The organism is Pseudomonas fjordensis (genome assembly GCF_976987115.1).
The window spans coordinates 5110360-5223540 of sequence record NZ_OZ336860.1 but is presented as its reverse complement, the minus strand read 5'-3'; the positions used below and the strand labels follow the sequence as shown (position 1 = coordinate 5223540).

The 113181-nt window shown below is 58.5% G+C and carries 107 protein-coding genes and 5 pseudogenes (2 of these 112 cut by a window edge); 58 read left to right on the top strand and 54 right to left on the bottom strand.

Features of this window, described 5'->3' with window-relative positions; genetic code table 11:
- Both ACWHXD_RS23825 and arfB read left to right on the top strand, forming a co-directional pair.
- On the top strand, positions 1-246 hold the end of the coding sequence (locus ACWHXD_RS23825; RefSeq protein ID WP_098950524.1) for an amino acid permease. Its footprint begins 1173 nt before the window's first position; only the last 246 of its 1419 coding nucleotides appear in the window; its start codon lies off the left edge, out of view; the stop codon is at positions 244-246.
- A 204-nt stretch (positions 247-450) separates the two neighbouring features.
- Complete coding sequence (gene arfB / locus ACWHXD_RS23820) at positions 451-864, top strand: alternative ribosome rescue aminoacyl-tRNA hydrolase ArfB (protein ID WP_032895560.1); 414 nt, start codon at positions 451-453, stop codon at positions 862-864.
- Here arfB and ACWHXD_RS23815 read toward each other — a convergent pair.
- Together ACWHXD_RS23815 and ACWHXD_RS23810 are read right to left on the bottom strand one after the other, a co-directional pair.
- Complete coding sequence (locus ACWHXD_RS23815; protein ID WP_032895561.1) at positions 861-2057, bottom strand: MFS transporter; 1197 nt, start codon at positions 2055-2057, stop codon at positions 861-863. The genes arfB and ACWHXD_RS23815 overlap by 4 nt on opposite strands.
- A 103-nt stretch (positions 2058-2160) precedes the next feature.
- A complete protein-coding gene (locus ACWHXD_RS23810) occupies positions 2161-2343 on the bottom strand; it encodes a hypothetical protein (RefSeq protein WP_014719677.1) in 183 nt (60 codons plus the stop codon).
- Positions 2344-2357: 14 nt separating this feature from the next.
- Here ACWHXD_RS23810 and ACWHXD_RS23805 point away from each other — a divergent pair, with 14 nt between their 5' ends.
- Positions 2358-2723: a hypothetical protein gene (locus ACWHXD_RS23805; RefSeq protein WP_499085083.1), complete on the top strand. Its 366-nt coding sequence runs from the start codon at positions 2358-2360 to the stop codon at positions 2721-2723.
- A 67-nt stretch (positions 2724-2790) separates the two neighbouring features.
- Here the strand turns inward: ACWHXD_RS23805 and ACWHXD_RS23800 are convergent, their stop codons facing one another.
- From ACWHXD_RS23800 to ACWHXD_RS23765, 8 genes and pseudogenes are all read right to left on the bottom strand, one after another.
- Positions 2791-3102 (bottom strand): Mpo1-like protein, encoded by a 312-nt coding sequence (locus ACWHXD_RS23800; protein ID WP_003193783.1) that lies wholly within the window; start codon positions 3100-3102, stop codon positions 2791-2793.
- Between the two features lie 76 nt (positions 3103-3178).
- Positions 3179-3517 (bottom strand): annotated as a pseudogene (locus ACWHXD_RS23795) (site-specific integrase); the annotation flags it as partial.
- Positions 3518-3599: 82 nt separating this feature from the next.
- Positions 3600-3845: a hypothetical protein gene (locus ACWHXD_RS23790; protein WP_202877251.1), complete on the bottom strand. Its 246-nt coding sequence runs from the start codon at positions 3843-3845 to the stop codon at positions 3600-3602.
- Between the two features lie 68 nt (positions 3846-3913).
- Positions 3914-4093, bottom strand: coding sequence for a hypothetical protein (locus ACWHXD_RS23785; RefSeq protein WP_138762298.1), 180 nt, complete (start codon positions 4091-4093; stop codon positions 3914-3916).
- Positions 4080-4274 (bottom strand): hypothetical protein, encoded by a 195-nt coding sequence (locus tag ACWHXD_RS23780; protein WP_138762299.1) that lies wholly within the window; start codon positions 4272-4274, stop codon positions 4080-4082. Before ACWHXD_RS23780 ends, ACWHXD_RS23785 begins: the two co-directional genes overlap by 14 nt.
- Positions 4275-4355: 81 nt before the next feature.
- Positions 4356-4640: a hypothetical protein gene (locus ACWHXD_RS23775; RefSeq protein ID WP_238344563.1), complete on the bottom strand. Its 285-nt coding sequence runs from the start codon at positions 4638-4640 to the stop codon at positions 4356-4358.
- A 51-nt stretch (positions 4641-4691) separates the two neighbouring features.
- Entirely contained in the window at positions 4692-5561 is an 870-nt protein-coding gene (locus ACWHXD_RS23770; RefSeq protein WP_138762300.1) for an adenine nucleotide alpha hydrolase family protein, read from the bottom strand.
- A 49-nt stretch (positions 5562-5610) separates the two neighbouring features.
- Positions 5611-6069: pseudogene (locus ACWHXD_RS23765) on the bottom strand (hypothetical protein); the annotation flags it as partial.
- Between the two features lie 124 nt (positions 6070-6193).
- Here ACWHXD_RS23765 and ACWHXD_RS23760 point away from each other — a divergent pair.
- The 5 genes and pseudogenes from ACWHXD_RS23760 to ACWHXD_RS23740 all read left to right on the top strand — a co-directional run bounded on the left by ACWHXD_RS23760 (position 6194) and on the right by ACWHXD_RS23740 (position 13428).
- The gene (locus tag ACWHXD_RS23760) at positions 6194-8707 is read left to right on the top strand and encodes a hypothetical protein (RefSeq protein WP_499084745.1); all 2514 of its coding nucleotides are present in this window, start codon (positions 6194-6196) and stop codon (positions 8705-8707) included.
- Between the two features lie 263 nt (positions 8708-8970).
- Positions 8971-10860, top strand: a complete 1890-nt coding sequence (locus ACWHXD_RS23755) for an acyltransferase family protein (RefSeq protein ID WP_499084744.1) — start codon at positions 8971-8973, stop codon at positions 10858-10860.
- Positions 10861-11100: 240 nt separating this feature from the next.
- Positions 11101-11651 (top strand): annotated as a pseudogene (locus ACWHXD_RS23750) (glycoside hydrolase family 19 protein).
- Positions 11648-12160, top strand: coding sequence for a DUF2514 family protein (locus ACWHXD_RS23745; protein WP_138762303.1), 513 nt, complete (start codon positions 11648-11650; stop codon positions 12158-12160). The pseudogene ACWHXD_RS23750 and the gene ACWHXD_RS23745 overlap by 4 nt, the downstream one beginning before the upstream one ends.
- 209 nt (positions 12161-12369) lie before the next feature.
- Positions 12370-13428 carry an AraC family transcriptional regulator gene (locus tag ACWHXD_RS23740; RefSeq protein ID WP_138762304.1) on the top strand — a complete coding sequence of 353 codons (1059 nt, stop codon included), beginning with the start codon at positions 12370-12372 and terminating at the stop codon, positions 13426-13428.
- Here the strand turns inward: ACWHXD_RS23740 and ACWHXD_RS23735 are convergent.
- Entirely contained in the window at positions 13385-14839 is a 1455-nt protein-coding gene (locus ACWHXD_RS23735; RefSeq protein ID WP_003193780.1) for a TrkH family potassium uptake protein, read from the bottom strand. The genes ACWHXD_RS23740 and ACWHXD_RS23735 overlap by 44 nt on opposite strands.
- 691 nt (positions 14840-15530) lie before the next feature.
- Here ACWHXD_RS23735 and ACWHXD_RS23730 point away from each other — a divergent pair.
- Positions 15531-16832 (top strand): IS4 family transposase, encoded by a 1302-nt coding sequence (locus ACWHXD_RS23730; protein WP_098952559.1) that lies wholly within the window; start codon positions 15531-15533, stop codon positions 16830-16832.
- 465 nt (positions 16833-17297) lie between these two features.
- Here ACWHXD_RS23730 and ACWHXD_RS23725 read toward each other — a convergent pair whose 3' ends face one another.
- The 5 genes from ACWHXD_RS23725 to ACWHXD_RS23705 all read right to left on the bottom strand — a co-directional run bounded on the left by ACWHXD_RS23725 (position 17298) and on the right by ACWHXD_RS23705 (position 27768).
- Complete coding sequence (locus ACWHXD_RS23725; RefSeq protein ID WP_032895564.1) at positions 17298-18635, bottom strand: imelysin family protein; 1338 nt, start codon at positions 18633-18635, stop codon at positions 17298-17300.
- Positions 18636-18761: 126 nt separating this feature from the next.
- Positions 18762-20813, bottom strand: a complete 2052-nt coding sequence (locus ACWHXD_RS23720; protein WP_098950525.1) for a putative bifunctional diguanylate cyclase/phosphodiesterase — start codon at positions 20811-20813, stop codon at positions 18762-18764.
- Between the two features lie 647 nt (positions 20814-21460).
- Positions 21461-26131: an RHS repeat domain-containing protein gene (locus ACWHXD_RS23715; protein WP_138763563.1), complete on the bottom strand. Its 4671-nt coding sequence runs from the start codon at positions 26129-26131 to the stop codon at positions 21461-21463.
- A 262-nt stretch (positions 26132-26393) separates the two neighbouring features.
- Positions 26394-26990: a superoxide dismutase gene (locus ACWHXD_RS23710; RefSeq protein WP_032895567.1), complete on the bottom strand. Its 597-nt coding sequence runs from the start codon at positions 26988-26990 to the stop codon at positions 26394-26396.
- Positions 26991-27168: 178 nt separating this feature from the next.
- The gene (locus tag ACWHXD_RS23705) at positions 27169-27768 is read right to left on the bottom strand and encodes a LysE/ArgO family amino acid transporter (protein ID WP_032895568.1); all 600 of its coding nucleotides are present in this window, start codon (positions 27766-27768) and stop codon (positions 27169-27171) included.
- Positions 27769-27868: 100 nt separating this feature from the next.
- Here ACWHXD_RS23705 and ACWHXD_RS23700 point away from each other — a divergent pair, with 100 nt between their 5' ends.
- The 10 genes from ACWHXD_RS23700 (at position 27869) to ACWHXD_RS23655 (ending at position 39091) form a co-directional block, all read left to right on the top strand.
- Positions 27869-28762 carry a LysR family transcriptional regulator ArgP gene (locus ACWHXD_RS23700; protein WP_003193773.1) on the top strand — a complete coding sequence of 298 codons (894 nt, stop codon included), beginning with the start codon at positions 27869-27871 and terminating at the stop codon, positions 28760-28762.
- 52 nt (positions 28763-28814) lie between these two features.
- Positions 28815-29813 carry an NAD-dependent epimerase/dehydratase family protein gene (locus ACWHXD_RS23695; RefSeq protein ID WP_138763564.1) on the top strand — a complete coding sequence of 333 codons (999 nt, stop codon included), beginning with the start codon at positions 28815-28817 and terminating at the stop codon, positions 29811-29813.
- Between the two features lie 127 nt (positions 29814-29940).
- Positions 29941-30765 carry an ATPase gene (locus ACWHXD_RS23690; protein WP_044267739.1) on the top strand — a complete coding sequence of 275 codons (825 nt, stop codon included), beginning with the start codon at positions 29941-29943 and terminating at the stop codon, positions 30763-30765.
- A gap of 233 nt (positions 30766-30998) precedes the next feature.
- Positions 30999-32258, top strand: coding sequence for a D-mannose isomerase (locus tag ACWHXD_RS23685; protein ID WP_138763565.1), 1260 nt, complete (start codon positions 30999-31001; stop codon positions 32256-32258).
- A gap of 104 nt (positions 32259-32362) precedes the next feature.
- On the top strand, positions 32363-33649 hold the full coding sequence (locus ACWHXD_RS23680) for an ABC transporter substrate-binding protein (protein ID WP_003193767.1): 1287 nt from the start codon (positions 32363-32365) through the stop codon (positions 33647-33649).
- A gap of 156 nt (positions 33650-33805) precedes the next feature.
- Positions 33806-34714: a carbohydrate ABC transporter permease gene (locus ACWHXD_RS23675; RefSeq protein WP_003193765.1), complete on the top strand. Its 909-nt coding sequence runs from the start codon at positions 33806-33808 to the stop codon at positions 34712-34714.
- On the top strand, positions 34707-35552 hold the full coding sequence (locus ACWHXD_RS23670; protein WP_003193763.1) for a carbohydrate ABC transporter permease: 846 nt from the start codon (positions 34707-34709) through the stop codon (positions 35550-35552). Before ACWHXD_RS23675 ends, ACWHXD_RS23670 begins: the two co-directional genes overlap by 8 nt.
- A 2-nt stretch (positions 35553-35554) precedes the next feature.
- Positions 35555-36715, top strand: a complete 1161-nt coding sequence (locus tag ACWHXD_RS23665; RefSeq protein WP_044267736.1) for an ABC transporter ATP-binding protein — start codon at positions 35555-35557, stop codon at positions 36713-36715.
- A gap of 85 nt (positions 36716-36800) precedes the next feature.
- Positions 36801-38147: a carbohydrate porin gene (locus ACWHXD_RS23660; protein WP_003193760.1), complete on the top strand. Its 1347-nt coding sequence runs from the start codon at positions 36801-36803 to the stop codon at positions 38145-38147.
- A 98-nt stretch (positions 38148-38245) separates the two neighbouring features.
- On the top strand, positions 38246-39091 hold the full coding sequence (locus ACWHXD_RS23655) for a D-hexose-6-phosphate mutarotase (protein WP_032895574.1): 846 nt from the start codon (positions 38246-38248) through the stop codon (positions 39089-39091).
- 134 nt (positions 39092-39225) lie between these two features.
- On the opposite strand, the gene ACWHXD_RS23650 is transcribed toward ACWHXD_RS23655, so the two are convergent.
- Positions 39226-40086, bottom strand: coding sequence for a MurR/RpiR family transcriptional regulator (locus ACWHXD_RS23650; RefSeq protein WP_169856377.1), 861 nt, complete (start codon positions 40084-40086; stop codon positions 39226-39228).
- A 220-nt stretch (positions 40087-40306) separates the two neighbouring features.
- Here ACWHXD_RS23650 and zwf point away from each other — a divergent pair, with 220 nt between their 5' ends.
- The 3 genes from zwf to ACWHXD_RS23635 are packed head-to-tail and all read left to right on the top strand — an operon-like array spanning position 40307 to position 43156.
- Positions 40307-41773, top strand: coding sequence for a glucose-6-phosphate dehydrogenase (gene zwf / locus ACWHXD_RS23645; RefSeq protein WP_032895575.1), 1467 nt, complete (start codon positions 40307-40309; stop codon positions 41771-41773).
- Positions 41760-42473: a 6-phosphogluconolactonase gene (pgl, locus tag ACWHXD_RS23640; RefSeq protein WP_032895576.1), complete on the top strand. Its 714-nt coding sequence runs from the start codon at positions 41760-41762 to the stop codon at positions 42471-42473. The genes zwf and pgl overlap by 14 nt, the downstream gene beginning before the upstream one ends.
- A gap of 17 nt (positions 42474-42490) precedes the next feature.
- Positions 42491-43156 (top strand): bifunctional 4-hydroxy-2-oxoglutarate aldolase/2-dehydro-3-deoxy-phosphogluconate aldolase, encoded by a 666-nt coding sequence (locus ACWHXD_RS23635; protein ID WP_026067364.1) that lies wholly within the window; start codon positions 42491-42493, stop codon positions 43154-43156.
- Between the two features lie 198 nt (positions 43157-43354).
- Here ACWHXD_RS23635 and ACWHXD_RS23630 read toward each other — a convergent pair whose 3' ends face one another.
- Together ACWHXD_RS23630 and ACWHXD_RS23625 are read right to left on the bottom strand one after the other, a co-directional pair.
- The gene (locus tag ACWHXD_RS23630; RefSeq protein WP_138763567.1) at positions 43355-44530 is read right to left on the bottom strand and encodes an aminotransferase class V-fold PLP-dependent enzyme; all 1176 of its coding nucleotides are present in this window, start codon (positions 44528-44530) and stop codon (positions 43355-43357) included.
- 11 nt (positions 44531-44541) lie between these two features.
- Positions 44542-44778, bottom strand: coding sequence for a DUF3820 family protein (locus ACWHXD_RS23625; protein WP_008056784.1), 237 nt, complete (start codon positions 44776-44778; stop codon positions 44542-44544).
- 204 nt (positions 44779-44982) lie between these two features.
- On the opposite strand from ACWHXD_RS23625, the gene ACWHXD_RS23620 reads away from it, so the two are divergent.
- Positions 44983-45450, top strand: a complete 468-nt coding sequence (locus ACWHXD_RS23620; RefSeq protein ID WP_020303130.1) for a ferritin-like domain-containing protein — start codon at positions 44983-44985, stop codon at positions 45448-45450.
- A 148-nt stretch (positions 45451-45598) separates the two neighbouring features.
- On the opposite strand, the gene ACWHXD_RS23615 is transcribed toward ACWHXD_RS23620, so the two are convergent.
- Together ACWHXD_RS23615 and ACWHXD_RS23610 are read right to left on the bottom strand one after the other, a co-directional pair.
- Positions 45599-46069, bottom strand: a complete 471-nt coding sequence (locus tag ACWHXD_RS23615) for a MaoC family dehydratase (RefSeq protein ID WP_003193747.1) — start codon at positions 46067-46069, stop codon at positions 45599-45601.
- A 56-nt stretch (positions 46070-46125) separates the two neighbouring features.
- Complete coding sequence (locus ACWHXD_RS23610; RefSeq protein ID WP_138763568.1) at positions 46126-47070, bottom strand: alpha/beta hydrolase; 945 nt, start codon at positions 47068-47070, stop codon at positions 46126-46128.
- Between the two features lie 219 nt (positions 47071-47289).
- Here ACWHXD_RS23610 and fadD2 point away from each other — a divergent pair, with 219 nt between their 5' ends.
- On the top strand, positions 47290-48978 hold the full coding sequence (gene fadD2, locus ACWHXD_RS23605; protein WP_138763569.1) for a long-chain-fatty-acid--CoA ligase FadD2: 1689 nt from the start codon (positions 47290-47292) through the stop codon (positions 48976-48978).
- A gap of 777 nt (positions 48979-49755) precedes the next feature.
- Entirely contained in the window at positions 49756-51447 is a 1692-nt protein-coding gene (gene fadD1, locus ACWHXD_RS23600) for a long-chain-fatty-acid--CoA ligase FadD1 (protein ID WP_032895580.1), read from the top strand.
- A 164-nt stretch (positions 51448-51611) separates the two neighbouring features.
- On the opposite strand, the gene ACWHXD_RS23595 is transcribed toward fadD1, so the two are convergent.
- Entirely contained in the window at positions 51612-51989 is a 378-nt protein-coding gene (locus tag ACWHXD_RS23595) for a hypothetical protein (RefSeq protein WP_138763571.1), read from the bottom strand.
- Positions 51990-52190: 201 nt separating this feature from the next.
- On the opposite strand from ACWHXD_RS23595, the gene ACWHXD_RS23590 reads away from it, so the two are divergent.
- From ACWHXD_RS23590 to def, 3 genes are all read left to right on the top strand, one after another.
- On the top strand, positions 52191-52376 hold the full coding sequence (locus ACWHXD_RS23590) for a CsbD family protein (RefSeq protein ID WP_003193737.1): 186 nt from the start codon (positions 52191-52193) through the stop codon (positions 52374-52376).
- A gap of 180 nt (positions 52377-52556) precedes the next feature.
- The gene (locus ACWHXD_RS23585) at positions 52557-53510 is read left to right on the top strand and encodes a YihY/virulence factor BrkB family protein (protein WP_032895581.1); all 954 of its coding nucleotides are present in this window, start codon (positions 52557-52559) and stop codon (positions 53508-53510) included.
- Positions 53507-54046 (top strand): peptide deformylase, encoded by a 540-nt coding sequence (gene def, locus ACWHXD_RS23580; protein WP_003193731.1) that lies wholly within the window; start codon positions 53507-53509, stop codon positions 54044-54046. The genes ACWHXD_RS23585 and def overlap by 4 nt, the downstream gene beginning before the upstream one ends.
- Positions 54047-54166: 120 nt before the next feature.
- On the opposite strand, the gene ACWHXD_RS23575 is transcribed toward def, so the two are convergent.
- Positions 54167-54583, bottom strand: a complete 417-nt coding sequence (locus ACWHXD_RS23575; protein WP_032895582.1) for a GNAT family N-acetyltransferase — start codon at positions 54581-54583, stop codon at positions 54167-54169.
- A gap of 310 nt (positions 54584-54893) precedes the next feature.
- Here ACWHXD_RS23575 and ACWHXD_RS23570 point away from each other — a divergent pair, with 310 nt between their 5' ends.
- The 3 genes and pseudogenes from ACWHXD_RS23570 to ACWHXD_RS23560 all read left to right on the top strand — a co-directional run bounded on the left by ACWHXD_RS23570 (position 54894) and on the right by ACWHXD_RS23560 (position 57352).
- Positions 54894-55844, top strand: coding sequence for an aliphatic sulfonate ABC transporter substrate-binding protein (locus ACWHXD_RS23570; protein ID WP_499084739.1), 951 nt, complete (start codon positions 54894-54896; stop codon positions 55842-55844).
- Between the two features lie 188 nt (positions 55845-56032).
- Positions 56033-56806, top strand: a pseudogene (locus ACWHXD_RS23565) (PAS domain-containing protein); the annotation flags it as partial.
- A 120-nt stretch (positions 56807-56926) separates the two neighbouring features.
- Positions 56927-57352 (top strand): methyl-accepting chemotaxis protein, encoded by a 426-nt coding sequence (locus ACWHXD_RS23560; protein WP_371321886.1) that lies wholly within the window; start codon positions 56927-56929, stop codon positions 57350-57352.
- A 145-nt stretch (positions 57353-57497) separates the two neighbouring features.
- Here ACWHXD_RS23560 and ACWHXD_RS23555 read toward each other — a convergent pair whose 3' ends face one another.
- The 7 genes from ACWHXD_RS23555 to ACWHXD_RS23525 all read right to left on the bottom strand — a co-directional run bounded on the left by ACWHXD_RS23555 (position 57498) and on the right by ACWHXD_RS23525 (position 64629).
- Positions 57498-57959 carry a hypothetical protein gene (locus tag ACWHXD_RS23555; protein ID WP_138763573.1) on the bottom strand — a complete coding sequence of 154 codons (462 nt, stop codon included), beginning with the start codon at positions 57957-57959 and terminating at the stop codon, positions 57498-57500.
- 131 nt (positions 57960-58090) lie between these two features.
- Positions 58091-59506, bottom strand: a complete 1416-nt coding sequence (locus ACWHXD_RS23550) for an MFS transporter (protein WP_138763574.1) — start codon at positions 59504-59506, stop codon at positions 58091-58093.
- A gap of 210 nt (positions 59507-59716) precedes the next feature.
- A complete protein-coding gene (locus ACWHXD_RS23545) occupies positions 59717-60136 on the bottom strand; it encodes a hypothetical protein (RefSeq protein ID WP_138763575.1) in 420 nt (139 codons plus the stop codon).
- 155 nt (positions 60137-60291) lie between these two features.
- Entirely contained in the window at positions 60292-60924 is a 633-nt protein-coding gene (locus tag ACWHXD_RS23540; RefSeq protein ID WP_138763576.1) for a glutathione S-transferase family protein, read from the bottom strand.
- A gap of 376 nt (positions 60925-61300) precedes the next feature.
- Entirely contained in the window at positions 61301-62602 is a 1302-nt protein-coding gene (locus ACWHXD_RS23535) for an IS4 family transposase (protein WP_098952610.1), read from the bottom strand.
- Between the two features lie 487 nt (positions 62603-63089).
- Entirely contained in the window at positions 63090-63329 is a 240-nt protein-coding gene (locus tag ACWHXD_RS23530; RefSeq protein ID WP_138763655.1) for a DUF6124 family protein, read from the bottom strand.
- A gap of 388 nt (positions 63330-63717) precedes the next feature.
- Complete coding sequence (locus ACWHXD_RS23525; RefSeq protein ID WP_138763656.1) at positions 63718-64629, bottom strand: CgnE/CgnB domain-containing protein; 912 nt, start codon at positions 64627-64629, stop codon at positions 63718-63720.
- Positions 64630-65076: 447 nt separating this feature from the next.
- On the opposite strand from ACWHXD_RS23525, the gene srmL reads away from it, so the two are divergent.
- Entirely contained in the window at positions 65077-66222 is a 1146-nt protein-coding gene (srmL, locus tag ACWHXD_RS23520) for a PheS-related mystery ligase SrmL (protein WP_138763657.1), read from the top strand.
- Between the two features lie 175 nt (positions 66223-66397).
- Here srmL and gntR read toward each other — a convergent pair whose 3' ends face one another.
- Positions 66398-67429 carry an HTH-type transcriptional regulator GntR gene (gntR, locus tag ACWHXD_RS23515; RefSeq protein ID WP_161793224.1) on the bottom strand — a complete coding sequence of 344 codons (1032 nt, stop codon included), beginning with the start codon at positions 67427-67429 and terminating at the stop codon, positions 66398-66400.
- Positions 67430-67641: 212 nt separating this feature from the next.
- Between gntR and ACWHXD_RS23510 the strand changes: the two genes are divergently transcribed.
- Together ACWHXD_RS23510 and ACWHXD_RS23505 are read left to right on the top strand one after the other, a co-directional pair.
- Positions 67642-68175, top strand: coding sequence for a gluconokinase (locus tag ACWHXD_RS23510; protein ID WP_098950545.1), 534 nt, complete (start codon positions 67642-67644; stop codon positions 68173-68175).
- 84 nt (positions 68176-68259) lie between these two features.
- Positions 68260-69612, top strand: coding sequence for a GntP family permease (locus tag ACWHXD_RS23505; RefSeq protein ID WP_032895592.1), 1353 nt, complete (start codon positions 68260-68262; stop codon positions 69610-69612).
- Positions 69613-69747: 135 nt separating this feature from the next.
- Here the strand turns inward: ACWHXD_RS23505 and alaC are convergent, their stop codons facing one another.
- Positions 69748-70959 (bottom strand): alanine transaminase, encoded by a 1212-nt coding sequence (gene alaC / locus ACWHXD_RS23500; protein WP_032895593.1) that lies wholly within the window; start codon positions 70957-70959, stop codon positions 69748-69750.
- A gap of 195 nt (positions 70960-71154) precedes the next feature.
- Here alaC and ACWHXD_RS23495 point away from each other — a divergent pair, with 195 nt between their 5' ends.
- Positions 71155-71637: a GyrI-like domain-containing protein gene (locus tag ACWHXD_RS23495; protein WP_138763658.1), complete on the top strand. Its 483-nt coding sequence runs from the start codon at positions 71155-71157 to the stop codon at positions 71635-71637.
- Positions 71638-71686: 49 nt separating this feature from the next.
- Here ACWHXD_RS23495 and ACWHXD_RS23490 read toward each other — a convergent pair whose 3' ends face one another.
- Positions 71687-72178 (bottom strand): GNAT family N-acetyltransferase, encoded by a 492-nt coding sequence (locus ACWHXD_RS23490; RefSeq protein WP_305493674.1) that lies wholly within the window; start codon positions 72176-72178, stop codon positions 71687-71689.
- Positions 72179-72323: 145 nt separating this feature from the next.
- On the opposite strand from ACWHXD_RS23490, the gene ACWHXD_RS23485 reads away from it, so the two are divergent.
- The 4 genes and pseudogenes from ACWHXD_RS23485 (at position 72324) to ACWHXD_RS23470 (ending at position 74510) form a co-directional block, all read left to right on the top strand.
- Entirely contained in the window at positions 72324-72743 is a 420-nt protein-coding gene (locus tag ACWHXD_RS23485) for a YybH family protein (RefSeq protein WP_054918266.1), read from the top strand.
- A 42-nt stretch (positions 72744-72785) separates the two neighbouring features.
- Positions 72786-73139, top strand: coding sequence for a YciI family protein (locus tag ACWHXD_RS23480; RefSeq protein ID WP_032895597.1), 354 nt, complete (start codon positions 72786-72788; stop codon positions 73137-73139).
- Between the two features lie 57 nt (positions 73140-73196).
- A pseudogene (locus ACWHXD_RS23475) lies at positions 73197-73290 on the top strand (polyketide cyclase); the annotation flags it as partial.
- Positions 73287-74510, top strand: coding sequence for an RNA polymerase sigma factor (locus tag ACWHXD_RS23470; protein ID WP_138763514.1), 1224 nt, complete (start codon positions 73287-73289; stop codon positions 74508-74510). The pseudogene ACWHXD_RS23475 and the gene ACWHXD_RS23470, both read left to right, overlap by 4 nt.
- Positions 74511-74647: 137 nt before the next feature.
- On the opposite strand, the gene ACWHXD_RS23465 is transcribed toward ACWHXD_RS23470, so the two are convergent.
- Positions 74648-75502, bottom strand: a complete 855-nt coding sequence (locus tag ACWHXD_RS23465) for a LysR family transcriptional regulator (protein ID WP_138763515.1) — start codon at positions 75500-75502, stop codon at positions 74648-74650.
- An 88-nt stretch (positions 75503-75590) separates the two neighbouring features.
- Between ACWHXD_RS23465 and ACWHXD_RS23460 the strand changes: the two genes are divergently transcribed.
- Positions 75591-76028 carry a multidrug/biocide efflux PACE transporter gene (locus tag ACWHXD_RS23460; RefSeq protein ID WP_138763516.1) on the top strand — a complete coding sequence of 146 codons (438 nt, stop codon included), beginning with the start codon at positions 75591-75593 and terminating at the stop codon, positions 76026-76028.
- A gap of 109 nt (positions 76029-76137) precedes the next feature.
- Here ACWHXD_RS23460 and ACWHXD_RS23455 read toward each other — a convergent pair whose 3' ends face one another.
- Complete coding sequence (locus tag ACWHXD_RS23455; RefSeq protein WP_098950553.1) at positions 76138-76896, bottom strand: SDR family NAD(P)-dependent oxidoreductase; 759 nt, start codon at positions 76894-76896, stop codon at positions 76138-76140.
- Positions 76897-77001: 105 nt separating this feature from the next.
- Between ACWHXD_RS23455 and ACWHXD_RS23450 the strand changes: the two genes are divergently transcribed.
- Positions 77002-77898 carry a LysR family transcriptional regulator gene (locus ACWHXD_RS23450; RefSeq protein WP_138763517.1) on the top strand — a complete coding sequence of 299 codons (897 nt, stop codon included), beginning with the start codon at positions 77002-77004 and terminating at the stop codon, positions 77896-77898.
- Here the strand turns inward: ACWHXD_RS23450 and ACWHXD_RS23445 are convergent.
- Positions 77895-78812, bottom strand: coding sequence for a LysR family transcriptional regulator (locus ACWHXD_RS23445; protein WP_138763518.1), 918 nt, complete (start codon positions 78810-78812; stop codon positions 77895-77897). The two genes, ACWHXD_RS23450 and ACWHXD_RS23445, sit on opposite strands and share 4 nt — an antisense overlap.
- A gap of 105 nt (positions 78813-78917) precedes the next feature.
- Between ACWHXD_RS23445 and ACWHXD_RS23440 the strand changes: the two genes are divergently transcribed.
- Genes ACWHXD_RS23440 through ACWHXD_RS23430 form a run of 3 tightly spaced genes read left to right on the top strand, consistent with a single transcriptional unit; the run spans position 78918 to position 81582 of the window.
- On the top strand, positions 78918-79676 hold the full coding sequence (locus tag ACWHXD_RS23440) for a 5-oxoprolinase subunit PxpA (RefSeq protein WP_138763519.1): 759 nt from the start codon (positions 78918-78920) through the stop codon (positions 79674-79676).
- Between the two features lie 56 nt (positions 79677-79732).
- Positions 79733-80611 (top strand): 5-oxoprolinase subunit B family protein, encoded by an 879-nt coding sequence (locus tag ACWHXD_RS23435; protein ID WP_047711626.1) that lies wholly within the window; start codon positions 79733-79735, stop codon positions 80609-80611.
- Positions 80608-81582, top strand: coding sequence for a 5-oxoprolinase subunit C family protein (locus ACWHXD_RS23430; protein ID WP_032895607.1), 975 nt, complete (start codon positions 80608-80610; stop codon positions 81580-81582). The genes ACWHXD_RS23435 and ACWHXD_RS23430 overlap by 4 nt, the downstream gene beginning before the upstream one ends.
- Positions 81583-81639: 57 nt before the next feature.
- On the opposite strand, the gene ACWHXD_RS23425 is transcribed toward ACWHXD_RS23430, so the two are convergent.
- The 3 genes from ACWHXD_RS23425 to ACWHXD_RS23415 form a co-directional block, all read right to left on the bottom strand.
- Positions 81640-82659, bottom strand: a complete 1020-nt coding sequence (locus ACWHXD_RS23425; RefSeq protein WP_499084730.1) for a transporter — start codon at positions 82657-82659, stop codon at positions 81640-81642.
- Between the two features lie 145 nt (positions 82660-82804).
- Positions 82805-83110: a PepSY domain-containing protein gene (locus ACWHXD_RS23420; RefSeq protein WP_014719623.1), complete on the bottom strand. Its 306-nt coding sequence runs from the start codon at positions 83108-83110 to the stop codon at positions 82805-82807.
- 94 nt (positions 83111-83204) lie between these two features.
- Positions 83205-84332, bottom strand: a complete 1128-nt coding sequence (locus ACWHXD_RS23415) for a glycerophosphodiester phosphodiesterase family protein (RefSeq protein WP_032895609.1) — start codon at positions 84330-84332, stop codon at positions 83205-83207.
- Positions 84333-84564: 232 nt separating this feature from the next.
- On the opposite strand from ACWHXD_RS23415, the gene ACWHXD_RS23410 reads away from it, so the two are divergent.
- Positions 84565-84888 carry a DUF2025 family protein gene (locus tag ACWHXD_RS23410; protein ID WP_032895610.1) on the top strand — a complete coding sequence of 108 codons (324 nt, stop codon included), beginning with the start codon at positions 84565-84567 and terminating at the stop codon, positions 84886-84888.
- A 553-nt stretch (positions 84889-85441) separates the two neighbouring features.
- Here ACWHXD_RS23410 and ACWHXD_RS23405 read toward each other — a convergent pair.
- Both ACWHXD_RS23405 and ACWHXD_RS23400 read right to left on the bottom strand, forming a co-directional pair.
- Entirely contained in the window at positions 85442-85762 is a 321-nt protein-coding gene (locus ACWHXD_RS23405) for an antibiotic biosynthesis monooxygenase family protein (protein WP_138763520.1), read from the bottom strand.
- Positions 85759-86466, bottom strand: a complete 708-nt coding sequence (locus ACWHXD_RS23400; protein WP_138763521.1) for a CTP synthase C-terminal region-related (seleno)protein — start codon at positions 86464-86466, stop codon at positions 85759-85761. The genes ACWHXD_RS23405 and ACWHXD_RS23400 overlap by 4 nt, the downstream gene beginning before the upstream one ends.
- Positions 86467-86546: 80 nt before the next feature.
- On the opposite strand from ACWHXD_RS23400, the gene ACWHXD_RS23395 reads away from it, so the two are divergent.
- Positions 86547-87431 carry a LysR family transcriptional regulator gene (locus ACWHXD_RS23395; protein WP_138763522.1) on the top strand — a complete coding sequence of 295 codons (885 nt, stop codon included), beginning with the start codon at positions 86547-86549 and terminating at the stop codon, positions 87429-87431.
- A gap of 25 nt (positions 87432-87456) precedes the next feature.
- Here the strand turns inward: ACWHXD_RS23395 and ACWHXD_RS23390 are convergent, their stop codons facing one another.
- The 3 genes from ACWHXD_RS23390 to ACWHXD_RS23380 all read right to left on the bottom strand — a co-directional run bounded on the left by ACWHXD_RS23390 (position 87457) and on the right by ACWHXD_RS23380 (position 90916).
- Entirely contained in the window at positions 87457-88776 is a 1320-nt protein-coding gene (locus tag ACWHXD_RS23390) for a methyl-accepting chemotaxis protein (protein WP_032897795.1), read from the bottom strand.
- Positions 88777-89039: 263 nt separating this feature from the next.
- Positions 89040-90098, bottom strand: coding sequence for a diguanylate cyclase (locus tag ACWHXD_RS23385; protein ID WP_138763523.1), 1059 nt, complete (start codon positions 90096-90098; stop codon positions 89040-89042).
- Between the two features lie 188 nt (positions 90099-90286).
- Complete coding sequence (locus tag ACWHXD_RS23380) at positions 90287-90916, bottom strand: TetR/AcrR family transcriptional regulator (RefSeq protein WP_032895616.1); 630 nt, start codon at positions 90914-90916, stop codon at positions 90287-90289.
- Between the two features lie 122 nt (positions 90917-91038).
- Here ACWHXD_RS23380 and ACWHXD_RS23375 point away from each other — a divergent pair, with 122 nt between their 5' ends.
- From ACWHXD_RS23375 to ACWHXD_RS23365, 3 genes are all read left to right on the top strand, one after another.
- Positions 91039-92097, top strand: a complete 1059-nt coding sequence (locus ACWHXD_RS23375) for an MBL fold metallo-hydrolase (RefSeq protein ID WP_278914806.1) — start codon at positions 91039-91041, stop codon at positions 92095-92097.
- Between the two features lie 139 nt (positions 92098-92236).
- On the top strand, positions 92237-92899 hold the full coding sequence (locus ACWHXD_RS23370; RefSeq protein WP_238344612.1) for a hypothetical protein: 663 nt from the start codon (positions 92237-92239) through the stop codon (positions 92897-92899).
- Positions 92900-93133: 234 nt separating this feature from the next.
- Positions 93134-94579: an amidase family protein gene (locus tag ACWHXD_RS23365; protein WP_138763540.1), complete on the top strand. Its 1446-nt coding sequence runs from the start codon at positions 93134-93136 to the stop codon at positions 94577-94579.
- Between the two features lie 7 nt (positions 94580-94586).
- Here the strand turns inward: ACWHXD_RS23365 and ACWHXD_RS23360 are convergent, their stop codons facing one another.
- From ACWHXD_RS23360 to argH, 7 genes are all read right to left on the bottom strand, one after another.
- Positions 94587-94943: a helix-turn-helix domain-containing protein gene (locus tag ACWHXD_RS23360; RefSeq protein WP_138763525.1), complete on the bottom strand. Its 357-nt coding sequence runs from the start codon at positions 94941-94943 to the stop codon at positions 94587-94589.
- A 91-nt stretch (positions 94944-95034) separates the two neighbouring features.
- On the bottom strand, positions 95035-95985 hold the full coding sequence (locus ACWHXD_RS23355) for a hypothetical protein (protein ID WP_138763526.1): 951 nt from the start codon (positions 95983-95985) through the stop codon (positions 95035-95037).
- 54 nt (positions 95986-96039) lie between these two features.
- Positions 96040-97209: an MFS transporter gene (locus tag ACWHXD_RS23350; protein WP_032895621.1), complete on the bottom strand. Its 1170-nt coding sequence runs from the start codon at positions 97207-97209 to the stop codon at positions 96040-96042.
- Positions 97210-97376: 167 nt separating this feature from the next.
- On the bottom strand, positions 97377-98198 hold the full coding sequence (locus tag ACWHXD_RS23345; RefSeq protein ID WP_138763527.1) for an ABC transporter substrate-binding protein: 822 nt from the start codon (positions 98196-98198) through the stop codon (positions 97377-97379).
- 25 nt (positions 98199-98223) lie between these two features.
- Entirely contained in the window at positions 98224-98988 is a 765-nt protein-coding gene (locus ACWHXD_RS23340; RefSeq protein ID WP_003193648.1) for an amino acid ABC transporter ATP-binding protein, read from the bottom strand.
- Between the two features lie 24 nt (positions 98989-99012).
- Positions 99013-99891 (bottom strand): amino acid ABC transporter permease, encoded by an 879-nt coding sequence (locus tag ACWHXD_RS23335; RefSeq protein ID WP_016979819.1) that lies wholly within the window; start codon positions 99889-99891, stop codon positions 99013-99015.
- 160 nt (positions 99892-100051) lie between these two features.
- Positions 100052-101479, bottom strand: coding sequence for an argininosuccinate lyase (gene argH / locus ACWHXD_RS23330; RefSeq protein WP_138763528.1), 1428 nt, complete (start codon positions 101477-101479; stop codon positions 100052-100054).
- Between the two features lie 193 nt (positions 101480-101672).
- On the opposite strand from argH, the gene ACWHXD_RS23325 reads away from it, so the two are divergent.
- Entirely contained in the window at positions 101673-102632 is a 960-nt protein-coding gene (locus tag ACWHXD_RS23325; RefSeq protein WP_138763529.1) for a LysR family transcriptional regulator, read from the top strand.
- Positions 102633-102724: 92 nt separating this feature from the next.
- Here the strand turns inward: ACWHXD_RS23325 and ACWHXD_RS23320 are convergent, their stop codons facing one another.
- On the bottom strand, positions 102725-103372 hold the full coding sequence (locus ACWHXD_RS23320; protein ID WP_138763541.1) for an HAD-IB family hydrolase: 648 nt from the start codon (positions 103370-103372) through the stop codon (positions 102725-102727).
- A 368-nt stretch (positions 103373-103740) separates the two neighbouring features.
- Here ACWHXD_RS23320 and ACWHXD_RS23315 point away from each other — a divergent pair, with 368 nt between their 5' ends.
- From ACWHXD_RS23315 to ACWHXD_RS23305, 3 genes are read left to right on the top strand one after another with little or no spacing between them, the layout of a single operon-like run.
- On the top strand, positions 103741-104226 hold the full coding sequence (locus ACWHXD_RS23315; protein WP_138763530.1) for an Hcp family type VI secretion system effector: 486 nt from the start codon (positions 103741-103743) through the stop codon (positions 104224-104226).
- The gene (locus ACWHXD_RS23310) at positions 104223-104936 is read left to right on the top strand and encodes a DUF4225 domain-containing protein (RefSeq protein WP_138763531.1); all 714 of its coding nucleotides are present in this window, start codon (positions 104223-104225) and stop codon (positions 104934-104936) included. The genes ACWHXD_RS23315 and ACWHXD_RS23310 overlap by 4 nt, the downstream gene beginning before the upstream one ends.
- Positions 104933-105229 (top strand): hypothetical protein, encoded by a 297-nt coding sequence (locus tag ACWHXD_RS23305; protein ID WP_138763532.1) that lies wholly within the window; start codon positions 104933-104935, stop codon positions 105227-105229. The genes ACWHXD_RS23310 and ACWHXD_RS23305 overlap by 4 nt, the downstream gene beginning before the upstream one ends.
- 200 nt (positions 105230-105429) lie before the next feature.
- Here ACWHXD_RS23305 and ACWHXD_RS23300 read toward each other — a convergent pair whose 3' ends face one another.
- Complete coding sequence (locus tag ACWHXD_RS23300; protein WP_032895630.1) at positions 105430-106680, bottom strand: ribonucleotide-diphosphate reductase subunit beta; 1251 nt, start codon at positions 106678-106680, stop codon at positions 105430-105432.
- A 553-nt stretch (positions 106681-107233) separates the two neighbouring features.
- On the bottom strand, positions 107234-107503 hold the full coding sequence (locus ACWHXD_RS23295) for a DUF2790 domain-containing protein (protein ID WP_003193635.1): 270 nt from the start codon (positions 107501-107503) through the stop codon (positions 107234-107236).
- 397 nt (positions 107504-107900) lie between these two features.
- On the opposite strand from ACWHXD_RS23295, the gene acs reads away from it, so the two are divergent.
- The 5 genes from acs to ACWHXD_RS23270 form a co-directional block, all read left to right on the top strand.
- Positions 107901-109856, top strand: coding sequence for an acetate--CoA ligase (gene acs, locus ACWHXD_RS23290; protein ID WP_005790645.1), 1956 nt, complete (start codon positions 107901-107903; stop codon positions 109854-109856).
- Between the two features lie 694 nt (positions 109857-110550).
- Entirely contained in the window at positions 110551-111336 is a 786-nt protein-coding gene (locus tag ACWHXD_RS23285) for an ABC transporter substrate-binding protein (protein ID WP_032895631.1), read from the top strand.
- 91 nt (positions 111337-111427) lie between these two features.
- Positions 111428-112117: an ABC transporter permease gene (locus ACWHXD_RS23280; protein WP_003193627.1), complete on the top strand. Its 690-nt coding sequence runs from the start codon at positions 111428-111430 to the stop codon at positions 112115-112117.
- Complete coding sequence (locus tag ACWHXD_RS23275) at positions 112114-112812, top strand: ABC transporter permease (protein ID WP_005790641.1); 699 nt, start codon at positions 112114-112116, stop codon at positions 112810-112812. Before ACWHXD_RS23280 ends, ACWHXD_RS23275 begins: the two co-directional genes overlap by 4 nt.
- Position 112813: 1 nt before the next feature.
- Positions 112814-113181, top strand: partial view of a succinylglutamate desuccinylase/aspartoacylase family protein gene (locus ACWHXD_RS23270; RefSeq protein WP_138763533.1) — the beginning only. The gene runs 745 nt beyond the window's last position; 368 of the gene's 1113 nt are visible here — the first part of the coding sequence; it begins with the start codon at positions 112814-112816; its stop codon lies beyond the right edge, outside the window.

Below are 113181 nucleotides of genomic sequence, written 5' to 3'. Positions count from 1 at the left end.
AAGTTCCGCCAGCACATGAACCGCATCGGCCAGGTGCCGCTGTTCAAGGCGCTGTGGTACCCGTATGGCAACATCATCTGTGTAGCGTTCGTGGTGTTTATCCTGGGCACCATGTTGATGATTCCAGGCATTGACCGCTCGGTGTACGCGATCCCGGTGTGGGTGGCGTTCATGGGCGTTTGTTACTGGGTCAAGAACAGGCGGGCGCAGCAGTCCGTCGCAGTCCAAGCCTTGACGGCGAAGTAAGGCCGTATACTGCGCTAAATGTGGGAGCGGGCTTGTGTGGGAGCTGGCTTGCCTGCGATAGCATCACCGCGGTGTACCTGTTACACCTCGGTGCCTGCATCGCGGGCAAGCCCGACTCCCACACAAGCCCGCTCCCACATTTTTGACCGCGCTCGGCTTGAGGGGGCGTATCTCTAAGCTCTCCTAACAAGGCTCGCGCTTTCCATGCTGGTGATTTCCAACAACGTACACTTGCCCGATGCCGAGATCGAGCTGACCGCCATTCGTGCCCAAGGTGCCGGTGGGCAGAACGTCAATAAAGTGTCGAGTGCGGTGCACCTGCGGTTTGATATTCCGGCCTCGTCGTTGCCAGAGTTCTACAAGGAGCGCCTGCTGGCGTTGCGCGACAGCCGGATCACCAGCGAAGGCGTGCTGGTGCTCAAGGCCCAGCAATATCGCACCCAGGAGCAGAACCGCGCCGATGCGCTGGAGCGCCTGGTGGAGTTGATCCAGAGCGCTACCAAGGTCGAGAAAAAGCGCCGTCCGACCAAGCCTACCCTGGGCTCGAAGAAACGCCGCCTGGAGTCCAAGACCAAGCGCGGCAGCATCAAGGCCGGGCGCGGCAAGGTCGACTTCTAGGCGTCGCGTGTTTCCCGGGCCTTGGGCGCCTGGCGGTACAGGTAGACGCTCAGCAGCAAACCGGCGAAAGCGGCGAGGGCGGCGAACAGGAAGATCGAGGCAAAGCCAAAGCCTGCCGCCACGGCGCCCGCCAGTGGCCCGGTGATGCCCAGGGACAAATCAATAAACAGCGAATAGGCGCCCACCGCCGAGCCACGGCTGGAAGCCGGCACCAGGTTGACCGCCTCTACCCCCAACGCCGGGAACACCAGGGAAAAGCCGAAACCGCTCAACGCCGCACCCGCCAACGCCAGCTGGGCATCCGGCGCCAGCCACAGCAACAGCAGGCCCAGCACTTCCACCGACAGGCAAGCGATGGCGACGCGAAACCCGCCAATGCGGTTGATCAAATTGCCAAACAGCAAACGCGCGCCGATAAAACTGGCACCGAACAGGCTCAAGGCCCACACCGCGTTATCCCAGTGCTGGGTGCTGTAATACAGCGTGATAAAGGTGGCGATGGTGCCAAAGCCGATGGAGCCCAGCGCCAGCGCGCAACCATGGGGCAGCACGCGGCCCAGCACATTCATGAACGGCAAACGGACGCCGGGTACAATCGGCGCGGCTTGTTTTTTCCAGGCCAACAGCACGCCCAGCACGGCCAATAGAATGATGCTGACGCCCATGCTCCACAGCCCCAACTGGCTGACCAGCAGCACCCCCAACGGCGCACCGACCGCCAGCGCGCCGTAGCTGGCGATGCCGTTCCAGGAAATAACCTTGGCCGTGTTCGCCGCGCCGACACGGCCGATACCCCAGCCAATCGCGCCTGAACCCACCAGGCTTTCAGCACTGCCCAGCACCAGCCGACCGATCAGCAGGCAGCCGAGGCTGAAGGCCGGCAGGCTGGAAAACCACGCCGCCAGCAACATGAACACCCCGCTCAAACCGCAGCCCACCAGGCCGATCAGCACGGCGCGCTTGCTGCCCAGGTTGTCGATGATCTTGCCGGCATAGGGGCGGCTCAGCAGGGTTGCCAGGTATTGCACGCTGATGACCAGCCCGGCGATGACGGCGCCATAGCCCAGTTGGCTATGCACATAACCGGGCAATACGGCCAGGGGGATGCCGATATTCAGGTAGCCGATGAAGGTAAACAGCACGATGGAAACGACTTGCAGCGTGACCGCCATGGGGCGCTGGGTATCTGGCATGGGAGAGATCCACTGTCGCAGCAGGTAAAGATAGGCTGCTAATGATACCGGCGCGCAGGCCGGGCAGGGCGGCAAAAATGTAAAACGTCAGATCTAAAGAAGATCAAGCTTGCGTGGGGGCCAGCAATTGGGTGGTCACCAGGGCCGCCAGGGCGTTTTCCTGAGTGCCAAAGCGCTTGAGCAGTGCCGCTTGCTTGTCGGCACTGAGGCGGTTCCAGACTTCGACCATCTGCAAGGCAGCGTCGAGTACAGCGGCGTCCGGCGTGTCGGAAGGGGAAGTGGTCATAGGGAAGGTCTCGGATGATTCAGGCAGTGTGGAAAGCGCTCAAAGGCGCGCTTTCCACACGGTCTGGTACGGCGTCAGTCCCGGCTTTCGCGCTCGACTGGTTTTGCTTCTTTGGCCTCAGGCTGCTTGTCGCTGGCCTGCTGCGGTGTTGGCTGCTCAGTTGGGTGCAGGCTTGGGAAGGGGAGATTAGGTATCTCGTGCATCGTGGTCGCTCCTCGCAAGGTCTGTTTTTTCAATCGCAGGTGATTCCGCGCTCTCAAAAAGCCTTGGCAGGATACAGCACCGTAAATGACAAAAAGACTTTTATCTCGACTGTCTCGTTCATTTTTCTCCTAAAAGACTGTAGGAGCGAGCTTGCTCGCGAAAAGCGTCAACGATAACGCAGTGCGTCAGGTAGCCAGCGGTGTCTGTGGGTGCTTCGCGAGCGAGCTCGCTCCTACAAGGGATTTAGAACGGCACCTTGCCCAGGATCATGTCGCGGTACATCACAAAATCCCCCAGCAAGCTGTAAAACGGGTGCTGAAAGGTGGCGGGGCGGTTCTTTTCGAAGAAGAAGTGGCCTATCCAGGCAAAGCTGTAGCCCGCGAGCGGCAACGCCAGCAGCAGGACCAATGAGCCTCTGCCGATGGCATAGGCGAGAATGCCGATCACCAGGGTGGTGCCGATAAAGTGCAGGCGCCGACAGGTGCTGTTGCCATGCTCGGCCAGGTAGTACGGGTAGAACTCGGCAAAACTGTTGAATTTCTTGATGTTTTCCACGGTCACCGGTCCTCTGGTTGTTGTGCCGCCAACAGGTGCGCGGCGGGGAGCTTATTTGAGTCTAGAGTGAACAGTGCTAACAGCCAGTGACAATAGATGCCACTTTAGTATCCTTGGAGATAGGTGCGTAAATAGCGGGCTGTAGAGGCAATGTTGTCATAACCCTGGCATTACCCCCGAAAAGAGCCTCTGCCTTACTGCCTGCCCCGGTGTCCGCCGACGGCATCCAGCGACCATAAATCCTTGCGATCATGGTCCAGTCTTTGTGCCCCATCTGGCTCGCCACCCACATTGGATGCTCCCCCGCAGAAAGCATCATAGAGGCGTAGGTGTGACGAGTTTGGTATGGGCGCCGGTAGCGAACTCCTGACTTCTTCATGGCCGGCAGCCAAAGTATTTTACGGATGCGGCCAGACTCTTCCCATGGCTCCCTGACTTGGCGGTTGACTTCGACACGCGGTGCCATCGGCCGGCGTTGTCTTTGATTCGGTGGGTGGTCATGGCTGGGCCTCTACGGTAATTGCGTGAGCCTTAAAGTCCTCTCTGCCGGTTTCGATGTGGGAAAGGTTGCCTCGCTCATTGGTGCGGAACATGCCCAGCGGTAGGTAGATACGCTCGAACTGGTCATGCCATTTCCCGTACTCTGTTGGCCCTTCGGTCTTGTAGCTTACGGGGCCGCACGCGCTGCAAAGGCGCTTGCCTTCACGTTCTGGCGCATACGCCCAGTCGAAACAGTCAGCCATGTAAACGAAATCCTGGCATGCCAGCGCTGTGTTCTCACAGCAACCGCATACCTCACATTGAAACAGACTCATGCCTTCCTACCAGCTTCACGCTGTGCTTTGTTCCAGCCGGCTGCCCAGCGATGGTTAGAGACGGGTGATTTATCCCCGTCGAATGGGTTTTCTTTGGGGCCGATACCCTTGATGAAGGCCAGGAAGCCCTGCTCAAACGGGGTAATGCTCCGGCCGTGCAGCTCAGCAATGGCCATGGCGTTCCACCTCAATGCGCTTCTGAATCCCCACCCGGTAGCTCTCCGGCCGTTCCGCCGCAGTGCGCTCGATGTTCTCAAGTACACGACCAGCACCACCCAGGATCGGGTCAATCTGCCGCCCGGCTTTGATCAGCTCATCAGCCAGGTTCCAGCCTTCGATTTCTTCAATGCGAGACATGGGAGGTTCCTTGCCGCGCTGGGCGGCAGAAGGTGGGTTAATCCATTTGGTACCAGACGCCGCAGTCGATGCCCTCGGCAGTCAGCGACTTGTACATCGCCTGCACGCCGGCGTAGCGCCGGTTACCCTGGCCATCGAGGGCGCGCTGAGGTGAAAGGCGCGAGCGTGGTAGGTGCTCGCCGACTGCATCCAGCCTTGAAGGCCGGCATCGTGCAGGGTCTTTTCCCGAAGGAGACCGACGCGGAGATAGACCCGGTCGAGATTGGCGCTACCGCCGTCATCCGGAGCAGCTTTTGCCGACGCCTTGCCGGATTCAATGGCGCGCGAGACTGCGGCGACCAAGTCAGGCAACTGATCTTTTTTCATGCGTGCATACCTCGCCCGCCGCTCACCGGCAGGCATGTAGGGGGATTGGGGTTAGTCGCCGCAGAAGCAGTCGATGTCTTCGGCGAGATAGTCGAAGTCGAAGTCGGTTTGCCTGGAGCGTTGCTCCGCTGACCAGCCCATCGTTTTGTAATCTGCTCGGTCTTGGCGGAATACCTGACCGAAGCGTTCTTCGGTGCCCGACCACCAGATCACCCGGGACGGGTCGTCGATGATTGTCTTGATCAGCTTTCCTTCGCTTTTCTTCCAGCACAGGTCGCAGTTTCCGAAGTCTGAATCCATGCCAAGATCGAACGGCTGGGCATTCCAGAATTCCGCGACGTCCTCCTTCGTGATGCCTGCGGTGTAAGAGGGGCAAAGGTTGTCCCATCGTGTGCCGCCGCGGGCGTTGGCAGCCATCATGCGGTGATAGCGCTTAGGCTCGTCGTAGCGGATGCCGACAACGCAGTCCCACTCGTCGTAGCCCAGGGCGCGCATGTGCTTCTCGCCGATTTTCACCTTCAGGTACGCCGTGCACATGTTGTTCGAGAAGTTCGGCAACACCGGCGGAAGGTTCTTGACGTCTTTTCGGTATGCCGCGTAGTACTCGAGCATCATCGTGAAGGGCTCACCATTGCGGCTGGCCGTCTCGAAATTCACCAGCTTGTACCACGGCGCATCGTCAGGCTGGCCGTACACTCGGCACCACTCCATCCAGACAATGCCGACGCTCCATCGCTTGTCTATCTGATCAATGAACACCAACGTTTTTTCGCTCTCCTTGCCGGTATTCTGGAAGAAGGCGTGAACATCAGCAGGGAGCTTTCCGCCGTGGGCGTCGAGGATCTTGCGTAGCATCTGCCCGCTGGTTCGGCCTCCGGAGACGCCGATCTGGGCCGGGCCGGTGATCAGGAAGGGATTCATGGCCTCGGCCCCTTGTAGATGAAGACGTAGGCGAACCAGAGGGTGGCGATCATGGCGTCACCCGGCGGAAGGAAACCACCCAGACCCACGGGTTGGCGCCCCAGTCGCCGCCGACGGACGACCAGAGCAGCTCGAACGATTTGCGCGGATCAGCGCTGTACGTATCAATCCCCTCGACGTGCCACCAATCACCCAGTTCGGCATGATCGGTGTAGAGCCGCACGCCCTCAGCCTTGGCTTGCTCCTCGGTGATGTCCTGCAACCGCTCGACGCTTACGTCGGTGATCTCCAGCAGGATGCGGCTGGCCCAGCGCGGCATGTGTATAGAGGGGCGGCCTTTGCCTGGCGCGATCATCGAGCATCCTGTCTGCCGGACCGCCCCATCTGCCGGGTACTGGATCGGCTCGCCTTGGCTCAGGTCTCGCGGCGCTACCGCATCAACCTGTGCGTCTGCCGCCCAGGTCTCGCGCACCCACAGCCGGTCGCCCGGATTTCCGTAGGGGCAGTCTTTAGAGATTCATGATCACTACTTGCCAACGACTACCGGTGACACTTCTTCTCCGGCTCCCGCTGTTCCTGATTCTGTGTGGCAATCCAATACAACCCCTAACTCAGACGTGCCTGAGGGCGGGATGTTTCTCGTGGTGTCGGGCGAAGAAAATGAAATTTACGAGGTGTGGAAAAAAGAATCCGGCGCAGCTGTAGACACCGGCAAGCGAGCACTAACCGCTCAGTCAATTGATGAAGCCCTGGCTTCTGCAGAAGCGAGCGCCGATGAGGCGGCTGCCTCTGCTGCCTCTGCGTCGGCGGAATCTGCGAGATTCCTCCTTCCATCCGCCACCGCACCCTTGGTGCGCGATGACGGCGATCCTTTGCAGGACGGTGATCAGTATCAGAACACGACCGACAACCTGAGCTACTCCCGCGTGGGTGGCGCTTGGGTGCCACTGAACGAAGGCGTGCAGCAACTGATACTGGATATGGGGAACACCTTAGACCCGCTAAAGGGTGCGGCGCTAACAGGTAGAGGTGTTGTTGCGCTGGAATCTGTCAAGGATCTTGCCAGCCAGAAGAAGGACTCCAGCTTAATTTTCTATTTGAAGAGCTGGCACGCAGGGCTTGGCACAGGCGGCGGGACGCTCGTATGGTCGCCGACCGTATTGAAGTCCAAGCACGACGGGGTACGCATATTCAGCCCCACAGTTCCTACAGCTGGAATTACCGCAGCAGACCAAAATACTGTTGTCAGTTATATGAATTCCGGCGGTGAAACTGATGCAAGTGGAAGCGGTTGCTTCTTACGGATCTTCACCGGGCCTGTATGGTTTGAGTACGCAGGTGTTATCGCCGGCTATGACTATGGGCTAGTCGCACAAAAAGTCATGGATATGGCGGTTCCCGACGGCCTACAGACTCAATGCGATGTCACCCTGTCGTCCTCGACAACCCTAGATATCCCGACGTACCGCACTCAGCCAGCCGTGCAGCGCGACCTAAACCGCAGCGCAACCACAATTCGGCATCTAAAACCTACTATGAGCGCAGGCATCGGCGTGTTCATGCAAAGTCAAATCGCCCGTCTTACGATCGGATGGCTAGACGGCCCAGGATATACTGGAGGTACCCTGGTTGGGGCAAAGGCGCTTGGACAGGGCGGGAACGTCATTACGATCAACCAAATTAGCGGTTTCCGTACCGGCTTTGAATTTAATCAGTCTTTCTCCAATACCTTGAGCCTTGGATGGGTAGATGATTGCGTCATCGGAGTAGACTTCATTGGCAGTAATGCCAACGTTATTCCACACATGCATGTTGGTGGTCGCTACTCTACTGGCAATCCTCCGATTGGTCTGATCGATCCAACTACTTGTGAAATCGGCGTGCGAGTAGGGGTCGACTGCGCTGCCAACGTTTTACAAGGCACGATTGAGTACTGCCGCAGATCGTCAGGCTCAATCGGACTGCTTGATAATGGCTCTGGCACACGGTTCTCTGGATACACTGAAACCTGCTCCGGCTGGAACGTATACGGTGAAGGAAAAAGTGGTTATTACGAGGTTCTTGCTGGCGGTAAAACGCAGCGCGCCGACTCATCTGGATATTTCGTAGGAGACACATGCCACCTCCACTTTAAAACCCAGATTGATTATTACAATAGGTCTCCTGGTACTACTGGAACCGAATCATTAGTGTTCTTAACACTGCAAAAGCTTGTTACCGCAGGGACGGGAATTATTACCGGGCCTAATGGTTTCTCGACATTTATTCGGAATACCCATAGCGCACGAAATGTTGTAAAGGATAGCGCCCTGCTCACTGGCGCTAGCTGGACAACTTCGGCGACGGGCGGAGCTAGCTGGACCGGCGTGGCTACGGCTTCCAACGTATCGATGGCTGACGCAGGATATCTGACAAGCACGCAGATTGTGCTTCCTGCTCTGGCTGCCGATGATGCTATTTATCGAAAAGGGCAGTCCGGTCTTCTAATGCAAACCGGGCCAATTAGTTTCGGGTACTTTGCACTTTGCACGGCAGGGTCTGTTGAAATAAAAATACGCATTGTGAGGTCGGACGGAACACTTCAAAGCTCGCACGATACTATGCTAGGCGCGGGTTCAAACTTCTTAAGAGTCGGAAGTACATTTACCTATGTGGGGGCTGACGACTCTGACGCCACCATGGAGATTACATTCAGATCTTCTGAAGGCGCGACACTGTTTTTCGTTAACCCTTTCCTGTTAAATCGTATCATCTCACACTATCCTCCAATGAATGTTGGTTCTGTTATCAGAACTGTTATCAGCGGAAAGGAGATTGAAGGTAATGCGGTTTATAATGGTCTACGTATTAGCGGGCCGGTTCAGGGTAGCTGTTCAGATCTAATCAACTATGACATAACCCTCGGTGCCGGTTCATTAGCGCACAGGGCATATGCGTTTACCGGAGGGACGCATACGGTATATTTGGAGCCTGGCGTGGAAGGGCAGTATCTCGACCTTTACCGAGATGATGTAGCTGGCGCTATCAATATCATCCCAGCAGGAACCGTTGTGAATGGATCAGGGGCCGCGATTCCATTTTCTGCGGCAAGGGCGCAGAAGCACCTCCAGTACATCACTGCCCTTGGCGGCTGGGTAGGTACTTAACAGATATATCTTAACCTCCTATCCGGCTGCGCGACCAAGGACTGGCCGCGCTTCTGGCGCTCCAGATGCGCTTCAAAACAAGGAGATTATTCTCGCGCTAGGTGCCGATATCGGCCGTGTAAAGGCGTCGGAAATTCACGGGTTTACGCTGTATTCTTGCGGTTAGCTACCCTGAGGCTTTAGGATGCACGTCCTTTAGGCGCAAGGAGTTATCGTGTTACTCATGATTCAAGCGCAAAATATCACATCAATGAGAAGTTTTTATGGAATACACAAAGGCTGACGGTGAGCGCAGACTACTATCAGAATCATCAGAATCAATAAAAGACAAAGCAAAATTAAACTTAGGATCGCACATTTCTTATCGCCCAGATATCGACGGTCTTAGGGCATTTGCAATTATTGCAGTTTTGCTTTTTCATGCCTTCCCTCTGATAATCCCTGGCGGCTTTGTTGGTGTAGATGTATTTTTTGTGATATCTGGGTACTTGATATCAAGTATCATTTTTAGAGAACTTAACGAAGGTAGATTTAGTTTCTCTGGTTTTTACCAAAGACGCATTAAAAGGATTTTTCCTGCCCTGATTCTTGTTCTTGCTGCCTGTTATCTTTTTGGCTGGTTCGCGCTTATGGCATCTGAGTTTAAGATGCTAGGCAAGCACATAATTTCCAGTATCGGCTTTGTACAAAACATAGTTCTGTATAAGGAGTCTGGATATTTCGATACTGCGTCAGAGCTTAAGCCGCTTTTGCATCTGTGGTCGCTCGGTGTTGAAGAGCAGTTTTATTTTCTGTTTCCTTTGATCGCCTGGGCTATGTGGCGCTATAGGAAATGGGCTTTACCACTTCTGGTAATTGCGGCTGTGTTGTCGTTCGGTGCAGATGTACAAAAATTGAAGACGGATCCATCGGCAGCATTCTATCTTCCGCAGTACCGGTTCTGGGAGATTTTGGTAGGAAGTGTGCTTGCCTACGTTGCCGTATTCCACCCGGCCTTGATTTCTTGCAGCAACACCAGTGCATCGGCACGGAAGACAGCGTTCAATACGATTTCATTATTAGGTGTTTCGCTTCTGATCGCCTCGGTAGCAATTATCGATAAAACCAAATCCTTCCCTGGCGCTTGGGCTTTGATGCCGGTAATGGGGTCGGCTCTGCTTATACTTGCCGGATCGAGAGCCTGGTTTAATAATCGAGTATTAGCCAATCGCGTATTTGTCGGTATTGGGTTGATAAGCTATCCGCTGTACCTTTGGCACTGGCCTGTCATCACATTCATGAGGATTGTTGGTGCAGACGAACTGAGCGTTTGGGAGGGCGTAATTGCAATCGCTGCAAGCTTCTTGCTTGCATTTGTTACATATAAATTTATTGAGCTGCCATTCAGGGCTGCCAAGTTGAAACTCTCAAAAACTGGAGTTCTAGTTTTCCTAGGCTTTATTGTGGCTATATCAGGAACGCTGTCCTTTTACAAGGATGGGTTGCCGGGTCGGGCGGCCGTCGTGGATCGCGAAGAATATGCGCAGTATTTCAATAATTTCGCACCGAGTTGGAAATATTTCAAGATTCACAATACATCTGAGACCTACCGCTATGATTGTGACTTCTATGATATGGACAGTCATCTTTCTGGTAGCGCCACAAACGAGCCCAGAGCGCAAATTGACCCTTCCTGCTACACCCCAACTTCAAAATCTGTTGTCATGGTTTGGGGGGACTCGCACGCCCAACAACTGCTATATGGCTTAAAACAGGATCTACCGAGTGATGTTTCGCTGATACAGGTCGCCAGTTCAGGCTGCATCGCGAATATACCCAATCCGCAAGCGCCAGATAAGAAGTACTGTGATCGCTCAAACACGGTTGCACTTGAAGTGATTCAGAAGGTTGCGCCGCAGGTTCTAGTGATAGCGCAGATTGGGGGGCATGATATGTTCAACAACCTAGCGGCCTTGGTTGCGAAAGCGAAGGAATACGGTGTTAAACATGTAGTTGTAGTCGGGCCGGTACCAAGGTACAACACAGCACTACACCAGATGGTAATTAGGAAGTATTGGTTTAACACACCGAAGCGAGTCAATGAGAACTTTGCCGGCGATGTGTTCCCAACTGATACCTGGCTGAAAAAAACGAGCCAGTACCGCTGGCTTTGAATACGTGTCTGCGCTGGATTCTTTCTGTAACTCTGAAGGCTGCATGACCTACTTGGGAGATGATCGAAAATCCGGGCTTGTGACCTTTGACGTCGGGCACTTGACGTCACAGGCATCTGAGTTCTTTGCAAGGACGGCCCTAGTGCCGGTAATTGTGAAGGATCTGAAAGTGCAGTAGCTAGATATTTAACTGACAGAGCCCGGCCACTGAGCCGGGCTTTTTTTCGCCTGGAGAAAAGCATGCCGATCACAGAGCAGCAGTTGCTGCAGATCCTCCCGAACGCCGGCCGCAATGCCGGCGTTTTTGCGTCTGCACTAAATCTGGCTATGGAGCGGTACCAGATCAATACCAGGCTAAGAATGGCCGCGTTCATTGCCCAGGTCGGTCATGAGTCGGGCCAATTCCGATACGTTCGGGAACTGGGAGGCGATCAGTACCTGAGCAAGTACGACACCGGCACCCTGGCCAAACGCCTGGGCAATACGCCAGAAGCAGACGGTGACGGCCAAAAGTACCGTGGCAGGGCTTGATTCAGGTTACGGGCCGCGACAACTATTTGGCGTGCAGTAAGGCGCTGTTTGGTGATGACCGCCTGCTGCGCACCCCTGAGCTACTTGAGCAGGCAGAGTGGGCGGCCAAGACGGCTGCATGGTTCTGGAGCTCCCGCGACCTGAACAAGCTGGCCGACTCCGGATCGTTCGAGATGATCACCCGTCGTATCAATGGCGGCGTAAACGGCCTGGCCGAGCGCATTGCCTTCTATAACGCTGCCTTGAAGGTGCTGGCATGAACGCCCTGTGGCCGAAAGCCCTTCCTTATATAGCAGCGGTTGCCGTCGTCCTGGCCGGTTTGTTCCTCGCCTACAGTCACGGCCAGTCGGTCACCGATGCTGAGTGGCAGGCCAAGTGGAACGCCCGAGACACCAACGACGCCGCGGCGAAGGCTCTGAACGAATCCACTGAGCGCGCCAAAGAGCAGGCCCGCCAACAGACAATCAACAAGGTGATCCAAGATGGTCAGAAAGTCATTGATCAGGCATATGCTGATGCTGCCGCTTCTCGCGATGATCGCAGCTTGCGGGACGCAGCCGACGCAACTGCCGGTAGAGTCGCAGCCAGTCAAGCCGGCGGCCATTCCTGCACTGCTGCCGCAAGCCAGGCAGCTACCCGCGCCGTCATGGTGTTTGCCGACGTGCTCAAGCGCGCTGATCAAAGAGCGGGAGACCTGGCGGCAGATGCTGATCAAAGCCGAGGCCGTGGAGTGACGTGCGAGCGAGCTTATGATGGGTTGGGGGGATAGGGATTGTGTTCGGTCGGCAGGACGCCGCAGGAAATGCCAAGCTGTCATTATGTTGGCATTGCGGACCCCAAGAGGCCCTATGAAGCCCCAGCACGAAATTTCTATCGCGCTGGAGCCCTTGATATTAAAGGGCTGTGAATTACCCCCTACAGGTTAGTATCCTTGGCTTCCTGGCTGCCGTTGGAGCCTGCTTTCAATAAGAAGACGCCATGAGCGAACGAACAACTTCTGCAAGCTGGGCGATGGGCATCGTCAAGGCGCTGGAAATGGATGGCCTGGATTGCAGGGCCTTGTTCAAGCAGTTGGGCCTGGATTATGCGTCCCTCACTGACCCCGATGCGCGCTTCCCGCAAGACGCCATGACCCGCCTGTGGCAGCGTGCGGTCGAGGTGTCGGGCAACCCGGCGATTGGCCTGAACATGGGCAAGGTGGTACGCCCTGCCTCGTTTCATGTTGCCGGTTATGCGTTGATGTCCAGCAACACCCTGGCCGAAGGTTTTATGCGCTTGGTGCGTTACCAGCGCATCATCGCCGAAAGCGCTGACTTGAGTTTCCGACTTTTACCCGAAGGCTATGCGTTGATTCTGACAGTGCATGGCGATCACCTGCCGCCCACCCGTCAAAGCGCCGAAGCCTCGCTGGCCAGCGCTTTGGCCCTGTGCGGCTGGCTTACCGGGCGCACCCTGCAACCGCGCAAAGTGCTGCTGCAAGGCGATCAGCCGGCGGACTTGGCGCCCTACCAACACGCCTTCCACGCGCCTTTGCAATTCAATGCACCCTATGACGCACTGATTTTCGAGCAGGCCGACATGGAGGCGCCGCTGCCCACAGCCAATGAAGCCATGGCGCTGTTGCATGATCGCTTTGCCGGTGAATACCTGGCGCGTTTTTCCGAAAGCCGCGTGACCCACAAGGCGCGTCAGGTGCTGTGCCGCCTGCTGCCCCAGGGCGAACCCAAGCGCGAAGCGGTGGCCCAGACGTTGCACCTGTCCCAGCGCACCTTGCAGCGGCGGCTACAGGAAGAGGGCACCAGCTTCCAGGCCTTGCTCGATGACACCCGGCGCGAACTGGCCGAGCAGTACCTGGCACAACCCAACATGACCTTGCTGGAAATCGCCTACCTGCTGGGCTTTGCCGACCCGAGTAACTTTTTCCGCGCCTTTCGCCGCTGGTTCGATGCCACGCCCGGCGAATACCGGGCGCGGTTGCAGCAAATGTCGTCGGTCAGTGACGCCAGAACGCCGGAATGCACAACACAAACACGGTGATGATCTCCAGGCGCCCCAGCAACATGCCCAGGGATAGGATCCACTTGGCGGCATCCGGCAGGGTGGCGAAATTGCCGGCCGGGCCGATGGTTTCGCCCAGGCCGGGGCCCACGCCGGATACGGTACTGGCGGCACCGGTCAACGCGGTCATCCAGTCCACGCCCAGCAGTGACAGGGCCAGGGCGATCATGCAGATGGTGATGGCGAAGAAAAACGAAAAAGTTAGAATCGACCGCACGATCTCTTCATCGAGGCGATGGCCGTTGTACTTCTGCTTGATCACCGCGCGCGGATGAATCAACTGATTCAAGTTGGCCTTGAGCAGGATATAGGCCACCTGGAAACGGAAGATCTTGATACCGCCCGCGGTGGAGCCCGAGCAGCCACCGATAAAGCCCAGGTAGAAGAACAGCATCAATGAGAAGTTGCCCCACAGGCTGTAATCCCCCAGTGCAAAGCCGGTGGTGGTCACCACCGATGTCACGTTCAGCGCCACATGACGCAAGGCATCGAGCCAATGCAGGTTGGTGGTCCACCAGTACCAGGTGCCGAGTACCAGCCAGGTCACCAGCAACAGGCCGAGCAGGCCTTGCACTTGCTGGTCCTTGATCAGCGCCCGACGGTTGCCGCGCAAGGTGGCCACGTACAGGGCGAACGGCAAGCTGCCGAGGATCATCACCACCACCGCGACCCAGTGCACCGCCGGTTGTTTCCAATGGGCCAGGGACTCGTCCGAAGTGGAAAACCCACCGGTGGAGATCGCCGACATGGCATGGTTGATCGCATCGAACACACCCATTCCGGCCCACCAGAAGGCCAGGCTGCCGAAGATGGTGATGCCCACATACGCCGCCACGATCAAGCGCGCCACCATATGCGAGCGAGGCATGACCTTTTCCGAGCGGTCCGAAGATTCGGTCTGGAACAGGCGCATGCCACCAATGCGCAGCAGCGGCAGGATCGCCACCGCCATGCCGATAAAGCCGATACCGCCGAGCCAGTGCAGCAGCGAGCGCCACATCAAAATGCCTGGCGACATGCTGTCCAGGCCGCTCAACACGGTGGAGCCGGTGGCGGTGATGCCGGACATGCTTTCAAAGAACGAGTCGGTGTAGCTGATGTGCTGGGTCAGCAAAAAGGGCAGGGCGGCAAAGATGCACACCACTACCCAGCTGCTGACCGTGAGCAGGTACATGTCCCTGGGGCGCAGGTGCACATGTTCGGGGCGGCCAGGGATGACCAGCGCCAACCCGGCGATAAAGGTAATCAGGCTGGCCCACAGGAACGAGGGCAGGTCGCTGGTGCGTTCGAAGATCACCAGGGTCGCCATCGGGATCACCATGGCGACCGCAAGGGTGATCAGGAAGATGCCGATGATGAAACCGATGATACGCAGGGTCGGCAACGCCATGAAGTTCGCTCGGGTGATTGGGCAGAGGCGCCATTCTACCTGCGGTGCAGGTCTTGTAAACCAAGGGCTGCGGTGGCTTGGTGTCTACACAACTTCGCAGTGACGCTGAAGTTGTGGCGAGGGAGCTTGCTCCCGTGACGACCTACCCACTGGCGCCTATCTACCTGACACACCACAATCCAACTGTGGGAGCTGGCTTGCCTGCGATGGCGGCCTGCCAGCCGACACTTATCTACCTGACACCCCCATGATCCAACTGTGGGAGCTGGCTTGCCTGCGATGGCGGCCTGCCAGCCGACACTTATCTACCTGACACCCCCATGATCCAACTGTGGGAGCTGGCTTGCCTGCGATGGCGGCCTGCCAGCCGACACTTATCTACCTGACACCCCCATGATCCAACTGTGGGAGCTGGCTTGCCTGCGATGGCGGCCTGCCAGCCGACACTTATCTACCTGACACCCCACGATCAAAACTGTGGGAGCGGGCTTGCTCGCGAAGGCGGCCTAGCAGTCAGCACAGTTGGATTGTGTACATATCCATTGCTGCGGTAACGGCCACTTAGGGTTCCGCTCTGACAGCCATCCCTTTCAAGGTCTTCGGTAAAATCCCCTGAAATTTCATTCAGGGATCCCAAACGATGTGGGCCGATGTTCTAGCGCGTTTCGAGAAAAAAGCACCTGCCAGCGTCATGGCCAAATTGGCGCTGGAACAAGCTATTGCCCCTGAGTGGGTCGATCAGGTCTTCGAAGAACATCGGCAACGGCAGTATTCTCGTGAACTACTGTTCTCGACCATAATCAAGCTGATGTCCCTTGTTTCATTGGGTTTGAAGCCATCCCTGCACGCCGCCGCGCGGCAACTGGAAGATCTCCCTGTCAGCTTGGCGGCGCTTTACGACAAGATCAGTCGTACTGAACCCGCGCTATTGCGCGCTCTGGTCACCGGTAGTGCGCAACGACTGACTCCAACCATCAAAGAACTGGGCTGCACGACGATGCTGCCGGACTGGCAGGTTCGCGTGGTAGACGGCAATCACCTGGCATCCACTGAGAAGCGTCTGGGGGCTTTACGCCAGGAGCGAGGTGCGGCTCGTCCCGGTTTTTCGGTAGTGGTCTACGATCCCGATCTCGATCAGGTTATCGACCTTCAGGCATGTGAGGATGCCTACGCCAGCGAGCGTGTTTGCGTGTTGCCTCTGTTGGCTAATGCTGAACCTGGCCAGGTGTGGCTGGCTGACCGACTCTACTGCACGCTTCCGGTAATGGAAGCTTGTGAGCAGGTCCAGACGTCCTTTGTCATTCGCCAGCAAGCCAAACATCCACGCCTGATTCAAGAGGGTGAGTGGCAAGAACCCGTGCCTGTGGAAACAGGCTCTGTGCGTGAGCAGATCATCCAGGTCAGAGGCGGTTACCAATGTCGGCGCGTCGAACTGACGCTTCATTCGCCAACAGACTCGGGTGACAGCAGCTTGATGTTCTGGAGCAACCTGCCTGAAAGCGTCAGCGCTGAGCAGATCGCGCAACTCTATCGCCGCCGCTGGAGCATTGAAGGTATGTTCCAGCGACTGGAAGCGATCCTGGAAAGTGAAATCGAAACTCTCGGCAGCCCAAAGGCCGCCTTGCTCGGGTTCACTACGGCAGTGTTGGCCTACAACGTCCTGGCCGTACTCAAGCGAAGCGTGGAGCAAGCCCATCGGGAGACCCAGCCTGATGGCTGGGAAGCCTCGATCTATCACTTGGCGGTCCAGGTCAGGAGTGGTTATGAGGGAATGCAGATTGCACTGCCCTCGGAATATCTTCCCGCCATCCCTGTGGAAAAGTTGGCCCAGCGTTTGTTGGAGCTGGCCAGAAACATCCAACCCAAACAAGTTGCGAAAAGCCCCCGCGGCCCCAAGGTGCCTAAACCCAAGACATGGGTGCAAGGCAAGGCGGTGAATGCGCATGTTTCAACGGACAGGGTAATCAAGGCTGCCAAAACGAAAAGACCTTGAAAGGGCTGGCTCTGACAGCGGGTCACTTTTGGAAAAGAGCCCCAAAAGTAACCAAAAGGGCTCTTGCCCCACCACTCGGCACCTCGCTTAGGCTCGGTGTGCCCGTAATCCGCCAGTGATTTGGGGGGCCGCCGCCACGCGCCATCCATGGCGCGGGGCGGCTAAACCGGCATCCCTGCCGGTTTACCCCCCAAATCCCTGTCGAATTCCGGCCAGCGTGGTTTGACGGGGCGCCTAAGATCAAGATCAAAAGCAGATCAAGATCAAGAGCGGCTCGCTTCGCATCGTGGAGTGTGTGGCCGGGCGCGGTCAACTGTGGCTTGCCTGCGAAGGTATCGACTCGGTGTGCCTGAATCACCGAGTTGTCTGGATCGCAGGCAAGCCAGCTCCCACAGAGATAGGTGCAGCAGTTATTGCGCGCATGAAAAAGGCGACCCGCAGGTCGCCTCTTTCAACTGCGCTTGATCAGAACTCGTGATCAGCACTGTCCGGGTTCAGGTCGCTGATGCCCAACTTGCCGGCAGCGGCTTCGATCGAGCCGGTCTGCTTGACCAGGGCGGCGATCGAGTCACGTACGATCTGGTTGCCCTTTTCATTGTCGGCGGCGATCAATTGGTCGTAGTGCTCGCCGTTGTTGGCGTGGTCAACCATCACCTGGATCTTCGCTTCGGTTGCCGCCAGGTCAGCCTTGAGGGCCGCGTCGGCTGCCGGGTCGGCCTTGGCCACCAGGGACGACAGGCTGGCGCCGGTCAGCTTGGTGCCGTCAACACGGGTGTATTCGCCCAGGTAGACGTTACGGATGCCCTTGGCGTCGTAGAAGTGCGAGTAATGGGTGTTGTCGCTGAAGCAGTCTTGCTCGTCTTCCGGCGAGTTGGCTTCCAGGGACACTTTCATGCGCTCCCCGGCGAGTTCGCCCAGGGACAGGCTGCCCATGCCGAACAGCATTTTACGCAGGCCGTCGGTGCCAGGTTCCGACTCCAGGGTGGCGCGGTAGTTGTCTTCGACGTTGGGCTTCCAGTTGTCGACCATTTCCTGCAGGTCGCTGACCAGCAGTTGGGTGACCGCACGCAGGTAAGTGCGGCGACGCTCGTTGTGGCCGCCGGTTGCACCGTCACCGGTCATGTAGTCCGACGCCGGGCGGTTGCCCGCGCCTGGGCCGGTGCCGTTGAGGTCCTGGCCCCACAGCAGGAATTCGATGGCGTGGTAGCCGGTGGCGACGTTCGCTTCGGAACCGCCCAGCTCATTGAGGCTGGCGAGTTTTTCCGGGGTGATGTCCTTGACGTCAACCTTGTCTTCGCCCACCTGGATTTCGTTATTGGCGATGATGTTGGCGTTGGCGCCTGGGTTACCCAGTGCGTGCTCGTAAGACTTGTCGACGTAGTCGATCAGGCCTTCGTCCAGGGGCCAGGCGTTAACTTGGCCTTCCCAGTCGTCGATGATGGTGTTGCCGAAGCGGAATACTTCGCTCTGCAGGTAGGGTACGCGCGCGGCGATCCAGGCGGTACGGGCCGCTTTCAGGGTTTCGTCGTTCGGGTTGGCGAGGAAGGTGTCGATTGCGGTCTGCAGGGTTTTTGCGGTGGATTCGGCATCGCTGTACACCGCAAACACCATGTCTGCGTAGTGCGCGACCACGGCCTTGGCGGCCGCTTCGTCGACCTGGCCTGCCGGGGCAGCCGCCGGTGCGGTAGTGCTGGCGGCAGCGGGTGCCTGGGGCGCGGCGGCCTTGTCTTTACCTTCGCCGCAACCGGCGAGAGAAATGGCAATTGCCAGCAGACTGGCGGTGGCCAGGGGCATACGAATCATGGCGAACATCCTGCTTCGGTTGTTGATAGGGCGCGCGGGGAGCGCAAACGCTGCGACATAATGCGAAAGATTTGCATTTTGTGTAAAGGCTTATACGCGGGAAATATTGAGTATCGAAGTGTAAATTCAAAGACTCACGGCGTTATTGCGCTCGGCCTGCTTCAAATAAGCCGTCAACTCCCGGGCCTGCAGCGGTTTGCTGTAGTGATAACCCTGCCCCTCATGGCACCCCTCGGAGATGACGTAGGCCTCCTGTTCGGCAGTCTCCACCCCTTCGGCAATCACCTGCATGCCCAGGCTTTTGCCCAGTTGGATAATGGCGCGCACGATGGTTGCGTCATCGTCGTCGTCCTGCAGGTCCTGGACGAAGCTCTTGTCGATCTTGATCTTGTCCAGGGGCAAGCTCTTGAGGTAACTCAGGGATGAGTAGCCAGTGCCGAAGTCATCAATGGCGATCAGCGCCCCGGAGCGGCGCAGGCTCAACAGGTGCTGGGCGGCGGTGCTGATGTCTTCCATCAGGCCGGTCTCGGTCACTTCCAGCTCCAGGCTGCGCGGCGGCAGGCGATAGATCTGCATCAGGTTGTTGACCACCCGCGGCAACTCGGTGTGGTGCAGTTGCACGGTGGACAGGTTGACGGCCATGCGCAGCGCCGTGAAGCCCTGGTCATGCCATTCGCGCAATTGCCGGCACGCCTGGTCCAACACCCATTCGCCAATGGGAATGATGGTGCCGTTCTGTTCCGCCAGCGGGATAAACAAGTCCGGCGGTACCAGCCCGTGCTCAGGGTGCTGCCAGCGCAGCAGGGCTTCCACGCCCACCACCTGATGGTCGCGGTAGCTGATTTGCGGTTGGTACACCAGGTGCAACTGCTCACGGCTCAGGGCATCGCGCAGGTCTTTCTCCAATTCACGGCGCCGGCGCATTTCGCTGTCGACGCTGGCGATATAAAACTGGTAGCGGTTGCGCGAGCGGCTCTTGGCCAGGGTCATGGTCTGCTCGGCTTTTTGCAGCAACTTCTCGGTGCTGTCGCCATCCTCCGGAAACAGCGTGATGCCGATGGTGGCGCGCAGGCGGATCAGGTCATGGTCGAGCGCAAATTCAGCCTCCAGGTCATCGAGAATACTTTGCGCCAGTTCGGCGGCTTCGTAGGGCTGATCGATATCGGCTTGCACCAGGGCGAACTGGTCGCCGCCCAGGCGGGCGAGCGTACCCAGGCGGCCGCTGTGGGCGCGCAGGCGGTCGGCCAGGGCCAGTAGCAGTTTGTCGCCGGCCTGGTAGGTGAACTGCTCGTTGACGCTCTTGAAGTCATCCAGCCCCACGCACAACACCGCGACACGGCGTTGCCGGCGGCCAGCGTCCGTGAGGATCTTGTCCAGTTGCGCCTGCAACTTCTGGCGGTTCGGAAGGCCGGTCAGGAAGTCGTATTGGGCCATGCGCAACAGGCTCGATTCGGCCTCGTGGCGCAAGTGGGTATTGCGCTCGATGGATTCGAGCAATTGGTTGGCGGTGTTTATCCACTGCCCCAGTTCGTTGCGTTCGTGGCCCTTGAGCTGAGGGATTTTGTGCTCGCTGGGGCGGTCCGGGTTGATCGAGGTCAGGTGCTCGATCATCCGCGACAACGGTTTGGTCAGCATCCAGTGATACACCAGGTACAGCACCAGCCCCATGGCCAAGGCGCGCAATACGCCCGAGATAAAGATGATGACCGAGCTGACCAGGAAACTTCGGCCATAGGTGGCGGTGTCAAGGGTGATACTCAGGTCGCCGTAATATTCGCTGTAGGGGCCCTTGCCCACCAACGCAGTGGTAAAGGAGCGTTCCTGGCCAAGAATCAGGTCGGTCAACCAGCGGCTGGGGGACTGCTGTAAAGGGCGGCTTTTTTCCGCCAGCATGGTCTCGTTGGGGTGGCCGATAGAGGCCATGCGCACAGCGTCGTCCTGGAACAGGCCTTCGATCACCTGCATGCCCATCTCGCGATCCAGGCTGTACACGGCCTGGGTCGAGGGGTCGCGAAACATGTCGAGGATGCGCTGGGCATCGCCCGCCACGGCCTGGCGCGTCTTGTAGGCATCAAAAACGATCTGCGCCACGCTCAGCGCCACACCCACGATCAAGGCCGACAGCAGCACAACCCGTAGCAACTTCACCGACAAGCTGTTCTTGAGTTCCAGCTTCAAAGGGGCATTCCTTGTCTCATGCGGGTGGCCGTCAATATGCCATGAGTATTGGCAATCTGGTGATGGCAGTCAAAGGGACATTGGGGCTTGGGATAAATTGAGGGTGTTGCTGATTAAAGGTGCCGCGGCGACAACTTATGGTGGGGCTTTCACAGGCGGGCAAAAGGGCACGACGTGCGCAGCAGGCTTGGCAGGGGAGAAGGCGGAGCAGATCCGCCTTCCGGTTCTACGACTCTCTTAATAATTGCACTTACCCTCTGACTGGTGTGCGTCCCCAGCGACCTTTGCGTCCTTGCCGACCGTGTCTACGAGCTTGTTCGCCAAGTCCAGAGCGCCTTTTGCCACATCCAGGCCCTTGTCGAGAAGGCCCGATACCATCGGGATTGCGCCTGCTGCCATCGAAATAGGATCCATCGTCATTCTCCACATTCATTCAGGAGGGTTATTCCTCCTGACGGTTGTGTGGTCAATTGTTACGGTTAAGTTCCGGTATCTCTGGGCTGTCTGCCTGGCGCGCATAAAAAAGCCCGGCGATTGCCGGGCTCAAGTTCAGCGAATGCCCTGAGACGGTACGCCAGTCGATCGCTGGCGATTGATGTCAGTATCGGGCGAGGCCAGTGCCCCGGCGCTGCTGCGCTGAGGGCGGTTTACTTCCGGATACTAGTCCATAACTTGTGCCAGCTACCATTCGGCAACCAAGTACCATTACCGATGAGCGTATTCAAACCGTCCACTTTCTCCATTTCACTCAGCGCCCCGGTATTACTCAATACGCCGGTAACACCAAATAGCAGGGTGTTAAAGTCTTGGAATAGTTCGATGCTCGGTGTTTCCTTGAGGACCCCAGTGTATTGATAAGGCTCTATCAGGCGCAGCTTAGATATAGGATCCATATTCTCCGGCAGCTCGCCAAGGCCGGCTCGCACTATTTTTTGGGCCGGCGAAACAGCTGCCGTGCGTCGAAAGACGTTCTTGCCGACAGTGCGTGTCGTATTCCCCAGGTAGTTGGAAAGTCTTGCAAATCTCTGTGGCATGTTCTTGATCAGTGCCGTAGCTCCAGAGGCAATACCGAAGAATAGTGAGGCCCAGGCCAGTCCTTGGGACCATTCCGGATGGCTCTCTGCAATAACTACTGCGGTGACCGCCAATACTGCTGAAGTAAGAGCGGCCAAGGCCGCTGCTACTATCAGCGACGCCGGGGCCGTCATAATTGCGGTGAGCACCCCTATACCGCTAAATATTATGGTGGAAATCACCTTGCCACTCTCACCAAGGCCGAGAGGCTCGGGCAGATTGTCTCCCCAAATGTTCCTCAGTGCCCGGCTAACCGAGAAGTGACCGCTGGGGTCATGAAAGTTGATCGGGTCGTTACCGACACAATAGCCGTAGGCGTGTGGGCCACCGATGCCAAATGGGCTGCTGGTGTCTGGGGCGTGGAACTGTCGTATCTGGGGCAGGTAGACGCGTTCGCCCAAGGGGATTTGGCCGTTCGTGGCGTCATCGTATTCTCCTTGGTAGCCCAATAAGGAGTGGGTATCTTCGAAGAAGTGTTCGCCGAACGCGGTATAGGCATGAAACTTTGTGGTTTCAGCCACTGCGTCGTAGGTGACACACACCGTGCCATTAAGGTCTCGCCATTCGTACAGGATCCTGTCCACCCCTGAAATCCTGGTTTGTTGGGCGATGCAACTGGCGCTGCCGGGCTGCAATTGCCGGAAATTGCTTTCATTCTCAATGGCATATTCGCCGTTGAGCTGGCCCTCTCTATAGATGAGCTGACGTTGGTCCGGCCCCTCACCTACTGTCATCAGGCTATCATCGGGGGCATAGCCGTATAGCCTGCTCCCTATCTGCGTCAAGCGTCCCAACCAGTCATAGTGGTATTTTCTGCCTTTTTGATCTTGAGAGATGCGGCCGGCGGCGTCATAGGTCAAAGTGGCCGATTTTGTGTAGTCCGCATGCGTGTTCTCGATCTTTTCCAGGCGAACCCCCATTGAGCTGTCGTAGGTATAGGTCGCGGTATTGCGCGCGCCAGCGAAGGTGCTGACACACCGGCTGACGTTGCCAAGTGCGTCGTAGGTGAACTCTTCTTTGTCTATGAGTTTTCCTTTCGGGTTTTGTGGCCTCCATACCCCTGTTGTCGTGCATGACTTAAGCCTCCCAGCAGCTGTGTAGGTGAAGCTGCGTGAGCCCAGGACGTCGCTGTCTCCTTTCAACTGAACCTGTTTGAACCGGCCATCACTATAATAAGATGTCATTATTTTAAGGATGATGGAGGTATTGACGGGGTGAAACTCGCGCATGATTTCACGTTGCTGAGCGTCGTATTCATATTTGAGATCAACGTGTTTCGCTGCGTCGGTCTTAACCTCTAGACGTTCATTCTCTGCGAGCCCTTGGTCATTGTATGTGTAGGAGGTGACGAACTCTTTTTTGCTAAAGGTACGCTGTCCACCTGAGTTGTATAGGAACTTCGTTGTCGCGCCGAATACGTCGGTATCAGTGAGTAAACGCCCTGCGGGCGAGTAACTGCAGGATACTTCTTTGGTTTTGCCAGACTGCGTCTGAGCGTGTTGTTGCGTCACGCGCAGTTGGCTGTCATGGTGGTGTTTCAGAATACGCTCTCCCTCACTGGCGGTGGAGATGTTTTGCCTGGCATGGGCATAGCTGAACGTTTTCTGTTTGCTGCCGTCTTCGTTAGTGATTTTGCTCAGCTTATTGCCCAGTTCCGGGATGTACTCATGTTTGAGGACGTGGCCGTCCGCTGTTTTTGTCGAGGCAGGGACCGTGCTGGCGCCAATATAGGTATAGGTTTCGGTCGCGTCGCCCCGGGTCAAGCTAGTGACGCGGCCCCACGCATCAAACGTACGCTTACCCAGCGAGCGTCTTTGCAGGCCAAGCAGGGAGAAACTGATGTCTATGGTTTTAGGTTCGTTGCTCGGAGAAAGAGCGGGGTAGGTGTAATGGTAGGTGTAGGCAAGGTTTAAAAGGGGTAGCAAGCCTTTATCGTCTTCAACATGGGCCTCCGTGAGTACGCGTCCGAAAGAATCGCGGGTATAGGTGATGGTGGTGACCCCGAACTCGCCATCGGTTTGCAACTGCTCAAGGAGTCGCTCCTCTGTGTAGGTAGCGGTTTGAGTCTGATAGACCGCGCCATTCTGATCGCGAAACTCAACTTTCTTGATTGTTTCGTCCTCGTTGTAGGTGGTTATCTTTCTATGTTTATCAGTGGGTGTTCCGCTCCACTCTGTGCGTGTCATCGCGATGGGGTCGTAGCGGTTAACGTCTCGCCGGCCGCTGCTATAGTTTCGCTGCTCGACTTCACCCCAACCATCATAGACCACCTCACTCCACTCACTGAACTGCGTGCCGTCTGCGTGGTAATCATATTGGGTGCTGCGCTTCTCCCTTCCGTAAATGTCGTAGCTGACCTCCTTGAGCAGGCGTTGAGTGCCTGGTTCGGGGTAGTCGTACTCTCTGAGGAGTCGGTCCTGCCCATCGTATACTTCTAAGCGAACCTGCCCGTTAGCTTCAGTGATCATGACTTGGCCTGGGGCAGGGTAGGTATAGGCCGTGATTTGCTTATACGTTGGGCTCTGCGCACATAAGGTGAGGGTCGCTAACCTTCCGAACGCGTCGTAAGTGTACTCGGCACGATTACCGTCCGTGTCTACCTGGCGTATAAGTCGCCCGCTAAGCACGCTTTGAGTGCTTGAGGAAACGCGCGTCCGGGTGCCGATGCTCTCGGTGGTTGTGGTGGTTAGCTCGGTATTGTTTGTGCCTCCAAGAGCGTAATTGAAGTCTCGAACGGGTAAGCGGAATTCGCCGTCGTTCTGAGTGATTTTTTTTGGTTTTCCTTTTCGAAAGCTGTTTTCTTCGTAATAATTAATGAGTTGGTAGGTTATGCGTTGCTTGAAAAGTTTATAGGGCGAAAATATTTGAGTTAATCGGCTAAGTTTTTGCTCGCTCATGCCATTTATTGAAACATAATCGAACTGTTTGACGATCTTAACTCCGGGAGATGAGCTGAATGAGTACTGAGTTTCTTGGCGGGGGAGAGGAGCATGGCCATTGACAGGAGGGTCGTAATTATATTCAGTTGCCTTTCCCGGTTGTATGTTCTCGATCAAGGCGGCATGTTGATTAAGTCGATTTTGAATTTCTATCTTTCGGCTCTTGGTGTTGTGGCTGTACGTAATAGTTCGGTCGTTTTTTATAGCGGTTGAGTCAGCAGAAATTGTGTGGCTTGTGGTGATAATGAAAGGTACGTTGCGGCTGGATCTTGTCACGGTTTCCAATACGATTTCATTGGTTTTGTAGTCGTATTTGTATTCTGTTATCGCTTCGTGAAATTTGGTGGTTATGTAGTAATCAAGCCTGTCTGAGCGGTCGTATTCATAACGGTGAACAAATGGTAGGACGCCATTACTAGGGTAGATGTAATGTTCGTTCACACATGGCAGTTTTGTTAATTTCGGATTGTCCGGAAAACTCAACCCATTGTCGCTATACAACAACACTTCGACGAGGCCGTCCCAATTGGTGAATTTGTTCAGTAACCAACCAGCGGTCTCATGGTCCATATACTCAAGCTTGGTTTGGATATCGTCGGCGAGCACTACGGATGTGAGGGCGTAGTCCTCAATGTTCAGTTGATAACGCAGTTTTTCAGCGGGGTGGGTCGGCCAGTAGGTCATGGTGACGGGGGTTATCGCTGGTTGGTCGGTGTCATTGGCAAGTGTGTATTCTATTTCGATCAGGGGGTCTCCCTCGCCGTCACCGTCGCGAATACTTTGTAATTTTGTCTGGTAATAGGTTTTACCCTCTATGATATGAGGTGTGGCTATCCAGTTAAAATGCAGTTTGTTGTAACCATCGTCGGTCAGCCACTCTGGAAAATAAAATAACGTGTCTTCCAATTTTGATAGGAGCTCTACTCTACCTCCGCGCCGGACCTTTAGTTTTCCATCATTATCCCATTCAGCGTCGATCGTAGGGGTGTTCAAGTTTTTGCCCTTTTTCAGGGACAGTGTTTCTCCACTATGGAGCGTCAGCCTTTCATATTCCTCACTGTAGAGGGTAGGGCTGAATTCCCAGCCGTCGCCCAGGGCGGCTTGGTTGTTGGTCAGAGGGCTATAGAATAGGTTCATTTCGAATACGGGGCCATTGCCTGAGTTACCGATAATTGCAGGCATCTTTATATAAGCTTCAAACAACCCAGTGCGGGTGTTCACCATATTGGATTTTTGTGTGGTTGCATTAAAGATTGGCTCGCTTTCGTAGTCGGCCGGGTCTTTGCCCATTGGGTTGTGCGCCATGGTTAATCTCCTTATAACGTGATAGTCCTGACCGTTCAGAACGGGGTATGGAGATATGAGCGTATGGAAGAATCAACCGGTTAGAACCTGTGAGTTCTGACAGTTGTTTATAATGATTGGCTATGGCTTGGGTTGTTTATAAGTATATGTTGGGAGGTGACTAGGCATAAAAAAACCGAAATCCAAAAGGACTTCGGTTTTTTGAACGGATCACGGATTATTTGATAATCACTCAAATGACCAGCAGTGCGGCAAGCGTTGCTTAGGCAGTGAAGGCCTTACCTTCGAACTGCTCAGCCACGAACTTCCAGTTGACCAGGTTCCAGAACGCTTCCACATACTTTGGACGCACGTTGCGGTAGTCGATGTAGTAGGCGTGTTCCCAGACGTCGCAGGTCAGCAGCGGGGTGTCGCCGTTGGTCAGCGGGTTGCCGGCGCCGATGGTGCTGGCCAGGGCCAGGGAACCGTCAGCCTTTTTCACCAACCAGCCCCAACCGGAACCGAAGGTGCCGACCGAAGTCTTGGTGAACTCTTCCTTGAACTTGTCGAACGAACCGAACGCAGCGTTGATGGCGTCGCCAAGCGCGCCGGTGGGTTGGCCGCCGGCGTTTGGCGCCAGGCAGTTCCAGTAGAAGGTGTGGTTCCAGACTTGAGCGGCGTTGTTGAAGATGCCGCCCGAGGAAGACTTGACGATCTCTTCCAGGGTCTTGCCTTCGAACTCGGTGCCAGGCACCAGGTTGTTCAGGTTCACGACATAGGTGTTGTGGTGCTTGTCGTGGTGGTATTCCAAGGTTTCCTTGGAGATGTGCGGCTGCAGGGCATCGTGTGCGTAGGGCAGCGGCGGCAATTCGAAAGCCATGATGATTCTCCTAATCAGGTCAGTTGCGGTGAGCGCAAGGCCGATCACGGGCGGCCAAACATGCGCCGGGGAGTTTGTACTCTTTGCGGCGCAGGGGTCCGATCATAGCACCGGGGGTGCGGCATAACCACGCAACAACTGTGTGGGATAGAGGTTCCAGCGCGTTTTGGAATATTGCTCAGGCGCTGATCAGTTGATAGGCCACCGAGAACATCATCGCGGCCACCAGCAGGTCCAGCAGGCGCCAGGTGGCCGGGCGTGCCAGCCAGGGTGCCAGCCATGCCGCACCCAACGCCAGGGTGGCGAACCACAGAAACGAAGCACTGGCCGCACCGGCTACGTAGGCACCCGGTTCGGTTTGTTGCGCGCCCAGGGAGCCGATCAGCAGGACGGTGTCCAGGTAGACGTGGGGGTTGAGCAAGGTCACTGCCAGGGCGCTCAGCAATACGGCGCGCAATGAGCGCGTCTTGAGGCTGTCGCTTTGGTCCAGGCTCTGTTTCGAGCAGGCCCTGCGCAGCGCGCATGCGCCGTACCACAGCAGGAACGCAGCGCCGCCCCAGCGTGCCACCGCCAGCAGTATCGGGCTTTGCGCCAGCACGGTGGCCAACCCGAATACCCCTGCGGCCACAAGCAGTGCGTCGCAGATCACACACAGCGCCGCCACGGGTAAGTGATGTTCGCGGCGCAGGCTTTGCGCGAGTACGAATGCATTTTGGCTACCGATTGCCATGATCAGCCCGAGGGCCACCAGCAAACCGTTCATATAGCTTTGCCACATAGAGGGAGATCCTTGTTGATGCTCAAACGATGCTGGCTATGGTGCGGGTCGGGGCTGTATAAGAAAAACCAATATTGCTGATCGCTCATTAGAGAAACTGATGTTCGACTATAAATTGCTTTCCGCCCTGGCGGCGGTGGTGGAACAAGCCGGCTTTGAGCGCGGTGCCCAAGTGTTGGGGCTATCGCAGTCCGCCATCTCCCAACGCATCAAGCTATTGGAGGCGCGCATCGGCCAGCCGGTGTTGATACGCGCCTCGCCGCCAACGCCCACCGATATCGGCCGGCGCCTGCTCAACCATGTGCAGCAGGTGCGTTTGCTGGAGCGTGACCTGCAAAGCCAGGTGCCGGCCCTGGACGAGGAGGGCATGCCCGAGCGCCTGCGCATTGCCCTGAATGCCGACAGCCTCGCCACCTGGTGGGCCGAGGCGGTCAGCGACTTCTGCGCCGAACAGCATTTGCTGCTGGACCTGGTGGTCGAAGACCAGACCGTGGGCCTCAAACGCATGCGCGCTGGTGAAGTGGCGGCCTGCATTTGCGCCAGCGAGCGCCCCGTGGCCGGTGCCCGCAGCCTGTTGCTGGGCGCCATGCGTTATCGGGCGCTGGCCAGCCCGGCCTTTCTGGCGCGGCATTTTCCTGGGGGCGTGCGGGCCGACCAATTGGCGCGCACGCCTGCGCTGGTGTTCGGCCCGGATGATTTCCTGCAGCACCGCTACCTGGCATCCCTGGGAGTGGACGGTGGTTTCGAACACCATCTATGCCCGTCATCCGAAGGCTTTATCCGCCTGACGGAAGCCGGCCTGGGCTGGGGGCTGGTGCCTGAATTGCAGGTGCGCGACCAGTTGGAAACCGGCGTATTGGTCGAGTTATTGCCAGATAAGCCCATCGATGTGCCGCTGTACTGGCATCATTGGCGCAGTGGCGGACAACTGTTGGGCTTGTTGACCGACCATCTGGCCGATGTGTGTGGTCATTGGTTGGTGCCGTTGGAGTGATGGCGCGCGTCAAGGCAACAGCGATGAAAAACGAAAGAACACGGAGTACTACATGAAAATTCTGGTCACCGGCGCAAGCGGCTTCATCGGCGGGCGCTTTGCGCGCTTCGCCCTTGAGCAGGGCCTGGACGTGCGGGTCAACGGGCGGCGCGCCGAGGGTGTGGAACACCTGGTACGGCGTGGTGCCGAGTTTATCCAGGGTGACTTGAATGACGCCGACCTGGTGCGTGACCTGTGCCGCGATGTCGAAGCCGTGGTGCATTGCGCCGGCGCCGTCGGGCTGTGGGGCAAGTATCAGGACTTCCACCAGAACAACGTGCTGGTCACCGAAAACGTCGTCGAAGCCTGCCTGAAACAGCGCGTCGGGCGCCTGGTGCACCTGTCGTCGCCGTCGATCTACTTTGACGGCAGGGACCACCTGGGGCTCACCGAAGAACAAGTGCCCAAGCGTTTCAAGCATCCCTATGCCGCCACCAAGTACCTTGCCGAGCAGAAGGTGTTCGGCGCCCAGGAATTCGGCTTGGAAGTGATAGCCCTGCGCCCACGGTTTGTTACCGGGGCCGGCGATATGAGCATCTTCCCGCGCCTGCTGAAAATGCAGCGCAAGAACCGCCTGGCGATCATCGGCGACGGCTTGAACAAAGTCGACTTCACCAGTGTGCACAACCTTAACGAGGCGCTGCTCAGCAGTTTGCTCGCCACCGGCTCGGCGCTGGGCAAAGCCTATAACATCAGCAACGGCGCACCGGTGCCGATCTGGGATGTGGTGAACTACGTGATGCGGCAAATGGAGCTGCCCCAGGTGACCCGTTACCGCTCCTACGGTGTGGCCTACAGCGTGGCAGCCTTGAATGAAGCCTTCTGCGCGATATGGCCGGGGCGGCCGGAACCGGCGTTGTCGCGCCTGGGCATGCAGGTGATGAACAAAGATTTCACCCTCGACATCAGCCGCGCCAGGCATTATCTCGACTACGAGCCCAAGGTCAGCCTGTGGGCCGCGCTTGACGAGTTCTGCAGCTGGTGGAAAGCCCAGAACCCGGGCCGCCAATAAGCTCATAAGCAGCAACACTTCGGGAACCCAATTCCAGGTTCCGAGTCGATCCATGCGCCGGGAGTGCGGTTTATACTCCTGCCGCTCGGCTTTGCAGCCAGCCATCTCATTGATTCAGGGTAGATTCATGCGTAACGATGCTAAAGACGACTTCGACAACGTTCCCAGCCTGCGGGCCGATAGTGGGGATGACGATGATTTCGTGCCGACCGCCGCGACGTCGGTGCGTTCGCGAACGACGCCCGTGGTCAAGGTCAAGAGCGCCAGCACTGGGCCGTTGTGGGCACTGGTTGGCGCGCTGTTGATCGCCTTCGCGGGCCTGGCCTGGTGGAGCTTTCAGCAGATCTCCCTGATGGGCCAGCAGTTGGTCGCCACCCAGGAGAGTTTTGCCCGCATCAGCGAGGAAGCGGCGGGGCGCCTGCAGGCGATTTCCGGCAAGGTCGTGGCCAGCGAAGCCAATGTGAACAACGGCAGCGAAGCCTTGAAACTGCAGATCAAGCAGCTGGAAGCCCAGTTGCAGGAGCAGGGCAAACAACAGTTGGGCGTCGCGGGCCAAGCCACCGAACTGGACAGCCGCCTGGCGCAGATGAGTGCCAGCACCACCGAACTGACAGCGGCCAACACCAAGCTGCAAGGCCAGGTGCAGGCCCTCACTGACGCGGTCGCCAGCCTTACGGCAGCGCAGGCCGAGGTCAAGGGCCTGGCCACCGATGTGGCGGCCTTGAAGAAGCAAGGCAACCCGAGCGCGGCCATCGCCCGTCTCGAGCAGGACCTACTGGTACTCAAGAGCGCCCAGGAAAACCAGCCGGCCAACGTCGACGCGCCGACCAACAAGGAATTCGACGTGTTCCGCATCCAGACCACGCGCAATATCACCACCTTGCAGAGCCAGGTGCAGAACTTGAATCAGCGTCTCAATGCGCCGGCTGCGGCCACCCCACTGGGCCAATGACCGCAAATCGTCCTCTGTAGGAGCGAGCTTGCTCGCGAAAAACGTTAACGATCACGCGGGTTTCCTGGATAAGCGCGGCGCTTGTTGGCTTTTCGCGAGCAAGCTCGCTCCTACATTAGGATTAGGGTGTTGATTGTCACCATTTGGTGACATTTACCCTCCCTTTCGTTACTTGCCCATCCCACGCCCTTGTTTAGACTCCGGTCATCCCAAAAAAACAATAAGGGCCACCCATGACCACCCATCCACTGCCTGCCAGCAGTTGGCTGAATGCACCTGCCCATCACGCCTGGCTCGCCGCCGAAGGCCAGCGGCTGCTGGCGTTCGCCAAGGCATCGCGCCTGCCGGACGGTTTCGGCAATCTCGACGATAAAGGCCAATTGCCGGCCAACGCCCGCGCCGAAACCATGAACACTGCGCGCATGACCCACAGCTTTGCAATGGCCCATGCCATGGGGTTGCCGGGCTATGCCGAGCTGGTGGCGCACGGTGTGGCGGCGCTCAGCGGCCCGCTGCGCGACAGCGAGCACGGTGGCTGGTTCGCCGCGCCCCACGCGGCTGATGGCAACACCGGCAAGGCCGCCTACCTGCACGCCTTCGTGGCCCTCGCGGCCAGCTCTGCCGTGGTGGCCGGCGCGCCGGGTGCGCGCACATTAATGAACGACGCTATCCATATCATCGACCAGTTCTTCTGGAGCGAAGAGGAGGGCGTCATGCTCGAATCTTTTGCCCAGGACTGGAGCGGCGTCGAAGCCTATCGTGGCGCCAACAGCAACATGCACGCCACCGAAGCCTTCCTGGCGCTGGCCGATGTCAGCGGTGATACACGCTGGCTGGACCGCGCGCTGCGCATTGTCGAGCGAGTGATCCACACCCATGCCGCCGGCAACCAGTTAATGGTCATCGAGCATTTCGACGCGCAGTGGAAGCCCTTGCTCGGTTACAACCAAGACAACCCCGCCGATGGCTTTCGCCCATACGGCATTACACCCGGCCATGGTTTTGAATGGGCGCGGTTGCTGCTGCACCTGGAAGCTGCGCGCCTCAAGGCTAAGCTGGCCACGCCAGACTGGCTGGTGAGCGACGCCAAAGACCTGTTCGCCAGTGCCTGCGAGTACGCCTGGGCGGTGGATGGTGCGCCGGGCCTTGTCTACACTTTGGATTGGAACCAGCGCCCGGTGGTACGCGAGCGCCTGCACTGGACCCATGCTGAAGCCAGCGCCGCCGCTCAGGCGCTGCTCAAACGTACCGGCGAACTGCATTACGAAACCTGGTACCGACGCTTCTGGGAATTTTGCGAAACCCACTTCATCGACCGGCTCCAGGGCAGTTGGCACCACGAACTCAGCCCGCACAACCAACCCAGCAGTAAAATCTGGGGCGGCAAACCTGACCTGTACCATGCCTGGCAAGCGGTTGTGCTGCCTGCACTGCCCTTGGCACCCAGTTTGGCCAGCGCATTGGGCAGCGGATGCTATGTCACCAAGTGGTGACATTTGTGCGTCCCTTTGTTACCTGCGCCCTGAAAATCCATGTTTAAACTCCGTGCAGCGCAAGCTCTAGACTTGCATGCATAACAACAAGAAAAGGTACTCAGATGAACGCGATTAATCGCCTCGCCGTCGCTATTTCCATTGCCTCGTTGTTCCCCCTCAGTGCATTTGCCGCCGACTCCAAAGGTACGGTGGAAGTGGTGCATTGGTGGACCTCCGGCGGTGAAAAAGCGGCTGTGGATGTCCTGAAGGCCCAAGTTGAGAAAGACGGCTTCACCTGGAAAGACGGTGCTGTAGCAGGCGGCGGTGGCGCCACTGCCATGACCGTGCTCAAAAGCCGCGCGGTCGCTGGCAACCCGCCAGGCGTTGCCCAGATCAAAGGCCCCGACATCCAGGAATGGGCGTCGACTGGCCTGCTCGACACCGACGTGCTCAAAGACGTCGCCAAAGAAGAAAAGTGGGACTCGCTGCTCGACAAGAAAGTCTCCGACACCGTGAAATACGACGGTGACTACGTCGCCGTGCCGGTGAACATCCACCGCGTAAACTGGCTGTGGATCAACCCGGAAGTCTTCAAGAAAGCCGGCATCACCAAGAACCCAACTACCCTCGAAGAATTCTACGCAGCCGGCGACAAGCTCAAGGCCGCAGGCTTCATTGCGCTCGCCCACGGCGGCCAGCCTTGGCAGGACAGCACCGTGTTCGAAGCAGTGGTGCTCTCGGTCATGGGTGCTGATGGTTACAAGAAAGCCCTGGTCGACCTTGATAACGGCGCCCTGACTGGCCCAGAGATGGTCAAGGCCCTCACCGAGCTGAAGAAAGTCGCGACCTACATGGACGTCGACGGCAAGGGCCAGGACTGGAACCTGGAAGCTGGCAAGGTCATCAACGGCAAGGCCGGCATGCAGATCATGGGTGACTGGGCCAAGTCCGAATGGACTGCGGCCAAGAAAGTCGCCGGCAAGGATTATGAGTGCGTAGCGTTCCCGGGCACCGACAAAGCCTTCACCTACAACATCGACTCCCTGGCGGTGTTCAAGCAGAAAGACAAAGGCACTGCTGCGGGCCAGCAGGACATCGCCAAAGTCGTGCTGGGTGAAAACTTCCAGAAGGTGTTCAGCATCAACAAGGGTTCTATCCCTGTGCGTAACGACATGCTGACCAAGATGGAATCCTACGGTTTTGACTCCTGCGCCCAGACCGCCGCCAAGGACTTTTTGGCCGACGCCAAGACCGGTGGCCTGCAGCCAAGCATGGCCCACAACATGGCCACGACCCTGGCAGTGCAGGGTGCGTTCTTTGATGTCGTGACCAACTTCATCAACGACCCGAAAGCCGACCCGGCCGACACCGCCAAGAAGCTTGGCGCGGCGATCAAGTCGGCCAAGTAACACAGCCACTGTAGGAGCGAGCTTGCTCGCGAAAAACTCAAGGTCACCGCGTTCATCCTGTATGCACGCGTTATCGTTGAAGTCCTTCGCGAGCAAGCTCGCTCCTACAGGGTTCGGTTCTGCTGATAGTCCTTTTTCCCTGTACTGGATTTTCCCATGAGTTCTGTTGCTGTGTTCAGCAAGGCCTCGCCATTCGATGTGCTGCAGCGCTGGCTCCCTAAACTGGTGCTGGCGCCGAGCATGTTCATCGTGCTGGTGGGCTTTTATGGCTACATCCTGTGGACGTTCGTGCTGTCGTTCACCACCTCGACGTTCCTGCCCAGCTACAAATGGGCGGGCCTGGCGCAGTATCAGCGGCTGTTCGATAACGACCGCTGGTGGGTGGCGAGCAAGAACCTGGCCGTGTTCGGCGGCATGTTCATCGGCATCACCCTGGTGATCGGTGTGCTGCTGGCGATTTTCCTCGACCAGAAAATCCGCCGCGAAGGCTTTATCCGCACCATTTACCTGTACCCGATGGCGCTCTCCATGATCGTCACCGGTACCGCCTGGAAATGGCTGCTCAACCCGGGCATGGGCCTGGACAAACTCCTGCGGGACTGGGGCTGGGAAGGCTTTCGTCTCGATTGGCTGATCGACCCGGACCGCGTGGTCTACTGCCTGGTGATCGCCGCTGTGTGGCAAGCCTCCGGCTTTATCATGGCGATGTTCCTCGCTGGCCTGCGCGGCGTTGATCAATCGATCATTCGTGCTGCGCAGATCGACGGCGCAAGCCTGCCGCGTATCTACTGGAGCGTGGTGCTGCCCAGCCTGCGTCCGGTGTTCTTCAGTGCAGTGATGATCCTGGCGCACATTGCGATCAAGAGCTTCGACCTGGTGGCGGCAATGACCGCAGGCGGCCCGGGCTACTCCTCCGACCTGCCGGCGATGTTCATGTACTCGTTCACCTTCAGTCGCGGCCAGATGGGCATGGGCTCGGCCAGTGCAATCCTGATGCTCGGTGCGATCCTCGCGATCATCGTGCCGTACCTGTATTCCGAGCTGAGGACCAAGCGCAATGACTAGTCTCGCCGCCAAACCTGCCATCAGCCTGAGCCGCATCGCGATCTACGCGGTGCTGATCCTGGCGGTGCTGCTGTACCTGGTGCCGCTGGTGGTGATGTTGCTCACCAGCTTCAAGACCCCGGAAGACATCAGCACCGGTAACCTGCTGAGCTGGCCCACCGTGGTCAGCGGCATCGGCTGGGTCAAGGCCTGGGCCACTGTGGATGGCTACTTCTGGAACTCGATCAAGATCACCGTTCCTGCTGTGCTGATCTCTACCGCCATTGGCGCCTTGAACGGCTACGTGCTGTCGTTCTGGCGCTTTCGCGGTTCGCAGTTGTTCTTCGGCCTGCTGCTGTTCGGCTGCTTCCTGCCGTTCCAGACCGTGCTGCTGCCCGCGTCGTTCACCCTCGGCAAGATGGGCCTGGCCAGCACCACCACCGGCCTGGTGTTTATCCACGTGGTCTACGGCCTGGCGTTCACCACGCTGTTCTTCCGTAACTACTACGTGAGCATCCCGGATGCGCTGATCAAGGCCGCACGCCTGGACGGAGCGGGGTTCTTCACCATCTTCCGCCGGATCATCCTGCCGATGTCGACGCCGATCATCATGGTCTGCCTGATCTGGCAGTTCACCCAGATCTGGAACGACTTCCTGTTCGGTGTGGTGTTCTCCAGCGGCGACTCCCAGCCCATCACGGTGGCGCTGAACAACCTGGTCAACACCAGCACCGGGGCCAAGGAATATAACGTGGATATGGCGGCGGCGATGATCGCCGGGCTGCCGACCCTGCTGGTCTATGTGATCGCAGGCAAGTATTTCGTGCGCGGCCTCACGGCCGGCGCGGTCAAGGGGTAATCATGGCTACGCTTGAACTTCGCAATGTAAACAAGACCTATGGCGCCGGCCTGCCCGACACCTTGAAGAACATCGAACTGTCGATCAAGGAAGGCGAGTTCCTCATCCTGGTCGGCCCGTCGGGTTGTGGTAAATCCACGCTGATGAACTGCATCGCCGGCCTTGAGACCATCACCGGCGGCGCGATCATGATCGGTGATCAAGACGTGAGCGGCATGAGCCCCAAGGACCGTGACATCGCCATGGTGTTCCAGTCCTACGCGTTGTACCCAACCATGAGCGTGCGCGAGAACATCGAGTTCGGCCTCAAGATCCGCAAGATGCCGCAAGCCGACATCGACGCTGAAGTGGCGCGCGTGGCCAAGCTGCTGCAAATCGAGCACTTGCTCAACCGCAAGCCGGGCCAGTTGTCCGGGGGGCAACAACAGCGCGTGGCCATGGGCCGTGCCTTGGCGCGCCGGCCGAAGATCTACCTGTTCGACGAACCGCTGTCCAACCTTGACGCCAAGCTGCGCGTCGAGATGCGTACCGAAATGAAGCTGATGCACCAGCGTCTTAAAACCACCACCGTCTACGTGACCCACGACCAGATCGAAGCGATGACCCTGGGCGACAAAGTGGCGGTGATGAAGGACGGAATCATCCAGCAATTCGGCACGCCGAAGGAAATTTACAACGACCCTGCCAACCTGTTTGTGGCAAGCTTTATCGGTTCACCACCGATGAACTTCGTTCCCATGCGCCTAAAACGCCAGAACGGTGATTTGGTGGCGGTGCTCGACAGCGGCCAGGCCCGTTGCGAGTTGGCGCTGGGCATGAATGACGCCGGGCTGGAAGACCGCGATGTGATCCTGGGCCTGCGCCCGGAGCAGATCGTGCTGGCAGCGGGCGAGGGTAATGGCTCGTCGAGCATTCGTGCCGAAGTGCAGGTAACCGAGCCGACCGGCCCGGACACCCTGGTGTTTGTGCAGCTCAACGACACCAAGGTCTGCTGCCGTTTGGCGCCGGACGTGGCACCGCAAGTGGGTGAGACCCTGACCTTGCAGTTCGACCCGGCCAAGGTATTGCTGTTTGACGCCAAGACCGGTGAGCGATTGGGCACAGCGGCTTCATTGCCGGCACAGGGGCATGCCGACAATGTGACCCAGTTCAAGGGCCGTTAAGCAAGATAAGTGATTGTTTTAGTTAAAAAATGTAACCCGCGTTAGATAAAAACAGTTTAATAACAATAAAGACGAGGATGTAGGGATGAAAAAGCAACACAACAACACCCGGCTGATCTGCCAACTGTCAGCGGCAGCAGCCCTTGTATTGTCCGCCAATGCGATGGCGGCCGATGCATTCAGCGCCGATTCCAAGTGGATGACCGGCGATTGGGGCGGCGAGCGTACCAAGCTGATCGAGCAAGGTATCGACATCAAGGCCGACTACGTGGGCGAGATGGGCTACAACGCCCACGGCGGCTACAACGACGACAAGACCGGTCGTTACTCCGACCAGTTCGGTCTGGGCGTGGCACTGGACCTGCAAAAACTGTGGGGCTGGGATAACACCCAGGCCAAGATCCAGTTGACCAACCGGAATGGCCAGAACATCTCCAATGACCGCATTGGCGACCCGCGTGCCGGCACCTTGAGCTCCTCGCAAGAAGTGTATGGCCGTGGCCACATGGTGCGTCTGACCCAGTTCTGGATTCAGCACCAGATGTTCGACAACAAGCTGGACGTGAAGCTCGGTTACTTCGGTGAGGGCGAAGACTTCAACACCTTCCCTTGCGACTTCCAGAACCTGTCGTTCTGCGGCTCCCAGGTCGGTAACTACGTCAATACCTGGTACAACTGGCCGGTCGCCCAGGCCGCTATCCGCGTGAAGTACAACATCACGCCTGAGCTGTATGCGCAGATCGGTGCCTACAACCAGAACCCGTCGCAGTTGGAGCATGGCAACGGCTTCAAACTCAGCGGTAGCGGTACCAAGGGCACCGTGATCCCGGTGGAATTGGTCTGGTCGCCGAAGGTTAATAACCTGCCGGGCGAATACCGTGTGGGCTTCTATAAAAGTGCGGCCGATGCTCCGGATGTACGTGAAGACGTCAACGGTAACGATGCGGTCCTCAGCGGCGCCGACTTCCGTACCCGCAGCAGCAAGAAAGGCTACTGGTTCGTTGCGCAACAGCAACTCACCACCCATAACGGCGACGCTTCCCGTGGCCTGAACATCGCAGCCAACGCGACCTTCCATGACAAAGAAACCAACCTGGTCGACAACTACCAGTCGTTGATGCTGGTGTACAAAGGCCCATTCGACGCGCGTCCAAAAGATGACGTCGGCATTGGTGTCGCTCGCCTGCATGTCAACAATGATGTGAAGAAGAACTCTGAGCTGCTCAACGACGCCAGGGGCGTGAGCGACTACGACAATCCGCTGTACACGCCGATTCGTGAGACTGAATACAACGTCGAACTCAACTACGGTTTCCACGTCACCAACTGGCTGACTGTGCGTCCGAACCTGCAGTACGTTGTTCAGCCTGGTGGCGTGGATAAAGTCGACAACGCGCTGGTAGCGGGCCTGAAAATTCAGTCTACGTTCTAACGCTGTTGCGATAAGCTCCTCTCTCTGTGCGCATTTGCGGGTAGCCATGGCTATCCGCTTTTTTTTGCGTGGCACTGTGATATTCGGGACCTGGGCACATGCACGAGCAACCGCTGCAACGCTTTTTCAAATCCCTGCGCGAGCGTCCGGTGTTCGCCTGGGAGCGCTTTCAGATGCGCGATGTGTTGGTGATCGACCATCCGCTGTGCCAGGCGGTGTTCAGTCGCCAGGGCGCGCAACTGTTGCATTTTCAGCCCACCGGCCAGAAGCCCTGGCTGTGGTGCGCAGCCAAGTGGCCGCAGGTCGGCGCCATTCGTGGCGGCGTGCCGGTGTGCTGGCCGTGGTATGGCCGCCACCCCAGCGAAAATGCCTGGCCTTCCCACGGTTGGGCCCGCTTGATCGACTGGAAACTGCTCGACAGCAGCACTGATGACGACGGCGTGCGCCTGCACTGGCAATTGCAACTGTGCGACTGGCAGGTGGACTTGCACGCGCACCTGGGCGACACCTTGGAACTGCGCCTGAGTACCGAGCATCACGACGAGCTGCCGTGCCAGTTGAGCCATGCATTGCACGCTTACTGGCGTATTGGTCACGTTGATGAGGTAGCGCTGTCTGGGCTCGAAGGGGCGCAAGGTTATGACCAGCTCAATCGCCAGGTTTGCCAGCAGGAAGGTGAATTGCGGGTCGATGGTGGATGCCAGCGGGTGTTCCAGCATGAGGGTGAATTGCAGCTCAAGGACCACGCCTGGCAGCGCGAACTGTGCATCGACACGGGCGATACTGCCGACACCGTGGTGTGGCACCCGGGGAGCCGGCCGTTATTGGGTGTGAGCTTTAACGAAGCGTCGGGGTTTGTGTGCGTGGAGGCGGCGATGGCGGCGGCGAGCCTGGCGCCGGGGGAGAGGGCGCATTTGAGTTTGCAGGCGCGGGCGGCAGTTTAGTGGTGTAGCTGATGGCCCCTTCGCGAGCAAGCCCGCTCCCACATTAGACCGAGTTCCACTTATGGAATGCAGTCGAGTGTGGGAGCGGGCTTGCTCGCGAAGAGGCCGGAACGGCTGGCATAGAGCCCGACTATTTAGTTGAACTCATCCCCCACCGGATACCGGCTGTCATTCAAGCTCTCTTTGATCTTGCGCAAATGCGGCTGGAAATCCACCCCGCGGCGCAAGGTCATGCCGGTTGCCAGCACGTCCAGCACCGTCAATTGGATAATCCGAGAAGTCATCGGCATGTAGATATCGGTGTCTTCCGGCAACGGGATGTTCAGGCTCACCGTACTGGCCTTGGCCAGCGGCGAGTTCTCGGCGGTCACGCCCAACACTGATGCACCGTTTTCCCGAGCGATACGCGCCACTTCCACCAGCTCGCGGGTACGGCCGGTGTAGGAAATGATCACGAACAACTCACCGGTGTGCGCCACCGAGGCGATCATGCGTTGCATCAGCACGTCGGCGTGGGCGGTCACCGCCAGGTTGAAGCGGAAGAACTTGTGCAACGCATCCATGGCCACGGGGGCTGAAGCGCCGAGGCCAAAGAAGTGGATCTGCCGTGCCTGGATCAACAAGTCCACGGCCTTGCTGATCAGCGCCGGGTCCAGGGCCTGGCACGCACTGTCCAGGGAGGCAATGGCGCTGCCAAAGATCTTCTGGGTATAGGCCTCGGGGTTATCATCGGCCTCCACGGCGCGGCTGACATACGCGGCGCCACTGGCCAGGCTTTGCGCCAACTGCAATTTAAGTTCAGGGTAACCGCTGACACCGAACGAACGGCAGAAACGGTTGACCGTCGGTTCACTGACCGAGGCGGCCTGGGCGAGTGCGGCGATCGAGAAGCGTGTGGCCTGCTGCGGGTTGAGCAGGATCACTTCAGCGACTTTGCGCTCGGCCTTGTTCAATTCTTCGAGGCGGTTCCGGATCTGTTCCAGAAGATTTCGCACGCGGTCCATTCAGTCTTTCCTTCGGGCGACGATGCAAATAAAAAGGCGGTAACCAATCGATGAGTGGCTTTTCGCGGTGGCCTATCCTACTGAGGGTAGCTGAACACCACCACTCGCAATGCGTATTTCCGGAAAATGTTGTGGTTATTACTACATTTTTCCTTGAGTGATGCCTTGAAAAAAGGTATTTGTAGCTTAACTTGATAAAAGAACAAACATCATGCCTTCGATAACCGTGGAACCCTGCACCTTTGCCCTGTTTGGCGCCTTGGGTGATCTGGCGCTGCGCAAGTTATTTCCTGCCCTTTACCAACTCGATGGCGCCGGGTTGCTGCACGACGACACACGTATCCTGGCCCTGGCCCGTGAAGCCGGCTCCGAGCAGCAACACCTGGCCCATATCGAAAAAGAATTGCGTAAGTACGTCGGCAAGGAACTCGACGAAGCCGTGGCCCAGCGTTTCCTCGCGCGCCTGGCTTATGTGCATGTCGACTTCATGAAGGCCGACGACTACGTTGCCCTCGCCGAAAAGGTCGGCAGCGATCAACGCCTGATTGCCTACTTCGCCACCCCCGCGGCGGTGTACGGCGCGATCTGCGAAAACCTGTCCAAGGTCGGCCTGGCGGAAAATACCCGCGTAGTGCTGGAAAAACCCATCGGTTCGGACCTGGAGTCGTCGCGCAAGGTCAACGACGCCGTGGCGCAGTTTTTCCCGGAAAACCGCACCTACCGCATCGACCACTACCTGGGCAAAGAGACGGTGCAGAACCTGATCGCCCTGCGTTTCGCCAACAGCCTCTTCGAAACCCAGTGGAACCAGAACTACATTTCCCACGTGGAAATCACCGTGGCCGAGCAGGTTGGCATCGAAGGCCGTTGGGGCTATTTCGACAAGGCCGGCCAGCTGCGCGACATGATCCAGAACCACCTGTTGCAACTGCTTTGCCTGATTGCCATGGACCCGCCGGCCGACCTGTCCGCCGACAGCATCCGCGACGAGAAGGTCAAGGTGCTCAAGGCCCTGGCGCCGATCAGCCCCGAGGGCCTGACTACCCAAGTGGTGCGCGGCCAGTACATTGCCGGCTACAGCGCCGGTAAAGCCGTGCCGGGTTACCTGGAAGAAGACAACTCCAACACCCAGAGCGACACCGAGACGTTCGTTGCCCTGCGTGCCGATATCCGTAACTGGCGCTGGGCCGGCGTGCCGTTCTACCTGCGTACTGGCAAGCGCATGCCGCAAAAGCTGTCGCAGATTGTCATCCACTTCAAGGAACCGTCCCACTACATCTTCGCCCCCGAGCAGCGCCTGCAGATCAGCAACAAGCTGATCATCCGCCTGCAGCCGGACGAAGGTATTTCCTTGCGTGTGATGACCAAGGAGCAGGGCCTGGACAAAGGCATGCAACTGCGCAGCGGGCCACTGCAACTGAATTTTTCCGATACCTATCGCAGCGCACGCATCCCCGATGCCTACGAGCGATTGTTGCTGGAAGTGATGCGCGGCAATCAGAACCTGTTTGTTCGCAAAGATGAAATCGAAGCCGCGTGGAAGTGGTGTGACCAGTTGATCGCCGGGTGGAAAAAGTCCGGTGATGCGCCCAAGCCGTATGCGGCGGGGTCCTGGGGGCCGATGAGCTCCATTGCACTGATCACGCGGGATGGGAGGTCGTGGTATGGCGATATCTGAATTGAAACTGCCTCAGGGCGTCACTGCCCATGAGTACCGTACGCCTGCGCTGCTGGCCGATGGCCTGGCCAATGACGTGGCCGAGCAACTGCGCGGGGCCATCAGTGCCCGTGGCGAGGCGACGTTGGTGGTGTCCGGTGGCCGCAGCCCCGTGGCGTTTTTCCAGAACCTGGCCAAGCAGGGCCTGGACTGGTCCAAGGTCACCATCACCCTGGCCGATGAACGCTGGGTGCCGGTCGAACACGCCGACAGCAATGCTGGCCTGTTGAAGCAACACTTGCTGCAAGGCCCGGCGGCCAAGGCGAAGTTCTTGAGCCTGTACAGCCCTGCCGCCAACCTAGAAGACGCTGCCGAGCAGGCCGATCGCCTGCTGGGCGAGTTGCCAGCCATTGATGTGCTGGTGCTGGGCATGGGCGATGACGGCCACACCGCATCGCTGTTCCCCAACAGCCCCAACCTGAGTGAAGCGCTGAAGGCCGACGGTACCCGCCGTTGCTGGCCGATGCTGGCGCCCACTGTGCCGCACCAGCGCCTGACCATGAGTCGTGCGTTGCTGGCCACGGCCGACTACACCGTGCTGTCGATTTCCGGCAGTTCGAAATTGACGACCTTGAGCGCCGCCTTGGCCAGCGACGATGTTGCTGCCATGCCGATTCGCGCGTTTTTGCAACCTACTCTAGAGATTTACTGGTGCCCATGAGCCAAGGATCAGCCGCTATGAAAAGCCCTCAACCGACCGTGTCCATGGCGGATAAAGTTGCCTTGATCGACAGCCTCTGCGCCAAGGCGCGGATCCTGCCGGTGATCACCATCGCCCGCGAGCAGGACATCCTGCCGTTGGCCGACGCCCTGGCCGCTGGCGGTTTGACCGCGCTGGAAGTGACCCTGCGTTCCGAGTTCGGCCTTAAAGCCATTCAGGTCTTGCGCGAACAACGTCCTGAGTTGTGCACCGGTGCCGGTACCGTGCTTGATCGTCACATGCTCGAAGCGGCAGAAGTGGCAGGCTCGCAATTTATCGTCACCCCCGGCATCACCCGTGACTTGCTGGAAGCTTCGGTGCACAGCCCGATCCCGCTGCTGCCGGGCATCAGCAATGCCTCCGGCATCATGGAAGGCTACGGCCTGGGTTATCGCCGCTTCAAACTGTTCCCGGCTGAAGTCAGCGGTGGCGTTGCCGCCATCAAGGCGCTGGGCGGCCCGTTCGGCGAAGTCAAATTCTGCCCGACTGGCGGCGTTGGCCCGGCCAATATCAAGAGCTACATGGCGTTGAAAAACGTGATGTGCGTGGGCGGCAGTTGGATGCTGGATCCGGAGTGGGTGAAGAACGGCGACTGGGCGCGTATCCAGGAAGTCACTGCCCAGGCGCTGGCGCTGCTGGACTGATTTATAGAATCGTTGTTGCTGTGCTTAACGGCATTTTTGCGGCGCACTTGGTCGGTGTGCCGCTTTTTTTTGCCTGTAAAAACCTCAAACACATCGCCGTTCTGAAGGTGGGAGCTGGCTTGCCTGCGATAGCTATTTATCAGTTAGCCCATCTTTGGCTGATACACCGCTATCGCAGGCAAGCCAGCTCCCACAGTTTTAATCGGTGTTTAGTTGGGTGATTGCGTGGACCAGCGCATTGATGTCCGCCGCCGACGTCACCAGCCCCGGCGTCACCCGAATGCAGGTACCAAACGCCGCCCCCGTGCGCGTAGTGGTGAACAGGCCGTGCTCCTTGAGCAACCTGTCCACCATCATCTGCTGATCACGCCCGATGAACTTGAAGGCTGTGATCCCGCAGTACAGTCGCGGGTCATCCGAGGTCAGCACTTCAATCCCCGGCAGCGGCCGTACCTGGTTTACCCATAGGTTGCGCAGGTAATTGACGCGTGCGCCCTTGGCCGCAGCGCCACCCAACTGTCGATGCTCTTCAAACACCAGGGGCAAGGTCATCAGCGCCGGAAAGTTCGGCGTGCTGTAGGACGTACGCGCTCGCACATCGGTGGCTGGGTAGTGAGACTCGCCCATGTCCGGGTCGATATCCGCCAGGCGCTCGGGTGCGATGTACAAAAAGCCCAGGGTCAGCGGTGCACCGATCCATTTGTGCAGGTTGAAGCCTGCGAACTGAATGCCCAGGTCGGCCAGGTTGAATTCGACCTGGCCCAAGGCGTGAGCGCCGTCGAGGATCACGTCGATTGCGCGTTCGCGCGCGGCCTTGGCAATGGCCGCAACCGGCATGACCAGGCCGGTGCGATGGGTTACATGGGTCAAGGCCATGAGCTTCAGGCGCGGGTACTGTGCGAAGGCGTCGTGGTAAGTCTGCACCAGGCTGTCGAAAGTGGCCGGGTGGGTGTGGGCCACCTCTATCACTTCCACGCCGCGATTCGCTGCCAACCAGCGCATGGCGCCTTTGACCGTGTCGTACTCCAGATCGCTGACCAGCACCTGGTCGCCCGGTTGCAGGCGGTTGTAGTTGCGGATCAGCGACTGCAAGGCTTCGGTGGCGTTACGGGTGAAAGCGACCGACTCCGGGTCGACATCAATCAACCCGGCCAACTGGCGGCGTATCTTGTTGTTTTCACCCTGCTCAAAGCGCTGGCGCACATGCACCGCGTTGCTGCGGTTGATAAAGCTGATGTGCTCAAGGTATTGGGCCTGCACCGCGCGGCTCATGCGCCCGAAGTAGCCGTTTTCCAGGTTGATCGGGCCGGGCTCACACTCATAGCGCTGAGCGATGGCCTGCCAGTGCGCTTCGTTATCGGCATTCCTTGGCATGGTGAATCTCTTTAGTGGCGGGGGGCGGGTTTACCGTGTTTGGCGCGCAGCGGTTCGAGCAATTCGGACAGGCCGTTGTGGTCGATTTCCTGCATCAAGGCCAGCAAACCGCCCAGTTCCCCGTGGGGGAAACCTTCACGGGCGAACCAATTAAGGTAGGGCCCAGGCAGGTCGGCAATGATCCGGCCTTTGTATTTGCCGAAAGGCATTTGGCGGGTGATCAGCAGTTCGAGTTTTTCGGGATTCATGAGCGTCGCAGGGTTGAGGCCAGGCCTTCGAAAATACAGGCATTCTGCATGAAGGCCAAATGACAGATCATGCAAATAACCAAGATACAGATGGTTCAATAATTCGTAACTTGTTGAAATTAAACATAAAAATAATTTTTGAAAACCTGGCACGGGCGCTGCAATAACCAACGCAACCTTCTAACCCGTACAAGGAATTGAAAAATGACTGATATCAACAAAGAATCGATCTCCGTACTCAACGACCTGATCGAGACCAGCATCGACGGCCAAAAGGGTTTCAAGGAATGCGCTGAAGACATCAAGCATCCAGAACTCAAGGCCCTGTTTGCCAAGCGTGCCGTTGATTGCGGTACCGCTGCCGAAGAACTGAAAACTGCCGTGCGTGCCTTGGGTGGCGATCCTGAAGATTCCGGCAGCATGGCCGGCGCCCTGCACCGTGGCTGGGTCGACGTGAAGTCGATGGTCACTGGCAAGGACGAAGAGGCGGTATTGAACGAAGCCGAGCGCGGTGAAGACCACGCACTGAAGGCTTACAAGGAAGCGATCGAGAAGATCAACAAGCACAACCTGGTGGGCATTCGTGACTTGGTTGAGCGTCAGTACCACGGTGTACAGCGCAACCACGACCAGGTAAAAGCCCTGCGTAACCAGGCTCGCGCTCAGTCGTAAGCCCTGAGGTACGACCTACGCTTGACCTAGTGTGGGAGCGGGCTTGCTCGCGAAAGCGGTGGATCAGTCACTGTTGTATTGACTGACACACCGCATTCGCGAGCAAGCCCGCTCCCACATTTGTTTAATGCACAGGCTGGAATTCAGATCAGCCGATGCTGATCGGCGGCAATTCGGTCAGGGTCACGACTTGCTGCTTACGTGGCGCCAGAATCTCTGCCTCGCCATCTACCACCAACTCATCGCGCTGGTTGAACACCCGAGTGGCAATGCGCACGCGAAACTTCGGCAGTTTCTCGAGTATTTCCAAGCGCACGGTCAGGGTGTCGCCGATCTTCACCGGCTTCTGAAAGGTCATCTGCTGGCCGATGTAAATCGTGCCCGGCCCAGGCAGCTCGCAGGCCACCGCCGCGCTGATCAGTGCACCGCTGAACATGCCGTGGGCGATGCGCTCCTTGAACATGGTCGCCTTGGCGTATTCGGCGTCCAGGTGCACCGGGTTGTGGTCACCCGACATGGCGGCGAACAGCTGGATATCGCGCTCTTCGACGGTTTTGCTGAAGCTGGCAGTCTGGCCCACTTCAAGCGCTTCGTACGGGGTGTTGGTTACCTGGGTCATCTCAAGGTGCATCCTGTGGCTTAACGGTAATTAATCGGCTGATTTTAAAGCAAAAACTATTCGCAGCGGGCGGGCCTGCGCAACGCCAGCGCCTGGTCGAGCCAGGCCAGCAGGTCGGCGGTGACTTCATCCCGGTTGGTTTCGTTGAACACTTCATGGCGCGCCTGCGGGTAGAGCGTCAATTGTACGTGCTGGCAGCCAGCTTCACGCAGGGCGTGGGCCAGGTTCTTGAGACGCTTGCCTTCACTCACCGGATCACAATCGCCGCCCATCACCAGGATCGGCAGGCCAGGATCGATCTGCGCCAGGTTGGAGACTTTGCTGATTTGCTGCAAGCCGCCCAGCAGGTCGATCCACAGTTGATTGGTGCAACGAAAGCCACAGAGTGGGTCGTTGATGTACTTGTCCACTTCAACCGGGTCGCGGCTGAGCCAGTCAAAGGCGGTGCGATTGGGTTTGAAGGCTTTGTTGAATGAGCCGAACGACAGGAAGTCGATCAACGCACTGCGCCCTCGCAGGCCTTGGCGCGCTCGCTCGATGCGCGCAATGATTTGCGCTGCACGGTAGAGGGCCACCGGTTGGAAATTCGAGCCGCTGAGTATTGCGCCATGCAAGCTGGCGCTGTGATGCAGCAAGTACGCCTGGGAGATATAGCTGCCCATGCTGTGGCCCAGCAGGATGATCGGCAGCCCGGGATGCTGTTGGCCAATGTGCTGATTGAGGCTGGCCAGGTCGCCCACTACTTTGTTCCAGCCATCCGACTCAGCATACAGCCCAACGGTGCCGGCCTCTGCGGTACGGCCATGCCCACGCTGGTCCAGTGCATACACACCCAGGCCTGCCGCACACAATGCTTGCGCCAGGCGTGCATAGCGGCCGCCGTGCTCGGCCATGCCATGGGAGAGCATCACCACGGCTCTGGGCGGGATGTCGGGCATCCATTGATTGACGTACAGACGGGTGTGGTCGTTCGCGGTCAGCCAGAAGGTGCTGTGGTTCATGGCGGCTTCCTTTGCTCAGGGTGGTTGCATTGTATAGCTCATCCGCCGCTGGGCGGGGTATCTGCCTACGCCTTAGGTGCAAGATTCATACAATCAATGACACAGTTCAGCGTCTTGCCTGTTTGGCCATAGCTGCTAACTTCCCCAAAGCTCCGCTTCTTATTGCTGCACACCTGCATGGCAGCGGCCGGACACACTCAGGTATAGAGGACAAGAATAATGCAACCTGATTTCTGGAATGACAAACGCGCGGCGGGCGTCCCCAATGCCATCGACCTCAGCACCTACAAGTCGGTGATCGAGGTGTTCGAGCGTTCCTGCAAGACCTTTGCCGACCGTCCGGCATTCAGCAGCATGGGCATTACCCTCACCTACGCCGAGCTTGAACGCCAGAGTGCGGCGTTTGCCGGTTATCTGCAGCAGCACACCGACCTCAAGCCCGGCGAGCGCATCGCGGTGCAGCTGCCCAACGTGCTGCATTACCCGGTGGCGGTGTTCGGCGCACTGCGCGCCGGGCTGATCGTGGTCAACACCAACCCGCTGTATACCCCGCGCGAGATGCGCCACCAGTTCAAGGACGCCGGTGTGCGCGCGCTGGTCTATCTCAACCTGTTCGGTTCGCGGGTGCAGGAGGTGTGCACCGATACCGAGATCGACTACCTGATCGAAGCCAGGATGGGCGATTTCATGCCTGCCGCCAAAGGCTGGCTGGTCAACACCGTGGTCGACAAAGTCAAGAAGATGGTTCCGGCCTACCACCTGCCGCGGGCAGTGTCGTTCAAGCGCGCCTTGCGCATGGGCGCGGGCCTTGGGGTGACGCGTCATCCGGTGACCCTGGACGACGTCGCCGTGCTGCAATACACCGGCGGCACCACCGGCCTGGCCAAAGGCGCGATGCTCACCCACGGCAACCTGGTGGCGAATATGCAGCAGGTGCGGGCGTGCATGTCGCAACTGGGCGACGACGGCCATCCGCTGATCAAGGAAGGGCAGGAGGTGATGATTGCACCGCTGCCGCTGTACCACATCTATGCATTCACGGCCAATTGCATGTGCATGATGGTCTCCGGCAACCACAACGTGCTGATCACCAACCCACGGGACATCGGCGGGTTTATCAAGGAACTCAAGCAGTGGCAGTTCTCCGGCCTGTTGGGGCTGAACACACTGTTTGTGGCGCTGATGGACCACCCGGATTTCAAGACCCTGGATTTCTCCCACCTGAAAATCACCAACTCCGGCGGCACTGCCCTGGTCAAGGCCACGGCGGAACGCTGGAAGGCATTGACCGGCTGCGCCATCGGCGAAGGCTATGGCCTTACCGAAACCTCGCCAGTGGCCAGTACCAACCCCTACGGCGGCCTGTCGCGCCTGGGTACCGTGGGCATCCCGGTGCCGGGTACGGCGATGAAAGTCGTGGATGACCTGGGGCAAGAACTGCCGTTGGGCGAGCGTGGCGAGTTGTGCATCCAGGGCCCGCAAGTGATGAAGGGCTACTGGCAGCAACCGGCCGCCACCGCCGAAACCCTGGACGCCGATGACTGGTTGAAGACCGGTGACATTGCGGTGATCGACACCGATGGCTACATCAGCATTGTGGATCGCAAGAAGGATCTGATCATCGTCTCGGGTTTCAACGTGTACCCCAACGAAATCGAAGACGTGATCATGGCCCACCCGGCCGTGGCCAACTGCGCCGTGATCGGCGTGCCGGACGAGCGCACAGGGGAGGCGGTGAAGCTGTTCGTGGTGGCACGGGCCCAGGGGGTGAGCCTTGAGGAACTGAAGGCGTACTGCAAGGCCAACTTCACCGGGTACAAGGTGCCCAAGCATATTGTGTTGAGGGAGTCGTTGCCGATGACACCGGTGGGGAAAATTCTGCGCCGGGAGCTGCGCGACATCGCTTGAATTGAAACCGGGTGCAAAAAATGTGGGAGCTGGCTTGCCTGCGAAGGCGGCCTAACAGTCAACACAGTTGGACCGGGTACATATCCGTTATTTAGGTAACGGCCACTTAGGGTTCCGCCCTGACGGCGGGTCACTTTGGAAAAGCCCCAAAGTAACCAAAGGGCTCTTGCCCCACCACTCGGCACCTCGCCTGGGCTCGGTGTGCCCGTAATCCGCCAGTGATTTGGGGGGCCGCCGCCACGCGCCATCCATGGCGCGGGGCGGCTAAACCGGCATCCCTGCCGGTTTACCCCCCAAATCACTGTCGAATTCCGGCCAGCGTGGTTTGACGGGGCGCCTAAGATCACAAGCAGATCAAGATCAAGAGCGGCTCGCTTCGCATCGTGGTTACCGTTGGCTGCTCCAGCCTACAAAGTTATGTAGATACCTATGCTGCGATACCAGTGTTTCAGTCACGTGTTGAATTGACTGAGCCACCGCTATCGCAGGCAAGCCAGCTCCCACATTGTCATTCTGCACCCTTGAGAGCTTGTTCTAGAGCCATTTCTGGCGTTATAGAATTTTTGCTCTAAAAGTGACCATTGGATATTCTTGAGTCATGTTTATGACTGTAGGGCCCTCTTTTGGCTCTAGGCGGCCCTTGGCAAAGCTGCTACTCTCGGCGCGCTTTGTGACTTCTAGGCCTGCTTGAAAGCGCCAGACTCACCTAAAAACATACACCAATAATAATCGCATCAAATGCGATGATGAATTCGCGTCGCTGAGGAGTGGGCTTCCATGAATGAAGACTTTTGGAAGGATAAGTACCCCGCCGGGATTGCTGCACAGATCAATCCAGACGAGTATCCGAATATTCAGGCGGTACTGAAGCAGTCCTGCCAGCGCTTCGCTAACAAACCGGCTTTCAGCAACCTGGGCAAGACCATCACCTACGGTGAACTGTACGAATTGTCCGGCGCATTCGCCGCCTATCTGCAACAGCATACCGACTTGAAGCCTGGCGATCGAATCGCCGTGCAACTGCCCAACGTTCTGCAATACCCGGTCGCTGTATTTGGCGCTATCCGCGCCGGCCTGATCGTCGTCAACACCAACCCGCTGTACACCGCGCGGGAAATGGAACACCAATTCAATGATTCGGGGGCCAAGGCCCTGGTTTGCCTGGCCAACATGGCGCACCTGGCTGAAAAAGTCGTGCCCAAGACCGCCGTCAAGCATGTGATCGTCACCGAAGTTGCCGACCTGCTCTCGCCGTTCAAGCGCGTGCTGATCAACAGCGTGATCAAGTACGTGAAGAAAATGGTCCCGGCCTATCACTTGCCTCAGGCCATCAAGTTCAACGACGTACTCGCCAAGGGCCATGGCCAGCCGGTCAACGATGCCAGCCCGGCCAGCGGCGATGTGGCCGTGTTGCAATACACCGGCGGTACCACCGGCGTGGCCAAGGGCGCGATGCTGACCCACCGCAACCTCGTCGCCAACATGCTGCAATGCAAGGCGCTGATGGGCTCCAACCTCAACGAAGGCTGCGAGATCCTGATCACGCCGCTGCCGCTGTACCACATCTATGCCTTCACCTTTCATTGCATGGCGATGATGCTGATCGGCAACCACAACATCCTGATCAGCAACCCGCGCGACCTGCCGGCGATGGTCAAGGAACTGTCGAAGTGGAAGTTCAGCGGCTTCGTCGGCCTCAACACCCTGTTCGTGGCACTGTGCAACAACGAAGGTTTCCGCAAGCTGGACTTCTCTGCGCTGAAGGTCACCCTGTCGGGCGGCATGGCGTTGCAACTGGCTGCGGCGGAGCGTTGGAAGGCGGTGACCGGCTGCGCGATCTGCGAAGGTTACGGCATGACCGAAACCAGCCCGGTGGCCACGGTCAACCCGATCCAGCACATCCAGATCGGCACCATTGGCATTCCGGTGCCTTCCACCGCGTGTAAAGTCATCGCCGACGACGGCACCGAGCTTGCACTGGGTGAAACCGGCGAGCTGTGTGTGAAAGGTCCGCAAGTGATGAAGGGCTACTGGCAGCGCCAGGACGCCACCGACGAGATGCTCGACAGCGAGGGCTGGCTGAAGACCGGCGACATCGCGATCATCCAGCCAGACGGCTACATGCGTATCGTCGACCGCAAGAAGGACATGATTCTGGTCTCCGGTTTCAACGTCTACCCCAACGAGCTGGAAGACGTGCTCGCGGGCCTGCCGGGCGTGCTGCAGTGTGCGGCCATCGGCGTGCCGGATGAAAAATCCGGTGAGCACATCAAGCTGTTCATCGTGGTCAAGCCAGGGGCTACGCTCACCAAGGACCAGGTGATGGAACACATGCGCGCCAACGTCACCGGCTACAAGGTGCCCAAGGCCGTGGAGTTCCGTGATGCGTTGCCGACCACCAACGTGGGCAAGATCTTGCGGCGTGAATTGCGTGATGAAGAGCTTAAGAAGCTAGGCCTCAAAAAGTAACCCATAAAAAACCCCGCTGATGCGGGGTTTTTTATGTAGGAGCGAGCTTGCTCGCGAAAAACGTCAACGGTAACGCGTGCTTGCTGGATAAACGCGGTGCCTGTGAGTTTTTCGCGAGCAAGCTCGCTCCTACAAAGAGCCTGTCAGGGCAGCCCGCACGGTTTTTACAGGGCGAACTGCGCGAAGCTCACACCCGCACCGGCGGGGCGAACATCTTTCAAGAACGAGTCCTTATCCGCGCTTAGCTCCAGGGTAATCTCCGGCTTGCGCTTGCCCGCATTGCGCACCACCAGCCCTTCGAGTTTTTCACGCAGGAACACGGTCGGCACCTTCAGGTGCAGCAACTGGTCGGTGTCGGCGTTGTGCATCAACAGGTGGATCCACTCGTACTGGCCCAAGGCAATGCGCCCCACCGGCAGGTCGAACCACCAGATGTTGCGTTTGCGGTCCAGGTCGGTGAAGTGGCAGTTGTTGACGCCGAGTACGGCACCGCCCAGTTCCTGGTTTCTGCGGGCAATGGCCTGTGCTTTATTGAGTTTCATAACCTTCCTACGGGATCTGTTATTCAGCGTTGCAGCCTGAATGTGCCGGGCATTCTCATGGGTTGGCTGCAAAACATAAAGCCCAACCTGCCGCTTTCGATGAAATGCTTGCGCAAAAATAATTGAAACTCCGGCGCTGCGCTTCAGGTCAACCGCTACGTAGTGACCAAAAACCATTTGATTGTTATCAGGAGTAATACCATGAGCAGCACTTCCGATAAGGTAAAGGGCTTGGCGAACGAAGCTGTGGGTAACATCAAGCAAGGCGTCGGTAAAGTCACAGACAACGACAAACTGCGTGCTGAAGGCGTGATCCAAGAGAAAAAAGGCGAAGCGCAGCAGGCAGTGGGCAAGACCAAGGACGCAGTGAAAAAAGCCACTGAGTAACACGTCCTGGCGGGCAGCCCCCAGCAGCCCGACGGCCATCCACGGATGGCCGTTTTTGTATCCGGTGGTGCAACTAAACTTTCGAAATTGTTTCAAAGTCGCCAAATGGGCTACTTTGATGTAGAAAACGGCCCCTGAGTCGCCCACGAACTCAACCTCTTTGCGGCGAAAGGAGACGCTATGCTTTTTCCGGTACTCGATGGTCTCAAGCTGCACAAGGTGCTGGTACGCACCATCAAGGAATTCGTCGATGACGAGATGCCTACCTACGCCTCGGCACTGGCCTACCAGATGCTGTTCTCGTTGTTTCCGTTCCTGCTGTTCCTCATTGCCCTGATCGGCTTCCTGCACCTGCCGGACTTCTTCAGTTGGCTGCGCCTGCAATCGGAGCTGGTGTTGCCTCCCCAGGCGCTGGAACAGGTCAACCCGGTGATCGACCAGTTGCAGCAGTCCAAGGGTGGCTTGCTCTCGGTGGGTATCGTCATCGCGCTGTGGACGGCCTCTGCGGGCGTGCGCCTGATGATGAGCGCCATGAACGCCGCCTACGACGTGGTTGAAGGGCGGCCGATCTGGAAGCGTTTTCCGCTGTCGATCTTCTACACCGTGGGCATCGCCGGCATGCTGCTGGCCGCCGCCGCGCTGATGGTGTTGGGCCCGCAAGTGATGGAGTGGCTGGCCGGGCAGATCGGCATGCAGGAATTCGTGGTCACGCTGTGGACCATCCTGCGCTGGCCGCTGATTGTGATCTTGTTGATGTTCGCCGTGGCCCTCATGTACTACGTGATGCCGGACGTGGAGCAGGAATTTCGCTTTATCACCCCAGGCTCCGTCTTGGCCGTGGTGGTATGGATCGTCGCCTCCCTGGGCTTTGGCTACTACGTCAAAACCTTCGCGGACTACAACGCCATGTATGGCAGCATCGGCGCGATCATTGTCTTGCTCCTGTATTTCTACATCTCTGCCGCCGTACTGTTGCTGGGCGCAGAGATGAACGCCGTGATCGAACACATGTCTGCCGAGGGCAAGGACCCTGGTGAGAAGGAAATAGGCGAGCCGGGCCACACCGATGAAAAACAACACGTCTCTGGCCTAGGCCGGGACCACTCCAAGCCCATGACCGAGCCTGAGCAATGATCCGTGAAATCCTGAAAATGGGCGACGAGCGCCTGCTGCGTATCGCCCCGCCGGTGCCGCCGGAAATGTTCGACAGCCCTGAGTTGTGGCAACTGATCGACGATATGTTCCAGACCATGGAGCACGTGGGCGGCGTTGGCCTGGCCGCGCCGCAGATTGGCGTGGACCTGCAACTGGTGATCTTCGGTTTCGAAGCCAGCGAACGCTACCCGGACGCGCCACCGGTGCCGCAGACCATCCTGATCAACCCGCTGATCACACCGCTCAGCCCGGTGCTGGAAGAGGGCTATGAAGGTTGCCTGTCGGTGCCCGGCCTGCGCGGCGCCGTGAACCGTTACCAGCAGATCCGCTACGAAGGGTTCGACCCCAAAGGCGAGCCGATCGTACGCTTTGCCGACGGCTTCCATGCGCGGGTGGTGCAGCATGAGTGCGACCATTTGATCGGCCGGCTGTACCCGTCGCGCATCACCGACTTCAGCAAATTCGGATTTATTGAAGTGATGTTCCCGGAGCTGGACCCAACGGCCGACGAATAACTCTGGCCATAACGCCGATCAACAAGGTGGGAGCGGGCTTGCTCGCGAATGCGCAGTGTCAGTCACTGAAGATGTCGACTGGCCCACCGCCTTCGCGAGCAAGCCCGCTCCCACATGGGATCAGCGTTTATTCAGGACTGGGTTGAGCCCCATCGCAATCATCGGCTTATTGCGCTTGTAGCGCACCAGCCGTTCACTCAACGATTGCGGCAAAACCGTGTCCTGGCTGAACCCCATCCCCTGATACAACCCTTCCAGGTCCGGATGGCACAGCAACCAAACCGTCCCCTCAGAACTCGCCACGGCCTCGCCGATCAATCGAGCCGCCAGCCCCTGGCCACGATGAGTCGGCGCCACAAACACCCCCGTGAGCCACTGCCCACCCACCACCGGGCTCAGGCACAAACCGGCCACAATCTCGCTGTCGCGCGCCACCCACAATTGCCCGTCCTTGAGTGCCTTCATCGACGAGTCATGGCTGCGGTAAAACTTATTCAGTAAGGGCCATAGCGGCGGCGCCAGCCGTTCGATGTGCATGTCAAAACCACTCAGAGGGCGAGGCGCGCATTGTAGCCTCTGCGGGACTTGCATATGGTTATATAAAAATACGCTTTAAGTATTATTAAAGCATAAGCCGCCTTGTTAGGATCGCTTCACCGGAACACCGGACATACCCCGCAACCTATTAAGAAGGAGCCACTATGTCCGGCGCCGCTTGCACCGCCCCCTCAACTCCCGTGCTCACGCCGAAGACATCGCCTGTTACCGGCCCTGAAATCCATGCACCTCCCGCCCTGGCTGTGCCCACTCTGAACCTGTTGTGAATCGAACCACCAAGAGGCAACTTATGAAAGCAATCAAACACCTGCTGGGCGGCGCGCTGCTGGCATTGGCGGTATTGGCACAGCCCAGCTTGGCGGCCGAACCTTCGACACTGCGCATCGGCTACCAGAAAAGCTCGGTCAGCATGGTGCTCGCCCGTGAGCACAAGCTTTTTGAAGCAGCGCTGCCCGGCACCCAGGTGCAGTGGACCGAATTTCTCGGCGGCCCGCCGCTGATCGAAGCGCTCAACGCCGGCAGCCTGGACATCGGCAACATTGGCGATATCCCGCCGATCTTCGCCCAGGCGGCCGGGATCGACTTGCAATACTTCGCCGTCGAGCCTAACGAGGGCAAGACCGAAGCGGTGCTGGTGCCCAAGGCCAGTACCGTGCAGATCGTGGCCGAACTCAAGGGCAAACGCGTGGCGTTGCTCAAAGGCTCCAGTGCACACAACTTGTTCCTCAAGAGCCTGCTGCGCGCCGGGTTGCAGTGGAAGGATGTGAACGTGGTGTACCTGTCGCCTTCCGACGGCCGTGCCGCATTCGAACAAGGCAAGGTGGACGCTTGGGTGGTGTGGGACCCGTACTACTCGGCCGCCGTGATCGACGGCTCGGCACGCGTGCTGGGGGATGGGCAAGGGTTGAACCCTGCGGGCAGTTTCTTTGTGGTCAACCACCCGTTTGCCAAGCAGCACCCCGAGGCCATCGCCACGATTATCCAGACACTAGGCAAGGCCCAGCGCCTGTCGCTGGATCAGCCCGACACGAGCATCGCGCTGATGGCCGGCACTTTGGGGCTGCAACCGGCGGTGGTCAAAAGCTACTTTGAACATCGCTCCCCTGAACCGATCCGCCCCTTGGAGGCCATCGACATTGCCAACCAGCAACGCACCGCCGACCTGTTTTTTGCCAACGGCCTGATTCCGAAAAAAGTCGATGTGCAGCAGGCTGTCTTTAAGCCCCTTGGTCATCCCTGAGCAGCAATGCTGGCGGATTAGTGGCCTTGCAGAGTGCCAAGGCCTGTCTATGCTCACCCAGAACCGTTAACGACGCTTGGCCGATAAAGCGTTTCCAATGGTTATTTCCCCATGCAGGTGTACCAGAAATATCCAACGTATGAATGGAATGCGCCCTCCAGGCGCCGGGAATCTAGGGTGATCTGACCATGTTCAACCGCCAGCACAAATCCGACCTGCAAGAAATCCAGCGTTTTTCCTGTGCCCTCACCGAAGCCAACGCCAAGCTTGCCGCCATCAGCCGCTCCATGGCGATGATCGAGTTCGACCGCACGGGAGTGATCCTGAATGCCAACGAACGTTTTTGCCAAACCATGGGCTACGGCGTCGAGGAGATCCGTGGCAAACATCACCGTCTGTTTTGCGAGGAGGCGTATACCCACACCGATGCCTACCACCAGTTGTGGCGCGACCTGGCGCGAGGCGAGGCGCTCAGCGGCACCTTCATGCGCCTTAACAAGCGCGGTGAGCAAGTGTGGCTGGAAGCCAGCTACTTGCCAGTGCTGGACAGCGACCATCAGGTACGCAGTGTGATCAAGGTGGCGGCGGATATTTCCGCACGGGTCCATCACGAACACGAAAACCAAAGTCTGATCGACGCCATCAGTCGTTCCATGGCGGTGATCGAATTCACGCCACAGGGCCAGATCCTCAATGCCAACGACAACTTCCTGCGCACGGTGCAGTACACGCGCGAAGAAATCATCGGCCAGCATCACAGCATGTTTTGCCACCGCAGCGAAGTGGAGTCCCCGGCGTATAAGGCGTTTTGGGCTTCACTCAATCGCGGTGAGTTTCACTCCCACCGCTTCGAACGTAAAAACAAATACGGCAAGACCCTGTTTCTGGAAGCCTCTTACAACCCCATCTTCGATACGCATGGGCGCTTGTACAAAGTGGTGAAGTTCGCCAGCGATATCACCGAGCAAGTCAGCACCCTGCGCACGGCCGCCGACTCGGCCCACGCCACTTCGGTACAGAACGATGCCTGCGCCCGCAAGGGCTCGCAGGTGGTGCAGCAAACGGTGCAGATCATTGAAGCCATGTCCCACGACCTTAACCAGGCGGCGCAGAGCATTGATGCGGTGAGCAAGCAGTCGGACATCATCGGTGCCATCGTGCAAACCATCCGCAGCATTGCCGAACAAACCAACATGCTGGCCCTGAATGCGGCAATTGAAGCCGCGCGCGCGGGCGAGCACGGGCGTGGGTTTGCGGTGGTGGCCGATGAAGTGCGCAGCCTCGCCGCACGCACCAGCCAGGCCACCGTTGAGATCGTGGACGTGGTACGCAAGAACCACGACCTGTCGCTGAGCGCAGTGTCGAGCATGCAGTCGAGTTTGAGCCGCACGGGCCTGGGCGTGGAGTTGGCGAACGAGGCGGGGCAGGTGATCCTCGAGATCCAGGAAGGGTCACGGCATGTGGTGGATGCGATCAGTCAGTTCAATTCGACGTTGCAATTGCAATAACTGAACACTGAGCTGATCCCATGTAAAAAAGGTCCAAGTGTGGGAGCGGGCTTGCTCGCGAATGCGGTGCTTCAGCCAACTTATCAGTGACTGGCACTCTGCTTTCGCGAGCAAGCCCGCTCCCACAGTTGCTCTGCTGTGTGGCTCAGATCGCGGCCAAGGTTTCTTTCAGTGTCTGGGCTGGCGAAGCAGTGGCCTTCGCCGCTACCTGCTGCTGTTGCTGCTCCTTCAAGCGCTCGGCCACTTGTTTGGCGATGGCGTCTTGTTTTTCCTGGGGCATTGCCTGCACTTGTTCTTCGGTCAGCCCTTGTTCCCTGAGCAACTGTTCACGAATACGTTCGGCTGGGGATTTGCTCATGTATTCGGTGAACTCGGCACGCGCCCCGTTAGTCGTGGCCTGTAACTGCACGCGGGTCTTGGCGAAGGCTTCGTCGATGCGATCGCTGGCCTTGTCCAATTCCCTCTGCGCGGCCGGCACTGTAACGCTGTGTTGCGCAGCCTGCAAAGCGCCGCTGTACAGCGCACTGGCGGCGGCGTTGGCGGGGTCCATGTCGGGTCGCGTGATCTGTTGCACGTTTGACGCCGCTTGAGAGTTGTTAACCAGCATGATCGGTCACCTATGAAAACAGACGTGCGACAGCTGGAGCAAATACTGTGCCGGGTGCCGGACCCCAGTGTTTACTGGGGCGGGAGTCGTCGGCGCGGCAAGCCTTCTCCTTATGCGGCCAACCGTTGCCGTCAGTGAGCGATGTTCTCCAGCGCCAGGTTGCGCGTGCGTGGCCCGAACCAACTGATGGTAATCATCACGATCAACATGCTGCTGGCGATAAACGCCAACACACCCGGCGTGCCCAGGTGTTCGAGGATAAAACCGATCAACAAACTGCTGAACACCGTGGATAAACGGCTGAACGAATAACAGAACCCCACCGCCCGTGCACGGATATTGGTGGGGAATAATTCGCTCTGGTAGGAGTGATAACTGAAGCTCAGCCAGGCGTTGCAGAAGGTGATCATCACCCCGCAGAAAATCAGCCCTAACGCCGTGGTTTGCAGGGCAAACAGGCTGCCGAAGATCACTGCCCCCATGGCCGAGCCGACAATCTGCCATTTGTTTTCAAAGCGGTTGGCCACCTTGACGAACAACAGCGGGCCCAGCGGGTAGGCGAGGGTGATGATGAAGGCATAGAGCAGGCTGTGGGTCACGCTGACACCCTGGCCCGAGAGCAAGGCCGGCAGCCAGTTGCCAAAGCCGAAGAAGCCGATGGCCTGGAATACATGAAACACGATCAGCATCAAGGCGCGGCGACGGTAGGGCGGCTGCCAGATATCGGCGAAACGGCCACTGCCTTGCACGCTGATCGCTTCGGGCTCCGGCTCGTCCAGCGGCTTGCCGTGATCCTTTTGGCAGCGTGCCTCCAGGTTGTTCAAGATCGTGTCGGCCTCTTCGAAGCGGCCCTGTTGTGCAAGCCAGCGCGGTGACTCCGGCAGGCGCTTGCGCAGTTGCCAGATAAACAGCGCAAACGCCGCACTTGAGAGCACCACCCAGCGCCAGCCCGCGATACCGAACGGCGCCTGTGGCACCAGCCACCACGACATCAAGGCCACGGCCGGCACCGACAGAAACTGGATAGAAAATGCAAAGGCAAATGCCGAACTGCGCATGCGCTTGGGCACCAGTTCCGAGAGGTAGGCATCGATGGTCACCAGTTCGATACCCAGGCCAATGCCCACCAGAAAGCGCATGCAAATGATGCCCACGGCCGAGGTTTGAATGCCCATCAACACGGTGGCCACCGTGTACCAGACCAACGCAAAGGTGAAGATCGCGCGGCGCCCGAAGCGGTCGGCGATGGGGCTGAGCAGGCTGGCCCCAAGGAACAGGCCCAGGAATGTGGCCGAGGCGAACGCGGCCTGGTCCGAGAAGCCGAACACACCTTCGCTGCCGGTATGAAAAATCCCGTCGCTGATCAGGCCAGGGCTGATATAGGCGGTTTGGAACAGGTCATACAGCTCGAAAAAGCCGCCGATGGAGAGCAATGCCACCAAGCGCCAAATAGTGGCGACGGCGGGCAGGCGGTCGATGCGGGCGCTGATGTGGGCGGCACGGTGGGGGGCGAGGGTGTCTGTGGCGGAGGCGGGGAGTGTGGACATGAGTAAATTCCATAGGCAGTCACCTGGAATCTTAGCTGGCTAACGGAAATCGGGGTTTGTTAAGTTGCGGGCGGTAGCCCGTACATTCGCCGATTAATTGCGCACGGCGACTCTGTTTCAGAGGTTTATCGCGCGAAGGCTGCCTGCCGAAGGTTGCTATCGGCAGGCAGCTTCTGGCGGGAGTAATACCTTCCCCGTTGCGAGGGTGTTCTAGTCGTGCTTGAAGTCCTCAACCTTATAAGCGCCTTGGGTGAAGCTCATCTTCTTTTGATGGTCTTGCGCGTTTTGCGCCTCAAAGTGGAGGGACGCTGACAGAATATTGCCTTGCAGTTGCAATACGGTAAATTTGCCACTGGTTGCCATATAGTTGCCGGACTCGCCTTGTCGCGTGTCGTCAAACTCAAGCCTTACTTTTTTATCACTCCCCGTTGCATCGATGTCGTAGGTCTCACCTGCCTTGATATTCTGGTCGATGCTCATTTTTATCAAGCCGGAGCCGGACATGATTCCGACTGTCGAATTGAACCCTGACTCTCCGTTCAAATGGGCGACGAAGGACGTGACAAAGGGCTCACCCCATTCATCGATGACTCCGGAAATTTTGTCGTTCTCACCAATCTTCTTGCTCATGACTGCTTCTCCATATTCAGGGATGAGCAAGGCATTGCCCTTGCTCTGGTTTATGAATAGGCGAAGGTGCAAAACAGATCTACTGTCAGATATGACAGGTAGGGTAATTTTCAGACCGATGGTGATGACCATCGGCCTATAGCTGAATAGCCCGCTTAGTTATGGCCGTCGAGGGCGAAGGCCTGGAAACCAGCGTGCTGGCTGAGGCGTTGATAGTAGGCTGCGACTGCAGGGTAGGGCGGATGCTCCATGGGCGTCATTTTCCAGCGGTGTACCGAAAGGCCGATCGGAATATCGGCGAGGGTGAACTCTTCGCCGGACACATAGGAGCCGGTCTTGGTCAACTGTTGTTCCAGCAAGGCCATCTTGTCATTCCAGGCCTGCACGCCCGCCTGGATGCGTTGCGGGTCCTGATAGTCCGGGTTTTGACGCACCAGTGCGTGGAACGCATAGCCCCACGAAGGGTTGAGTTCGGTGGCCTGCCAGTCCATCCACTGTTCGACCCGTGCACGCAAGGCAGGCTCAGCGGGTAGCAAGTCATGGCGCTGATAGAGGCCGACAAGGTAGCGGCAGATGGTATTGGACTCCCACAGCACGCCATGGTCGTCGATCAGCACCGGCACCTGGGCGTTGGGGTTCAAGGCGAGGAAATCGGTGGATTGGGTAGGCTTGAAACCGATGCCCCAGTCTTCGCGCACATAGTCGATGCCCAGCTCCTGGCAGGTCCAGAGTACTTTGCGCACGTTGATGGAGGAGGTGCGGCCCAGGATTTTCAGTGAATGGCCCATGGTGCTTCCCTGGCATCTAAGAGAATGACCAATCTAGCAGGGGCCGGGCACGGCGGCGAGGGTGTGAAGCGGGCACGGTCGAAAATGTGGGGCTTGCCTGGGATAGCGTTGTGTCAGTCAATGAGGGGGTTGCCTGATACACCGCTATCGCAGCATAGGTATCTACACAACTTTGGTGCGACGCTGGACCTGTGGCGAGGGAGCTTGCTCCCGTGACGACCGGATAGCCGACGCCTATCTATCTGACACCCCACGATCCAATTGTGGGAGCTGGCTTGCCTGCGAAGACGGCCTAACAGTCAACACAGTTGGACCGGGTACATATCCATTATTTAGGTAACGGCCACTTAGGGTTCCGCCCTGACGGCCATCCCTTTCAAGGTCTTTTCGTTTTGGCAGCCTTGATTACCCTGTCCGTTGAAACATGCGCATTCACCGCCGTGCCTTGCACCCATGTCTTGGGTTTAGGCACCTTGGGGCCGCGGGGACTTTTCGCAACTTGTTTGGGTTGGATGTTTCTAGCCAGCTCCAACAAGCGCTGGGCCAACTTTTCCACAGGGATGGCGGGAAGATATTCCGAGGGCAGTGCAATCTGCATTCCCTCATAACCACTCCTGACCTGGACCGCCAAGTGATAGATCGAGGCTTCCCAGCCATCAGGCTGGGTCTCCCGATGGGCTTGCTCCACGCTTCGCTTGAGTACGGCCAGGACGTTGTAGGCCAACACTGCCGTAGTGAACCCGAGCAAGGCGGCCTTTGGGCTGCCGAGAGTTTCGATTTCACTTTCCAGGATCGCTTCCAGTCGCTGGAACATACCTTCAATGCTCCAGCGGCGGCGATAGAGTTGCGCGATCTGCTCAGCGCTGACGCTTTCAGGCAAGTTGCTCCAGAACATCAAGCTGCTGTCACCCGAGTCTGTTGGCGAATGAAGCGTCAGTTCGACGCGCCGACATTGGTAACCGCCTCTGACCTGGATGATCTGCTCACGCACAGAGCCTGTTTCCACAGGCACGGGTTCTTGCCACTCACCCTCTTGAATCAGGCGTGGATGTTTGGCTTGCTGGCGAATGACAAAGGACGTCTGGACCTGCTCACAAGCTTCCATTACCGGAAGCGTGCAGTAGAGTCGGTCAGCCAGCCACACCTGGCCCGGTTCAGCATTAGCCAACAGAGGCAACACGCAAACGCGCTCGCTGGCGTAGGCATCCTCACATGCCTGAAGGTCGATGACCTGATCGAGATCAGGATCGTAGACCACTACCGAAAAACCGGGACGAGCCGCACCTCGCTCCTGGCGTAAAGCCCCCAGACGCTTCTCAGTGGATGCCAGGTGATTGCCGTCTACCACGCGAACCTGCCAGTCCGGCAGCATCGTCGTGCAGCCCAGTTCTTTGATGGTTGGAGTCAGTCGTTGCGCACTACCGGTGACCAGAGCGCGCAACAGCGCGGGTTCGGTACGACTGATCTTGTCGTAAAGCGCCGCCAAGCTGACAGGGAGATCTTCCAGTTGCCGCGCGGCGGCGTGCAGGGATGGCTTCAAGCCCAATGAAACAAGGGACATCAGCTTGATTATGGTCGAGAACAGTAGTTCACGAGAATACTGCCGTTGCCGATGTTCTTCGAAGACCTGATCGACCCACTCAGGGGCAATAGCTTGTTCCAGCGCCAATTTGGCCATGACGCTGGCAGGTGCTTTTTTCTCGAAACGCGCTAGAACATCGGCCCACATCGTTTGGGATCCCTGAATGAAATTTCAGGGGATTTTACCGAAGACCTTGAAAGGGATGGCCCTGACGGCGGCTCACTTTTGAAAAGCCGGAATGCCGGCCCAGTCAAAAGTAAGCAAAACGCTCTTGCCCCACCACTCGGCACCTCGCTTAGGCTCGGTGTGCCCGAACACAGGCTTGAATCCGTGGGCCGCCGCCACGCGCCATCCATGGCGCGGGGCGGCTAACCCGGCGTCCTGCCGGGTTACCCACGAATTCAAGCCTGCGTTCGGCCAGCGTGGTTTAACGGGGCGCCTGAGATCAAGATCAAAAGCAGGTCAAGATCAAGAGCCGCTCGCTTCGCATCGTGGTTACCGTCTGCTGTTACAACCCACAAAGTTGTGTAGATACCTATGGCTATCGCAGGCAAGCCAGCTCCCACAGGGATCGTGTATTGCTTCAGCAGCGTGGTGTGTGCTGGTCCATGGCCTTGCCCACCAACAATACGCTCAGCTCGCTCAATTGATGAATGGCCAGGGCTACATCACGGTGTTTGCCGGTGAGGTCATCGGACAGGTCGAGCAGCAGGGTGCTGACGGAGCAGACGGTTTCGTAGCTGTTGGCCAGTAGGGTTTCGGTGGAGATACCGGGGATGAGCGTGAAGAGGGTGGTTGGCGGCGTATCGATTTGTTTGATCATTAGAGCATCCTGGAATGGGCTGCCGCCGTATCGCTACTAAACGAGGGTGGCAACTGTACGCAGGTTAGTAGACCGGTGGACACTCAAAGCCGGCGCACCCGAAAGTGCCCTACGCACAGCCGCCATTAACGCGGGCAGACTTATGCACTTAGAGTGACCGAACTCGGGCTACTAAACCCGATCACCGAGAAATTCAGCGACCGTCAAACCTTAGAGACCGCCACCGAGGCGCACAAGCCGGCGGATTCTGACGTAAGCGTAGGCAGCGGAGCAAGGCGCTTACTGCAAAGTAAGCTGCGTCCTACGACGATCCTACGTTCGTCTTATGATTCCCACAGTTCTTCGTGGGAAAGGAGTTCTGCCGAGGGGGGATGGCATCAACTCACTTTTATGATGACTGGACGACGACACCCGGGCATAGGAAGTCAATGTGATACCCCGTTGTTCCATCCCCAACTGCCACATGGACTCCGCTGATGCCTTCGTTCATTTGGGAGTTGATCTTGAAATCAATCAGTGGGGTGATTGCCTGGTTTACGCCGATTGCGAACTCAGTGAGCTTCGCAGCCCTGGGCCCCGCCGCGTTCTGAATGAGGTCTATGTAGTCCCGGCCATCTACTTTGAATGACGTGACCGTGTTGCCACTGATTTTGAGTAAGGCTTTTTTGGAGGCAACCTCTTCGAGCAACCTATCAAGTGAGTTTTTGAGGGCCCGATTCACATTCTCCGTCTTTCTGCACACCGTCAGAACTCCCGCAACATAAAAATTGCCATCTACATAAAACGGACAGGGATCTTGAGGTTTCATATGGGCGAAATGAACCTCGAAAAGCTCTGCAACTGAATGAACGAAATCATCCTGCAAGTCTTCTTCAAAAACAGCATAAGGAACGGCATCCTTTGAAAGGGTTACGTTCGAGTGAGTCATGGGGCCAGACAGTTTTAGAGGCGTCTTGCAGTTAACCAGCTCTACCATTTTTCTCTGTTCTGTCAAGGCGTGTGCGATGTTGCTTTTGTTGAGTTGTTCTAAACCATAAATGGCATTGTCTATGGACGCCTCAAATACATGTACTGGGCAAAAGATGCAGCGTTTTTGGGTGGTAAGTTTCGCCAGTTCAAACGTTTTTTTTGCAGCTCTGTCAGTGAATGAAAACACAATGCTGTTTCGAGCCAGTGACTTAGCCTGCATTATGTTTTGCGTAACGAAGTTTTGTTGAGCGCAGCGTTTCAAAAACGGTTCGGAATCTGAGAGTACTTCAAAACGGGTTATGTCCAAAAATGGTAGTTGGGAAAGCGTCATGTTCACTCCTCCTGGGCAAGGGCGCCAAAGCATTGGCCTTGGCGCGTTCGTGCTCTAGTTAAGGCCACGAGAGTGGTGGCCAAGTAAATCCTTCAGCGTCGGATGTTATGTGATTGAGCTTTGGTTCGAATGGCTCAACTACTGAAGTGGTTTCTGAAGCTTTCATTTTCACCTCCTGTAAGAATTGATTGGATGCCCTGTTGGTAGGGCGGGATCATTAAAGCGCTAGATAGGTGGTGAAGGATACTGCTGATTTGTATTTTTTATATCGATTATTTTTAAGGAGGAGTTTTTTATAAGGAGTAAGGGTTTCTGTAAGAGTTGTCTGTAAGTTCGATCTTACAATGTAGTTTTTATAGCGCGGGTTGTTGACCCTGTTTGTTTTTTAAGCGTAGTTTTTAACTTTCGTTTGCGCAGTAGGATGGTGCGGATAGTGGAGGTGTGATCATGCGTTTATTCAAAAAGGTAATAACTGCCAGCGAGCTACAGAGGGCACTTACACTTACGGACCTCACCGATGTGACGCCTGAGCCTCACGCGGTCCGACTACTGCTCGATGAAATACTCTGCGAGCTGACTCGGCGTCACTGGCCTGAACCTCAACTCCTCGAGGGGCCGCGAGTGGTAACGGCTCAAGATAACTATGGCTTGCTTGGTTATGACGGGGATGAAATCACATTGGGCAGTGCTCATACGCGCTGGGTCGATAACTTGAGCCTGCTTCGTACGCAAACAACCAGCTTGATCCCAGCTGCATTACAGCACTCAAGCACAGTCCGCCAACCTGGGCAGATTATGATGTTAGCCGCCCCAGGCATGACATTTAGACGTGACAGCCGAGATCGTTGGCACTGTGCTGAGCCCCACCAGATGGACATCTGGGTATTAGGTGACCCGCAGCTTTCTACCCAAGATCACCTCCTGCGCCTGGTTGGGGATGTTTTGGACGCTGCGGTACCCGGTATGGCCTGGGTTTTCTCGGACAGCCCTCACCATTACACCGAGGGGGGCATCGAGGTGAACCTGATGCTTGATGGGAAACCGATTGAGGTGCTGGAGTGTGGTTGTATTGCTCAATCACTTCTTGAGCGCTTGAACATCAATCCCCTGCAGCACGGTGGTTTGGCATTGGGCATGGGGCTGGACCGGTTGACCATGCTGCGCAAGGGCATTCCGGATATTCGGCTCCTGCGTGATAACCATCCCCGTGTCAGGGCCCAAATGTTTGATTTGAAACCCTGGCAACCGATCTCTCGACTGCCGTGTATCACTCGGGACATCTCCCTCGCGGTCACGCCAGGGCAAAGCGAAGAAACCATCACCGAAAAGATGCTGCTCGCAGCCGGTGAGGATGCTGTGTGGGTGGAAGAGATGCAGATCAAGGGGCGCTGGTCTCGAGATGAGTTGCCGGCGCAAGCAATTGCTCGCCTGGGGTTATTGCCTGGGCAGGAAAATATCCTGCTTCGTATCGTATTGCGCGATTGTTCGCGTTCCATCAGTTCCGAAGAGGCCAATGCGCTCTATGAGCGTGTCCAGGCATCGTTGCACGAAGGTGCGCAGGGCAGTGGGTACCGGCTCCCTGCGTCTGATTAAAACAAGGCGGGCAGGTTATGGTCAGTCACTAAAGCGCCGACCCCTGTGGGTAATACATGGCCAATGTGGGAGCTGGCTTGCCTGCGATGGCGTTGGATCAGCCAACATATCGTGGCCTGACACACCGCCATTGCAGGCAAGCCAGCTCCTACATTGATTACGTTCGGCTCGACGTTCAGGTGCTCTCGCGCACCTGCAACTCAAACCCCATATCCACCACCGGCTTGGCCACCTTGTTGCCCGCCATGATTGTCAGCAGATGCTCCGCCGCTCGGCGCCCGATGGCTTCCCGTGGCGTGCTGATGCTGCTCAGGCGCGGCACCATGAAGGACGAGGCAGGGAGGTCGTTGAAGCCCAGCACGGCTACACGTTCCGGCACCTTGATGCCGTGGCGCAGGGCTTCGAGCAGGGCGCCCTGGGCCAGGTCGTCGTTGCCGAAGAAGATCGCGTCCACATCCGGGTGGGCGGCCAGCAGTTGCAAAAACAGTTCGCCACCCAGGCCCACGGAAGACGGGCGTGGTGTCAGCAGCTCCAGCGCCGGGTCGTACATGCCTGCTTGCTGCAAGGCGCGGCGGAAGCCTTCGCCACGCAGCAAAGTACGTTGGTCCAGTTGTGCGCCGATATAGGCCAGGCGCTTGCGACCCCGGGACAGCAAGTGCGCCGCTGCTGTCTCACCGGCGGCCAGTTGCGAGAAGCCCACGCAGTTCACCCCAGCATTGGGGTCCAGATCCATCATGTACACACAGGGCACATTGCTGGCCTCGACCATTCGTCGCGCGCTTTCGGTGCGGTCAAAGCCGGTCAGCAACAACCCCCGTGGCTGGTAGGCCATGTAGTTACGCAACAGGTCTTCTTCTTCATCGCGCGAATAATGGGAGTTGCCGATCAGGACTTCAAAGCCCTTGGGCCGCAGTACCTGATGGATAGCTTCCAGGGTTTCGATAAACAGCAGGTTGGACAGTGACGGCACCAGCACCACCACCGAATGGCTCTGCGCCGAGGCCAGGGCGCGGGCAGCGGGGTTGACCACGTAGCTCAGTTCGGCGGCGGCCTGTTGCACTTTTTCCACCAGTTCGGTGGCCACCGTGCTGATGCCGCGCAGGGCACGGGAGGCGGTGATCGGGCTGACGCCAGCAAGGCGCGCCACTTCATTGAGGGTAGGGCGGCCCGTTGTGCGGGTATTTTTATCGTTCTTGGAGGTCATCAGGCGGCTTGCCAAACAAAAATCGAGGCACTAAGGTAGCGCTGTCTCCAAAGGGCTGCAAATTATTGAACCTAGGGTTGCCTGATCCGGTTCGAATGATTGGAGCGGATGCACGCGTCACTCCATAAAAATGACAAGTCGGCGCGGGAAAAGCCTGTTTTTGCACTAGCCTTACGCTATGCAAAGGTAGCGCTATCTGCGTCCTGAGGTGTTTCATGAGTCAACCTGTTACCGCCCTGGTCATCATGGGTGTTTCCGGCTGTGGCAAGTCCAGCGTCAGCCAAGCCCTGTGCGCCCTCAACGGCGCCACTGCCATTGAAGGCGACAGCTTTCACCCTGCCGCGAACATCGAAAAGATGAGCGCCGGCCACCCCCTCAACGACGACGACCGCGCCGGCTGGCTCGACATCCTGTGCGATGAACTGCGCCGCGCGTTGAAAGCCGGCGAGCATCCCGTACTGACCTGTTCGGCGCTGAAGAAAAAATACCGTGACCACCTGCGCGAAGCCGCGCCGGGCCTGGGTTTTGTCTTCCTGGAGCTGACCCGCGAAGTCGCCGCCGACCGCGTGTCTCACCGGCCCGGCCATTTCATGCCGGCCAGCCTGATCGACAGCCAGTTCGCCACCCTCGAATCGCCCAAGGGCGAGCCGCTGACCCTGGCGCTCAACGCCAGTGAAGACAGCGTGAAGGAGCTGGCCGAGCAGACCAATATCTGGTGGCGCAAGCACGGCTTCGAACCTACTCATTAATTTTTTGCCGGAAAAGATAGCGCTATCCCCGGCAGGAAGTTCAACACCCGCTTTAATAACAACAACAAACAGGAGAGACCCCCCATGTTTGGCATGTCCCACGAGTCTTACCTGCTGCTAGATGCAGTAGTCACTATCATCGGGTTGATCGTACTGATCACCAAGTTCAAGGTGCACCCGTTCATTGCACTGATCATCGCGGCCGGCTTCCTTGGCCTGACCTCGGGCATGCCCGTGGACAAGATCATCAAGGCGTTCCAGGACGGTTTCGGCGGGGTGCTCGGCTTTGTCGGCATCATCCTCGCGCTGGGCACGATGCTCGGCAAGATGATGGCCGAGTCCGGCGGTGCCGATCAGATCGCCCAGACCCTGATCCGCGCCTTCGGCAAGGAAAAGGTCCAGTGGGCGATGATGTTCGCCGCGTTCCTGGTGGGCATCCCGCTGTTCTTCGAGATCGGCTTTGTGTTGCTGATCCCGCTGGTGTTTATCGTCGCCCGGCGTACCGGCGTGTCGCTGATCAAGATCGGTATTCCGCTGCTCGCTGGCCTCTCGGCGGTGCACGGCCTGGTGCCACCGCACCCGGGCCCGCTGCTGGCCATCGGCGTGTTCGGTGCCGATATCGGCAAGACCATCCTGTACGGTCTGATCGTCGCGCTGCCGACCGCCATCATCGCCGGCCCGATCTTCGGTACGTTCATCGCCAAGTACATCCCCGGTAACCCGTCCCAGGAACTGGTGGACCAACTGGCCCGCGAGACCGATAACAAGTCGCTGCCCAGCTTTAGCATCACCCTGATCACCGTGCTGCTGCCGGTGTTCTTGATGTTGCTCAAAACCTTTGCCGATATCGCGTTTGCCGAAGGCAACGTGGTGCGCAACTGGATGGACATGATCGGCCACCCGATCACTGCACTGCTGCTGGCGTTGCTGTTGTCGCTGTACACCTTTGGCCATCGCCAGGGCATCCACTCCAAGCAGATCCTCAAGTTGCTCGACGCCAGCCTGGCGCCGACCGCGGCGATCATCCTGATTATCGGTGCCGGTGGTGGCTTCAAGCAGATGCTGGTGACCAGCGGTGTGGGTGACGTGATCGGCCATATGGCGGTGAACGCGCAGATCAACCCGATCCTGCTGGCGTGGCTGGTGGCGGCGGTGATTCGGATTGCTACCGGTTCAGCGACGGTTGCGACCATTACCGGTGCGGGCATTGTGGTGCCAGTGGTCGGCATGATCCCTGGGGTTAACCGCGAGTTGCTGGTGCTGGCGACGGGTGCGGGTTCGTTGATCCTGTCTCACGTCAACGATGCGGGGTTCTGGCTGGTCAAGCAGTACTTCAACATGACCGTGGCCGAGACGTTCAAGACCTGGACGGCGATGGAGACCATTCTGTCGATCGTGGCGCTGATCTTCATCATGTTGCTGTCGTTGGTGGTGTAAGCCACACCCCAAAGCAAGAGTGGGAGCTGATCAAATGTGGGAGCTGGCTTGCCTGCGATAGCGGTAGTGAATCCAACACTGCCATCGCAGGCAAGCCAGCTCCCACATTGATTGGGTTTCTTCAGGTAAGGCAGGTCAGGCTTTGCTGACCAACCCATCCGCCCTGAACATCCCGCGAATCCCGCGCACGGCCTGGCGAATCCGGTCCTGGTTTTCGATCAGCGCAAAGCGCACATGATCGTCGCCATACTCACCAAAGCCGATCCCCGGCGACACACACACCTTCGCTTCCAATAGCAGTTTCTTGGCAAACTCCAGCGAGCCCATGGCCGCGTACTGCTCGGGAATCTTGGCCCAGACATACATCGACGCCTTCGGGTTCTCCACCATCCAGCCCAGCTCATGCAGGCCTTTGACCAGCACATTGCGGCGCTGGCGGTACTGCTCGGCGATGTCTTTGACGCACTGTTGGTCGCCTTCCAGCGCCGCAATTGCCGCCACTTGCAGCGGGGTGAAGGTGCCGTAGTCGTGGTAGCTCTTGATGCGCGCCAGGGCGTTGACCAGTTCCGGGTTGCCCACCATGAAGCCAATGCGCCAGCCAGCCATGTTGTAGCTCTTGGACAGGGTGAAAAACTCCACCGCAATGTCCTTGGCGCCGGGCACTTGCATGATCGAGGGGGCTTTCCAGCCGTCGTAGACGATGTCGGCGTAGGCCAGGTCGTGCACCACCAGTACGTCGTACTGCTTGGCCAGGGCGATCACCCGTTCGAAGAAGTCCAGTTCCACACACTGCGCGGTCGGGTTGGACGGGAAGCCGAGGATCATCATCTTCGGTTTGGGGATCGAGCCGCGAATCGCGCGCTCCAGCTCAGCGAAGAAATCCACGCCGGGTATCAGCGGCACCGAACGCACCTGGGCGCCGGCAATCACTGCGCCGTAGATATGAATCGGGTAGCTGGGGTTGGGCACCAGTACGGTATCGCCCTGGTCCAGGGTGGCCAGCATCAAGTGCGCCAGGCCTTCCTTGGAACCGATGGTCACGATGGCTTCGGACTCCGGGTCGATATCTACCGCGTAACGGTCCTTGTACCAGCGCGAAATCGCCCGGCGCAGGCGCGGAATACCTTTGGAGGTGGAGTAGCCGTGGGTGTCTTCACGCTGGGCGACGGTGACCATTTTCTCCACGATATGAGGAGGCGTGGCGCCGTCAGGGTTACCCATGCTCAAGTCGATGATGTCTTCGCCGCGCCGACGCGCAGCCATCTTCAGCTCGGCAGTGATATTGAAAACATACGGGGGGAGTCGATCTATGCGCGCAAAGCGGCGCGGCGAACCTTGGTCTGCCATTGTTGCCTCGAGGTACGTAAGCGCCCGGAACCGTCCGAGCGACGTCGGCCACTGCGGTGGCCTGCGGGGCAGACAATACGGGCGATGATGGCCAGTTGTCTAGATGCGTAGGAAATTTTTCTACATGGAGTGCAACGCAGATATGCCCCTATACTCGATGCGGGTTTGTTCCCTCATAAGAAGGAGACTGTTCGTATGGATCAGCAGACAAAAAAACCGTTGGAGTTACGCTTGGAAGCCGGCAAAGCCCTGGTGATCGCCGGGGTGCAAGGGCGATATTCGAAGGCCACCGTGGGCGATATCCCACGGCTGTGGGAGTTGTTCGATACCTGTATCAAATACCTCAAGAAGCGCGTCGGCGGTGTGACCTACGGGGTGTGCCATAACCCGCACCACGGCGAATTCGATTACCTGGCAGGGGTTGAAGTCCCGGCTAAAAAGGATGTGCCGAGCAATTTCGAGTACATCGAAATCCCGCCGCTCAACTATGCCGTGTTCCCCCACTACGGGCCGGTGCAGGCGCTTGAGCAAACCTACGAGCGCATCATGTTTGAATGGCTGCCGCATTCGGGCTACAAGGTCATGGGCGCAGATTTCGAGCGCTACAGCGCGGATTTCGATGCCAGGAAGGGCACGGGGACGGTGGAAATCTGGCTGCCGATCGGGGAGCGGGGCTGACACTGCACCGGATGTCACGTAAACAGAACATGTTTACGTGACATTGCCGCTATGGATCAAACCTGAAACTCAACCGGCGCTCATACCCCACGCGGCCCTTGTACGCCTCACCGCGATCCACCCATCCCGCCCCCAGGTACAACCCCATCGCCGCCAGGTTGTGGGTATCCACCGACAACTCCAACCCCTTGATCTGCGGCCACGCCTCACGCGCCACGGCGGGCAACGCCTGCAAACACACCTTGCCGTATCCACGCCCCTGCTGATGCCGGTCTACCTGTAGCGCGTGGAGCGTGGCGCTGTGTTCATCGGCCCAATGAGGCAGGCACGGTGGGCGCTTGAGCAGCAGGAACGCCACGGGAAGGTCATCGGCCAACAGCGCAAAGCCCTTGACCCCAGGGCTTGGCTTGGCGAGCAGAGTGTTGAGCGCGCAATACATATCACCGCAAAACGGCAGTTGCTCAGGGTGAACTTCGATGGCGCCGACGTGCTGTTGTTGCACAGCGTTCAGCGCCTCGTAGGCAACGAGGCGGGTTTGCATGGGGCTGTCCGAACGGCTGCAAGGGAAGTGGCAGTTTATCGGGTTTGGGCCACGGGAAATTATTTTTCAGGGGGATGTCGATTTCCCTTCGGGCCATTCGACTAAGGATGTCTTCCGTGATTTTCCACCCCAAGGAGTCATCGCCATGAGCACTGCAATCAAGAGCTTGATCGAGCAATGGAAACACGCCGTTGTCAGCCGCGATATCGACCAGATTGTCAGCTTTTACGCCGACGATATCGTCTCGTTCGACGCGGTAACCGCCTTGCAATTCAAGGGCAAGGCGGCCTACCGCGCGCACTGGGAAGCGTGTATGGAGCACTGCCCCGGCCCCGGCATCTTCGAGTTTCATGAACTGCATGTCGTCGAAGCGCCAGACAGCGCATTCGCCCATTGGCTGGCCCATTGCGGCGGTGCCGGGCCGGACGGTGAGGTGAAGGCCTGCTGGATGCGCGTCACCGCTGGCTACCAGCGCATCGATGGCCAATGGAAGGTGGTGCACGAGCACTGGTCGGCACCGTTTGATATGCAAAGCGGCACGGCGTTGTTCGACCTGAAACCTTGAGCACCGCGAACTATAGTCAGTAGTCCGAAAACGGAGAACGCCATGAAATACCTGTGCCTTATCTACAGCGACGAGCAGGTGTTGCACACCTCGCCCGACAGCCCCCATGACTCGGAATGCCTGGCCTACGCCGAGGCCATCCAGGCCAGCGGGCGCATGCTGGCCGCCGAGCCGCTGGAGTCGGTGACCACCGCCACTACCGTGCGCATGCGCAACGGCAAGCTGTCGATCACCGACGGGCCGTTTGCCGAAACCAAGGAGCAGCTCGCCGGGTTCTACCTGATCGACGCCAAGGACCTCAATGAAGCGCTCCAGGTGGCGGGCGGCATTCCGGCGGCCCGGGTCGGCAGTGTGGAAGTGCGCCCCGTGCGCCAATTGGATCTCTCAACACAATAATCAAAAGACGTGAGGAGGTTTCCCCGTGAACACTCAACCCGCTGAATGTGAACTGTCCAGCAAGCCCACGAGGCCATGGGGCTTTCATGACGGCTGGGGCCAGAGGCTGGACCGCCTGGTGAAGTGGGTGGCCGAGGGCATGGTCGATTGACCGCGCAGATCGACGCCATTTACCGCAGCGAATCACGCCGCGTGCTCGCGACGTTGATTCGCGTGCTGGGGGATTTCGACCTGGCCGAGGAGGCGCTGCACGAGGCGTTTTTTGTCGCCGTGCAGCGCTGGCCCGAGGATGGCGTGCCGGATAATCCTCGGGCGTGGCTGGTGTCCACCGGCCGCTTCAAGGCCATCGACCGCCTGCGGCGTCAGTCGCGGTTTACCCCGTTATTGGAGGAGCAGGCCGACGCGCTGGAAGCCGCGCCGTGGAGTGATGAAGACGTGGAAGACGACCGCCTGCGCCTGGTATTCACTTGCTGCCACCCGGCGTTGGCAGCCGACGCCCAGGTTGCGCTGACCTTGCGCGAGATCTGCGACCTGAGCACCGAGGCCATCGCTCACGCTTTTCTTGCCACGCCCACCGCCATTGCCCAACGCATCGTGCGCGCCAAGGGCAAGATCCGTGAGGCGAAAATCCCCTATCAAGTGCCGTCCCGGGCCGAATTGCCCGAGCGGTTGGACAGTGTGCTGCGGGTGATTTACCTGGTGTTCAACGAGGGCTATTCGGCCTCAGCGGGCGCCGACCTCACCCGTGAAGACCTGACCCTGGAGGCCATTCGCCTGGGCCGTTTGCTGCTGGAGTTGCTGCCCGAGCCGGAAGTCATGGGCTTGCTGGCGTTGATGCTGCTACACGAGTCGCGCCGGCCCGCCCGCACTTCTGCCAGCGGCGAACTGGTGCTGTTGGACGCTCAGGATCGTACGCTTTGGAACAGCGCCTTGATCGCTGAAGGCTGCGCATTGGTGGAGCAGGCGCTGATTACGCCACGCTTTGGACCGTATTGCCTGCAGGCGGCGATTGCCGCCGTACACGCCGAGGCGCCCAACGCAGGGCAAACCGATTGGCGGCAGATTGTCGGGCTCTACGATGTATTGCTCAGGGCTGTGCCGTCGCCGGTGATCGAGTTGAACCGTGCGGTGGCGGTGGCGATGGAGCAGGGGCCGTTGGCGGGGTTGGCGCTGGTAGACAACCTTTTGCAGCGCGGTGAGTTGCAGGACTACCACTTGGCGCATTCGGCGCGTGGGGAGTTTTGCCGGCAGTTGGGGCGGTTTGACGAAGCCCGCAGCGCGTACGAAAAAGCCTTGTCCTTGACCCAGCAAGCGCCAGAAAAACGCTTCATCACGGGACGCCTCGCCGAACTCAATTCCCCCAGACAGTGACGATCCAAATGTGGGAGGGCGTAAGCCTAATACCTGTAGGAGCGAGCTTGCTCGCGAAAAACTCACCGACGCCGCGTTTCTTCAGGAAGCACGCGTTATCGTTGACGTTCTTCGCGAGCAAGCTCGCTCCTACAGGCTCATTCCAGCATCTTCTCCAGCAACCAACTCCCCGCAGGCCCCGGCGGCTGTTGCCGCGACCACAACGCATCCACCGCCACCGAGCGTGGCCAACTGCGCACCTTGAGTTCAACCAACTGGTTGCCGCCAAAGCGCTCCACCAGCCAGCGCGGAATCGGTGCCCAACCAAAACCCAATTGGGCCATTTCCATCAGCATCAGGTAACTCGGTGCCGACCACACGCGCTGGGTGCTGCGGTTTTCATTGGGGCTGATGATGCTCGCCAAGCGCAACTCCCGGTGTTGTTGCAGGGTGTGCGGGGTAACCTTGTCCAGGTTCGCCAATGGGTGTTTGGGCGAGACGAACAGCGCGATCTCCGTGCGTTCCTCCACGGGGGAAAACGTCAAGTCCGGCGGGTAGACTTCCTGTTGCTCGATAAACGCGATCTGCGCCCGGCCACTTTGCACCAGCGCGATCAGGTCTTCGCATTCCGCGATCAGGCATTCCAGCTCAAGGTCCGGGTAGCGTTGTTCGAAGGCGGTGAGGGCGACCTCGAACCGATCGGATTGGTAAGTATCGGACATGGCGATACTCAGCTTCGGCTCCAGGCCTTGCGATAACTGACTGGCCGCCAGCTCCAGGCGGCTACTGGCTTCCAGCACTTGCTCAGCCCGTTGCAGCAAAACATGCCCCGCAGGCGTAAGGGTCGGTTTGCGGCTGCTGCGGTCAAACAGCACCACGTCCAGGTCGATCTCAAGGCTTGCCACCGCCGCGCTCACGGTGGACTGGCTCTTGCCCAGCTTGCGCGCCGCCGCGGAAAACGAGCCTTGGGTGGCCGCCTGGACAAACGCCTGGAGCACTTCATGGGAGGCCATGACTATCGCCTTGATCGATGGTTATTGGTTATGAAGTATCGAGACAAAGCCTGAACATGGCAACCATCGTCACTCACGGAGCCGGGTCATGACCCCTACCAAATCCCTTACTGAACGCGTTTTTCAAGCCCTTGGTTTCGAAGGGCTGGCCTTGTTGATCTGCACGCCACTGCTGGTGTGGATCACCGGCCGGCCGGCGCTGGAGATGGGCGCAGTGACCTTGGGCATCAGCCTGTTGGCACTGAGCTGGAACGTGGTATTCAACAGCCTGTTCGACCGCCTTAAAACCCGCCTGCAACTGGCCAACGGCGGTTGGACCCGTGTGCTGCATGCGCTGCTGTTTGAAGGTGGCCTGATCCTCTTGGCGGTGCCGTTGATTGCCGCCCTGATGAAGATCAGCCTGTTGGAAGCCTTCATCCTCGACATTGGCGTGTTGTTGTTCTTCCTGCCGTACACCTACGTGTACCACTGGGGTTATGACGTGTTGCGCGAGAAATTCGCCGGTAAAACCCCAGCCACCCTGTAGGAGCGAGCTTGCTCGCGAAGATCGCCAACGATAACGCGGAGCCTTTGGAAACACGCGGCGCGCTTGAGTTTTTCGCGAGCAAGCTCGCTCCTACAGAGGAGGCCGCCGTTTAGAGGAACATCCCGCCCGACGCCTCGATCCGCTGGCCGGTGATCCAGTGGCTGCCATCGGCCAGCAAGATCGAAATCGCGCCGCCAATGTCGTCCGGCAAGCCAGCGCGGCCCAGGGCGGTGTTGTTGGCCACCATCGTATTCACGTCGGTGTTATCGCGTACCGCACCGCCGCCGAAGTCGGTGGCAATCGCACCCGGTGCCAGGGTGTTCACGGTAATCCCCCGTGGGCCGAGCTCTTTAGCCTGGTAGCGCGACAACACTTCCACCGCGCCTTTCATGGACGCGTAGGCCGCATAACCCGGCAGGCTGAAGCGTGCCAGGCCGCTGGAAATATTGATGATGCGCCCGCCGTCGTTGATCAACGGCAGCAGTTTTTGCGTGAGGAAAAACGGCGCCTTCACGTGGATCGCCACCAACTGGTCAAACTGGGCTTCGGTGGTCTCGACAAAGCTTGCGTGGGTGCCGACTCCGGCGTTGTTGATCAGGAAATCGAAGCGATCCACGGCGAACACATCCTTGAGCAACTTACCGATCTGGCCAACGAACGCATCGAAGGTCGCGCTCTGGCTTACATCCAATTGCAGCATGGCTGCGCGGCCACCCAAGGCCTCTACTTGAGCAACCACGGCTTGGGCTTCGGCCGCTGCGCTGTGGTAGGTACCGATGATGTCGATGCCTTGCGCAGCCAGGTGCAGAGCGGCGCTTTTGCCCAGGCCACGGCTGGCGCCGGTGATGAGTGCGATTTTACGGGTCATGGTGCAGTCCTCGAACGGGGTTAGTGGGACTGAGTGTATTTGTCCGCCCATTACGTGATAAACAGCGCTATAACGGAATCACTGGCCGGATAAGGCGAACAATCTATGAACAAGCTAGAGCTACTGCGTACCTTTGTGCGAGTGACGGAATTGTCGAGTTTCACGAAGGCCGGTGAAAGTCTCGGCCTGCCGCGCTCCACCGTGTCCGAGCATGTGCAGGCGCTGGAAGAACTGCTGGGCGCACGGCTGTTACAACGCACCACACGCAAGGTGCAGGCGACCCAGGATGGTCGTGTGCTGTACGAACGCAGCAAGGACCTGCTGGCGCACATGGAGGAATTGGAGGGCTTGTTTCGCCAGGATGAAACCCAACTGGCCGGGCGCATACGGGTGGACATGCCCAATGTCATGGCACGCAGCGTGATCTTGCCGAACCTGCCTAACTTCATGACGCGCCACCCGCTGATCGACATGGAGATCAGTTGTTCGGACCGCCAGGTGGACCTGATCGCCGAAGGGTTCGACTGCGTGGTGCGCGTCGGCGCCCAGCCCGATCAAACCGTGGTAGCGCGGCGGGTGTGCAGCATGCCGATGGTCAACTGCGCGAGCGCGGCGTACCTGCAACGGTATGGCGTGCCCGAAACCCTGGCAGACCTGGCGCATCACCAGTTGGTGCATTACGTGCGGCCACTGGGCGCACGCTCGGCCGGTTTCGAATACCTGGTGGGCAATAAAGTGCAGCGGTTACCGATGGCAGGCCGGGTGACGGTCAACAGCACCGACGCCTATCAGTCGGCGTGCCTGGGCGGGTTTGGCATCACCCAGGTGCCGCAGCTCGGCATACGTGATTTGTTGGCCAGCGGCGAGTTGGTGGCGGTGTTGCCCGACTACCAGGCGCCGCCCCTGGATGTGTCGTTGCTGTACGCCGGCCAGCGGCATCTGCCGTTGCGGGTGCGGGTGTTCATGGACTGGTTGGCCGCCACCCTGCACGCCCATCTTTAGCGGCGTGCCGACAACTGCTGCGGTGCCAGGAACGCGTCGTGGAAGTAGTCCCGGAACGCTTGCATCGCCGGGGTGAAGTCACGCTCGCGGTGCCAGGCCAGGCCGACGCTCATGGGCGTGACCGGGTCGGTGACGGTCAGGGTTTCGATGCGCTTGCCTTCCAGGGACCAGGGCCGGTGCACCAGGTCTGACAGGATCGCCACGCCGCTGCCGTTGGCAACCATGCTGCGCACCGCTTCCACCGAACTGGTGCGCAGCCGCACCTTGGGGGTTTGCCCGGCCTGTTCCCAGTAGCGCATGGCGCTGTGTTCGGCTTCATCCACGGTAAGCAAAATGTAGGGTTCTTGGGCCACGTCCGCCAGGCTCACGGCACCGCGTTCGCACAACGGGTGATGGCTGGGCAGCCACAGGCGGCGTTCGGAATTGAACAGAATTTCCGAGACGATATCCGCGTGGGTGAGGTTGGCGGTGAGCACCACGGCCATGTCGAACTGGCCGTCGAGCAGGCCCTGTTCGATGGCCTGGCGTTCCTGTTCGAACACCTCGATGGTCACGTCGGGATGCCAATGCTCCATGCGCTGCAAATGGTGCGGCAGGAAATAACCCAGCACGGTGTAACTGGCCGCCACCCGCAGCACGCCGCTGGCGCGGTAGTCCGGCAACGGGCTGTTGAGGGCGTCGTCCACGCTGCGCACAATCACATAGGCACGGTTGAGAAAATGCCGCCCGGCATCGGTGAGGTTCATGCCCTGGGCCGAGCGCACAAACAGCTGCACGCCGAGCATGGCTTCCAGCTCCTTGATCGCCGTGGTCACCGCCGATTGGGAAATATTCAAGTGAATCGCCGCCTGGGAAATCTGGCCGATCTCGGCGGTGGCGACGAAGTAGCGAACCTGGCGCAAGGTGAGGGACATGAGCGATATCTGATTTTCAGAAGATGGGCCATCTGATAATAGATCTTCCCAAGGGGTCAAGCCCCAGCCTACTTTGCGGGCATCACCTTTGGCGGAGCGACCTCGATGCAGGCAGTGGATTTCAATTCAGACATGGGCGAAGGCTTTGGCCCCTGGACCATCGGCGACGGCGTCGACGCAGAGCTGATGGCCTACATCAGCTCGGCCAATATCGCCACCGGCTTTCACGCCGGCGACCCCGGCACCATGCGCCGCACCGTCGAGCGCGCCAAGCAACTGGGTGTGGCGATTGGCGCGCACCCAGGCTTTCGTGACTTGGTGGGTTTCGGTCGCCGGCATATCAACGCACCGGCCCAGGAGCTGGTGGACGACATGCTCTACCAGCTCGGAGCCCTGCGCGAAATAGCCCGTGCCCAAGGCATGAGCCTGCAACACATCAAGCCTCACGGCGCGCTGTACATGCACCTGGCCCGCGATGAAGAAGCTGCGCGGCTGTTGGTGCAAAACCTGCAGATCATTGAGCCCACGCTGTTGCTGTACTGCATGCCCAACTCGGTGATCTGGCGCATTGCCAAGGAACTGGGGCAGCCGGTGGTGCGCGAGTTCTATGCCGACCGTGAATACGACCTGAGCGGCTCCATCGTGTTTACCCGCAATGTGCGGGCGCTGGACCCCGCCACGGTTGCCGCGCGGGTCTTGCGCGCCTGCCAGACCGGCCTGGTGCGTACCGTCGAAGGCGAAGACCTGGCCATCGAATTCGATTCCATCTGCCTGCACAGCGACACCCCCGGCGCCCTGGAACTGGTGGAGGCCACCCGTGCAGCCTTGGACCAGGCGGGTATCGACGTCAGAACACCCCAATAAGATCCACCCCTTACTTTTTTGCCTGCCTTTCTACAATGATTCCAAGAGGAACAGACATGGCTGAAACGTCCCCCATCCGCTACAGCTTCGGCGGTGATGAACACCTGTTTGCCGAGGTCAGCGACAGCATGTCCCTGGAGGCTTTTTTCAAGGGCATGGCGGTGACCCGCGCCGTGGAGCGCCTGGCGCTGGAAGGCGTACTGGATGTCTGCCTGGCCAACGCATCGTTCCAGATTCGCTTCGACCCCGACCGCATCGCGCCCCATGTACTGCTCGACGCCGTGCAAAGCGCCGAAGCCCAGGCCGTGGCCGAACGCACCTTGCGCACGCGCATCATCGAAATCCCGGTGCTCTATAACGACCCCTGGACTCACGAAACCCTGATGCGCTTTCGTGACCGCCACCAAGACCCCAGCGGCACCGACCTGGAATACGCCGCACGCATCAATGGCCTGGCCGACGTAAACGCGTTCATTGCCGCCCACAGTGGCGCGCCGTGGTTTGTGTCGATGGTGGGGTTTGTCGCGGGCTTGCCGTTCATGTTCCAGATGGTCGAACGCGAGCGGCAATTGCAGGTGCCCAAGTACCTGCGACCACGCACCGACACACCGAAACTGACCCTGGGCCATGGCGGCTGCTTTGGCTGTATCTACTCAGTGCGAGGGGCGGGCGGTTACCAGATGTTCGGCGTCACCCCGGCACCGATCTACGACCCGGCGCAGCAGTTGGCGTACCTCAAGGCGCACATGGTGTTCTTCCGCCCCGGCGATATCGTGCAGTTCAAGCCGATAGACCGCGAGGCTTATGACCGGGCCGTCGCCGAGGTGGACGCCGGGCGTTTCGACTTGCGCATTCGCCCGGTGGAATTTTCCCTGGATGCCTTTCTCGCCGACCCCATCGGCTATCCGAAAACCCTGCAGGAGGCGCTGGCATGATCAAGGTCCTCAAACCTGGCCTCGCCACCTCCGTGCAGGACCTGGGCCGCGAAGGCTATTACCACTTGGGCATCCCACCGTCGGGGGCGCTGGACCAATACGCGTTGAGTGCGGCCAACCACCTGGTGGGCAACCCCATGGGCGCGGCGGGCCTGGAATGCACGCTGATCGGACCGGAGCTGGAGTTCCAGCAGGACGCGCTGGTGGCCTTGAGCGGCGCCTTGATGTCGCCGCGCCTGGACGGCGAAGTGGTGCACCAGGACACCGCCTTTGCCGTGCGCGCCGGGCAGGTGCTGCGGTTCGAATTTCCCAAGGCCGGCGCACGCACTTATCTTGCCGTCGCCGGCGGTATCGACGTGCCGTTGGTGCTCGGCAGCCGCTCCACCTACACCCTCGGTGCCCTCGGCGGGTTTAATGGCCGGCGCTTGCAGGAGGGCGATCAATTGCCGATCGGTACCGCCAGCGGTACCGGGCGTGCGGGCAATAGCTTGCCGATGGCGTTGCGGCGTTCGGTCGGCGGCGATGTGACCTTGCGGGTGGTGCCGGGGCTGTATTACGAGCGCTTGACTGACGAGGCCAAAAGCAGTTTTTTTGCCGAACCGTGGACGGTGGGCTCCGAGGCCGATCGCATCGGCTATCGCTTCAAGGGCGGCAGCGCGTTGAGCTTCCAGCCACGGGAACAGCCGTTTGGCGCGGGCTCCGATCCGTCCAACATCGTCGACAGTTGCTACCCGATTGGCTCGATTCAAGTACCGGCGGGGCTGGAGCCGATTGTGCTGCACCGCGATGCGGTGTCGGGCGGTGGCTACGCAATGATTGGCACGGTGATCAGCGCCGACCTGGACTTGATTGGGCAGATGCAGCCCAACCAGCGAGCGGGGTTTGTGGCGGTAAGCCTGGAGGAGGCCCTGGAGGCGCGGCGGGTATACAAGAAGCGGCTCAAAGCGATGGCTGGACTCTTCAATCACTGAACATACGCATAACCCCTGTGGGAGCAGGCAAGCCAGCTCCCACAGTTGGGGCTTATTTCAATTTGAGAATTTGCGAAAGGCCCAGCGCCCGGCGATCAAGGTGAAGGTGGCAACCAGTGCCACCAATATCCAGAAGCCTTCCGGGTCTTGAGGCAGGGGCACCCCACCCACATTCATGCCAAAAAAGCCGGCAATGATATTGATCGGCAGCGCCAGCACCGTCACCACCGTGAGGGTAAACAATGTGCGGTTGCTCTGTTCATTGAGGTTGGCGGCGATCTCTTCCTGCAACAGCTTGATGCGCTCGCCCAGGGCGGTCAGGTCGTTGATGATCAGCGCAAACTCCTCGGTGGATTTGCGCAGCTCTTTCACGTCTTCCTTTTGCAGCCATTGCGGCGGGCGATTGAGCAGGCGCAGCAGCGAGCCCGGTTCCAGCGCCAGCAGGCGTTGCAGGCGCACCAGCACGCGGCGGGCGGCACCCAGTTCGGCGCGGTTGGTGGACAGGCGCGAAGACAACAGCTGATCTTCGATATGGTCGACGCTGATACTGGTCTTGCGCACGATCTGTGTCAGCACTTCGCCCTGGTCGCGCAGCAGGTGTACCAGCAGCTCCAACGGCGAGCGAAAGTGTTCGCCGGCCTTCACCGACGAGCGTAATTTATCCACCGAGTGCAACGGCTGCAGGCGTGCGCTCACCAGCAAGCGGCTGCGCGCACACACCCACAGCGTGGAAATATCCGACGACACCATGCTGCTGAAGTTGAACACCACATCGTTGACCACCGCCAACAAGGCCGAGTCCACATGCTCGATGCGTGTGGAGCGCGAGCCCTCGTGCAGGGCTTCAAAAAACTCTTCCGGCAGCGACAAATGCGCCTGCATCCAGCGCTCGCAGGCGGCGTGGGCCAGGTTCAGGTGCAGCCACAGGAATTCTTCCGGGTCTGGCGGTTGCTGCAAGGCGGCGAGGGCTGTGGCGGAATCAATTTGTTGGCCTTTCTCGCCGGGGCGAAAACGAAAACCGTAAAGCAGGCCAAACAGATCGGAATCCTGGTGGGCGTGGTCGATGCTGTGGTTCATGGCGACTCGCAGAGAAAGGGCCTGTAGGACGTTTCACAGGTTCCCAGGCGAATCATTGCAAGGCGGTATGACGGTTATGTGACGGTTTGAGGCGCGCATAAAAAAACGCGCCACCCGAAGGTGGCGCGTTTTTTCAAGGTTCAACTCAGGTGTCTTGCTTGTTTTCCAGCACTGCACCGGTCTTGGCGTCGAGCTTCACATCCCATTTCTTGCCGGTAGTGTCGGTCAGGTCCACTTCGTAGACCAGCTTGCCCGCTTCGTGATCCAACTCGGTATCGTTGATGGTCGCGCCGGCATGTTGGGCGACGGCGGCGGCGTTGAGCTTTTCGAACGCCATCACTTCACCGGACTTGAGCAGGCTAGGAATCTGGTCCGGACGGACATCAGCCTGGGCCAGGCCGGCGGTCAAAGTCAGGGCAGTAGCAGCGAACAGGGCAGTCAAAGTTTTCATGGTGTGTGTCCTTCTTAGGTTGAGCTGTTTAAGTGGCGCCAGATTAACCGGCGCAACTTAACTCATCCTTAATGGCTCACTGACACCAATGCTTTTAGTACTTATGGTCGTTGAGCAGGTCTTGCACGCTGGACGACGGCCAGCGTTTGTAGAACTTCAACAGCTCGGCGGCGCGGTTGGTGAAGATGCCATCGACGCCGGCCTTCATGACTTTCTCGAAGTCCACCGGCTCATCCACGGTATACACATGCACCAGCAGGCCCTTGTCGTGGGTCAGCTTGTTCATTTCCGGCTTCACCAGGTCGGTGTAGCTCTGGTCGCCGTGGTCGGTCAATTCTGCCGACGGGCCGGTGCCGATGGCGCCAAGGCTTTTGGCTTCATCGACCCACTTTTCGAATTCGGCGGCGTCTTTGGGCTCTTGCTTGGCGTAGTAGGCGGCCTTGGTGGTTTCGCCAGACTCGGCGAAGGTCACTTTGGATTTGGGCTCGATACTGCCTTCACCCACCCACAACAGCAGGATTTTCGGGGTGTTGGGCATTTCTTTCTGCAGCTCTTTGAGGCTGGCGGTTTCGAAGGTTTGCAGCACCACACGGCCTTTGCCCTGGCCGACACCGGTGTTGCTCTTACCCAGTTTGGAACCGGCGGAGCTCAGCCAGCCTTTGTCCAGCAGCTTGTTTTTCAGGTCGGCTTCGATACCCGGGAACTGCTTGGGCTCCTTGGTCTCGATGTACAGGCCGGGTTTGTGCGAGGGGTTGCCTTCGGCGATCTTGATGATGTCGTCCAGGCTCTGAATCTTCAGGCCGACGAAACCAGAGCGCGCGCGGTCCGGGTAGGCGGCGTTGAACCAGCTGCCGGCGTCGAGGGTTTGCAGTTCTTTCCAGGTGAACTCGTTGGCGGGCGCGTCTTTGCGCTCGGGGAACTTGGTGGCTACGTCGGTGGTGCGCTGCAGGTTGTTGTCGTGCAGGGCGAACAGCACGCCGTCCTTGCTGCGTTGCAGGTCCAGTTCCAGGTAGTCGGCGCCCAGGTCGCGCGCAACCTTGTAGGCCGCGGCGGTGGATTCAGGCGCGTCGTAGGAAGCGCCACGGTGAGCGATCACGGCAGGGTAGGGGATGCCTTCGTTTGTCGCCAATTCGGCCGGGCTGACCGGCTCGGCAGCCTGTGCCTGGCCAAGGCCGAGCATCAGCGCCAGCAGCAAGGCGCTTTTGGAAAACGTGACAGGCATATGCGAAGTCCTTTCGTGGAGGTAACTTTGAGAAGGTGTCCTTTTTAACAATTGATTGCGAACGGCGCTATCACCAAACCGACATTAACGTGCGCACCGGCCAATTTTGTGGGCTTTTTTGCAGGGCGTTGCAGTATTCTTACGGGTAGCTGCCCCGTCAGAGGGCGGTAATTTCTGCCACGCGTGTAAACCATCTTTCCAGTTCCTTTGGGACTTTTCAGTGAGGTTTACCATGCGCATCACTTCCGAGCTTATCTGCCAGGCCGCCGACCAACTCCAGGGATTTGTCGGCCTCAACCGCAAGACCGGCCAGTACATCGTACGTTTCAGCGAAGACTCATTTGGCATGGACGTGGCTGATGACGGCATCATCCCTACAGCCGAGTTCGTCTGGCTGCCGGCCGCCGACCACACCATGACCCTGTGCCGAGCGCGCCTGCAGTTGTTGCTCGACCAGAATATCGACGACCGCATCAACATCACCGAGCCGCTGCGCGTGTATATGCGCCGGGTAGAGATCCCGCAGATCAGCGCGTTGCGTAGTTTGGTGAGTTAGTCGTCCGCCATTTTGCAAGCGATGACGAGCAAATGTGGCTGCTTGCCTGCGATGGCGGTCTGCCAGCCGACACTTATCTACCTGACACCCCGCGGTCAAAACTGTGGGAGCGGGCTTGCTCGCGAAGGCGGTCTGGCAGGCGACACAGTTGGACCGGGTACATATCCGTTATTTAGGTAACGGCCACTTGGGGTTCCGCCCTGACGGCGGCTCACTTTTGAAAAGCGCAAAAGTAAGCAAAACGCTCAGCCCCACCACTCGGCACCTCGCTTAGGCTCGGTGTGCCCGAACGCAGGCTTGAATCCGTGGGCCGCCGCCACGCGCCATCCATGGCGCGGGGCGGCTAACCCGGCGTCCTGCCGGGTTACCCACGAATTCAAGCCTGCGTTCGGCCAGCGTGGTTTAACGGGGCGCCTGAGATCAAGATCACAAGCAGATCAAGATCAAGAGCGGCTCGCTTCGCATCGTGGTTACCGTTGGCTGCTACAACCTACAAGATTGTGTAGATACCTATGGCCATCGCAGGCAAGCCAGCTCCCACAAGGGCAATATTTCAAGTGGGGAAGGTGTAGGCCCGCTCTACCTTGCACACCCGCGTGTGAAACGCTGCATACCAGGTGGCCCGCCCTTGCTCGCGCACCTGCCGATGCTCGGCCTGCTGTTTCCAGGCCAGGATCGCCGCCTCGCTGGTCCAATAGGACACGGTGATTCCCAGCCCATCCTCCCGCGCTGATTCCACTCCAAGAAACCCCGGTTGTTGCCTGGCCAGTTCCAGCATGCGTGAGGCGGCTTCGCTATAACCCTGATCGCCATCGGTACGCAGCGAGCTGAAAATCACCGCGTAATAAGGTGGGGCGGGTGTCTTGGCGATCATGCCGATACCTCCTGGCAGGCTTTGAGCAGCGCGATCGCCAGCGGCGGCGTGATGCCTTTGAGCGCGACGCGTTCGGGCTGGAACAGGGTGGCGACGAAGAACGGATGGTCGAGCAGTTCCACCGCCCGCAGGTCGCCCGCCGAATCGTGGCCGGTGGGAATCAGGTTGGCTTGCAGCAGGGCGTCGGCGAAGGTGGGGTTGATGCCGTAGCGGCAGCGGTATCCTTCGTGGATATCCAGGCTGCCGTAGGCCTGGGCAATGCGCGTATATGGGGCCAGGCGTACGGTGTCGTTCACTTCCACCAGGGAGCAGTCCAGCGGCGTGATGACGGCGCGCTCAGCATCCGGTACTAATTCGCCGTGCTGGGCATCGGCCCAACCGAGCACGTTGCGGGCATATTCCAGCACGGCATGTTGAAAACCGCCGCAGGTGCCGAGGAAAGGGCGACCTTGTTCGCGGGCAAAGCGGATCGCCCGCAGGGCGCCGTCGATATCGCGATAGGGGCTGCCGGGCACGCACCAGAGGCCGTCAAAGTCGTGCAGGGCAGAAGTGCAGGTGAGGGTGTCGGTGGCCAGCCATTGCACTTTGACGCTCAGGCCCAGGGCGTTGGCGGCCTGTTGCAGGGCCACGGGAATGGCCTGGTGGGCGGTCACATCGGGGTTGTAGTCACCGATCAGGGCAAGGTGCAGCGCGGGGGTTGGCATCGTGTACGTCCCATGGCTTGTGGTGGGTTGATACCCACTATAGATTGGCGCTCACGCAATCAATATTGGCATTTGCCCACATGCTCAATGCAGCCACGCACTATCAAATCGACTACGCCGACCTGTCATTGATCCTGGCCCTGGTGCGCGGCGGCACTCTGGCGCGGGCGGCGGCGTTGCTGCGGGTGGATGTGTCCACGGTGTTCCGTGCGGTGCGGCGGCTGGAGGCGGCGCTGGGCCAGACCCTATTTGAAAAAAGCCGTGCCGGTTATTTGCCCACCAGCCTGGCGAGCAACCTGGCACAACAGGCCGAGCGTGCCGAGCAGGCGCTGGAGGCGGCGCGCATTGGCGTGGAGCAGGGCGGTGAAGTGATCAGCGGCACCGTGCGCCTGACCTGCACCGACTCGGTGTTGCAAGGCTTGCTGTTGCCGGCCCTCGCGCAGTTCATGCCGGCCTACCCGGCGTTGACCCTGGAACTGAGCACCTCCAATGACTTCGCGAACCTCAGCCGCCGCGATGCGGATATCGCCCTGCGCCTGACGAAGGCACCGCCAGCGCATCTTGTCGGACGCTGCCTGGGGCCGGTGACCTATCAGGTGTGTGCCAGTGCCGACTATGCGCGCCAGCATGCAGGCCACGAGTGGGCCGACCTGGCCTGGATCGCGCCAGATGACTTTTTACCCGATCACCCCACCGTCATCTGGCGTCGTGAACATTTGCCGGGCGTGCGTCCCCGTTATCGGTGCAACAGCATGCAGTCGGTGACCGAATTGGTAAGGGCTGGATTGGGCGTGGCGGCACTGCCGGATTTTCTCATGGGCGATGGCCTGCAACCGCTGGGCCCTGCGCTGGCAGGGCACGATACGGCGCTGTGGTTGTTGACGCGGCCTGATTGCCGGGCGTTGCGCTCGGTGGTGACGCTGTTTGATGAGCTGGGGCGGCATGTGCGCTGGCTGCGAAGTTAGCCTCCAGACAGCCAGCGCCAATGGCTCAGCGATTACCTCGCTCGTTCGCAAACGCGCTCACTGCCTGTACCGCCTCGCCGGTGCCTTCGCGAATTTGCAGGATCACCGTGCCGGCCTGGTTGGCCAGTTCCACACCTTGGGCGGCGCGGTCGCGGGTGGCGTCCATGCTGTCGATGGCTTGGCGGGTTTCGTCCTGGATCATGGCGATCATGCCGGAGATTTCGGCGGTGGAGCCGCTGGTGCGCGCCGCCAGTTGCCGCACTTCATCGGCCACCACGGCAAAGCCACGGCCCTGCTCGCCGGCGCGGGCGGCTTCGATGGCGGCGTTGAGGGCCAGCAGGTTGGTCTGGTCGGCAATGCCGCGAATGGTATTGACGATGGCGGTGATCTGTTGCGAGCGCTCGCCCAGCTTGGCGATCAGTTGCGAAGAGGCGTCGATATCCACGGCAATTTCGCGCATGCCAGTGGCGGTTTTCTGAATCACCTCGGCGCCTTTTTCCGCCATCTCCTGGGTGTTCAACGACAGGTGATAAGCCTGTGCGGCGCTTTGTGCGTCGGCGGCATGCTGTAGCACGCGGGCGGTGACGTCCGAGGCGAACTTCACCACTTTGCACAGGCGCCCGCTGGCGTCGTACACCGGGTTGTAGTTGGCTTCCAGCCACACCACCTGGCCGTGTTTGTCCACCCGCTCGAACTGGCCATTGAACAGCTCGCCCTGGTTCAAGCGCTTCCAGAACTCGCTGTAGGCCGCACTGTTGGCCAGCTCGGGCGTGCAAAACAGGCGATGATGCTTGCCCTGGATCTGCGCCAGGCTGTAGCCCATGCGCTGCAGGAAATTGCCGTTGGCGGTGATGATGGTGCCGTCGAGGTTGAACTCGATCATCGCCATGGCGCGGTCGATGGCTTCGAGCTTGGCGTTGGCTTCGCTTTCGGCCTGCAGGCGTGGGGTGACGTCCATGGCGTATTTCACCACTTTGATCACGTTCCCCGCTTCATCCCGTACCGGGTTATAGCTGGCTTCCAGCCACACCGAGGCACCGTTGGCGCCTACTCGTTCAAAGGTGCCCGACTGGAATTGGCCGTTGCGCAGGTGTGTCCACAGCTGGTTGTAATCCGCGCTGCGGGCGAACGCCGGGGTACAGAACATCCGGTGGGGCTGGCCCAGGATCTGTTCGGCGCGGTAACCCATGGTCTTGAAGAAGTTGTCATTGGCGCGCAGCACGGTGCCTTGCAGGTCGAATTCGATCACGGCCATGGAGCGCTCAATGGCGTCCAGCAGGCTGGTCTGTTGGGCAAGGCTGTGTTGCAGGGTACTGATGGTTTTCTTATGAGCGTGAAATAGCATGGTGGAGGGCTCGGGCATGCAAGCGTATGCGGGGTCCATGTATTTGCGCCTGACCCCGTAGGGCCCTTGGCCTTACGGTTGACTTGCTCATTGCCAGCTTCCTGATGCTGACAGAGGGGGGTGGAACAACGGTCTCAGAGTGATCAATCGGCCTGGAAGTTCGCCCATCAGGCAGGACTATTTTGACCAGGCGACCAATGGCGGCATTATGCTATTGCAGCAGGTGGGCGGAGCAAGATTCGGACGAGGTGTCATCAGACAACTCAGGCTGAATGAGCGGGCTTGCATTCGCTGACCTTGACGCGGTTGCGGCCGCTGTTTTTGGCGGTGTACAACGCGCGATCCGCCGCATCGAGCCACATGACCGCGTCCTTGAACGACGGGTGGAAATCCGCCAGGCCAATGCTCAGGCTGACGCGCAGGTCGGGGATCTGCGCATGACGATAGCCGCTGAAGGTTTCGCGTAGATGTTCCATCACCTGCGCAGCGGCGTGCAGGGGCATTTTCGGCAGAATCACACAGAACTCATCGCCGCCGTAGCGGCCGGCCAGGTCTTCTTCGCGCAAGTGTTCGCGCAGCGCCTGGCTCAACTGGCGCAGTACCGCGTCACCGACGGTGTGGCCATGCACATCATTGATGTGCTTGAAGTGGTCGATATCGATCAAGGCAATGGTCGCTTGGCCTTGTTGCTGCTGGCACTTGTGAAACTTGAGGTTGAGCAGGTCTTTCCACGAACCATGGTTGAGCAGGCCGGTAAGGCTGTCGACGCGGCTCAGGGCGCTGAGGGCGCGTTTGTGTTCCGACAGTTTGATCGCCAACTGGTAACAGACCATGCCGATGGCCATCGGGTAGAGCGTCAGCATCGGCAGGCAGGTGTAGACCTCGGTGAGGCTGACGCTGGGGTCGAACTTGACGCCGAACAGGCCCCAGGCCACCGCGATACCGGCCGCCTGTGCCAGCAACCCGCGCAGGAACAGGCGTTTACCACCGGCTGCGACGTTGTTCATGGCCATCATCGACAGAATGGTCACCGCTGTCAGTGGCGAAAACTGAGTGGCTGCGGCCCAGAATCCGCCCAGCACCGAGTCATACATCACGTTTCGTTGTTCGGCCTGGTAGGGAAACGGCGAGTGGGTGGAAACCAGGTACGCCACGTGCGGCCAGGCAATGCCGTTGAACAGCAGCAACGCCCAGACCCAACCGGGCATCGACAAGGGATACAAAGCCCCGATCACACTGATGCTGCCGATACCCAGGCCGATAATCCTTGGCGTGTAGATTCGCCTGGCAAATGAAAGCCCTTTGCCTCGTCTGTTTTCCATAGTGTCCTGGGTCAACTTTTTTTTGCGGGTGCAACAGCACGCGTCAACGGGCAGAGCCGGTGGTCGGATAAGAACGGTGAATTGTCGATTATTCTCGTGGGAATAATCAGTGTCCTTCCAGGCCATTTGCGCAAAACAGCGGGTAAAAGCGCCAGAAACGACCTTAAATGTCGCGCCTGCAACAGGGCTTACTGGGGCGGGCGTTGCGTGCTGGCTTCGTAACCGGCGAGGAACAGGTCGATGGCTGATTCGATGACGTGGGCCTGTGCGACAAGGTCGAGGGTGGGCTGGCCGAGGGTGATTTGCGGCCAAAATGCAAAGGCCTTGAGCAGGCTTTGGATCTGATGGGCAGCGAACGCCGGGTCGGTGCAGGTGAGGCGGCCGTCTTCCTGGGCGGCGCGTACCCATTGGGTAAAGCCTTCTTCCCGTGCGCTGAGGCGGTTGACCATGTCTTGCGCACGCTCCGGCGAATGGATGGTGGCAGCAATGGCCACGCGTGCCAGGTCGAGGAAGTTGGCGTCCGACATCATCTGCATTTTCGCTTCCAGCAACGTGCGCAGTTGGTCGCGCAGCGGGCGGTCGCTGGTGTAGATCACGTCCAGTTGGGCAACACTGCTGGCCCACAACTGGTGGAGGATCTCGGCGAACAGTTCTTCCTTGCTGGGGAAATGGTTGTACACCGTGCGCTTGGAAACGCCCGCAGTGGCGGCGATTTTGTCCATGCTGGTGACCTCGAAGCCGTTCTCGCGAAATTCGGCAATCGCCGCCGCCACGATGGCTTCGCGTTTACGCTCGGTGAGGCGTTTGGGGGCAGTCATGGAAGGTATTCGACTCAACAATGAAATTACACCGGGCAGTTTACTTGCTCCGGATTTTGTTGCAATCTAGAAACTACACTGTGCAGTGTAATACTTGAGCGGACCGCAGGAGTCACTTCGTCATGGCCACTATTTCAACCCGTCTCGACCCTGCGCCCTCGGCGCCCAAACCTGCCGAGCAGGGCCTGGGGCACTTCAGCAACGACGCCCCGGTGCAGCACGGTGGCTTGGGCAAGACCCTGCGTATTTTCTGGAACATGCTGTTCAACAAACCGCGCACCACTCGGCCGGTGGGGCAGATTCCGGTACAGCCACTGACTCGCGAGCAGTTATTGGCCGCCCCTGATCACAGCGTGTATCGCCTGGGCCATTCAACGGTGTTGCTGAAAATGCGCGGTAAATTCTGGGTCACCGACCCGGTGTTTGCCGAGCGCGCCTCGCCCTTCAGTTGGGCCGGCCCCAAGCGTTTTCATCAGCCGCCTATCAGCCTTGAAGAGCTGCCAGCGCTGGAAGCGGTGATCCTTTCCCACAATCATTACGACCATCTCGACCGCAAAGCAGTGGTCCAATTGGCCGAAAAGACCCGCTACTTCCTGGCGCCCCTAGGCGTGGGTGACACGCTGGTCAAATGGGGCGTAGACGCCAGCAAAGTGCGCCAACTGGAGTGGTGGCAGGGCACCGAAGTCGATGGCGTTCGTTTTGTCTGCACACCGGCCCAGCACTTTTCCGGGCGCGGCCTGTTTGATGGCAACCAGACCCTGTGGTGCTCCTGGGTGATGATCGACGACACGCGACGTATCTTTTTCAGTGGCGACACCGGCTATTTCGACGGTTTCAAACGCATCGGCGAGCAATACGGGCCGTTTGACCTGACCCTGATGGAAACCGGCGCTTACAATGTCGATTGGCCCCATGTGCACATGCAGCCGGAGCAGACACTGCAGGCGCATATCGATCTGAAAGGGCGCTGGCTGTTGCCGATTCACAATGGCACCTTCGACCTGGCCTTCCACGCCTGGCACGAACCGTTCGACCGCATCATGGCCCTGGCCTGGGAGCGCAATGTCTCGATCACTACCCCGGCAATGGGCCAGGCATTTCGCTTGAACCAGCCCGAGCGTGGGCATGCCTGGTGGCTGGAAGTGGAGCCTCAACCGGTTAACGAACACGCAGCAGGCTGAGCCGAAACCCGCTTGGAAAAGAGTTTTTCAGCGGATTTCAGCTCTGCGACAAACGCCAAATGAGAGTGCGATGATCCCGCGGGAATTTTATCTCCGGGAGGACGTTTCGATGGACAGCCACTGTAAGAAGCTTTGGAGAATGGGGTTGCCTTGTGCCCCAGCCCAGCCGCTGCCCGCGCCAATAAACGCCGCCGACGTGCCCGCTTCGCCACCCCATGCAGTACCTACTTCTATTGTCTTTGGCGCCGAACAGGCTGCGGGCGCCACGCTCGTCCCTGGGTATAACGCCCTGGCGCCCCATATACGACCAGTACGTGACCCGGCGCTATCACTTGTCGCCATCAGCGGCGTGGACCCTACCGAACCGGTAATGGTCGAAGTACCGCTAGTATTGAATAACACCACCTTCACCGCCACGCGGGCGTTGACCGGGTATCGGATCGGCTATGCCGAGCACTATGTGCAGGGCAATCAGGTAGCGCCGGTTGAGCGCAGTGCGGCTTTGCAGCGGGTCTTCGACACCCTGCGTCACGCCGGTGTGCAATGGGTAGCGGTGGACATGCAGCGCAGTGGCGACAGCCAGCAGGCCTGTCGTGAAATCGATGAGCAGGTGGCAGGTCTTCGCCTGGATGCCCTGGTGTCCGAGGATCCCCAGGCCGCCTTTCATCATGCCATAAGAAGCGGATACCCCTTTGTGTGTGAAACCCTGGAGGATGGCTCCCGAGTCTGGTTTTACGGTGCGCGCTGGGCAGGTGATGGTTTGGCGGCACTGGTGCGCGCTTACCGCCAGCTTCGGCCATAGACGGTATAGATGCCTACACCGGGCTGGGAAGGGTAGGACGCGGTGGCAAGATTCGCCTGAAATAGTGGTGGGGTGCCGGCTCTTAGACTGGTGCGGTGTTATCGACCGATAGCGCTCACACTCAGTCAAACAGAGGGGCATTTGATGATCGGACCAGTTTCGGCAGGTGGATGGGCGACAGGCCTGCTTCAGGAGCTTTCAAACCCTGTGCAAGGCTTCAAAAGTGCCTGCCAGATGTCAGTGGAGATGGGCCAAGGAGGCGGCGTCACCTCAGAGTCACTGTTGAAGGACTCGCTCAAGCAAATTGCCAATATTGATCGCGGGCTACAGGGCGGCAATGCATTCTTGGAAACCAACCCGGATGCCCTCAGTGAGGCGAAGGCCCGCGATAAGGAGCGTGCCGATGGCCGTGTTCGCGGGCATTTGCATGGTGTGCCGATAGCGCTGAAGGATGTCTTTGAAACCAACGACCGCATGCAGACCAGCGCAGGCTCAAAGGCCTTGGTAGGCGCGCCGGCCACTAAAAATGCCAAGGTCGTCGACAATTTGCTGAAAGCCGGAGTGGTGATTGTAGGCAAAACCAATATGAGTGAGCTGTCCAACTTTCGCTCACTATCAGCTGTCGATGGCTGGAGTTCGCGAGGTGGCCAGACGTTGAACCCGCATCGACTTGGCGGGCCGGTGGCAGGCTCCAGTTCTGGCTCGGCAGTAGCTGTAGCGCAAGGGCATGTGCCGGTGGCGTTAGGGCTGGAAACCAACGGCTCGATCATCAGCCCAGCAGCCCACAACGGTGTGTTTGGCCTGAAAACCACGACGGGCCTGGTCAGCACCGAAGGCGTCATGACCAGCACACGGATGGATGCAGTGGGGACTTTCACCCGCAATATCTGCGATGCGGCAGAAGCGCTTAATGCAATGACCGAGACCACTGTCTACACCAAAGGCCTGCGTTCCGACGCCTTGAAGGGTAAGCGAATTGGCTATACCCCTTTACCTGAGCTGTCTGCTGAGGATGCCAAGGACCCAGCCAAGCGAGCAGACCGCAAGCACTATGAGCAGGCGCTGGAGGTATTGAAGGCCCAGGGTGCGATCCTGGTGCCAGTGGAGGCGCTGGAAGATAGCGTGTCAGATGAAGCTTTTGAAGAATATAACGAAGCGCTTTTCTCCGAGGTCAAGCAGCAACTGGACGACTATCTGGCCGGGCGGGAGGGATTGCCGGTCAAATCACTTTCTGAGCTGATTGCTTTTATCAAACGCACGCACAAAGCGGGTGAGCCAGACCAGAAACTGTTGGAAATGATCAATGACCTGGAGACCACCCCGCAAAAACGCGAGGCGTTGTGGGAAGCGATCCTTCCTGTATTTCAGAAAACCGTTGATGACCCCATGAAGGAGCACAAGCTCGACGCCATGGTGTCGAACTTTCTGTCCCACAACTATTTTTACAGTGCTGCGGCCGGGTACCCCGGTATATCCGTTCCATCAGGCATGGATGATGAAGGCATGCCGACAGCACTTTATTTTTATGGCTCCGGCAATAGTGAAGCCACCTTGCTCTCTGTCGCCTATGGTTATGAACAAGCCTCGCAGGCCATCCGAGAACCGGCTTTTCTCCCAGGTATTCCTTTTACGCAAATACCAGCCAGTCCAGATAAAACAGTTGAGGCCACCAACGGCTGAAATTGCGTCAGCCTCTGCTGGTTGCCACTGTTGAACCCATCAAGTGAGAAATGAGGCCTTGCACAGAAGGTTGCGCCGCCGGGGTATCAAACCGGCGCGCACTCATCCCCCACCCCGGTGCGAACCCCGGGAAAAACACCAGCCCTTCGGCCTCCAGGCGAAACGCCAGGACTAAACGGGTTTCATCGTCCACGTCGCCGTGGCCTTCCAATTGCTCAATTGCTTGCACCGCCACGCCAGCCTGGCGAGCCAGCTCTTCGCGGCTCCAGCCCAGCATGACGCGCGCCTGCGCGCAGTGTTTGGCGGTGAATTGATGCAGGACGATCTGTTGTTCTACGAAAGAACTCATTGCCAGAGAGGACATGGGGTTTTCTCCAGGTTCGACAGGGGAGGTGCAACTATACTGTGTTTTTGTACAGTTGTTTCTACCGCTCATCCACTGGCGATGCAACCCCTTATGATTCCAGCCCTGGCGCCTCACGAATAATCAGGTGGTCCAGGTTCTCGATTTTGGCGCTGAATACCCCGAACGTTTGCTCGGGGTTTGTCTTACTGGGCACCTGCATAAGCTGCGGTGTGACCCCATAGAAAAAGCAATACAGCGGCCGTTCACTGCTGGCCGCCGCCTTGATCTGCTCCAGGAATGCCGTGCGCTTGCGGTAGTTTTCGATGAGTTTTTTGCTCAGGTAGACGTTCACCGAATAAGGCTTTTTGTCGAGCCACACCTTCTTCTCGAAGTCGATGCGAAAGCTGCTGGTGTAGTCCTTGATAGCCTTGATCTTGCCCCAGTAAATCAACCCCTGGTTGTCTTGCAGGTATTCGATCTTCTTGAAGAATGCCCAGTAGGTCGCCGTGTGTTCACCGATCTTCAAGGGCATGGCCTTGAGCTTGTCCTTGTCATCGATGTTGGACACGTAGCACTCCACCGGGTGTGCGAACACGCTGGTTTTGTCCGGGGTTGTGTCATTACTGCCAGAGGATGTCGTAGCGCGGTTTGCAGGCGCTTTCGTCGGTGCCTGTAGGGCGCTTGCATCGGTGCTGACTACCGGTGTTTTAGGCGCGTACAGTCGCCGCGTCAGCACAAACTCCGATGGGAAATTTTCCTCACGCTCGTCATCACTTTCACCCGTCGCCGATTTATGGCTGCCGGCATAGCGGCAGCCATCGATATGCCGAGTGCCGGGTTTGTTCTTGAAGTGCGGCGTGCGCTGGTAGTTGACGTTCTTGGCGTTGAAAGTGCTCAACGCATTGGCGCTATCGAAGGCCGCGCGGCAGGCGTCGTTGGGGCACAGGAAGCTGTCCTTGTCGGAATCGAAGCCGGTGGTTTCGTCGAAATTCAGGTCTCGCACGTCGTAGATCGACAGCTTGTCGTCGAGACTCAGGCTGTAGGCCGTGTCGAATTTCATGGGGCTCGGGTCCGTCAGAGGTTTGGCTATTAATAGCCGGATCTTGGGTAAATATCAGCAAGAACCTGCCACGCGGCGCCCGCTCAAGAAACACAGGGTGCCGCCTATGGCAGTAAGTGCGGCCAGGGCAAAGAACATGCTGGTGGGTGCCGCGTTGATCAGCAGGTAGCCACAAATCACCGGACTCATGGCCCCGCCAAACGCGGCCAGGTTCTGGGCACCGTAGTAACTGCCCCGTAGCGCATCCGGCGCAATGGTGTCGATAAACAGAAATTCCGAGGGGTAGATGATCATCTCGCCCAAGGTGAACACGAACATCGCCAGGCACCAGCTCAGCAGACTGTTCGCCTGGCTGAAGCCGACCAACCCGGCAATAAACAATAAGGTACCCAGCACGATCCAATGGCGCAGTTGCTCGCGCTTGAGGAATCGACCGATTTGGTACTGCATCAAAATCACGGTGATTGCGTTACAGGCCAGCACCGCCGACAGAATTTTCAGTGCCTGGTCGGGTGTGTAGGCCACCAGCAGAAACTGCGACAGATACAGGGTGTAGCGCCCATGGACGATGGTGCTCAACAGGCTGCCGCTGGTGAACAGGATCAACGTGCGGTCGTTGCGCAAGGTGCGCAGGGTGCTGAGAAAACTCTGGGGTTTGTGACTGTCGTCCCGTTGGGTCGGCGCAATACCGATCATCAGGAACAGGCTGCCAAAGGCAATGGCACTGGCAATCAGGAACGGCGCCCACGGCAGTTGGCCGGCAATCAATACGCCCAACATCGGGCCCGTCGCATAGCCCACATTGGTCAGGGTGTAGCGCAGTGAAAACACTTTGGCGCGCTCACCCACCGGCAGGTTCTCGCTGATGATCGCCTTGGAGCCGATCAGGAACAACGCCGACGCGGCCTCAGTGATCACCAGGGTCAGGGTGGTGAGGTAGAGGTTGCTGGCAAAGGTCAGCAACAAAAAACCGATGGAGCTGGAGAGCATGGCCAGGATCAGCAGCTTGCGCTTTTCCAGGCGGTCGATGATGTAGCCGCCGTACAACCCCAGGAGCGTGGCGATGAACACGGCAATCCCCATCAGCAGGCCGATGTCCTGCTGGTTGAGGCCCAGGCGTGTGCTCAGCCAGAGGGCCAGCAACGGGCTGGTCATGGCGCGGCTGACCACGATGGTCACCGAGCAGATCATCAGGCGACGGATTACCAGGGAGTAGGTGGCCACGGTGGGGTGGGATCCTTGTTATACCTTCACGACAACACAACTTAAATGTGAACACAGAACCAGTGTGGGAGCTGGCTTGCCTGCGATAGCGGTGGGCCAGTTTGCATCGTCATTGGCTGAACCACCGCTATCGCAGGCAAGCCAGCTCCCACAGGGTTTTGCAGTGTTTACTGGCCTGCGTTGATGCTGATCTTCTCGACCGCACCCTGCTCCAGATCCCACTTCTTCAGGATCTTGCCGTACGTCCCATCATCAATCATGCCCTGCAACGCTTCACTGATCGCCGTGACCAACTCGGTATTGCTCTTCTCAATCCCAAGCCCGGTGAACTGCTTGGAAATCGCCAGGCCCACCGGCTTGTACTTACCCTTGTCCAACGACATCAAATAAGGAATGGTCTCGCTGCCCTGCATCGCCGCATCCAGGCGGTTCTGCTGCAACTGCGCCCGGGCATCTGCCGAGCCTTCGGTGCCGATCACCACGATTGCCGGCTTACCCGCCGCTTCGCAGTTTGCCTTGCTCCACGCGGTAATTTCCGACGGCCAGGTGGTGCGGCGGCTGGTACCGACTTTTTTACCGCACAGGTCGGTCAATTCCTTGATCTCTTCACGCTTGGCCAGGGTGTACAGCTGTGGGCCGCTGGTGAAGTAGTCGATGAAGGTCACGGCTTTCTGGCGCTCGGCGGTGTCGGTCATGCCTGATAGCACGATGTCCACACGCTTGGTGGTCAAGCCGCTGAGCATCTGCTCGAAGCCGGTTTCCTGCCATTTGATCTTCACGCCCAGGCGTTCGGCGAGGGCGTTGCCCAGGTCGAAGTCAAAACCAGTGAGCTTGTTGGTGGCCGGGTCCTTGAAGTCCATCGGCGGGTAGTTCGGCACGATGGCCGCGCTGATCTCACCCTTGTCCTTGATGGCTTGCGGCAAGGCTGCGAATACACACGAGGAGGCCATCAGGCCTGCAAGCAAGGTAGGGATAAACATCTTTTTCATGGGGGCGTTCTCGTTAGTTTTTTAGTTAAGTGCGAACGGCAGAAATAAAGCTTTGGGTACGCGGGTTTTGTGGGCTTATTAGAATGTCTTCGGGGCTGCCGGCTTCCACAATCTGGCCGGCGTCCATAAACACCATGCGGTTGGACACTTCGCGAGCGAAGCCCAATTCATGGGTAACCACGATCATGGTCATGCCGGTGGTGGCCAAATCGCGCATCACCGACAGCACTTCGCCTACCAGCTCCGGGTCGAGGGCTGACGTGGGTTCGTCAAACAGCATCAACTTGGGGCGCATCGCCAAGGCCCGGGCGATTGCCACACGCTGTTGCTGGCCGCCGGACAATTCCACCGGGTAGGCATTGCGCTTGTCCGCCAGGCCAACGCGGGCCAGCAGTTCCAGCGCATCTTCGATGGCTTCCTTGGGCGAGCGTTTGAGCACCTGGCACGGGCCTTCGATGATGTTCTGCAACACGGTCATGTGCGGGAACAAATTGAACCGCTGGAACACCATGCCGGTGGCCAGGCGCTGGCGGGCGATCTGCGCTTCGTTCATCTCGTGCAGCTTGTTGCCGACCACTCGATAACCGACCAGTTCGCCATCGACCCACAGGCCGCCCTTGTCGATTTTTTCCAGCTGGTTGACGCAACGCAGCAGGGTACTTTTGCCCGAGCCGGACGGGCCGATGATGCACATCACCTCGCCTTGCTCGACCTCGATATTGATGTCACGCAGGGCGTGATACTGGTCGTAATACTTGTTCAGGTTGACAGCCTTGACGATGCTTCTCATGGGGCAAATCTCCTCAACCCAGACTTACGAACGCTTGCCGGCGCCGCGGGCAAAACGACGCTCGAGGCGGCTTTGACCAAATGAAAGAACAGTCACCACCGCCAGGTACCAGATGCCCGCCACAATCAGCAGCTCCATCACCCGGGCGTTGGCGTAGTAGATGTTTTGCGCGTTGTGCAGCAGCTCCGAGTACTGGATCACACTGGCCAGGCTGGTCATTTTCACCATGCTGATGAACTCGTTGCCGACCGGCGGGATGATCACGCGCATGGCCTGCGGCAGAATGATCCTGCGCAGCGCTTGCAGGCTCGGCATGCCGATGGACTTGGCCGCCTCGTACTGGCCGGTGTCCACCGAGAGCAAACCGGCGCGCACCACCTCGGCGGTGTAGGCGCCTTGGTTGATGCTCAAGCCGAGCAGGGCGGCCACGAAGGGCGTCATCAGGTCGACGGTGTCGATGCTGAACAGGCCCGGAATCGCGATCACCGGGAAGATCAGCGCCAGGTTGAACCACAGCAGCAACTGCAAAATCAGCGGCGTGCCGCGAAACAGCCAGGTGTAGGTGATGGCCACGTAACGCAGGATGGGGTTGGCCGACATGCGCATGATCGCCGTGATCACCCCGATCACCACGCCCAGCGCCATCGCCAGGATAGACATGACGATGGTGTTCACCAGGCCCCAGAGGATCGCCTCAGACGTGAGGAACTGGCCAATGTAGGACCATTCGATCTGGCCATTGGCAAACGCGCGCAACAGCGCCGCCAACACAATCACGATCAGGGTGGCAAAAAACATCCGCCCGTAATAGCGCCGCGGCACATGCTCGTACTGCGTGATATCGAACTGGTTCTCGGACAACTTGCGCTCGGCTTCCAAGCGCTCTGCCGGGGTTTGGTTCATGCTGCTACTCCAAAATTATTCTTGATGCATGATCGTTCCCACGCTTCGCGTGGGAACGCCGCCTCGGACGCTCCGCGTCCCGCCGTTGGCGCGTAACGTGACGACGCGGAGCGTCACGGGATGCATTCCCACGCAGAGCGTGGGAACGATCGTCACCGGTTTAAATTCGAAATCCTTGATAACTTTCAGCCCACTCCTGCTGAGCCGCCAACGCCACCGTCAACCGCCCAATCTGCTCCTTCACCCGCTCCGGCGCCGTACCACCCCAGCCACTGCGCGCCGCAATCGCCGCCTCCAGGGTCAGGCAATCGCGCACGTCCGGGGTGAGCCGCCCATCCACCTCGGCCAACATCGCCGGTGAGGCTTGCCACAACTCAATCTCATGCTGTTCACAGGCCTGCACCAGCGCGCCGGTTATTTCATGGGCCTCCTTGAACGGCACACCACGGGTGGCCAACCAATCCGCCACCTCCGTCGCCAAGGTAAAACCCATCGGTGCCTGGCGCCGCAACTCCTCTACCTGCACCTTCATGGTCGCCACCATCCCGGCCATCGCCGGCAACACCAGCAGCAAGGTGTCCACGCTGTCCAGCACGCTGTGCTTGTCTTCACTCAAATCGCGGTTGTACGACAGCGGCAACGACTTGAGCGTCGACATCAACCCGGTCAGGTTGCCAATCAAACGCCCGGCCTTGCCCCGCGCCAGTTCGGCAATGTCCGGGTTCTTTTTCTGCGGCATGATCGAACTGCCGGTGGCGTAGGCATCGTCCAACACCACCCAGCGAAACTGGCGCGACGACCACAGGCAAAACTCCTCCGACAGTCGCGAAATATTCACCCCGAGCATGCCCGCCACAAACAGGAACTCCGCCACATGGTCACGGCTGGCGACAGCGTCGATGGAGTTTTCGCAGGGCCCGGTGTAGCCCATTTCCTTGGCTGAGTGTTCTGGCTGACGCGCTATCGCGGAACCTGCCATGGCTGCCGCGCCTAATGGCGACAGCGCCGTACGCGCATCCCAATCCACCAGGCGCTGCACATCGCGCAGCATCGACTGTGCGTGAGCCAACAAGTGATGGGCGAACACAATGGGTTGCGCCTGCTGCAAATGGGTAAAGCCCGGGCAGATGCTCTCTACATGTTGCTCGGCCTGCTCGACCAACGCCTGCTGCAGGCCCAACACCTCAGTGGCGATGGTGCGGGCATGGTCACGCAGGAACAGGCGCAGATCGTTGGCCGTCTGGTCATTGCGCGAGCGCCCGGCGCGCAACTTGCCGCCAAGGGCGCCCAGGCGTTCGGTCAATACGCGTTCGATAAAGGTGTGCACGTCCTCATCATCCAGGGTGGGATGCAGCTGGCCAGCGGCGAAATCTTCACCGATACGGTCCAGGGCTTCGAGGGTGCGTAGGGTTTCTGACTCATCCAGCAAACCGGCGCGCTGCAACTCACGGGCATGGGCGCGGGAGCCGGCCAGGTCGTAGGGCGTCAGGCGAAAATAACGCTCAGGGCAGCGCGACAACGCGGCCAACGCCGCAGACGGACCGGTCTTGAAACGAGCGCCCCAAAGGCGGTCGGTGGGCTGGGACATGGGTATTCCTCACGCTTGTTTTTAGAAGAGTCGGAGGCAGTTTCAACAGAAGTTTATCGGTGTAGAACCGGCATCTGACGCGCCGTATTCAAGGTTGCCAAGGGCGGATGTTTATGTTCATTATCGCCGCCTGGCTATGTTCAAGGATTGGGTTCAAGCCTGTTGAATATGGCACTCGAGGTCAACGCGCATTATGGAAACCCCACTTTCCACTTCTGGAAACCTGCCGCCAAAACCCGGCACACGAGCACCGCTGCAACTGAGTGGGCTGGACTTTAAATTGCTGCGGGTATTTATGGCCGTGGTCGAAGCCGGCGGCTTCAGTGCTGCGCAAAACGAGTTGAACGTGGGCCTGGCCGCCATCAGCAAACAGATCTCTGACCTTGAGATTCGCATCGGCATGCGCCTGTGCACACGGGGCCGCGAAGGGTTCGGGCTGACCGAAGAAGGCAAGTTGGTGTATCAAGCGTCCATCGAGTTATTCTCCTCGGTGGACAGTTTTCGCGACAAGCTTAGTTCGGCACAGAATGAACTCATCGGCGACCTGAGTGTGGGCGTTATCGATAACACCGTCTCCGACGTTAACTCGCCGCTGATTACCGCCCTGGGCAACTTACATCGCCAATCGCCAAAAATAAGATTGCGCCTACATGCCTCGCAATTGGACGAAGTTGAACGCGGCGTCGTGGAAGGGCGCCTGGTCGCCGGCATCGTCCCGGTGTACCAACGCCGTGAAGAATTCGACTACTTCCCGCTCTACGAAGAAAAGGCCCACGCCTACTGCGCCGTAGGGCATCCACTGTTCACCGCCAGCGACATCACCCCCGACGCCCTTCGCCAATATGAAGTGGTGAACCATCGGTATGCGATCCATCGCGACAAGGCCAACTTCGTCAACCACGACAGCCAGTCCGCCTCGGCCTCACAAGTGGAAGCCGTCGCCATCCTGATCCTGACTGGCCGCTTTTTGGGTTTTCTGCCGGAACACTACGCCACGCCACTGGTAAGGGAAGGACGCCTGCGCGCACTGTGCCCGGAGCAGGTACAGCTGAGCACCGCGTTCAACCTGATCCTGCGCCACAACGCGCCGAGAAGCCCGATGGTGAAAGCCTTTGCCACAGCACTGGGTGTAGACCTGAAGACGTCGGCCTAAGCCTCAACAAAGCTCAAATGTGGGAGCTGTCGAGCCCCAGCGAGGCTGCGATGGGATCGCCTCGGTTCACCCGTTAACCCCGCCCACCCGCATCACCGCTGCAACCGAGCCCGCTTTTTCTTCTTCGCATGAAAATGCCGAAAATGCGCATCCTGCGCCGCCGCCAACAACTCTCGATCGCCGCGCGTATCGCCCCAGGCCCTGAGCCGATACTCCCCCAGGTCCCCATACACCGCCTCAAGCCGCAGCACCTTGTTCTCACAACGGCAATTATTCCCGGTGAGCTTGCCGGTCAGCACCCCATCCACCACCTCAAGCTCAGTGCCGATCAAACGAATGCCAAGCCGGTCGGCAAACGGCTGCAACACCAACGCCGGCGACGCCGAACACAGCGTCACCACCGCCCCGGACTTCACCTCATCCGCCACCGACTGCAACCCACTCGGACGCATCAACTTGCTCCAGCGCGCCTGGCAATATTCCTGCGCTTGCTGCTCAACCCAAGCCTTCTCCACCCCGGTCATGAAGGTGCAAATCAACTGCGCCTTTAACTCATCCCGGCTGATCTGCCGCACCAAAAACCGCAGCCCTGGCACTGCCAGCTTGACCATCCGGCCATAAAACTCACCGGTGCCAAAGGCGAACTTGAGGAAGGGCACGAAACTGTCGTGGTGGGTGAGGGTACCGTCGAAGTCAAAGACGGAAAGTACTTTGGCGTCTGCGGGGCCGGCTTCGAGCATGTCTGGGTTCACGGGTGGTCCTTATCAGGTAGGGCGGTTTCATAGCGTTGTGACTGGCGCTTGCCTGTCGGGGTTCAGGTTGACGGTTCAGCGGGTCAGCCTCTGCGCTCTTCTGTGTGCGTGCGACGGTCCATGCGTTTATGGCGATACGAGTTTACTACCCCTGAGCCAGGAGTGGGGCTTCTGAGGTTCCGGCATGCTCACTCGAAAGCGAGTGCAGGTAGTTCTTACAAGTGTTTTGGCTGACTGATCGGAGTGTGGGTTAAATTTCCTACATACCGCTCGTACCACTTAAAGCGAACTTTCCGATATTTCCTATTTGCAATTTTTCGTATGGTAAATGCCAAAAACAACAAGGCGTTAATCCCATGGCAAACCACGGCTACATGACCATCAACGGCAAATCCCAAGGTCTCATTTCTGCAAAATGTTCGACTCACGACTCTATAGGCAACAAGTGGCAAGAGGGGCACTGCGACGAGATAATGGTGCTGTCCTTCCACCATAATATGGCCAACAGAGGCAACGTCAGGGCGTCGAGTCATGGGCCTATTGCAATCACCAAAAACATCGACAAATCGTCTCCCTTACTGGCAGTAGCGCTTTCCAATAGAGAAGAGCTCAACTGTGTGATTAATTTTTACCGTATCTCCCCATCGGGCAGGCAAGAAAAATACTACAGCGTCGATATTCGCGGCTGCATCATCACCGACCTCACCGTCGACGTCCCCCATTCTGTTTTGCATATTGATGCCGAGGCACAAGAGCATGTTGCGCTCAAATATCGCGAAATAATCTGGACTCACCATCAGGCGGGAACAAGTGGCTTCAGTACTTGGGAGACAGGCCGGTGACCACAAAAGATGAAGAACGGAAACCTACCTTTCAAGACCTCTGGGTGGTTAGTCAGGCTGCGGTGTATCTGACTAACCAGGCTTGTACCATAAGTGCTCGGAATATTAATGATGGGGTTGTTCGGTTACAGTTCAATCGGGAGGTGGCTTATTACGCGCGAAGTATTGTTAGAGATGTTGAGGAAGGTAGGAAAACTATTGATCAGGGATTGAAAGAAATAAAGCATGAACAAGAAAGCCTCATAAACCAATCTCTGGAGGTGGGGAGGAAAGGCATCGGGGTTATCGCGGGCGCGCTCCAGTTTGCGACGGGAGCAGGAATTTGCTACGCCTCAGTCGGTACGCTGTGTTTGCTGGCTGGCATCCCGATCATGGCACACGGCGCTAATAACATGTACGAAAATGGTAGGAATCTGATCGAGGGGCATTCCGATACAGTTGGGCCGGTCAGAGATGGATATCGCGGCACTGCAGAGTCCCTAGGGTATAGCGAAAGTGGAGGTGACTTAGTTTACGGTGGCACAGATATGATTATGTCTTTTTACAGTCTGCGTAGACTTGTATTGAAATCGGATGCTTGGCGGTTGTTCAGATATATACGATCAGATAAAGAAAGGGCTTACAAAAAAATGGGGAAGTTTCCATTAGGTGTTGAGATGTATATCGATTATGAGACAGGGAAGCAGGTGTATAAGGGGGTGGTAGATTGATTGTGTTCTATGCTTTGGTATTTGTGGTTTTTGGCGTGGTCGGTGCGTATGCCTTAAGGGCAAGGCTTTCGGGGGAGGATCTTAATACCTTAAAGTTATTTTCATGTGTGATATTTAACGGTTTTTTCGTAGTGTCCTATATTGAGGTGATTAAGTATGGCGAGTTTCCTTTTTTTGGAATTAGGACTGATTTTATTATTCAATATCCGATCATCGAGTGGATTGCCTTTTTCGGCATATTGGCTCACGGATTTGCACTTCCGATGAAGTGGAAGGTTAGGCGCTGGTTTTGAATGAAAAAAATAGAGAGATCGTAGGCTTATCGGAGGCAGAGAGTATTCAGCTCTTAGGGGCGGCTTCGAGCATGTCTGGGTTCACGGGTGGTCCTTATCAGGTAGGGCGGTTTCATAGCGTTGTGACTGGCGAAATTCCTTTTTCACTGGCGAAAAAAAGCCCTGAACATATCAGGGCTTCCTTTAGTGCTTAGTCTGAATTAATCCCAGCTCAACGCCCCACCCGTCTGATACTCAATCACCCGAGTCTCAAAGAAATTCTTCTCTTTCTTCAAGTCCATGATCTCGCTCATCCACGGGAACGGGTTGGTAGTGCCAGGGTATTCTTCTTTAAGGCCAATCTGCGTCAAACGACGGTTAGCGATGAATTTCAAATAATCTTCCATCATCGCCGCATTCATACCCAACACCCCACGAGGCATGGTGTCGCGAGCGTATTCGATCTCCAGCTGCGTACCCTGCAGGATCATCTGGGTCGCTTCTTCCTTCATCTCGGCATCCCACAGGTGTGGGTTTTCGATTTTGATCTGGTTGATCACGTCGATACCGAAGTTCAGGTGCATCGACTCATCGCGCAGGATGTACTGGAACTGCTCGGCCACGCCGGTCATTTTGTTGCGGCGGCCCATGGACAGGATCTGGGTGAAGCCGCAGTAGAAGAAGATGCCTTCCAGTACACAGTAGTAAGCGACCAGGTTGCGCAGCAGCTCTTTGTCGGTGTCGACGGTGCCGGTTTCGAACTTCGGATCGGAGATCGAACGGGTGTATTTCAGGCCCCAGGCGGCCTTTTTGGCGACCGATGGAATCTCGTGGTACATGTTGAAGATCTCGCCTTCATCCATGGCCAGCGATTCGATGCAGTACTGGTAGGCGTGGGTGTGGATCGCTTCTTCGAAGGCCTGGCGCAGGATGTACTGGCGGCACTCCGGGTTGGTGATCAGGCGGTACACGGCCAGCACCAGGTTGTTGGCCACCAGGGAGTCGGCGGTGGAGAAGAAGCCCAGGTTGCGCATGACGATACGGCGCTCGTCGTCGGTCAGGCCTTCGGGGTTTTTCCACAGGGCGATGTCGGCGGTCATGTTGACCTCTTGCGGCATCCAGTGGTTGGCGCAGCCGTCGAGGTACTTCTGCCAGGCCCAGTCGTACTTGAAGGGCACGAGTTGGTTGAGGTCGGCGCGGCAGTTGATCATGCGCTTTTCGTCAACGGCGACGCGGGCAGAGGCGCCTTCCAGCTCGGCGAGGCCTTCGGCGACGTCGAGTTTGTCCAGGGCGGCCTTGGCGCGCACGATGGCGGCGGAGTCGTTGGCGGTAACGGCGCGGGCTTCCACGGCGGCAGCGGCGCCGGCACCGTCGAGGCGGTCCATGTTGGCTTCGGTGGCGTGGCCGGCGTTGGCGCCTTTAGCGGCTACTTCGCCTTCTTCTTCTTTGTCGAATTCGTCCCAGCTCAGCATGACGTGTCGTCTCCTGCGTGAGGGCTCAAAGGTGCCCGTGTGAAACCGGATGGTTGGGTGTTCACACGGCCCTTGGGCCGCGGTGGATCTTAAGGAATCGTTTGTTGCAACAGCTCGCGCAGGCAAATAAACGGAATCAGGTTACGGGTGCTGCATGAGGCTTGAGGGGCGCAGCGATGCGTGCTTGCTGCAGCGCAGGCTCAAGGTCTGGCTCTTTATCCCTGTGTAAAGGGATATTGCAGGCCCGATTTACCCGCGCATTATAGGGAAAAAATTGGGTTTGTGTTGCGGCGGATGGTCACTTGGGAGCGCCAAAATGAAGTGGTTTTCGGCCAAAGCGAGTGTTTGCAAGGCTTTGCAGGGGGTGGGGTTTTTTGACGGGCGGGGATGTTTTTTTTGGGGCAGGGGAAGCGGGCGTAAAAAGAGTGGTCGTGGCTGAAATCGCCATCGCAGGCAAGCCAGCTCCCACAATTGATGTGGGGTGTATTCAAAGCGGGTTCTTGGCCGCAAGAACGATTTCTTGCGGCAATTAAGAATCCAACTTCAGAAGTTGTTAGCCGTTAGAACAACCATTGCCCATCACTTGATAGTTAAGAATATGCCGCTGGCCTTGCGAGTCTTCATATTCCATCTTCGCCGGTACAACTTCGCAGACTTCTGGAATGCTGCTCATGGACAAGACTTTGGCCACATCCAAGTGTGTGCTGTAGGTGTAGTCCTCAACGATCGGGGCGTTCTGGCCGGCCAGTTCAGTCGGGGCTTCGTCAGCCAGGGCGGCGGTGGCGCACAGGCTGCTCAGGGCCATCACTAATAACGCTTTCATTGCTTCATTACCTTCTTCAGGGCGAAAGGGGGCACGGGGCCCTTGTGAGGCCGCGTGTGTCACTTAAAAGTTGGGAAGTTCGGATTAACGTTGCCTTCGTGGGGGCTGTTGCGTTGTTAATCAGAGTGCCTTGTTGGCGGAGCTGATTTTAGGCGCCTCGGTTATATTCATATACCCGTGCTTTTGATAAACACTTTTGGCGGTTTTTGTAACAATCCCTCAATCAAGATTTTTTCAGAAACCTGCCGGGCGCCGCAGCACGCGGGCCAGAGCGGTAAAACGGCATAGCAGGGCAATTTGTAGGGTCTTGTTACTACCATCGTCGAATGGTTCTATAGGCCCACCCCGGCTACAACAGGGGCCATACAACAACAACTATGTCACCGAGGTAAGAAAGATGAGTGCGGCTTCCCTGTACCCCGTTCGCCCCGAAGTAGCAGCCAACACGCTGACCGACGAGGCGACCTACAAGGCCATGTACCAGCAGTCGGTGGTCAACCCCGACGGCTTCTGGCGTGAGCAAGCCAAGCGCCTTGACTGGGTCAAGCCTTTCACCGCGGTCAAGCAGACCTCTTTCGACGACCACCATGTCGACATCAAATGGTTCGCCGATGGCACCCTGAACGTTTCCTACAATTGCCTGGACCGTCACCTCGCCGAACGGGGCGACCAGATCGCAATCATCTGGGAGGGCGATGACCCTGCCGAGAGCCGCAACATCACCTACCGCGAGCTGCACGAAGAAGTCTGCAAGTTCGCCAACGCCCTGCGCGGCCAGGATGTGCATCGCGGCGACGTGGTGACTATCTATATGCCGATGATCCCCGAAGCCGTGGTCGCCATGCTGGCCTGTACCCGCATTGGCGCGATTCATTCGGTGGTGTTTGGCGGTTTCTCGCCGGAAGCCCTGGCTGGTCGCATCATCGACTGTAAGTCGAAAGTGGTGATTACCGCTGACGAAGGCATCCGTGCCGGTAAGAAGATTCCGCTGAAAGCTAACGTCGACGACGCACTGACCAACCCGGAAACCAGCAGCATCCAGAAGGTGATCGTGTGCAAGCGCACCAATGGCGCGATCAAGTGGAACCAGCATCGCGACATCTGGTACGAAGACCTGATGAAAGTGGCGGGCACCGTCTGCGCGCCAAAAGAGATGGGCGCCGAAGAAGCGCTGTTCATCCTTTATACCTCCGGTTCCACCGGCAAGCCTAAGGGCGTGCAGCACACCACCGGTGGCTACTTGCTCTATGCGGCACTGACCCACGAGCGCGTATTCGACTACCGTCCGGGCGAAATCTATTGGTGCACCGCCGACGTTGGCTGGGTCACTGGCCACACCTACATCGTCTACGGCCCGCTGGCCAATGGCGCGACCACGCTGCTGTTCGAAGGCGTGCCTAACTACCCGGACATCACCCGCGTGGCGAAGATCGTCGACAAGCACAAGGTCAACATCCTCTACACCGCACCAACCGCGATCCGCGCCATGATGGCCTCCGGCACCGCAGCCTGCGAAGGCGCCGACGGCAGCAGCCTGCGCCTGCTCGGTTCGGTGGGCGAGCCGATCAACCCGGAAGCCTGGGACTGGTACTACAAGAACGTCGGCCAATCCCGTTGCCCGATCGTCGACACCTGGTGGCAGACCGAAACCGGCGCCACGCTGATGAGTCCGCTGCCGGGCGCCCATGCGCTGAAGCCGGGTTCGGCGGCGCGGCCGTTCTTCGGTGTGGTGCCGGCGCTGGTGGACAACCTGGGCAACATCATCGAAGGCGCCGCCGAGGGCAACCTGGTGATTCTGGATTCCTGGCCAGGCCAGGCGCGTACCCTGTACGGCGACCATGACCGTTTTGTCGACACCTACTTCAAGACCTTCCGCGGCATGTACTTCACCGGTGACGGCGCACGTCGCGATGAGGACGGTTACTGGTGGATCACTGGTCGTGTGGATGACGTGTTGAACGTGTCCGGCCACCGCATGGGCACCGCCGAGATCGAAAGCGCCATGGTTGCCCACCCCAAAGTCGCCGAGGCGGCAGTGGTGGGCGTGCCCCATGACATCAAGGGGCAGGGCATCTATGTGTACGTCACCCTGAAAAATGGCGAAGAGCCCAATGAAGCGCTGCGCCTGGAATTGAAGAACTGGGTGCGCAAGGAAATCGGGCCGATTGCCTCGCCGGATGTCATCCAGTGGGCACCGGGGCTGCCGAAAACGCGCTCGGGGAAAATCATGCGGCGCATTTTGCGCAAGATCGCCACGGCTGAGTACGATGGGTTGGGGGATATCTCTACCCTGGCAGATCCGAGCGTTGTGGCGCATTTGATTGAAACGCACAAGACCATGAACGTCGCGTAAGCGGGGTAGGTGGGACAGAGCCCCATTCGGTGCAAGCCGGGTGGGGCTTTTTTGTAGGCGTTCGAGCCGAGGCCAATTCCCTGTGGGAGCGGGCTTGCTCGCGAAAGCGGTGGGTCAGTTGGCTCATATTTAGCTGACCCACCGCTTTCGCGAGCAAGCCCGCTCCCACATTTGGGGTGCTTTCCATAGCAGGCAGTGGTGGCGGTCTGACACACCTGTATATCCACCAAACCAATAAATATCGGTTTTCATCGTAGGACGTTTCTGAATGTTACCGCCTCGCTCAAATGTGTAACCGCCCCCACAAACCTGGGGCAATGGACCACGCCCACGCCCCGAAAAACCGCGTTCTAGACACCCCAAAAAATAAGATTAAACGCCAGACTTGCCGTGCTAGAAGGGTTTGCGAATAATAGGCCCGCAATTTGCAGCATCATCAGGTTTAATATCTTTTGTCTCTGCATAAAATTCAGAGGCTGTCAATGAGTTGGAACCGCTTTCTCAGTGCTTCTGTAAATTGTTGTCGCATTGAGGAAATATCGGCTTCCGGCCTGTCGTTAGAATGCCGATCACTCGCTCGTCGTCGCAGGTGTCGCCCGCGCAGGACGCAGCACCGCTATTCGGTTACACCTTCGCCGCATCGTGGGCCATGGCTCATACTGCTGTTTTTGCCCTATACCGATGGAGTCCCAAGATGAAGAAACTCGTGCTGTTGGGCGCCCTGGCGCTGTCCGTGCTGTCCATGCAGGCTTTCGCCGAAGGCAAGCCGCTGAAAATTGGTATCGAAGCGGCTTACCCTCCGTTTGCCTCGAAGGCGCCGGATGGCAGCATCGTCGGTTTTGACTACGACATCGGCAACGCCCTGTGCAAGCAGATGGACGTCAAGTGCACCTGGGTCGAGCAGGAATTCGATGGCCTGATCCCGGCACTCAAAGTGCGCAAGATCGACGCGATCCTGTCGTCCATGTCCATCACGGAAGACCGCAAGAAATCCGTGGACTTCACTAACCGCTATTACCTGTCCCCAGCGCGCCTGGTGATGAAGGAAGGCACCACCGTCAGCGACAGCCTGGATGAACTCAAAGGCAAGAAGATCGGTGTGCAGCGCGGTTCGATCCACGATCGTTTCGCCAAGGAAGTCCTGGCTCCTAAAGGTGCGGAAATCAAGGGTTACAGCACCCAGAACGAAATCTACCTGGACGTGGCTGCCGGTCGTCTCGACGGTACCGTGGCTGACGCCACCCTGCTGCAAGACGGTTTCCTGAAAACCGACGCCGGCAAAGGCTACGCGTTCGTAGGCCCATCGTTCACCGAAGCCAAATACTTCGGCGACGGTATCGGCATCGCAGTGCGCAAAGGCGACAAGGAAAACCTGGAGCGCATCAACGCGGCCATCGCTGCCATCCGTGCCAACGGCGAATACAAGAAAATCCAGGACAAGTACTTCGACTTCGATATTTACGGCGCTGACGCCAAGTAATTCATCGCAGCTGTCTGTCCGAAATGGCGCAAGCAACAGTCATCCTGAAGTTTGCGCCATTTTTTCATCCCCCTTTTCGAGGACCTGAATCATGTTGAAAGGCTACGGGGCCGTTATCCTCGATGGCGCTTGGTTGACGCTTCAGCTCGCCTTGTCGTCCATGGCCTTGGCCATTGTTCTGGGTCTGATCGGGGTCGCGCTACGCCTGTCGCCGGTACGCTGGCTGGCTTGGCTGGGCGACCTGTACTCCACGGTGATCCGCGGGATCCCCGACCTGGTGCTGATCCTGCTGATTTTCTACGGCGGTCAGGACTTGCTTAACCGCGTCGCGCCGTTGCTGGGCTTTGACGACTATATCGACTTGAACCCCTTGGCCGCCGGTATCGGCACCCTGGGTTTCATCTTTGGCGCCTACCTCTCGGAAACCTTCCGTGGCGCCTTCATGGCCATCCCCAAAGGCCAGGCCGAAGCCGGCCTGGCGTATGGCATGAGCAGTTTTCAGGTGTTTTTCCGGGTGATGGTGCCGCAGATGATTCGGCTGGCGATCCCTGGTTTTACCAACAACTGGCTGGTATTGACCAAGGCCACCGCGCTGATTTCGGTGGTAGGTCTGCAAGACATGATGTTCAAGGCCAAGCAGGCGGCAGACGCCACCCGCGAGCCTTTTACCTTCTTCCTCGCAGTGGCGGCGATGTACCTGGTGATCACCAGCGTGTCGTTGCTGGCCTTGCGTTACCTTGAGAAGCGCTACTCGGTAGGCGTAAGGGCGGCTGATCTATGATCTTCGACTACAACGTCATCTGGGAGGCCATGCCGCTGTACCTTGGCGGCTTGCTGACCACCCTGAAACTGCTCGCCATCTCGCTGTTCTTCGGCCTGCTCGCCGCCTTGCCCCTGGGCTTGATGCGGGTGTCCAAGCAGCCTGTCGTCAACGGCGTGGCCTGGCTCTATACCTATGTGATCCGCGGCACGCCGATGCTGGTGCAGTTGTTTTTGATCTACTACGGCCTGGCGCAGTTCGAAGTGGTGCGCGAGAGCTTCCTGTGGCCGCTGCTGTCCAGTGCCACGTTCTGTGCGTGCCTGGCGTTTGCCATCAACACCAGCGCTTACACCGCCGAGATTATCGCCGGCAGCCTCAAGGCCACGCCAAACGGTGAGATCGAAGCGGCCAAGGCCATGGGCATGTCGCGCTACAAGCTGTACCGCCGCATCCTGTTGCCGTCGGCCCTGCGCCGTGCGCTGCCGCAGTACAGCAACGAAGTGATCATGATGCTGCAGACCACCAGCCTGGCCTCCATCGTCACGCTGATCGACATCACCGGTGCCGCGCGCACGGTGAACGCCCAGTACTACCTGCCGTTCGAAGCCTATATCACCGCCGGCGTGTTCTACCTGTGCCTGACCTTCATCCTGGTGCGCCTGTTCAAGTTGGCCGAGCGCCGCTGGCTGAGCTACCTGGCTCCACGGAAGCACTGATATGGAACGTATCGACCATCTGCTGCCCTGGGGGCACCTGGGCTGCGAGCGCCAGCTGAGCGTGTTTCGTTTCGGCAGTGGCGAGCGCAAGGCCTATATCCAGGCCAGCCTGCACGCCGATGAATTGCCTGGCATGCGCGCCGCCTGGGAACTGAAAAAGCGCCTTGTGGCGCTGGAACAGCAAGGCGCCCTCAACGGCGTGATCGAGTTGGTGCCGGTCGCCAACCCGATGGGTCTCGGCCAGTTGTTGCAGGGCAGCCACCAGGGGCGTTTCGAAGTCGGCAGCGGCAAGAATTTCAACCGCGATTTTGTCGAACTGAGCGAGCCGGTGGCCGAGTTGCTGCAAGGCAAGCTGGGGGACGACCCGCA

Coding starts and splice junctions, on each gene's coding strand:
- arfB (WP_032895560.1), top strand. CDS start 451: ATGCTGGTGATTTCCAACAACGTACACTTGCCCGATGCCGAGATCGAG.
- ACWHXD_RS23815 (WP_032895561.1), bottom strand. CDS start 2,057: ATGCCAGATACCCAGCGCCCCATGGCGGTCACGCTGCAAGTCGTTTCC.
- ACWHXD_RS23810 (WP_014719677.1), bottom strand. CDS start 2,343: ATGACCACTTCCCCTTCCGACACGCCGGACGCCGCTGTACTCGACGCT.
- ACWHXD_RS23805 (WP_499085083.1), top strand. CDS start 2,358: ATGATTCAGGCAGTGTGGAAAGCGCTCAAAGGCGCGCTTTCCACACGG.
- ACWHXD_RS23790 (WP_202877251.1), bottom strand. CDS start 3,845: ATGGCTGACTGTTTCGACTGGGCGTATGCGCCAGAACGTGAAGGCAAG.
- ACWHXD_RS23785 (WP_138762298.1), bottom strand. CDS start 4,093: ATGGCCATTGCTGAGCTGCACGGCCGGAGCATTACCCCGTTTGAGCAG.
- ACWHXD_RS23780 (WP_138762299.1), bottom strand. CDS start 4,274: ATGTCTCGCATTGAAGAAATCGAAGGCTGGAACCTGGCTGATGAGCTG.
- ACWHXD_RS23775 (WP_238344563.1), bottom strand. CDS start 4,640: ATGAAAAAAGATCAGTTGCCTGACTTGGTCGCCGCAGTCTCGCGCGCC.
- ACWHXD_RS23770 (WP_138762300.1), bottom strand. CDS start 5,561: ATGAATCCCTTCCTGATCACCGGCCCGGCCCAGATCGGCGTCTCCGGA.
- ACWHXD_RS23760 (WP_499084745.1), top strand. CDS start 6,194: ATGTTTCTCGTGGTGTCGGGCGAAGAAAATGAAATTTACGAGGTGTGG.
- ACWHXD_RS23755 (WP_499084744.1), top strand. CDS start 8,971: ATGGAATACACAAAGGCTGACGGTGAGCGCAGACTACTATCAGAATCA.
- ACWHXD_RS23745 (WP_138762303.1), top strand. CDS start 11,648: ATGAACGCCCTGTGGCCGAAAGCCCTTCCTTATATAGCAGCGGTTGCC.
- ACWHXD_RS23740 (WP_138762304.1), top strand. CDS start 12,370: ATGAGCGAACGAACAACTTCTGCAAGCTGGGCGATGGGCATCGTCAAG.
- ACWHXD_RS23735 (WP_003193780.1), bottom strand. CDS start 14,839: ATGGCGTTGCCGACCCTGCGTATCATCGGTTTCATCATCGGCATCTTC.
- ACWHXD_RS23730 (WP_098952559.1), top strand. CDS start 15,531: ATGGCCAAATTGGCGCTGGAACAAGCTATTGCCCCTGAGTGGGTCGAT.
- ACWHXD_RS23725 (WP_032895564.1), bottom strand. CDS start 18,635: ATGATTCGTATGCCCCTGGCCACCGCCAGTCTGCTGGCAATTGCCATT.
- ACWHXD_RS23715 (WP_138763563.1), bottom strand. CDS start 26,131: ATGGCGCACAACCCAATGGGCAAAGACCCGGCCGACTACGAAAGCGAG.
- ACWHXD_RS23710 (WP_032895567.1), bottom strand. CDS start 26,990: ATGGCTTTCGAATTGCCGCCGCTGCCCTACGCACACGATGCCCTGCAG.
- ACWHXD_RS23705 (WP_032895568.1), bottom strand. CDS start 27,768: ATGTGGCAAAGCTATATGAACGGTTTGCTGGTGGCCCTCGGGCTGATC.
- ACWHXD_RS23700 (WP_003193773.1), top strand. CDS start 27,869: ATGTTCGACTATAAATTGCTTTCCGCCCTGGCGGCGGTGGTGGAACAA.
- ACWHXD_RS23695 (WP_138763564.1), top strand. CDS start 28,815: ATGAAAATTCTGGTCACCGGCGCAAGCGGCTTCATCGGCGGGCGCTTT.
- ACWHXD_RS23690 (WP_044267739.1), top strand. CDS start 29,941: ATGCGTAACGATGCTAAAGACGACTTCGACAACGTTCCCAGCCTGCGG.
- ACWHXD_RS23685 (WP_138763565.1), top strand. CDS start 30,999: ATGACCACCCATCCACTGCCTGCCAGCAGTTGGCTGAATGCACCTGCC.
- ACWHXD_RS23680 (WP_003193767.1), top strand. CDS start 32,363: ATGAACGCGATTAATCGCCTCGCCGTCGCTATTTCCATTGCCTCGTTG.
- ACWHXD_RS23675 (WP_003193765.1), top strand. CDS start 33,806: ATGAGTTCTGTTGCTGTGTTCAGCAAGGCCTCGCCATTCGATGTGCTG.
- ACWHXD_RS23670 (WP_003193763.1), top strand. CDS start 34,707: ATGACTAGTCTCGCCGCCAAACCTGCCATCAGCCTGAGCCGCATCGCG.
- ACWHXD_RS23665 (WP_044267736.1), top strand. CDS start 35,555: ATGGCTACGCTTGAACTTCGCAATGTAAACAAGACCTATGGCGCCGGC.
- ACWHXD_RS23660 (WP_003193760.1), top strand. CDS start 36,801: ATGAAAAAGCAACACAACAACACCCGGCTGATCTGCCAACTGTCAGCG.
- ACWHXD_RS23655 (WP_032895574.1), top strand. CDS start 38,246: ATGCACGAGCAACCGCTGCAACGCTTTTTCAAATCCCTGCGCGAGCGT.
- zwf (WP_032895575.1), top strand. CDS start 40,307: ATGCCTTCGATAACCGTGGAACCCTGCACCTTTGCCCTGTTTGGCGCC.
- pgl (WP_032895576.1), top strand. CDS start 41,760: ATGGCGATATCTGAATTGAAACTGCCTCAGGGCGTCACTGCCCATGAG.
- ACWHXD_RS23635 (WP_026067364.1), top strand. CDS start 42,491: ATGAAAAGCCCTCAACCGACCGTGTCCATGGCGGATAAAGTTGCCTTG.
- ACWHXD_RS23630 (WP_138763567.1), bottom strand. CDS start 44,530: ATGCCAAGGAATGCCGATAACGAAGCGCACTGGCAGGCCATCGCTCAG.
- ACWHXD_RS23625 (WP_008056784.1), bottom strand. CDS start 44,778: ATGAATCCCGAAAAACTCGAACTGCTGATCACCCGCCAAATGCCTTTC.
- ACWHXD_RS23620 (WP_020303130.1), top strand. CDS start 44,983: ATGACTGATATCAACAAAGAATCGATCTCCGTACTCAACGACCTGATC.
- ACWHXD_RS23615 (WP_003193747.1), bottom strand. CDS start 46,069: ATGACCCAGGTAACCAACACCCCGTACGAAGCGCTTGAAGTGGGCCAG.
- ACWHXD_RS23610 (WP_138763568.1), bottom strand. CDS start 47,070: ATGAACCACAGCACCTTCTGGCTGACCGCGAACGACCACACCCGTCTG.
- fadD2 (WP_138763569.1), top strand. CDS start 47,290: ATGCAACCTGATTTCTGGAATGACAAACGCGCGGCGGGCGTCCCCAAT.
- fadD1 (WP_032895580.1), top strand. CDS start 49,756: ATGAATGAAGACTTTTGGAAGGATAAGTACCCCGCCGGGATTGCTGCA.
- ACWHXD_RS23595 (WP_138763571.1), bottom strand. CDS start 51,989: ATGAAACTCAATAAAGCACAGGCCATTGCCCGCAGAAACCAGGAACTG.
- ACWHXD_RS23590 (WP_003193737.1), top strand. CDS start 52,191: ATGAGCAGCACTTCCGATAAGGTAAAGGGCTTGGCGAACGAAGCTGTG.
- ACWHXD_RS23585 (WP_032895581.1), top strand. CDS start 52,557: ATGCTTTTTCCGGTACTCGATGGTCTCAAGCTGCACAAGGTGCTGGTA.
- def (WP_003193731.1), top strand. CDS start 53,507: ATGATCCGTGAAATCCTGAAAATGGGCGACGAGCGCCTGCTGCGTATC.
- ACWHXD_RS23575 (WP_032895582.1), bottom strand. CDS start 54,583: ATGCACATCGAACGGCTGGCGCCGCCGCTATGGCCCTTACTGAATAAG.
- ACWHXD_RS23570 (WP_499084739.1), top strand. CDS start 54,894: ATGAAAGCAATCAAACACCTGCTGGGCGGCGCGCTGCTGGCATTGGCG.
- ACWHXD_RS23560 (WP_371321886.1), top strand. CDS start 56,927: ATGTCCCACGACCTTAACCAGGCGGCGCAGAGCATTGATGCGGTGAGC.
- ACWHXD_RS23555 (WP_138763573.1), bottom strand. CDS start 57,959: ATGCTGGTTAACAACTCTCAAGCGGCGTCAAACGTGCAACAGATCACG.
- ACWHXD_RS23550 (WP_138763574.1), bottom strand. CDS start 59,506: ATGTCCACACTCCCCGCCTCCGCCACAGACACCCTCGCCCCCCACCGT.
- ACWHXD_RS23545 (WP_138763575.1), bottom strand. CDS start 60,136: ATGAGCAAGAAGATTGGTGAGAACGACAAAATTTCCGGAGTCATCGAT.
- ACWHXD_RS23540 (WP_138763576.1), bottom strand. CDS start 60,924: ATGGGCCATTCACTGAAAATCCTGGGCCGCACCTCCTCCATCAACGTG.
- ACWHXD_RS23535 (WP_098952610.1), bottom strand. CDS start 62,602: ATGGCCAAATTGGCGCTGGAACAAGCTATTGCCCCTGAGTGGGTCGAT.
- ACWHXD_RS23530 (WP_138763655.1), bottom strand. CDS start 63,329: ATGATCAAACAAATCGATACGCCGCCAACCACCCTCTTCACGCTCATC.
- ACWHXD_RS23525 (WP_138763656.1), bottom strand. CDS start 64,629: ATGACGCTTTCCCAACTACCATTTTTGGACATAACCCGTTTTGAAGTA.
- srmL (WP_138763657.1), top strand. CDS start 65,077: ATGCGTTTATTCAAAAAGGTAATAACTGCCAGCGAGCTACAGAGGGCA.
- ACWHXD_RS23510 (WP_098950545.1), top strand. CDS start 67,642: ATGAGTCAACCTGTTACCGCCCTGGTCATCATGGGTGTTTCCGGCTGT.
- ACWHXD_RS23505 (WP_032895592.1), top strand. CDS start 68,260: ATGTTTGGCATGTCCCACGAGTCTTACCTGCTGCTAGATGCAGTAGTC.
- alaC (WP_032895593.1), bottom strand. CDS start 70,959: ATGGCAGACCAAGGTTCGCCGCGCCGCTTTGCGCGCATAGATCGACTC.
- ACWHXD_RS23495 (WP_138763658.1), top strand. CDS start 71,155: ATGGATCAGCAGACAAAAAAACCGTTGGAGTTACGCTTGGAAGCCGGC.
- ACWHXD_RS23490 (WP_305493674.1), bottom strand. CDS start 72,178: ATGCAAACCCGCCTCGTTGCCTACGAGGCGCTGAACGCTGTGCAACAA.
- ACWHXD_RS23485 (WP_054918266.1), top strand. CDS start 72,324: ATGAGCACTGCAATCAAGAGCTTGATCGAGCAATGGAAACACGCCGTT.
- ACWHXD_RS23480 (WP_032895597.1), top strand. CDS start 72,786: ATGAAATACCTGTGCCTTATCTACAGCGACGAGCAGGTGTTGCACACC.
- ACWHXD_RS23465 (WP_138763515.1), bottom strand. CDS start 75,502: ATGGCCTCCCATGAAGTGCTCCAGGCGTTTGTCCAGGCGGCCACCCAA.
- ACWHXD_RS23460 (WP_138763516.1), top strand. CDS start 75,591: ATGACCCCTACCAAATCCCTTACTGAACGCGTTTTTCAAGCCCTTGGT.
- ACWHXD_RS23455 (WP_098950553.1), bottom strand. CDS start 76,896: ATGACCCGTAAAATCGCACTCATCACCGGCGCCAGCCGTGGCCTGGGC.
- ACWHXD_RS23450 (WP_138763517.1), top strand. CDS start 77,002: ATGAACAAGCTAGAGCTACTGCGTACCTTTGTGCGAGTGACGGAATTG.
- ACWHXD_RS23445 (WP_138763518.1), bottom strand. CDS start 78,812: ATGTCCCTCACCTTGCGCCAGGTTCGCTACTTCGTCGCCACCGCCGAG.
- ACWHXD_RS23440 (WP_138763519.1), top strand. CDS start 78,918: ATGCAGGCAGTGGATTTCAATTCAGACATGGGCGAAGGCTTTGGCCCC.
- ACWHXD_RS23435 (WP_047711626.1), top strand. CDS start 79,733: ATGGCTGAAACGTCCCCCATCCGCTACAGCTTCGGCGGTGATGAACAC.
- ACWHXD_RS23430 (WP_032895607.1), top strand. CDS start 80,608: ATGATCAAGGTCCTCAAACCTGGCCTCGCCACCTCCGTGCAGGACCTG.
- ACWHXD_RS23425 (WP_499084730.1), bottom strand. CDS start 82,659: ATGAACCACAGCATCGACCACGCCCACCAGGATTCCGATCTGTTTGGC.
- ACWHXD_RS23420 (WP_014719623.1), bottom strand. CDS start 83,110: ATGAAAACTTTGACTGCCCTGTTCGCTGCTACTGCCCTGACTTTGACC.
- ACWHXD_RS23415 (WP_032895609.1), bottom strand. CDS start 84,332: ATGCCTGTCACGTTTTCCAAAAGCGCCTTGCTGCTGGCGCTGATGCTC.
- ACWHXD_RS23410 (WP_032895610.1), top strand. CDS start 84,565: ATGCGCATCACTTCCGAGCTTATCTGCCAGGCCGCCGACCAACTCCAG.
- ACWHXD_RS23405 (WP_138763520.1), bottom strand. CDS start 85,762: ATGATCGCCAAGACACCCGCCCCACCTTATTACGCGGTGATTTTCAGC.
- ACWHXD_RS23400 (WP_138763521.1), bottom strand. CDS start 86,466: ATGCCAACCCCCGCGCTGCACCTTGCCCTGATCGGTGACTACAACCCC.
- ACWHXD_RS23395 (WP_138763522.1), top strand. CDS start 86,547: ATGCTCAATGCAGCCACGCACTATCAAATCGACTACGCCGACCTGTCA.
- ACWHXD_RS23390 (WP_032897795.1), bottom strand. CDS start 88,776: ATGCTATTTCACGCTCATAAGAAAACCATCAGTACCCTGCAACACAGC.
- ACWHXD_RS23385 (WP_138763523.1), bottom strand. CDS start 90,098: ATGGAAAACAGACGAGGCAAAGGGCTTTCATTTGCCAGGCGAATCTAC.
- ACWHXD_RS23380 (WP_032895616.1), bottom strand. CDS start 90,916: ATGACTGCCCCCAAACGCCTCACCGAGCGTAAACGCGAAGCCATCGTG.
- ACWHXD_RS23375 (WP_278914806.1), top strand. CDS start 91,039: ATGGCCACTATTTCAACCCGTCTCGACCCTGCGCCCTCGGCGCCCAAA.
- ACWHXD_RS23370 (WP_238344612.1), top strand. CDS start 92,237: ATGGGGTTGCCTTGTGCCCCAGCCCAGCCGCTGCCCGCGCCAATAAAC.
- ACWHXD_RS23365 (WP_138763540.1), top strand. CDS start 93,134: ATGTCAGTGGAGATGGGCCAAGGAGGCGGCGTCACCTCAGAGTCACTG.
- ACWHXD_RS23360 (WP_138763525.1), bottom strand. CDS start 94,943: ATGTCCTCTCTGGCAATGAGTTCTTTCGTAGAACAACAGATCGTCCTG.
- ACWHXD_RS23355 (WP_138763526.1), bottom strand. CDS start 95,985: ATGAAATTCGACACGGCCTACAGCCTGAGTCTCGACGACAAGCTGTCG.
- ACWHXD_RS23345 (WP_138763527.1), bottom strand. CDS start 98,198: ATGAAAAAGATGTTTATCCCTACCTTGCTTGCAGGCCTGATGGCCTCC.
- ACWHXD_RS23340 (WP_003193648.1), bottom strand. CDS start 98,988: ATGAGAAGCATCGTCAAGGCTGTCAACCTGAACAAGTATTACGACCAG.
- ACWHXD_RS23335 (WP_016979819.1), bottom strand. CDS start 99,891: ATGAACCAAACCCCGGCAGAGCGCTTGGAAGCCGAGCGCAAGTTGTCC.
- argH (WP_138763528.1), bottom strand. CDS start 101,479: ATGTCCCAGCCCACCGACCGCCTTTGGGGCGCTCGTTTCAAGACCGGT.
- ACWHXD_RS23325 (WP_138763529.1), top strand. CDS start 101,673: ATGGAAACCCCACTTTCCACTTCTGGAAACCTGCCGCCAAAACCCGGC.
- ACWHXD_RS23320 (WP_138763541.1), bottom strand. CDS start 103,372: ATGCTCGAAGCCGGCCCCGCAGACGCCAAAGTACTTTCCGTCTTTGAC.
- ACWHXD_RS23315 (WP_138763530.1), top strand. CDS start 103,741: ATGGCAAACCACGGCTACATGACCATCAACGGCAAATCCCAAGGTCTC.
- ACWHXD_RS23300 (WP_032895630.1), bottom strand. CDS start 106,680: ATGCTGAGCTGGGACGAATTCGACAAAGAAGAAGAAGGCGAAGTAGCC.
- ACWHXD_RS23295 (WP_003193635.1), bottom strand. CDS start 107,503: ATGAAAGCGTTATTAGTGATGGCCCTGAGCAGCCTGTGCGCCACCGCC.
- acs (WP_005790645.1), top strand. CDS start 107,901: ATGAGTGCGGCTTCCCTGTACCCCGTTCGCCCCGAAGTAGCAGCCAAC.
- ACWHXD_RS23285 (WP_032895631.1), top strand. CDS start 110,551: ATGAAGAAACTCGTGCTGTTGGGCGCCCTGGCGCTGTCCGTGCTGTCC.
- ACWHXD_RS23280 (WP_003193627.1), top strand. CDS start 111,428: ATGTTGAAAGGCTACGGGGCCGTTATCCTCGATGGCGCTTGGTTGACG.
- ACWHXD_RS23275 (WP_005790641.1), top strand. CDS start 112,114: ATGATCTTCGACTACAACGTCATCTGGGAGGCCATGCCGCTGTACCTT.